The 112976-nt window shown below is 64.7% G+C and carries 103 protein-coding genes (1 of these 103 only partly in view); 58 read left to right on the top strand and 45 right to left on the bottom strand.

Features of this window, described 5'->3' with window-relative positions:
• Positions 1-20: 20 nt before the first annotated feature.
• From aguA to PST29_RS01575, 3 genes are all read right to left on the bottom strand, one after another.
• Positions 21-1127, bottom strand: coding sequence for an agmatine deiminase (aguA, locus tag PST29_RS01585; protein WP_060842193.1), 1107 nt, complete (start codon positions 1125-1127; stop codon positions 21-23).
• A gap of 5 nt (positions 1128-1132) precedes the next feature.
• Complete coding sequence (gene aguB, locus PST29_RS01580; protein WP_060842192.1) at positions 1133-2011, bottom strand: N-carbamoylputrescine amidase; 879 nt, start codon at positions 2009-2011, stop codon at positions 1133-1135.
• A 269-nt stretch (positions 2012-2280) separates the two neighbouring features.
• Complete coding sequence (locus PST29_RS01575) at positions 2281-5199, bottom strand: aminotransferase (RefSeq protein WP_060842191.1); 2919 nt, start codon at positions 5197-5199, stop codon at positions 2281-2283.
• Between the two features lie 219 nt (positions 5200-5418).
• On the opposite strand from PST29_RS01575, the gene rfbB reads away from it, so the two are divergent.
• The 7 genes from rfbB to PST29_RS01540 all read left to right on the top strand — a co-directional run bounded on the left by rfbB (position 5419) and on the right by PST29_RS01540 (position 12610).
• A complete protein-coding gene (gene rfbB / locus PST29_RS01570) occupies positions 5419-6501 on the top strand; it encodes a dTDP-glucose 4,6-dehydratase (RefSeq protein ID WP_060842190.1) in 1083 nt (360 codons plus the stop codon).
• On the top strand, positions 6498-7373 hold the full coding sequence (gene rfbA / locus PST29_RS01565) for a glucose-1-phosphate thymidylyltransferase RfbA (protein WP_060842189.1): 876 nt from the start codon (positions 6498-6500) through the stop codon (positions 7371-7373). Before rfbB ends, rfbA begins: the two co-directional genes overlap by 4 nt.
• A complete protein-coding gene (gene rfbC, locus PST29_RS01560; protein ID WP_060837061.1) occupies positions 7370-7915 on the top strand; it encodes a dTDP-4-dehydrorhamnose 3,5-epimerase in 546 nt (181 codons plus the stop codon). The genes rfbA and rfbC overlap by 4 nt, the downstream gene beginning before the upstream one ends.
• Positions 7912-8793, top strand: coding sequence for a dTDP-4-dehydrorhamnose reductase (gene rfbD / locus PST29_RS01555; protein ID WP_060842188.1), 882 nt, complete (start codon positions 7912-7914; stop codon positions 8791-8793). The genes rfbC and rfbD overlap by 4 nt, the downstream gene beginning before the upstream one ends.
• 34 nt (positions 8794-8827) lie before the next feature.
• Positions 8828-10636: a sensor histidine kinase gene (locus tag PST29_RS01550; protein ID WP_060837059.1), complete on the top strand. Its 1809-nt coding sequence runs from the start codon at positions 8828-8830 to the stop codon at positions 10634-10636.
• Between the two features lie 74 nt (positions 10637-10710).
• Positions 10711-12117, top strand: a complete 1407-nt coding sequence (locus PST29_RS01545; RefSeq protein ID WP_060837058.1) for a sigma-54-dependent transcriptional regulator — start codon at positions 10711-10713, stop codon at positions 12115-12117.
• A 37-nt stretch (positions 12118-12154) separates the two neighbouring features.
• On the top strand, positions 12155-12610 hold the full coding sequence (locus PST29_RS01540) for a YiiD C-terminal domain-containing protein (protein WP_060837057.1): 456 nt from the start codon (positions 12155-12157) through the stop codon (positions 12608-12610).
• Between the two features lie 142 nt (positions 12611-12752).
• On the opposite strand, the gene cysQ is transcribed toward PST29_RS01540, so the two are convergent.
• Positions 12753-13580 (bottom strand): 3'(2'),5'-bisphosphate nucleotidase CysQ, encoded by an 828-nt coding sequence (cysQ, locus tag PST29_RS01535; RefSeq protein ID WP_060842187.1) that lies wholly within the window; start codon positions 13578-13580, stop codon positions 12753-12755.
• An 11-nt stretch (positions 13581-13591) separates the two neighbouring features.
• The gene (nudE, locus tag PST29_RS01530; protein ID WP_060837055.1) at positions 13592-14158 is read right to left on the bottom strand and encodes an ADP compounds hydrolase NudE; all 567 of its coding nucleotides are present in this window, start codon (positions 14156-14158) and stop codon (positions 13592-13594) included.
• 65 nt (positions 14159-14223) lie between these two features.
• Here nudE and yrfG point away from each other — a divergent pair, with 65 nt between their 5' ends.
• Positions 14224-14886: a GMP/IMP nucleotidase gene (gene yrfG / locus PST29_RS01525; RefSeq protein ID WP_060837054.1), complete on the top strand. Its 663-nt coding sequence runs from the start codon at positions 14224-14226 to the stop codon at positions 14884-14886.
• 49 nt (positions 14887-14935) lie between these two features.
• Here the strand turns inward: yrfG and lysM are convergent, their stop codons facing one another.
• The gene (gene lysM / locus PST29_RS01520; RefSeq protein WP_060837053.1) at positions 14936-15376 is read right to left on the bottom strand and encodes a peptidoglycan-binding protein LysM; all 441 of its coding nucleotides are present in this window, start codon (positions 15374-15376) and stop codon (positions 14936-14938) included.
• A gap of 136 nt (positions 15377-15512) precedes the next feature.
• Here lysM and PST29_RS01515 point away from each other — a divergent pair, with 136 nt between their 5' ends.
• From PST29_RS01515 to PST29_RS01505, 3 genes are all read left to right on the top strand, one after another.
• Positions 15513-16400 carry a LysR family transcriptional regulator gene (locus tag PST29_RS01515; protein WP_060842186.1) on the top strand — a complete coding sequence of 296 codons (888 nt, stop codon included), beginning with the start codon at positions 15513-15515 and terminating at the stop codon, positions 16398-16400.
• A gap of 279 nt (positions 16401-16679) precedes the next feature.
• Entirely contained in the window at positions 16680-19028 is a 2349-nt protein-coding gene (locus tag PST29_RS01510; RefSeq protein WP_060842185.1) for an FdhF/YdeP family oxidoreductase, read from the top strand.
• 299 nt (positions 19029-19327) lie between these two features.
• Entirely contained in the window at positions 19328-19801 is a 474-nt protein-coding gene (locus PST29_RS01505) for a YMGG-like glycine zipper-containing protein (protein ID WP_060837050.1), read from the top strand.
• 160 nt (positions 19802-19961) lie between these two features.
• Here PST29_RS01505 and PST29_RS01500 read toward each other — a convergent pair whose 3' ends face one another.
• From PST29_RS01500 to PST29_RS01485, 4 genes are all read right to left on the bottom strand, one after another.
• A complete protein-coding gene (locus PST29_RS01500; protein ID WP_060842184.1) occupies positions 19962-20396 on the bottom strand; it encodes an acyl-CoA thioesterase in 435 nt (144 codons plus the stop codon).
• Positions 20397-20508: 112 nt separating this feature from the next.
• The gene (locus PST29_RS01495; RefSeq protein WP_060842183.1) at positions 20509-22443 is read right to left on the bottom strand and encodes a RecQ family ATP-dependent DNA helicase; all 1935 of its coding nucleotides are present in this window, start codon (positions 22441-22443) and stop codon (positions 20509-20511) included.
• A 175-nt stretch (positions 22444-22618) separates the two neighbouring features.
• Positions 22619-23749: a polysaccharide deacetylase family protein gene (locus PST29_RS01490; RefSeq protein ID WP_060837047.1), complete on the bottom strand. Its 1131-nt coding sequence runs from the start codon at positions 23747-23749 to the stop codon at positions 22619-22621.
• A gap of 67 nt (positions 23750-23816) precedes the next feature.
• Positions 23817-24989, bottom strand: coding sequence for a YfaP family protein (locus PST29_RS01485; RefSeq protein ID WP_060842182.1), 1173 nt, complete (start codon positions 24987-24989; stop codon positions 23817-23819).
• Positions 24990-25221: 232 nt separating this feature from the next.
• Between PST29_RS01485 and PST29_RS01480 the strand changes: the two genes are divergently transcribed.
• The 5 genes from PST29_RS01480 (at position 25222) to PST29_RS01460 (ending at position 28861) form a co-directional block, all read left to right on the top strand.
• On the top strand, positions 25222-25575 hold the full coding sequence (locus tag PST29_RS01480) for a DUF1493 family protein (protein WP_060837045.1): 354 nt from the start codon (positions 25222-25224) through the stop codon (positions 25573-25575).
• A 135-nt stretch (positions 25576-25710) separates the two neighbouring features.
• Entirely contained in the window at positions 25711-26205 is a 495-nt protein-coding gene (locus tag PST29_RS01475) for a helix-turn-helix domain-containing protein (RefSeq protein WP_060842181.1), read from the top strand.
• Complete coding sequence (locus tag PST29_RS01470; protein ID WP_060842180.1) at positions 26202-27473, top strand: type II toxin-antitoxin system HipA family toxin; 1272 nt, start codon at positions 26202-26204, stop codon at positions 27471-27473. The genes PST29_RS01475 and PST29_RS01470 overlap by 4 nt, the downstream gene beginning before the upstream one ends.
• Positions 27474-27530: 57 nt before the next feature.
• Positions 27531-28385: a DMT family transporter gene (locus PST29_RS01465; protein ID WP_173664425.1), complete on the top strand. Its 855-nt coding sequence runs from the start codon at positions 27531-27533 to the stop codon at positions 28383-28385.
• A gap of 197 nt (positions 28386-28582) precedes the next feature.
• Positions 28583-28861: a hypothetical protein gene (locus tag PST29_RS01460; RefSeq protein WP_060837042.1), complete on the top strand. Its 279-nt coding sequence runs from the start codon at positions 28583-28585 to the stop codon at positions 28859-28861.
• 72 nt (positions 28862-28933) lie between these two features.
• Here the strand turns inward: PST29_RS01460 and PST29_RS01455 are convergent, their stop codons facing one another.
• Together PST29_RS01455 and hslO are read right to left on the bottom strand one after the other, a co-directional pair.
• Positions 28934-30478: a phosphoenolpyruvate carboxykinase gene (locus PST29_RS01455; RefSeq protein WP_060837041.1), complete on the bottom strand. Its 1545-nt coding sequence runs from the start codon at positions 30476-30478 to the stop codon at positions 28934-28936.
• A gap of 179 nt (positions 30479-30657) precedes the next feature.
• A complete protein-coding gene (gene hslO / locus PST29_RS01450; protein ID WP_060837040.1) occupies positions 30658-31560 on the bottom strand; it encodes an Hsp33 family molecular chaperone HslO in 903 nt (300 codons plus the stop codon).
• 99 nt (positions 31561-31659) lie between these two features.
• Here hslO and PST29_RS01445 point away from each other — a divergent pair, with 99 nt between their 5' ends.
• Positions 31660-32472, top strand: a complete 813-nt coding sequence (locus tag PST29_RS01445; protein ID WP_060842178.1) for a phosphatase PAP2 family protein — start codon at positions 31660-31662, stop codon at positions 32470-32472.
• Positions 32473-32536: 64 nt separating this feature from the next.
• Here the strand turns inward: PST29_RS01445 and PST29_RS01440 are convergent, their stop codons facing one another.
• Positions 32537-32941: an RNA-binding S4 domain-containing protein gene (locus tag PST29_RS01440; RefSeq protein ID WP_016966989.1), complete on the bottom strand. Its 405-nt coding sequence runs from the start codon at positions 32939-32941 to the stop codon at positions 32537-32539.
• Positions 32942-33056: 115 nt separating this feature from the next.
• On the opposite strand from PST29_RS01440, the gene rimA reads away from it, so the two are divergent.
• Genes rimA through rimK form a run of 3 tightly spaced genes read left to right on the top strand, consistent with a single transcriptional unit; the run spans position 33057 to position 35238 of the window.
• Positions 33057-33836 carry a S6 modification regulatory phosphodiesterase RimA gene (gene rimA, locus PST29_RS01435; protein WP_060837038.1) on the top strand — a complete coding sequence of 260 codons (780 nt, stop codon included), beginning with the start codon at positions 33057-33059 and terminating at the stop codon, positions 33834-33836.
• A gap of 17 nt (positions 33837-33853) precedes the next feature.
• Positions 33854-34336, top strand: coding sequence for a retropepsin-like aspartic endopeptidase RimB (gene rimB, locus PST29_RS01430; RefSeq protein ID WP_060837037.1), 483 nt, complete (start codon positions 33854-33856; stop codon positions 34334-34336).
• Complete coding sequence (rimK, locus tag PST29_RS01425) at positions 34333-35238, top strand: 30S ribosomal protein S6--L-glutamate ligase (protein WP_007931744.1); 906 nt, start codon at positions 34333-34335, stop codon at positions 35236-35238. Before rimB ends, rimK begins: the two co-directional genes overlap by 4 nt.
• Positions 35239-35367: 129 nt before the next feature.
• Here the strand turns inward: rimK and PST29_RS01420 are convergent, their stop codons facing one another.
• Positions 35368-36681 carry an ATP-binding protein gene (locus PST29_RS01420; RefSeq protein WP_060837036.1) on the bottom strand — a complete coding sequence of 438 codons (1314 nt, stop codon included), beginning with the start codon at positions 36679-36681 and terminating at the stop codon, positions 35368-35370.
• Positions 36682-36786: 105 nt separating this feature from the next.
• Positions 36787-37527, bottom strand: a complete 741-nt coding sequence (gene ompR / locus PST29_RS01415) for an osmolarity response regulator transcription factor OmpR (protein WP_016966992.1) — start codon at positions 37525-37527, stop codon at positions 36787-36789.
• 362 nt (positions 37528-37889) lie between these two features.
• On the opposite strand from ompR, the gene PST29_RS01410 reads away from it, so the two are divergent.
• From PST29_RS01410 to tauD, 7 genes are all read left to right on the top strand, one after another.
• Complete coding sequence (locus tag PST29_RS01410) at positions 37890-40214, top strand: Tex family protein (protein ID WP_060837035.1); 2325 nt, start codon at positions 37890-37892, stop codon at positions 40212-40214.
• A complete protein-coding gene (locus PST29_RS01405; RefSeq protein WP_011058654.1) occupies positions 40214-40597 on the top strand; it encodes a PaaI family thioesterase in 384 nt (127 codons plus the stop codon). Before PST29_RS01410 ends, PST29_RS01405 begins: the two co-directional genes overlap by 1 nt.
• A gap of 215 nt (positions 40598-40812) precedes the next feature.
• Positions 40813-42396: a glutamate--cysteine ligase gene (gene gshA, locus PST29_RS01400; RefSeq protein ID WP_060842177.1), complete on the top strand. Its 1584-nt coding sequence runs from the start codon at positions 40813-40815 to the stop codon at positions 42394-42396.
• A gap of 175 nt (positions 42397-42571) precedes the next feature.
• Positions 42572-43549 (top strand): taurine ABC transporter substrate-binding protein, encoded by a 978-nt coding sequence (gene tauA / locus PST29_RS01395; protein ID WP_060842176.1) that lies wholly within the window; start codon positions 42572-42574, stop codon positions 43547-43549.
• 27 nt (positions 43550-43576) lie between these two features.
• Positions 43577-44371, top strand: a complete 795-nt coding sequence (gene tauB / locus PST29_RS01390; protein ID WP_060842175.1) for a taurine ABC transporter ATP-binding subunit — start codon at positions 43577-43579, stop codon at positions 44369-44371.
• Positions 44368-45207: a taurine ABC transporter permease TauC gene (gene tauC, locus PST29_RS01385; protein ID WP_060842174.1), complete on the top strand. Its 840-nt coding sequence runs from the start codon at positions 44368-44370 to the stop codon at positions 45205-45207. The genes tauB and tauC overlap by 4 nt, the downstream gene beginning before the upstream one ends.
• A gap of 262 nt (positions 45208-45469) precedes the next feature.
• Complete coding sequence (gene tauD / locus PST29_RS01380; protein WP_060842173.1) at positions 45470-46309, top strand: taurine dioxygenase; 840 nt, start codon at positions 45470-45472, stop codon at positions 46307-46309.
• Positions 46310-46369: 60 nt separating this feature from the next.
• Here the strand turns inward: tauD and lpdA are convergent, their stop codons facing one another.
• Positions 46370-47824: a dihydrolipoyl dehydrogenase gene (gene lpdA, locus PST29_RS01375; RefSeq protein ID WP_060842172.1), complete on the bottom strand. Its 1455-nt coding sequence runs from the start codon at positions 47822-47824 to the stop codon at positions 46370-46372.
• Between the two features lie 157 nt (positions 47825-47981).
• Positions 47982-49577: a DHA2 family efflux MFS transporter permease subunit gene (locus PST29_RS01370; RefSeq protein WP_060842171.1), complete on the bottom strand. Its 1596-nt coding sequence runs from the start codon at positions 49575-49577 to the stop codon at positions 47982-47984.
• A gap of 76 nt (positions 49578-49653) precedes the next feature.
• Between PST29_RS01370 and PST29_RS01365 the strand changes: the two genes are divergently transcribed.
• Complete coding sequence (locus PST29_RS01365; RefSeq protein WP_060842170.1) at positions 49654-50853, top strand: HlyD family secretion protein; 1200 nt, start codon at positions 49654-49656, stop codon at positions 50851-50853.
• A 90-nt stretch (positions 50854-50943) separates the two neighbouring features.
• Here the strand turns inward: PST29_RS01365 and mgrA are convergent, their stop codons facing one another.
• The 3 genes from mgrA to PST29_RS01350 all read right to left on the bottom strand — a co-directional run bounded on the left by mgrA (position 50944) and on the right by PST29_RS01350 (position 55773).
• Positions 50944-51981 carry an L-glyceraldehyde 3-phosphate reductase gene (mgrA, locus tag PST29_RS01360; protein ID WP_060842169.1) on the bottom strand — a complete coding sequence of 346 codons (1038 nt, stop codon included), beginning with the start codon at positions 51979-51981 and terminating at the stop codon, positions 50944-50946.
• Between the two features lie 102 nt (positions 51982-52083).
• On the bottom strand, positions 52084-53412 hold the full coding sequence (locus tag PST29_RS01355; protein ID WP_060842168.1) for an LLM class flavin-dependent oxidoreductase: 1329 nt from the start codon (positions 53410-53412) through the stop codon (positions 52084-52086).
• 102 nt (positions 53413-53514) lie between these two features.
• On the bottom strand, positions 53515-55773 hold the full coding sequence (locus PST29_RS01350; protein WP_060842167.1) for a TonB-dependent receptor: 2259 nt from the start codon (positions 55771-55773) through the stop codon (positions 53515-53517).
• Between the two features lie 203 nt (positions 55774-55976).
• On the opposite strand from PST29_RS01350, the gene PST29_RS01345 reads away from it, so the two are divergent.
• Entirely contained in the window at positions 55977-57023 is a 1047-nt protein-coding gene (locus PST29_RS01345; protein ID WP_060842166.1) for a LacI family DNA-binding transcriptional regulator, read from the top strand.
• Between the two features lie 2 nt (positions 57024-57025).
• Here the strand turns inward: PST29_RS01345 and PST29_RS01340 are convergent, their stop codons facing one another.
• Positions 57026-57427, bottom strand: coding sequence for a type II toxin-antitoxin system HicB family antitoxin (locus tag PST29_RS01340; protein WP_060845058.1), 402 nt, complete (start codon positions 57425-57427; stop codon positions 57026-57028).
• 29 nt (positions 57428-57456) lie between these two features.
• Positions 57457-57639: a type II toxin-antitoxin system HicA family toxin gene (locus tag PST29_RS01335; protein WP_060845057.1), complete on the bottom strand. Its 183-nt coding sequence runs from the start codon at positions 57637-57639 to the stop codon at positions 57457-57459.
• Positions 57640-57900: 261 nt separating this feature from the next.
• Here PST29_RS01335 and PST29_RS01330 point away from each other — a divergent pair, with 261 nt between their 5' ends.
• Positions 57901-58158 (top strand): hypothetical protein, encoded by a 258-nt coding sequence (locus tag PST29_RS01330; RefSeq protein WP_060837020.1) that lies wholly within the window; start codon positions 57901-57903, stop codon positions 58156-58158.
• A 9-nt stretch (positions 58159-58167) separates the two neighbouring features.
• On the opposite strand, the gene betT is transcribed toward PST29_RS01330, so the two are convergent.
• Positions 58168-60129 carry a choline transporter BetT gene (betT, locus tag PST29_RS01325; protein WP_162492852.1) on the bottom strand — a complete coding sequence of 654 codons (1962 nt, stop codon included), beginning with the start codon at positions 60127-60129 and terminating at the stop codon, positions 58168-58170.
• A gap of 498 nt (positions 60130-60627) precedes the next feature.
• Entirely contained in the window at positions 60628-61554 is a 927-nt protein-coding gene (gene epsC / locus PST29_RS01320; protein ID WP_041115170.1) for a serine O-acetyltransferase EpsC, read from the bottom strand.
• 189 nt (positions 61555-61743) lie between these two features.
• Between epsC and PST29_RS01315 the strand changes: the two genes are divergently transcribed.
• The 12 genes from PST29_RS01315 to PST29_RS01260 all read left to right on the top strand — a co-directional run bounded on the left by PST29_RS01315 (position 61744) and on the right by PST29_RS01260 (position 73931).
• Complete coding sequence (locus PST29_RS01315; protein ID WP_060837018.1) at positions 61744-62739, top strand: D-cysteine desulfhydrase; 996 nt, start codon at positions 61744-61746, stop codon at positions 62737-62739.
• 741 nt (positions 62740-63480) lie between these two features.
• Positions 63481-64278: a cystine ABC transporter substrate-binding protein gene (gene tcyJ / locus PST29_RS01310; RefSeq protein WP_060837017.1), complete on the top strand. Its 798-nt coding sequence runs from the start codon at positions 63481-63483 to the stop codon at positions 64276-64278.
• Positions 64278-64943, top strand: a complete 666-nt coding sequence (tcyL, locus tag PST29_RS01305; protein ID WP_060837016.1) for a cystine ABC transporter permease — start codon at positions 64278-64280, stop codon at positions 64941-64943. The genes tcyJ and tcyL overlap by 1 nt, the downstream gene beginning before the upstream one ends.
• A gap of 4 nt (positions 64944-64947) precedes the next feature.
• Positions 64948-65700 (top strand): L-cystine ABC transporter ATP-binding protein TcyN, encoded by a 753-nt coding sequence (tcyN, locus tag PST29_RS01300; protein WP_060837015.1) that lies wholly within the window; start codon positions 64948-64950, stop codon positions 65698-65700.
• A gap of 55 nt (positions 65701-65755) precedes the next feature.
• Positions 65756-66142, top strand: coding sequence for a DUF2750 domain-containing protein (locus tag PST29_RS01295; protein ID WP_060842165.1), 387 nt, complete (start codon positions 65756-65758; stop codon positions 66140-66142).
• Positions 66143-66515: 373 nt separating this feature from the next.
• Positions 66516-67757 carry an SfnB family sulfur acquisition oxidoreductase gene (locus PST29_RS01290; RefSeq protein WP_060837013.1) on the top strand — a complete coding sequence of 414 codons (1242 nt, stop codon included), beginning with the start codon at positions 66516-66518 and terminating at the stop codon, positions 67755-67757.
• A 39-nt stretch (positions 67758-67796) separates the two neighbouring features.
• Positions 67797-68996 carry an SfnB family sulfur acquisition oxidoreductase gene (locus PST29_RS01285; protein WP_060842164.1) on the top strand — a complete coding sequence of 400 codons (1200 nt, stop codon included), beginning with the start codon at positions 67797-67799 and terminating at the stop codon, positions 68994-68996.
• On the top strand, positions 68996-70363 hold the full coding sequence (locus PST29_RS01280) for an LLM class flavin-dependent oxidoreductase (RefSeq protein WP_060842163.1): 1368 nt from the start codon (positions 68996-68998) through the stop codon (positions 70361-70363). Before PST29_RS01285 ends, PST29_RS01280 begins: the two co-directional genes overlap by 1 nt.
• Positions 70364-70573: 210 nt before the next feature.
• Positions 70574-71383: a MetQ/NlpA family ABC transporter substrate-binding protein gene (locus PST29_RS01275; RefSeq protein WP_060842162.1), complete on the top strand. Its 810-nt coding sequence runs from the start codon at positions 70574-70576 to the stop codon at positions 71381-71383.
• Position 71384: 1 nt separating this feature from the next.
• Positions 71385-72509 (top strand): methionine ABC transporter ATP-binding protein, encoded by a 1125-nt coding sequence (locus PST29_RS01270; RefSeq protein WP_060842161.1) that lies wholly within the window; start codon positions 71385-71387, stop codon positions 72507-72509.
• Entirely contained in the window at positions 72499-73143 is a 645-nt protein-coding gene (locus PST29_RS01265; RefSeq protein WP_060842160.1) for a methionine ABC transporter permease, read from the top strand. Before PST29_RS01270 ends, PST29_RS01265 begins: the two co-directional genes overlap by 11 nt.
• Before the next feature lie 161 nt (positions 73144-73304).
• A complete protein-coding gene (locus PST29_RS01260; protein WP_060837007.1) occupies positions 73305-73931 on the top strand; it encodes a class I SAM-dependent methyltransferase in 627 nt (208 codons plus the stop codon).
• A 347-nt stretch (positions 73932-74278) separates the two neighbouring features.
• On the opposite strand, the gene PST29_RS01255 is transcribed toward PST29_RS01260, so the two are convergent.
• Genes PST29_RS01255 through PST29_RS01245 form a run of 3 tightly spaced genes read right to left on the bottom strand, consistent with a single transcriptional unit; the run spans position 74279 to position 79517 of the window.
• Positions 74279-77359: an efflux RND transporter permease subunit gene (locus tag PST29_RS01255; RefSeq protein ID WP_060842159.1), complete on the bottom strand. Its 3081-nt coding sequence runs from the start codon at positions 77357-77359 to the stop codon at positions 74279-74281.
• A complete protein-coding gene (locus PST29_RS01250) occupies positions 77356-78426 on the bottom strand; it encodes an efflux RND transporter periplasmic adaptor subunit (protein WP_060837005.1) in 1071 nt (356 codons plus the stop codon). Before PST29_RS01250 ends, PST29_RS01255 begins: the two co-directional genes overlap by 4 nt.
• On the bottom strand, positions 78423-79517 hold the full coding sequence (locus PST29_RS01245) for an efflux RND transporter periplasmic adaptor subunit (protein ID WP_060842158.1): 1095 nt from the start codon (positions 79515-79517) through the stop codon (positions 78423-78425). The genes PST29_RS01250 and PST29_RS01245 overlap by 4 nt, the downstream gene beginning before the upstream one ends.
• Before the next feature lie 179 nt (positions 79518-79696).
• Here PST29_RS01245 and PST29_RS01240 point away from each other — a divergent pair, with 179 nt between their 5' ends.
• Positions 79697-80893: an AAA family ATPase gene (locus tag PST29_RS01240; protein WP_060842157.1), complete on the top strand. Its 1197-nt coding sequence runs from the start codon at positions 79697-79699 to the stop codon at positions 80891-80893.
• 346 nt (positions 80894-81239) lie between these two features.
• On the opposite strand, the gene PST29_RS01235 is transcribed toward PST29_RS01240, so the two are convergent.
• From PST29_RS01235 to PST29_RS01185, 11 genes are all read right to left on the bottom strand, one after another.
• Entirely contained in the window at positions 81240-82124 is an 885-nt protein-coding gene (locus PST29_RS01235; protein ID WP_060837002.1) for a transporter substrate-binding domain-containing protein, read from the bottom strand.
• Complete coding sequence (locus tag PST29_RS01230; protein WP_060837001.1) at positions 82121-82903, bottom strand: amino acid ABC transporter ATP-binding protein; 783 nt, start codon at positions 82901-82903, stop codon at positions 82121-82123. The genes PST29_RS01235 and PST29_RS01230 overlap by 4 nt, the downstream gene beginning before the upstream one ends.
• Entirely contained in the window at positions 82900-83559 is a 660-nt protein-coding gene (locus tag PST29_RS01225) for an amino acid ABC transporter permease (RefSeq protein ID WP_011058612.1), read from the bottom strand. The genes PST29_RS01230 and PST29_RS01225 overlap by 4 nt, the downstream gene beginning before the upstream one ends.
• Complete coding sequence (locus tag PST29_RS01220) at positions 83540-84205, bottom strand: amino acid ABC transporter permease (protein ID WP_060842156.1); 666 nt, start codon at positions 84203-84205, stop codon at positions 83540-83542. Before PST29_RS01220 ends, PST29_RS01225 begins: the two co-directional genes overlap by 20 nt.
• Before the next feature lie 525 nt (positions 84206-84730).
• The gene (locus PST29_RS01215; protein ID WP_060836999.1) at positions 84731-85513 is read right to left on the bottom strand and encodes a MetQ/NlpA family ABC transporter substrate-binding protein; all 783 of its coding nucleotides are present in this window, start codon (positions 85511-85513) and stop codon (positions 84731-84733) included.
• 304 nt (positions 85514-85817) lie between these two features.
• Positions 85818-86738 carry a sigma 54-interacting transcriptional regulator gene (locus PST29_RS01210; RefSeq protein WP_060836998.1) on the bottom strand — a complete coding sequence of 307 codons (921 nt, stop codon included), beginning with the start codon at positions 86736-86738 and terminating at the stop codon, positions 85818-85820.
• Between the two features lie 58 nt (positions 86739-86796).
• Entirely contained in the window at positions 86797-87378 is a 582-nt protein-coding gene (locus PST29_RS01205) for an alpha/beta hydrolase (RefSeq protein ID WP_060842155.1), read from the bottom strand.
• 464 nt (positions 87379-87842) lie between these two features.
• On the bottom strand, positions 87843-88244 hold the full coding sequence (locus tag PST29_RS01200; protein WP_011058607.1) for an ExbD/TolR family protein: 402 nt from the start codon (positions 88242-88244) through the stop codon (positions 87843-87845).
• Between the two features lies 1 nt (position 88245).
• Positions 88246-88971 carry a MotA/TolQ/ExbB proton channel family protein gene (locus tag PST29_RS01195; RefSeq protein ID WP_060836996.1) on the bottom strand — a complete coding sequence of 242 codons (726 nt, stop codon included), beginning with the start codon at positions 88969-88971 and terminating at the stop codon, positions 88246-88248.
• Positions 88972-89026: 55 nt separating this feature from the next.
• Positions 89027-89842: an energy transducer TonB gene (locus tag PST29_RS01190; protein WP_060836995.1), complete on the bottom strand. Its 816-nt coding sequence runs from the start codon at positions 89840-89842 to the stop codon at positions 89027-89029.
• A 502-nt stretch (positions 89843-90344) separates the two neighbouring features.
• Positions 90345-91208, bottom strand: coding sequence for a LysR substrate-binding domain-containing protein (locus tag PST29_RS01185; RefSeq protein WP_060842154.1), 864 nt, complete (start codon positions 91206-91208; stop codon positions 90345-90347).
• Between the two features lie 108 nt (positions 91209-91316).
• Here PST29_RS01185 and PST29_RS01180 point away from each other — a divergent pair, with 108 nt between their 5' ends.
• The 3 genes from PST29_RS01180 to PST29_RS01170 are packed head-to-tail and all read left to right on the top strand — an operon-like array spanning position 91317 to position 93659.
• Positions 91317-91979 (top strand): ankyrin repeat domain-containing protein, encoded by a 663-nt coding sequence (locus tag PST29_RS01180; RefSeq protein ID WP_060842153.1) that lies wholly within the window; start codon positions 91317-91319, stop codon positions 91977-91979.
• A gap of 26 nt (positions 91980-92005) precedes the next feature.
• Entirely contained in the window at positions 92006-92467 is a 462-nt protein-coding gene (locus tag PST29_RS01175) for a nucleoside deaminase (protein WP_060842152.1), read from the top strand.
• On the top strand, positions 92454-93659 hold the full coding sequence (locus tag PST29_RS01170) for a CynX/NimT family MFS transporter (RefSeq protein WP_060842151.1): 1206 nt from the start codon (positions 92454-92456) through the stop codon (positions 93657-93659). Before PST29_RS01175 ends, PST29_RS01170 begins: the two co-directional genes overlap by 14 nt.
• Before the next feature lie 62 nt (positions 93660-93721).
• Here the strand turns inward: PST29_RS01170 and PST29_RS01165 are convergent, their stop codons facing one another.
• Complete coding sequence (locus PST29_RS01165; RefSeq protein ID WP_060842150.1) at positions 93722-93982, bottom strand: hypothetical protein; 261 nt, start codon at positions 93980-93982, stop codon at positions 93722-93724.
• 371 nt (positions 93983-94353) lie between these two features.
• Between PST29_RS01165 and PST29_RS01160 the strand changes: the two genes are divergently transcribed.
• Entirely contained in the window at positions 94354-94830 is a 477-nt protein-coding gene (locus PST29_RS01160) for a DUF6392 family protein (RefSeq protein ID WP_060842149.1), read from the top strand.
• Between the two features lie 179 nt (positions 94831-95009).
• Here the strand turns inward: PST29_RS01160 and PST29_RS01155 are convergent, their stop codons facing one another.
• Together PST29_RS01155 and PST29_RS01150 are read right to left on the bottom strand one after the other, a co-directional pair.
• The gene (locus tag PST29_RS01155) at positions 95010-96206 is read right to left on the bottom strand and encodes a type II toxin-antitoxin system HipA family toxin (protein WP_060842148.1); all 1197 of its coding nucleotides are present in this window, start codon (positions 96204-96206) and stop codon (positions 95010-95012) included.
• Positions 96206-96457: a helix-turn-helix transcriptional regulator gene (locus tag PST29_RS01150; RefSeq protein WP_016963101.1), complete on the bottom strand. Its 252-nt coding sequence runs from the start codon at positions 96455-96457 to the stop codon at positions 96206-96208. Before PST29_RS01150 ends, PST29_RS01155 begins: the two co-directional genes overlap by 1 nt.
• A 306-nt stretch (positions 96458-96763) precedes the next feature.
• Between PST29_RS01150 and PST29_RS01145 the strand changes: the two genes are divergently transcribed.
• From PST29_RS01145 to PST29_RS01125, 5 genes are all read left to right on the top strand, one after another.
• Complete coding sequence (locus PST29_RS01145) at positions 96764-97342, top strand: hypothetical protein (RefSeq protein ID WP_060842147.1); 579 nt, start codon at positions 96764-96766, stop codon at positions 97340-97342.
• A gap of 9 nt (positions 97343-97351) precedes the next feature.
• Complete coding sequence (locus PST29_RS01140; protein ID WP_016963103.1) at positions 97352-97567, top strand: helix-turn-helix domain-containing protein; 216 nt, start codon at positions 97352-97354, stop codon at positions 97565-97567.
• A 75-nt stretch (positions 97568-97642) separates the two neighbouring features.
• On the top strand, positions 97643-98308 hold the full coding sequence (locus PST29_RS01135) for a hypothetical protein (protein WP_060836986.1): 666 nt from the start codon (positions 97643-97645) through the stop codon (positions 98306-98308).
• Between the two features lie 105 nt (positions 98309-98413).
• Positions 98414-98842: an SMI1/KNR4 family protein gene (locus tag PST29_RS01130; protein ID WP_173664397.1), complete on the top strand. Its 429-nt coding sequence runs from the start codon at positions 98414-98416 to the stop codon at positions 98840-98842.
• Positions 98839-99180, top strand: coding sequence for a hypothetical protein (locus PST29_RS01125; protein ID WP_173664396.1), 342 nt, complete (start codon positions 98839-98841; stop codon positions 99178-99180). The genes PST29_RS01130 and PST29_RS01125 overlap by 4 nt, the downstream gene beginning before the upstream one ends.
• Positions 99181-99282: 102 nt before the next feature.
• Here PST29_RS01125 and PST29_RS01120 read toward each other — a convergent pair whose 3' ends face one another.
• Complete coding sequence (locus PST29_RS01120) at positions 99283-100632, bottom strand: aryl-sulfate sulfotransferase (RefSeq protein WP_060842146.1); 1350 nt, start codon at positions 100630-100632, stop codon at positions 99283-99285.
• A 66-nt stretch (positions 100633-100698) separates the two neighbouring features.
• Positions 100699-103071, bottom strand: coding sequence for a TonB-dependent receptor (locus PST29_RS01115; RefSeq protein WP_060842145.1), 2373 nt, complete (start codon positions 103069-103071; stop codon positions 100699-100701).
• 154 nt (positions 103072-103225) lie between these two features.
• Between PST29_RS01115 and PST29_RS01110 the strand changes: the two genes are divergently transcribed.
• Both PST29_RS01110 and PST29_RS01105 read left to right on the top strand, forming a co-directional pair.
• Positions 103226-104170: a LysR family transcriptional regulator gene (locus PST29_RS01110; RefSeq protein WP_060842144.1), complete on the top strand. Its 945-nt coding sequence runs from the start codon at positions 103226-103228 to the stop codon at positions 104168-104170.
• A gap of 266 nt (positions 104171-104436) precedes the next feature.
• Positions 104437-106053 carry an alkaline phosphatase family protein gene (locus tag PST29_RS01105; RefSeq protein WP_060842143.1) on the top strand — a complete coding sequence of 539 codons (1617 nt, stop codon included), beginning with the start codon at positions 104437-104439 and terminating at the stop codon, positions 106051-106053.
• Positions 106054-106645: 592 nt separating this feature from the next.
• Here the strand turns inward: PST29_RS01105 and PST29_RS01100 are convergent.
• The gene (locus tag PST29_RS01100; protein WP_060841860.1) at positions 106646-107551 is read right to left on the bottom strand and encodes a TauD/TfdA dioxygenase family protein; all 906 of its coding nucleotides are present in this window, start codon (positions 107549-107551) and stop codon (positions 106646-106648) included.
• A gap of 182 nt (positions 107552-107733) precedes the next feature.
• Between PST29_RS01100 and PST29_RS01095 the strand changes: the two genes are divergently transcribed.
• Entirely contained in the window at positions 107734-108654 is a 921-nt protein-coding gene (locus tag PST29_RS01095; protein ID WP_060842142.1) for a LysR family transcriptional regulator, read from the top strand.
• Between the two features lie 142 nt (positions 108655-108796).
• Here the strand turns inward: PST29_RS01095 and PST29_RS01090 are convergent, their stop codons facing one another.
• A complete protein-coding gene (locus PST29_RS01090) occupies positions 108797-109819 on the bottom strand; it encodes an ABC transporter substrate-binding protein (protein ID WP_060842141.1) in 1023 nt (340 codons plus the stop codon).
• A gap of 387 nt (positions 109820-110206) precedes the next feature.
• Here PST29_RS01090 and PST29_RS01085 point away from each other — a divergent pair, with 387 nt between their 5' ends.
• The 3 genes in view from PST29_RS01085 to PST29_RS01075 are tightly spaced (at most 14 nt apart) and all read left to right on the top strand, a layout consistent with a single transcriptional unit that may run on beyond the window.
• The gene (locus PST29_RS01085; protein ID WP_060836979.1) at positions 110207-111802 is read left to right on the top strand and encodes an ABC transporter permease; all 1596 of its coding nucleotides are present in this window, start codon (positions 110207-110209) and stop codon (positions 111800-111802) included.
• Complete coding sequence (locus PST29_RS01080) at positions 111799-112614, top strand: ABC transporter ATP-binding protein (RefSeq protein ID WP_060836978.1); 816 nt, start codon at positions 111799-111801, stop codon at positions 112612-112614. The genes PST29_RS01085 and PST29_RS01080 overlap by 4 nt, the downstream gene beginning before the upstream one ends.
• A 14-nt stretch (positions 112615-112628) precedes the next feature.
• Positions 112629-112976: the beginning of an arylsulfatase gene (locus PST29_RS01075; protein WP_060842140.1), read on the top strand. The gene runs 1263 nt beyond the window's last position; 348 of the gene's 1611 nt are visible here — the first part of the coding sequence; its start codon is at positions 112629-112631; its stop codon lies beyond the right edge, outside the window.

Raw genomic sequence — 112976 nt, 5'->3', positions numbered from 1 at the left:
AGTCACTGTTACAACGGCACTCAAATTCGCTGTGGCGCAGGCTGTTGTTGGGTAAGGCAATGGATATTGCCGCCCCCCAGTAACAGTTCGCGCCCCGGCACCATCACCACTTCATGCTCGGGGAACAGCACCTGGAGGATGGACTTGGCCTGAGCATCCATCGGGTCGTCAAAACTCGGCGCAATGATCCCGCCATTGACGATCAGGAAGTTCACATAGGAACCGGCCAGGCGCACGGAGGGATTGCGCTCCTGGCTACCTTGCACGGCATCGACACCGGCGCATTCCTCTTCGGTGGCATACAAGGGGCCGGGAATCGGCATCTTGTGCACCTTGAAGGTGCGGCCCTTGGCGTCGAGGGTGTTTTCCAGCACCTGCATGGCCGCCCGGCAACGTGGATAGTTGGGGTCCTGGGGGTCGTCGGTCCAGGCCAGCAACACTTCACCCGGACGCACGTAGCAGCAGAAGTTATCCACATGACCGTCGGTTTCGTCGTTGTACAGGCCGTCCGGCAGCCAGACGATGCGCTCCACTGACAGATGCTCGCGCAGCACCGCCTCGATCTGCTCGCGGGACAGGTGCGGGTTGCGGTTGTGGTTGAGCAGGCATTCCTCGGTGGTGATCAGGGTGCCTTCGCCGTCGACGTGAATCGAACCGCCCTCAAGCACGAAGCCCTCGGTGCGGTACTCCTGGCAACGCTCGATTTCCAGCACCTTGCTGGCCACCTGTTCGTCACGGTTCCAAGGCGAATACAAGCCGCCCTCGAAACCGCCCCAGGCATTGAAGCCCCAGTGCACACCGCGCACTTCGCCGCTGTGGTTGATGACGAAAGTCGGACCGGTGTCGCGGACCCAGGCATCGTCACTGGACATTTCCACGACGCGGATATTGGGCACGTCCAGGCGCGCCCGGGCGTTTTCATACTGGGCCGCGGACACCGCCACGGTCACCGGTTCAAAACGTGCAATGGCCTTGGCCACCGCGGCGTGGGCGGCCTGGGCCGGCTTGCCGCCCAGGCGCCAGTTGTCCGGACGCTCGGGCCAGATCATCCAGGTCTGGGTCTGGGTCGCCCATTCGGCCGGCATGTAGAAACCGTCGGCGCGCGGCGTGCTGTGCAAAGTGCTCATAGTGTTCAGGACTCCAGGGAACCGTCGAGGGTTTTCAGCGCGCCATAGAGGTTCGGACGACGGTCACGGAAACTGCCCCAGGCGCTGCGGATGTGTTCGAGCTCGTCGAGGTCGAAGCGGTGCACAAGGATACCTTCTTCAGTTTGGTTGAGCTCCTGAACCTTCTCGCCGAACTGATTGGCGATGAAGGACGAACCGTAGAAGGTGATGTCGTAGCCGTCCTGCTCTTCGTTGCCGATGCGGTTGCTGGCAATCAGCGGCATCAGGTTGGCCCCGGCATGGCCCTGCTGCACATGCTGCCAGTGATCGCGGGAGGAAATGCTGCTGTCGTGGGGCTCGCTGCCGATGGCGGTGGGATAGAACAGCAGCTCCGCGCCTTGCAGGGCCATGCTGCGGGCGCACTCGGGGAACCACTGGTCCCAGCAGATGCCCACGCCGATTTTCGCGTAGCGGGTGTTCCACACCTTGAAGCCGGTATCGCCCGGGTTGAAGTAGTACTTCTCGTGGTAGCCGGGGCCGTCCGGGATATGGCTTTTCCGATAAATCCCCAGGTTGCTGCCGTCGGCATCGATGATCGCGATGCTGTTGAAGCGCGCCCGCCCGGCCAGCTCGTAGAAGCTGATGGGCAGCACCACTTGCAGCTCCCGGGCGACCTTCTGGAAGTGCGCGATGGCGACGTTGCTGTCCACCGTGGTGGCCAGTTGCAGATAGTCCGGGTTGGGCTTCTGGCAGAAGTACGGGGCCTCGAACAGCTCCTGGATGAGGATGATCTGCGCGCCCTTGGCGGCGGCTTCGCGGACCAGTTTTTCGGCGGTTTCGAGGTTGGCCTCAAGGTCCCAGGAACAGGCCATCTGGGTAGCGGCGACGGTAACGATACGGCTCATGGAACAACTCCAGGGCAATGGACGCGGTCGATGACAACGGATAGGAAAAGGACGGGGCACGACAAGGTCGCGCCTGACGACGGTCACTTTATATCCGATAAATATCGACTTAAAAAGCCATATAAATCTTTAACGTGAAAAATATCCGACAAAATACCGATAACAATCGAGTAACCATAAACACATTCGCCGGCAAGCCGGCTCCTACTGAGGCGTGTAGGAGCCGGCTTGCCGGCGAATGGAGATCAACGCAAGCGAACGACGAGCCCCTACAGATCCTCGCCCAGCACCTTGTCCAGCATGTCGACGAAGAAATCCACGCTCTGGCGCGTGGTGACCATCGGCGGCTTGATCTTGAGGATGTTCAAGTGATCGCCGGTGGGTTGCATGAAGATCCCCAGTTCCCGCAGGCGATCGCACAGCAGGGTGGTTTCCTCGGTGGCCGGCTCCAGGGTCTGGTGATTGCGGATCAGCTCCAGCCCCAGGTAGAAACCGGAACCGTGCACCGCCCCCACCAGCGAATGCCGCTCCTTGAGTGCTTCCAGGCGTTGCTTGAAGTGTTCACCCACCATCCGGGCGTTCTCCCAGAGCCCCTCCTCCTGCATCACATCCAGCACCGCGAGGCCGATGCGGCAACTGACCGGGCTGCCGCCGGATGAGGAAAAGAAATAGCCTTCGGCCTCCAGCGCCTCGGCGATCTCGCGCCGGGTGATCACTGCGCCCAGAGGCTGGCCGTTGCCCATGCCCTTGGCCATGGTGATGATGTCCGGCACCACGCCCTGCTCTTCAAAGCCCCAGAAGAACTGGCCCATGCGCCCGTAACCCACCTGGACCTCATCGGCGATGCACACCCCGCCCCGGGCCCGGACCCGTTCGTAGACGGCCTGCAGATAGCCCGGCGGCAGGGAGATGCCCCCCGCGTTGCCATACACCGGTTCGCAGATGAAGCCAGCCAACTGACGGTTCTGCTGCTCCAGCTTGTGTAACTGCTGGTCGACGCTGCGCAGGTACTGCGGTGTGCTGTCCGCGCCGCGGAACTCGCCGCGATAGGTATTGGGCGCCGTCACCGGGTGCACCCAGTCCGGGCGACTGGTGAGGGCCTGGGGGTTGTCGGCGATGGAAGTGGACACCGCATCGGCCGCCACCGACCAGCCGTGATAGGCCTCCAGCACGCTGAGCATGTCGCGCCCGCCGCTGTAGGCCCAGGCCAGGCGGATCGCCAGGTCATTGGCCTCAGTGCCGCTGTTGACCAGGAACACCCGGTCCATGGAGTCCGGCGCTAGGGCCAGCAGGCGCTCAGAGAATTCGGCGATCGCCGCATAGTGAAATCGCGAGTTGGTATTGAGCAGCGACCATTGACGCGCCGCCACAGCCGCCATGCGTGGGTGGCCATGGCCGAGCACCGCGACGTTGTTGAGCATGTCCAGGTAGGAACGCCCCTGCATGTCGATCAGGTGATTGCGCCAGCCGCGTTCGATCCGCGGCGGGTCGACGTAGTAGTGCTTCTGCGAGCGCGCAAAGCTGGCATCGCGGCGTTCCAGCAGGGTCTGTGGATCCAGCTCCGGTTCGGCATCGCAGGCCAGCCCCAGCAGCGCCGCCGGCGAGGGGCACAGGGCTTGCCAGGCCGGGGCCCGGGACGGGCTGCAAAACAGTGGTGGGTCCAGTTCGGCCCCCCGGCACAGCTGGACCCTGAGCCGGCCATCGGCCGCCACTGCGCCCAGCACCTGGCCCTTGACCAGGGCCGCGCCCGGGTGCAGGGAGGGCTCGACACCCCACAGATGCACGCTCAGGGTCGGACCATCGAGGCGCAACAGGCCCTGCTCGCCACGGTGCAGGACCCCGGCGAACGGCGCTTCCACCGCGGTGCCCGCCGGTACTTGCAGTTGCACGTGCAGGGCGCAGGTGGAGGGCTCATCGGCACTGTCGGGACGGGTTTGCGACAGGCGGTACTGGCCGTAACGGCTGGCGGCCAGGCCGTGGGCGGCGCCGGCTTCGGCCAGCAGCCGATCATCGATCCCCGGCTGCTCCCAGTTGCCCGCTTCGAAGTGCGGGCTGAGCACGCCCAGGTCGATCAGGGCAAACTCGCGGCCCACCAGGCTCGGCAACAACGGGGCGAAACCCTCGCTACCGATCGCAGGCAACGACTGGCCGACGGCGCTGAGGATGGCCGCTTCCATGAACTCGAAAGACACGGAACTGGCCACCCGGAAAATTTCCCACTCATGGGCCAGGTTCGCGCGGGAATAGTCGTTGCCCGGATCGATGCTGACCTGCTGCTCGCCACTGAGCACCAGCACGGCGGCACGCGCCACGATCAAAGGCCAGAGCGCCAACAGCTCCGCCCGTTGCAAGGGATTGACCTGGTGATAGGCCTGGATCGCCGCAAGGATGCGCAGCGGATCGCCCTCGGCGTGATGCAGCAGTGCCGCGCAGGTCACCGACAGATCGGTGATGCGCCAGGTGCGGATCAGGTCGCCAAAATCGATCACCCCCTGCAACTGCCAGTGACGCAGGGCATCGCGCTGCCAGACCACGTTGTCATCGGTGATATCCATATGGATCGCCTGCACCGGCAACTGCGCCAGCAAAGGTTGCAGCCGTCGCTCGGCCCGCTGTGCGCTGTCGGCGATCAAGACCCGTTGCTGCGGGTCGCGGATCACCGGCAACAGATGCCCGATCAGCGCCTGGGCATGCCGCGCATCCCACTGCAGGGTGCGCTCCAGGCCCGGGTGCTGGAAGTCCGCCAGGGCCAGGTCCATCTGCCCGCAGAGCCGACCCAGGCCCGCCACCAGCTCCACGCTCAGGTGCGGCAGGTGGGTCAGGGAGCGCCCTTCTATATAGTCCAGCAGACGGACGTGCAGCGCTTGCCCGGCTATCTCCAGGGACAGCAGGTCCGCACCGTTCTTCGCCGGAATCACCCTCGGCACTCGCAGTTCGGGATGTTGCTGCAGATGCTTGAGAGCCGCGTGCTGCGCCTGCAACTCCAGGACCGAATAGTCGCCGCGACAGATCTTCAGGACAAAGCGCCCCTGGGGACAGTCGAGGCGATAGTTGAGGTCCTGCTGGCTGCCCAGGGACTGCAGGGTCCCCTGCAGGCCGTAATGGGTTTCCAGCAGGTCCAGCGCTTGCTGCGCGCTAACCTGGGGACTGGGCAGACTGGCACGGTGGATCAAGGTGGCGAGCAACATACAACGACCCCTGGAATTGTTATCGGCCGCTTATATCGCCATTGTGCAGGGCGATACGCAACCCCTCTGAGTAGTCGCAGAAGCACAAAACCGCACCTGAAAAAACTCAGCCACTGTCAATTCGTATGACGGAGTCTGTTGCACCTCAGGAGCTGTATCGACAAGCTATGCTGCACTTTTTGCGGTAAATGACCGTTTTTTGAAAACAGGCCACCCCTCATGCGCATTCTCGTCACTGGCGGAGCCGGTTTTATCGGCTCGGCTCTGATCCGCCATCTGATCCAGCACACGGAACACGAAGTGCTGAACCTGGACAAGCTGACCTACGCAGGCAACCTGGAATCGCTGCAGAGCATCGCCAGCAACAGCCGCTATGAGTTCGTCAAGGCGGACATCGTCGACCAGGCTACCGTCAGCGCCGTGCTGGCACGTTTCCAGCCCCAGGCGATCATGCACCTGGCAGCGGAGTCCCATGTCGACCGCTCCATCGACGGGCCATCGGACTTCATCCAGACCAATATCGTCGGCACCTACAGCCTGCTGGAAGCGACCCGCTTCTACTGGCAAGGCCTGCCCGAAGCGCAAAGGCAGGCCTTCCGCTTCCACCATATTTCCACCGACGAGGTCTACGGCGACCTGCATGGCGTCGATGACCTGTTCAGCGAAACCACGCCCTACGCCCCCAGCTCGCCCTACTCCGCCAGCAAGGCCGCGTCCGACCATCTGGTCCGCGCCTGGCAGCGCACCTATGGCCTGCCGGTGCTGATCACCAACTGCTCCAACAACTACGGCCCGTTCCACTTCCCCGAGAAGCTGATCCCGCTGGTGATCCTCAACGCCCTGGCCGGCAAGCCCCTGCCGGTGTATGGCAACGGCCTGCAGGTTCGCGACTGGCTGTACGTCGAGGATCACGCCCGGGCCCTGTTCAAGGTGGTGACCGAGGGTGTGGTCGGCGAGACCTACAACATCGGCGGCCATAACGAGCAGAAGAATATCGACGTGGTGCGCGGCATCTGCAGCCTGCTAGAAGAGCTGGCCCCGCAAAAACCCCAGGGCGTCGCGCACTACGCCGACCTGATCACCTTCGTCCAGGATCGTCCTGGCCACGACCTGCGTTACGCCATCGATGCCGGCAAGATCGAGCGGGACCTGGGCTGGGTACCGGAAGAAACCTTCACCAGCGGCCTGCGCAAGACCGTGCAGTGGTACCTGGACAACCTCGAGTGGTGCCGCCGGGTACAGGACGGCAGCTACCAGGGCGAACGCCTGGGTTCCACCGACATCAAGGATCTGATTGCATGATCAAAGGCATTGTTCTGGCGGGCGGCTCCGGCACCCGTCTGCACCCCATCACCCTCGGCGTTTCCAAGCAGCTGCTGCCGATCTACGACAAGCCGATGATCTACTACCCGATCTCGGTGCTGATGCTGGCCGGCATCCGGGACATCCTGATCATCTCCACCCCCCAGGACCTGCCGCAGTATCGCAACCTGCTGGGCGATGGCAGCCAGTTCGGGGTGCGCTTCAGCTACGCCGAGCAGCCTTCGCCGGATGGCCTGGCCCAGGCGTTCCTGATCGGCGAGGCGTTCATCGGCAATGACCCGGTGTGCCTGATCCTCGGTGACAACATTTTCCACGGCCAATACTTCGGCACTCAACTGCGCAATGCTGCCAAGCGCAGCTCCGGGGCCACGGTGTTCGGCTACTGGGTCAAGGACCCGGAGCGTTTCGGTGTCATCGATTTCGACAGCGAAGGCCGCGCCCTGTCCATCGAGGAGAAACCCAAGAAGCCAAAATCCAGCTACGCGGTCACCGGCCTGTATTTCTACGACAACGACGTGGTGCAGATCGCCAAAGAGGTCAAGCCTTCGCCCCGTGGCGAACTGGAGATCACCGACGTCAACAACGCCTACCTCAAGCGTGGCGACCTGCATGTGGAACGCTTCGGCCGGGGCTTCGCCTGGCTCGACACCGGCACCCACGACAGCTTGCTGGAAGCCTCGCAGTACGTGCAGACCATCGAGCACCGCCAGGGCCTGAAAGTCGCCTGCCTGGAAGAAATCGCCTACGACAATCGTTGGATCAGCCGCGAGCACCTGCTGGAGCGCGCCGCCTATTTCGGCAAGACCGGCTATGGCCAGTACCTGTTCACTCTGGCAGGGGAGTCGCAATGAAGGTAATCCCCACCGACCTGCCCGGCGTGCTGATCATCGAGCCCAAGGTCTTTGGCGACGAGCGCGGCTTTTTCTACGAGAGCTTCAATGCCAGAGCCTTTGAAGAGGCCACTGGGGTTCGCGTGCAATTCGTCCAGGACAATCACTCCCGCTCGCAAAAAGGCGTGCTGCGCGGCCTGCACTATCAGTTGCAGAACACCCAGGGAAAACTGGTGCGCGTGACCCAGGGCGAAGTGCTCGACGTCGCGGTCGACATCCGTCGCAGTTCCCCCCACTTCGGCCAATGGGTCGCGGTGCGGCTGTCGGCACAGAACCATCGCCAGCTCTGGGTGCCGGAAGGCTTTGCCCATGGTTTCGTGGTGCTCAGCGACTTCGCCGAGTTCCTCTACAAGACCACTGATTACTACACCCCGTCCGCCGAGCGCAGCATCCGCTGGGACGACCCGACGCTCGCCATCGACTGGCAGCTCACCGAGCCGCCGCAACTGTCCGCCAAGGATCAGGCAGGTACCTTGCTGGCAGAGGCTGAAGTCTTCCCATGACCACCCCCTTGAAAATCCTCATCAGCGGCCGGCACGGCCAGGTCTCCCGGGAGCTGCAGCAGCGACTCGGCGACCTGGGCGAGCTGGTGGTACTGGGCCGCGAGCAACTGGACCTGAGCCACCCGGAACAGATCCGCCAGCAAGTCCGAGCCGTGCGGCCGGACCTGATCATCAACGCGGCCGCCCACACCGCTGTCGATCAGGCCGAAAGCGAGCCGGAGCTGGCCTTTGCAATCAACGCCAGGGCCCCCGGGATCTTCGCCGAGGAGGCCAAGGCCCTGGGCGTGCCGCTGATCCACTACTCCACCGACTACGTGTTCGACGGGCGCAAGGACACGCCCTATGTGGAGGACGACGAGCCCAATCCACTGGGGGTCTACGGCCAGAGCAAACTGGCCGGCGAGCGGGCGATTCTTCAGGTTCAGGGGCAGCACCTGATCCTGCGCACCAGCTGGGTCTATGCCAGCCATGGCAAGAACTTCCTGCTGACCATGCAGCGCCTGTTGCAGGAGCGCCCCGAGCTGCGGGTGGTGGCCGACCAGATCGGCGCGCCGACCTGGGCCGGGAGCATCGCCAACAGCACTCGGGACCTGATCGAACGCTGGCTGGCCGGCAGGCCAGGCGCCTGGGGCACCTACCATCTGACTGCCCAGGGCGAGACTTCCTGGTTCGGTTTCGCCCAGGCCATCGGCGAGCAATTGCTGGCCAACGGCAAGCCCTGCGCCGTGCTGCAAGCCATCCCCGCCAGCGCCTACCCGACGCCGGCCCCGCGGCCGTCGAACTCGCGCCTGGACTGTAGCCGCCTGGCGCGGGAATGGGGCGTGACCCAGCCTGACTGGCACAGCGCACTGCGCGAGTGTCTTGCCGAGCAGGGCTAGGCATAATGCGCCTGTATCCACAGGCGCCATTTCCATGACCGCACCCCTTCCCCGTCGTCCCCGCTGGCGCAGCCTGGCCTTGCTGGCCCTGTGCCTGGCGCCGTTGCTGTGGCCGCTGGAGCACTTGGCCGAACGCTACTACCGCAACGAGCTGACCAGTCAGAATCGCCAGACCCTCGATCTGTACGTGGCCAACCTGCTGGGCACCCTGCACCGCTACGAAGTGCTGCCGCAGATTCTCGGCGACCTGCCGGCCCTGCGTGCCGTGCTGGGCGCGCCCGACGACGGCGTGACCCAGGGCAACGCCAACCGCCTGCTGAAAAACATCAGCGCCCAGACCGGGGCCGAAGTCATGTACCTGATGGACGCCAGCGGCAAGACCCTGGCGGCCTCCAACTGGGACAAGCGCGACAGCTTCGTCGGCCGCAATTTCGCCTTCCGCCCGTACTTCAGCGAAGCCATGGCCGGTCGCCTCGGACGCTTCTTCGGCCTGGGCACTACCTCGGCCAAACGCGGCTACTTTTTCGCCGCCGCGGTGCGCGATGGCGAGCGGATTCTCGGCGTGCTGGTGGTCAAGGTCGACCTGGACCACACCGAAAGCCTCTGGGGACGGACCCCGGAACAATTGCTGCTGACCGACCACAATGGCGTGGTGATCATCACTTCGCGCCCCGAATGGCGCTTTCGCGCGACCCGCCCTTTGAGCGACGAAGAACGCCAGGCGATCGTCGCCATCCAGCCCTACCCGACCCAGGATCCGCGCCCGCTGAACCTCAATCCCGATGCCTGGCTGACCCAGACCCAGCCGATCGAGGAAACCCATTGGAGTGTCAGCATCCTCGCTCCGCGTACCCTGATCGATCGCCCGGTGCGCACCGTGGTGGCGGTCGGCGCTGCGGCGCTGCTGGCGCTGATGCTGCTGCTGGGGCTGATGATGCAGCGCCGCCGCCATTATCTGGAACGGATCGCCTTCGAAGCCAAGGCCCGGCGTGAACTGGAAATGCGCGTGGCCGAACGTACCAGCGACCTGGAAAGCCTCAACCGGCGCCTGAAACAGGAAGTGCTGGAGCGTGAAACCGCCCAGCAGGAACTGGTGCGCGCCCAGGACGATCTGGTCCAGGCCGGCAAGCTCTCGGCCCTGGGCACCATGTCGGCGAGCATCAGCCACGAACTCAACCAGCCCCTGGCGGCGATCCGCAGCTACGCGGAAAACGCCGAGGTGCTGCTGGACCATCAGCGCACCGACGATGCCCGGGGCAATCTCAAGCTGATCAGCGAACTGACCGGGCGCATGGCCTCGATCATCGCCCACCTGCGGGCCTTCGCCCGACGCGATCATCACGCCCCGGAGAGCGTGGCCCTGCAGCCGGCGCTGGATGACGCCCTGGCCCTGCTGGCCAAGCGTCGCCGGGCCATGGAAGTGGAACTGATCCGCGACCTGCCGGCCGCCACCCTGTGGGTCGAGGCCGGGGAAACCCGCTTGCGCCAGGTGCTGGGCAACCTGCTGGCCAACGCTCTGGATGCCCTGACCGAAAAAGGCCCGCCACGTAAACTCTGGCTGAGTGCCGAATCCACCGCCACGGGCGTCAACCTGTACATCCGCGACAACGGTCCCGGTTTCTGTATGGAAGCCCTGGGACGCGCCGGGGAGCCGTTCTACACCACCAAGACACGGACCCAGGGCCTGGGCCTGGGGCTGGCGATCTGCGACACCCTGATGCGCGCCTTCGGCGGCGAGCTGTCGTTCGCCAATCACCGCGAAGGCGGCGCCCTGATCACCCTGCGCCTGCGCGCCGGCGCCCCCGGAGTCAGCCTGCAGCCCTCCGAGGACCGCGGGGTATGACGCGCAGCGGCAATCACCTGGCAACCACGCCCGGCCCGGCGTTGCCGGCCACGACACGACCTGGAAAGTGAGCGATGACCCGTCCCGACAGCCTCGACCCTCAGTTGCAAGTGGTGTTGATCGACGACGATCCGCACCTGCGCCAGGCCCTGAGCCAGACCCTGGACCTGGCCGGGCTCAAGGTGCTGTCCCTGGCCGAGGCCCAGGGCCTGGCGCCGCGCCTGGAGCGGGACTGGCCGGGGGTGGTGGTCAGCGACATCCGCATGCCCGGCATGGATGGACTGGAGCTGCTCAACCAGCTGCACGCCCAGGATCCGGAACTGCCGGTGCTGCTGATCACCGGACACGGAGATGTGCCCCTGGCGGTGCAGGCAATGCGCGCCGGCGCCTATGACTTTCTGGAAAAGCCCTTCGCCAGCGACGCCCTGCTGGACAGCGTGCGCCGCGCCCTGGACTGGCGGCGATTGGTTCTGGACAACCGCAGCCTGCGCCTGGCCCTCAGCGATCGCCAGGAGCTCAGTGCGCGGCTGGTGGGCCAGTCGGCGCCGATGCTGCGCCTGCGCCAGCAGATCGGCGCCCTGGCGGCGACCCGCGCCGATGTGCTGATCCTCGGCGAAACCGGCGCCGGCAAGGAAGTGGTGGCCCGCGCCCTGCACGACCTTTCCGGACGGCGCAACGGGCCGTTCGTGGCGATCAATGCCGGAGCCCTGGCCGAGTCGGTGGTGGAAAGCGAGCTGTTCGGCCATGAACCCGGGGCCTTTACCGGCGCGCAGAAGCGCCGCATCGGCAAGTTCGAATTCGCCAACGGCGGCACCCTGTTCCTCGATGAAATCGAAAGCATGAGCCTGGATGTCCAGGTCAAGCTGCTGCGCCTGCTCCAGGAGCGGGTGGTCGAGCGCCTGGGCGGCAACCAGCAGATTCCCCTGGATATCCGCATCATCGCCGCCACCAAGGAAGACCTGCGCCTGGCCGCGGACCAGGGACGCTTTCGCGCCGACCTCTACTACCGCCTGAACGTCGCCCCCTTGCGCATTCCGCCACTACGCGAACGCGGCGAGGACGTACTGATGCTGTTCCAGCATTTTGCCGACGAGGCCAGTACCCGCCACGGCCTGCCGCTCCAGGAGCTGCAGCCCGGGCATCGTGCCCTGCTGTTGCGACACCCTTGGCCGGGCAACGTGCGCGAGCTGCAAAACGCCGCCGAGCGCTTTGCCCTGGGCCTGGAACTGGCCCTGGACAACAACGAACCGGAACATGGCGCCGTCGCCGCCCCGCCCCTGATCAGTGGCGGCTTGAGCGAGCAGGTGGAACACTTCGAAAAGAGCCTGATCGCCGCCGAAATGGCCCAGCCCCACAGCTCCCTGCGCAGCCTTGCCGAAGCCCTGGGCATTCCGCGCAAGACCCTGCACGACAAGCTGCGCAAACACGGCCTGAGCTTCGCCGACAGCGGTGCCAGCCAGCCCGGCGATGAGTCCGAATGAACCGCACCATCCACCCTTCCACCCTTGAGGCCCGTGCATGAACCGCGACAGTCGATACCTGGAATCCATCCTCCACCACGACATTCCCCTGACCCGGGACATGGGCCTGAAGGTACTCGACTGGCAGGCGCAACAACTGCGCCTGCAACTGCCGCTGGAGGCCAACGTCAACCACAAGAGCACCATGTTCGGTGGCAGCCTGTATTGCGGCGCGGTACTGGCCGGTTGGGGCTGGCTGCATTTGCGGCTCAAGGAAGAAGGGATTGAGGACGGGCATATCGTCATCCAGGAAGGCCAGATCAGCTACCCGCTGCCGGTCACCGGCGATGCCGTGGCCATCTGCCCGGCACCGGAAGACAAGGTCTGGAAGAAATTCCTTGCGACGTACCAGCGTTACGGCCGCGCCCGCCTGACCTTGCACACCCGAGTGGTCAACGCCGGCAGCGAAGAAGACGCCGTGCGCTTTGCCGGGCAGTACGTCCTGCACCGCTGACCCGTTTCGGAACCAGCTCAACTCTGTAGGAGCTGGCTTGCCAGCGAAGAGGCCGGAAATTCTTGCACAGGGCTCAAGGGCCCCTTCGCCGGCAAGCCGGCTCCTACACAAAAGGTGGCAGAGGCAAGTCGCCGTGGGGCGATCAGGCGCGGGCCAGCTCCAGCAGTTTGCCGCGCCACGTCGCCTTGGCCGGTAGCGCCAGGAAGAAGCTGTTGAGCAACGACTCCCGGGGGGGATAGCAGAACGGCGCACCGGCAAGATCCAGCACTTCGCCACCCGCCCCTTCGAGCACGCCCTGGGCCGCCGCGGTGTCCCATTGGGAAGTGGGCGCCAGGCGCGGATAACAGTCGGCCGCGCCTTCGGCCAGCAGGCAGAATTTCAGCGAGCTGCCGATATTGGCCAATTGCAATTCACCCAGGGCCGCGCTCAAGCCACCCAGCAGACGCTCCTGCTCAGGACTCGAATGGCGCCGGCTGGCCACCACGGTAAAGGCCTCGCCAACACCTGGCTGCTCACGCACCCGGATCGCCTGCGGCGCCTGCCCCTGATCCACGCGCCAGGCGCCAAGGCCCGCGCCCCCCAGATAGCAACGGCCATTGGTGGGCATCGATACCACGCCAAACACCACCCGCCCCTGTTCGATCAGGGCGATGTTGACGGTGAACTCTTCACTGCCGGAGATGAACTCCTTGGTGCCGTCCAGCGGGTCCACCAGCCACCAGCGCTGCCAGCCAGCACGGATGTCCTGGGGGATGTCGGCATCCTCCTCGGAGAGCACCGGGATGCTGGGGTCCAGGGCCCTGAGGCCAGCGACGATCAAGTGATGGGCCGCAAGGTCCGCGGCGGTCACCGGCGACTCGTCCGCCTTGTGATTGACCGCCACCTCGGCGCGCCAGAACGGCAGGATCGCCTCGCCAGCGCGCAAGGCCAGCTCGGCCACCGGCGCCAATAAAGGATGGGGAAAATTCATCGAAGTCATGCTCATGCTGGAAAGGCTCCGCGCTGGCTCAGCAGGTCGCGGGTCAGGTACAGCGCGGCCAGGGCCCGGCCTTCGCTGAACTGAGGATTTTGCGCCAGGCTGGCCAGCTCGCGCAGGTTGATCTTGTCGACCCGCATCGGCTCCGGCTCATCGCCCTCCAGGCGCTCTTCATACAAGTCGGTGGCCAATACCACCTGGATCTTCTGGCTCATGTAGCCCGGGGACAACGACAGCTCGGTCAGATGCTCCAGTTGCCGCGCGCCAAACCCGGCTTCTTCCTTGAGTTCACGCTCGGCCGCTGCCAGCACATCTTCCCCCGGCTCGATCAGGCCCTTGGGCAGTGACAGCTCGTAGGCGTCGGTGCCGCCGCAATACTCCTCCACCAGCACCGCATGCTCGGCGTCGAGCATGGCCACGATCATCACCGCGCCATAACCCGCACCCTTGCCCACCAGGCGCTCATAAGTGCGCTCCACGCCATTGGAAAACCGCAACTGCACCTCTTCGACACAGAACAGACGACTGGTGGCGACGATCTCGCGGGCGAGTACAGTGGGTTTCTGGCGCATAGCGAGCTCCTTGGCGATAGCGGGTTACTATACAGGCTGTTTTCTTACCGCTGGAGAAGTGTTCAATGGCCCTGCTGCCCTGGTGCGATATCGATACCGTCCTGCTGGACATGGACGGCACCCTGCTGGATCTGCACTACGACAACCACTTCTGGATGGAACACTTGCCCCAGCGTTACGCCGAGTTGCATGGGGTCAGCCGGGCCATGGCCGAGCTTGAGCTGCAACCGCTGTTCGAACGCAATGCCGGTCAGTTGCAGTGGTATTGCCTGGACTTCTGGAGCGCCGAACTGAAACTCCCGGTACGCGAGCTGAAGCTGGAAACGGCCCACCTGATTGCCCTGCGTCCGGATGCCGACACCTTTCTCGCCGCCATCAAGAACGCCGGCAAGCGGGTGATCCTGATCACCAACGCCCATCGTGATTCCCTGTCCCTGAAGCTGGAACGGATCGAGCTCGCGCCTTACTTCGAGCGTCTGATCAGCTCCCACGACTACGGGTTCCCCAAGGAAAATCCACAGTTCTGGGATGCGCTGCGGGCCGACATCCAGTTCGATCCGGCCCGCAGCCTGTTCATCGACGACACCTTGCCCATCCTGCGCAGTGCGCGGGATTTCGGTGTGGCGCAGTTGCTGGCGGTCAGCCGGCCGGACAGTCGCAAAGGACCAAAGGACACCGCGGAGTTCGCGGCGCTGGAGGATTACCGGGCGTTGATCGAAGGGCTGTGAGGCCCTTCACGGGCAAGCCCGCTCCTGCGCCCGGCAACGGCTCGATGGGTTACTCGGGAATGCGCAGCACCTGGCCCGGATAGATCTTGTCCGGGTGGGACAGCAGCGGTTTGTTGGCCTCGAAAATCTTGTGGTACTGGTTGGCGTCGCCGTATTGCACCTTGGCAATGGCGCTCAGGGTATCGCCCTTCTTCACGGTGACGAACACGGCGGACACCAGCACCGGACCGGTCACGCTGATCTGGTCCTCGACACTGCCGACTCCGGCAATGTTGCCCAGGGCCAGGAGGATTTTTTCCTTTTCTTCCTGGCTCGCCACTTCACCGCTGACGATCACCTTGTCGCCTTCCACCGTGGCATGGACATTGGGATTGCCCAGGCCGACCTTTTCAATGTGCTCCTTGAGTTGCTCGCTTGCATTGGTGTTACCCGGGGTCAACAGGTCGATCAGTTTCTCGCCCGCTTCCTTCACAAAGCTGAAAATGCTCATGTCGCACACTCCTTGGTTGATAGATCCAGACGCGAAAGACTAGACCAGCCCCGGACCATGAGGTTCCCGGACGACGAGTGACCCAGGCCCGCGCCTACAGGGTAGAATCCCGGCCTTTTGCCGCGCCGGAGCGACGATGGACCTCAAGCAGCTGAAATTCCTCATCGCCCTCGACGAAACCCGCCACTTCGGCCAGGCCGCCGCGCGCTGCCACATCACCCAGCCGACCCTGTCGATGCGCCTGCGCAGCCTGGAGGAAGAACTCGATCTGCCCCTGGTCAACCGTGGCCAGCGCTTCGAAGGCTTCACCGCCCCCGGCGAGCGGGTCCTGGCCTGGGCCCGCAGCGTGATGACCGCCTATGACGGCCTGCTGGCCGAAGCCGCAGCCTGCCGCGGCAGTCTGGTGGGCACCCTGCGTCTGGGGGTGGTGCCGCTGTCGAGCTTCGATCCGCTGCCGCTGCTGCAGCACCTGCACGCCGAACACCCGAACCTGCGCTTTGAACTCTCGTCCCTGAGCTCGGAGCAGATCCTCGAACAGCTGGCGAGCAATCGCCTGGACCTCGGCGTGTCCTACCTGGAGCGCCTGGACAGCGAGCTCTTCGACTCCCTGCCCCTGGAACCCACCCACATGGGCCTGCTCTATGACCAGCGGCATTTCAGCTTCGGCGAACACCCCCTGAGCTGGGAGTCGCTGATCGAACTGCCCCTGGGCCTGCTCACCAGCGGCATGCACTTTCGCCAGTCCATCGACCATCACTTCCACATTCGCGGCCTGCAGCCACAGCCACTGCTGCAGACCGACGCGGTCCATCAGCTGCTGCGCCTGGTCCACGGCGGCCTGTGTTGCGCGGTGATGCCCCTGGACAGCGGTCTGGAGATCCTCACCGAGCACCTGCGGCTGCAGCCGATCGCCGACGCCCAGACCCTGGCCCGCCTGGGCCTGATCATGCGCCGCAGCGCGCCACGCTCGGCCCTGGCACAAGCCTGCTTCGATCTCTACCGACAATCCTTCCCCGCCCCTTGATCGACGCCATCTATCAATAGATCAGTACTAGCAATTAGACGCGACACAATGCCGCGCTTAGTCTTGGGACCCGATGGCCGCCGGCCCCTCACCCATGCCAGCCCCGGCAACTCCCGCACCCGCGCTCGACGCCAGCCAGACCCACTGCATCCTTGAGCGCCCGTTAGCGGATGACACCAGCCAGGCCGCGCAATGGCCGCGTCATCACTGCCTCAACCCTGCCCACCTGCCGCAGAACCGTGCGCCGCGGGTCCACAGCCCCGCGTTGGAGAATCCCCAGTGAGTACACACCACCAAGCCGATCAGCCCCCCGTAGCCCGCTACAAGCCCTACAAGGGCCCGGCCGGTGGCTGGGGCGCCCTGATCAGCGTGGCCCAGGCCTGGCTGACCAGCGACAACGCCCTGAAGAACATCCGCATGATGCTCAAGACCAACCAGAACGGCGGCTTCGACTGCCCGGGCTGCGCCTGGGGCGACTCGCCGGAAAGCGGCATGGTCAAGTTCTGCGAGAACGGCGCCAAGGCGGTGAACTGGGAAGCCACCAAGCGCCGGGTGGACGCGGCCTTCTTCGCCAAGCACAGCGTCACCTCCCTGCTGGAACAAAGCGACTACTGGCTGGAGTACCAGGGCCGGCTGACCGAGCCGATGCGCTACGACGCCGACACCGACCGCTACCGGCCCATCAGCTGGGAAAACGCCTTCAACCTGATCGCCCAGCACCTGCACAACCTGCCCAGCCCGAATATGGCCGAGTTCTATACCTCGGGCCGGGCCAGCAACGAGGCGGCGTACCTGTATCAGCTGTTCGTCCGCGCCTACGGCACCAACAACTTCCCCGACTGCTCGAACATGTGCCACGAAGCCAGCGGCGTGGCCCTGGCGCAAAGCGTCGGAGTCGGCAAGGGCACCGTGACCTTCGACGACTTCGAACACGCGGACGCGATCTTCGTCTGGGGCCAGAACCCCGGCACCAACCACCCGCGGATGCTCGAACCGCTGCGTGAAGCGGTGAAGCGCGGCGCCCAGGTGGTCTGCATCAACCCGTTGAAAGAGCGCGGCCTGGAACGTTTCCAGCACCCGCAGAACCCGCTCGAAATGCTCACCAACGGCAACCGCCCGACCAACACCGCCTACTTCCGCCCGGCCCTGGGCGGCGACATGGCGCTGCTGCGGGGCATGGCCAAGTTCCTCCTGCAGTGGGAACGCGATGCGCAGAAAGCCGGCGCAGAATCGGTGTTCGACCACGACTTCCTCAACGCCCACACCGCCCATGTGCTGGATTACCTGGGCACCCTCGACGACACCCCGTGGGAGCAGATTGTCGAGCAGTCCGGCCTGACCCTGGTGGAGATCGAGCAGGCGGCGCGCATGTACGCCAAGGGCAAGAACGTGATCATGTGCTGGGCCATGGGCATCACCCAGCACCGCCACTCGGTGCCGACCATCCAGGAAATCGCCAACCTGATGCTGCTGCGCGGCAACATCGGCAAGCCCGGTGCCGGCCTGTGCCCGGTGCGTGGCCACAGCAACGTGCAGGGCGACCGCACCATGGGCATCAACGAACGCCCGCCAGTGGCCTTCCTTGACGCCCTGGAGCGGCGCTTCCAGTTCAAGGTGCCGCGCGACAACGGCCACAACGTGGTCGAGGCGATCCACGCCATGCTCGAAGGCCGCTCCAGGGTGTTCATCGGCCTGGGCGGCAACTTCGCCCAAGCCACTCCGGACAGCCCGCGAACCTTCCAGGCCCTGAGCAACTGCGACCTCACCGTGCAGATCAGCACCAAGCTCAACCGCAGCCACCTGGCCCACGGCAAGGACGCGCTGATCCTGCCGTGCCTGGGCCGCACCGACATCGACCAGCAGGCCGGCGGCCCGCAAGCGGTGACCGTGGAAGACTCCTTCAGCATGGTTCACGCCTCCAATGGCCAGTTGCAGCCACTGTCATCGCAGATGCGCTCCGAGCCGTGGATCGTGGCGGGCATCGCTGCCGCGACCCTGGGCAGCCAGCCGGTGGACTGGAACTGGCTGGCGGCGGATTACGGGCGCATCCGCGACCTGATCGCCGACACCATTCCCGGCTTCAAGGACTTCAATGAACGGCTCAAGCATCCGGGCGGTTTCTACCTGGGCAACAGCGCCGGTTCGCGCCAGTGGAACACCCCTTCGGGTCGGGCCAACTTCCGCGCCAACCTGCTGCCCAAGGACCTGATCCACGAACGCACCCGGGCCACCGGTCAACTGCCGGACCTGATCCTGCAATCGATGCGCTCCCACGACCAGTACAACACCACCATCTACGGCCTCGATGACCGCTACCGCGGGGTCAAGGGCCAGCGCGACGTGCTGTTCGCCAATGAAGCGGACATCATCCGCCTGGGCTTCAAGCCGGGGCAGAAAGCCGACATCGTTTCCCTGTGGGATGACGGCCGCGAGCGTCGGGTCAAGGGCTTCACCCTGCTGGCCTTCGACATTCCAGCCGGCCAGGCCGCAGCCTACTACCCGGAAGTGAACCCACTGGTGCCCCTGGAAAGCACCGGCGACGGCAGCCATACACCGACCTCGAAGTTCATCGCCATCCGCCTGGAGGCGGCCAGCGACAATGGTCTGATCATGGCTCGCTCGGCCTGATTCCTGCCTTGAGGGCCTCTTCGCTGGCAAGCCAGCTCCTACGGTTAGCGCGTGAATCGCAGGAGGCGGCTTGCCGGCGACAGCCCCTCCCCGCGCCTGAACCGCAGGCACAAAAAAGGCCGCTTTGCTAACAAAGCGGCCATTCCGAAGTAGTTAAAGACCGGCGAAATTCACTTAAGTTCCGTAATAAAAACAGTAAGTTACGAGATTGTGTACAACTCGTGCTATTCGTCGGATTTCGTTTGTAAGCATCGCGGTACAGCCTCAGGATCGCGCCGTCATCCCTTTGAGGCTCCTGTATGAAGTTCTCCTCGATTCTCTTGTTGTCCCTTGGCCTGGTCAGCGGCGTCGCCTCTGCCGGTGGCACCGTTGAAGCCGGTGTGGGCGGCGCATTGGGCGGGGTTCTAGGCTCGGTGGTCGGTCAGCAGATCGGCGGCAACACCGGTTCGGCTATTGGTGCGGCCCTGGGCGGCGCCGGCGGCAGCGCAGTGGGTGCGGACAAACGCAGCCGTGGCCAGGCGGCCATTGGCGGCGCCCTGGGCGCAGCCGGCGGCAACGTGGTGGGCCGCAGCATGGGCGGCAACTCCGGCAGCCTGATCGGTGCCGCTGCAGGCGGTGGCGCCGGCGGTGCACTGGGCAACTACATGGGCAACGAAAGCGCCCGGGAAGATCGCGACTACCGTGGCCGCGACGACCGCCGCTACTACCGCGACGGCCACCGAGGCCGTGGCCACGCCTACGGGCATCGCAAACACCATCACTATCGCGACTGACCCAGCGCCCTGTAGCCGCTGCCGCAGGCGGCGCCAAGCCAGGCGCCGCGGTGGGTCAGTTGCCCCGTGGATTGAGGTTTGGCGTCTCCTGCGGAGCCGATCGCAGCCTTCGGCAGCGGCTACAAATGCCAGTGCCGGGATTGAGATCGAGTATCGAAGTTCACGCCAGCAGCAGACGCTCCAGAGCCGCTCGCAACGCGGGCGGAATCGGCACCGGCTGGTTTGACTCCCGGTCCACGAATACATGGACGAAACGCCCCGCCGCACAGGCATCCGCCTCTCCCGCCTTGAACACCGCCAGTTCGTACTGCACCGAACTGTTGCCCAGTTTGCCGACCTGCAGGCCGATCTCGATTCGCTCGGGGAAAGCGACGGACGCAAAGTAGTCGCAAGCCGAGCTGACCACGAATCCCACCACCTCGCCCCCATGAATATCCAGGCCGCCCTGTTCGATCAGGTAGGTATTCACCGCCGTGTCGAAGAAGCTGTAGTAGGTGACGTTGTTCACATGGCCGTAGACGTCGTTGTCGTGCCAGCGGGTGATGATTGGCTGGAAATGGCGATAGTCGCCGCGTTGCGGCATAGGCTCGGACATCGGGGCTCTCTCCCTTGGATTGCAGACCGGACGATCGGCTGATCGCCGGGCATTTCACCGCAGACGGCCAAGCCTGGGCAAACCCTTTTGCAGCGATCGCCCCGCCGGCCAGTCACGCCGCCAGATGAGCCTCGCACCACTCACGTACCGCGACGTAAGGGTAATCCTCCAATGCCGCGAAACCGGGAATGCTGCGGGCCTTGAGCTTGGTGAACAGCGGCACGCTGATGCCGCAGAGAAAGCGCGTCAGCCGCTCGGCTCCGGGTACATCGCCGGTGTGCTGCTGATGCCTGTGGATAAAATCGCCGCACAGCCCGTCGAAGTTTTTATCCACAAGCGCCGGCAGTGCGGGTGGCTCCGGCAGTCGTGCCACCTGGCCGTGACAGACCGAACAATGCCCACAACGCTGGGGCGCCTGATCGTCACCAAAATACTGCGCCAGGCGGTGCCCCAGGCACTGCTCGGTGGCGAACAGGTCGAGCATGGCGTGAATCCGCGCAATCTCGCCGCCCTCATGCCGGGTGAAATAAGCGTGCAAGTCCGTGCTCAAGGCCCCGGCGTCGAAGTCGGTTTGCAGCAGGCTGTAGACCTCGGTCATCTGCTTGCTTTCCAGCTCCACCCAACCCTTTTCCTGGAAGTAATCCAGGGCCTTGACCACCCGGGTGCGCGGTGCCTGGTACTGCTCGTAGAGCGCGTCGAAATTCACCGTGGCCCAAGTCCGGGCCCGGCTCGAGGTGTTGATGATGGCTTCGACAAAGTCCCGGCGCTCGCCTTCGAAACGCGCCAGCAGGGCCTGGGGCTCCTCAAGAAGCTTGAAACGGTATTCGGAGAAATAGGCGTAGCGCGGAGCGATCAGGCCGCGCAGTTCCAGTTGCACCAGCAGGGTCTTGAGCGGCAACTGGCGAATGTTGCTCTGATCCGCCAGGGGCCCGAGCAGGAACTCCCACTGACCTTCCGGCGCCGACGCCTGCAACTCATCCAGCACGCAGCGGATGCCGCTCAGTTCCGGGGTATCGCCGTAGACGAAATTCTCCAGCACGTTGAGGCTGTCGCGGTTGGCCAGCACCAGGCAGTCCGAAGGCTGGCCGTCGCGCCCGGCGCGGCCGATTTCCTGGCTGTAGTTTTCGATGGACTTGGGCAGGTCGAAGTGCACCACGTTACGGATGTCGCTCTTGTCGATGCCCATGCCGAAGGCGATGGTGGCAACGATGCAGTGGCTGCGCCCTTCCATGAACCGGCGCTGGATCAACTCGCGCTGCTCGTGGGGCAGACCGGCGTGGTAGGCCTCGGCGGCGATGCCCTGGCGGCTCAAGTGCTCGGCGATCTGCTCGGCGGTCTTTTGCAGGGTCACGTAGACAATGCTGGGCTGCCCGGCCCGCTCGCCCATCCACTGCACCAGGCGCCGGCGCTTGTCCGCACCGCGCACCGGCTCCACCAACAGGTTGAGATTGGGCCGGTAGAAGCCGGTGGTCACCACGTCAGCGGCATCAATGGCGAACTTGGCCTGCATGTCGGCGATCACCTTGGGCGTCGCGGTGGCCGTGAGCAACAGGGCCTGGGGAATCCTGAACTGGCGCTGGTAGTCCGGCAGCTTCAGGTAGTCGGGACGGAAGTTGTGGCCCCACTCGGAGATGCAGTGAGCCTCATCCACCACCAGCAGGGAGATGGGCACCTGCTGCAGAAAGTTGCGGAAACGCTCGTTCTTCAGGCGCTCCACCGAGATCATCAGGATCTTCAGCTCACCGGAGCGGGCCCGCGCCATGACGTCATTGGCTTCATCGCGGCCCTGGGCCGAGTCGATGCTGGCGGCGGCAATGCCGTGACGCTGGAGAAAGGCCAACTGGTCCTGCATCAGCGCCAGCAGCGGCGAGACCACCAGGGTCAGGTGCGGCAGCAGCAGGGCCGGCAATTGGTAGCACAGGGACTTGCCGGAGCCGGTGGGGAAGATCGCCGCCGCGGAGCGTCCGGCCAGTACCGCGCTGACCGCGGCCTCCTGGCCCGGACGAAACTGTGGATAACCGAAGACCTGTTCGAGGGTGCTGTGCATAAGGGTCACTCCTTTGACCGCTGACCTGTGTTGAAGACTAGCGGCACAGGTCGGCGGGTCGAGAAAAGGTCGCGCAAAAACGGATACCGGATGCTACCGGGCGATAGCGCTTTGCCTCACAGCCCCGCCCCTGCGCCGGCTGGCCGGCGCCCAGGGGCGAAGCAAGTGGCCAACCCTAACGCAGGTTCCGACAGTCCAGCCATTGCACGCCATTGTGCCGATTGGCCTCAAGCAGTGCCGGCACCGCCCGGGCGGCCTTGGCGTGGGTGTCATGAAACAGAATGATGCCGCGGCGCCAGAGCAGCATCAGGGTCTGCACCCGTTGGGCGGCAGCCGTGGCACTGACTTTCTTGCTCCAGTCCTGGGAGTCGATGTTCCACAGCATCAGCTGCAGCCCCTGAGCCTTGAAGAACCCGGCACTGTCGCTGCGACGCTGGCCGTAGGGCGGGCGAAACAAGGGCAGGTACTGGTCCGCCAGAGTGCGATTGGCCAGGTTGGCGCTGTGGATCACCGAGTTCTGCCACTCGCGCCATGAGGCGTGGGATTTGTGCTCCCAGCCATGTATGCCCACGCACTGGCCGTCATACAGCTCGCGCATCTGCAAGGCCGAGGACTGGCTCAGGCGTGCCTGGAACGAGTCCCCCAGCACAAAGAACAGGCTGTGCAGATCCTGGGCACGCAACACATCGATCAACGGGTCGGTACGTCCATCGCGCGCAGTCGGGCCGTCATCGAACGTCAGCAGGAACTGCCGGTCCGCCAGCTCGTCCCCCAGTTGCTCCGCCGGGTCCATCCGCCGGATTTCGCTGCTGACGGTGGGAAACAGCGCCGCCAGACGCAACTGCTCGTTCAGGTACTGCTGGTGAAACACTGCGCTGGCCTCGGCCCAGTGCTCATAGCTGGCCTTGCTGCCAGCGGTGAGGCTGGCCACCAACTGCCGCAGCTCCCCCAGGTTGCGCACCGGCAGGCAGAACGGCATGCCCTCGCAGTCCTGGCTGGCCAGGCGATAGTTGTTCAGCAACAGTTCCCAGAAGCGCTGGCGCACCTGATTCACCGACTTCAGGTCCAGTTGCCTGACGCCCAGGCGCTGCTTCAAGGCCGGCTCGTCCAAGGCTTCACTGTCCAGCAACGCCTTGCCGAACATCAGGATCTCGCCCCGTGAAGCGCTGTCAAAATCCTCTGGCCGGGTCAGGGAATTGGGCCAGCCACTGCGGTCGATGGTGGCGAACATCTGCGGCCCGGCCGCCTGTGCCACACCGCCGGACAGGCACAGCGCCAGCAACCAGGGGAAAACACGAAATCGCATATCAACCTCCATAAATGCACAACGCGCCACTGCCGGCGCGTTGTGGAGATAACTTCTGCCTGTGTGATCAGCGGTTTTGCAGCCGCTCTATGGCCTTGTCGTACACCGGGTTGGCCTTCTGCTCCCGGGCCTTTTGGTAGTGTTCAAGCGCCGTGTCCAACTGCCCGGCGTCCTCGTAGATGCGCGCCATGTCGTAGTAGGCACTGGCGCGAATGGTCGATGCGGCCGGACCACTGGCCAGGGCGATGGCCTTGCGGTCTGCGGCTATGGCCTCGTCGGGGCGGCTGTTCTTGCGATTGGCCAGGGCCAGGTTGCTGTAGGCCTGGGCAAAGCCCGGGTCGAGCTCGATGGCTTCGCTGTAGAAGATCCGCGCCCCGCCGAAATCGCCCTTGCGGTAGGACTCCTCGCCTTTGAGGTTGAGGCTCTTGGCATCCACCGGCCCGAAGTCCGCACCCACCACTTCATCGATGGACTTGGCATTTTCCAGCAGCGGGTCGAGCGCGCTCATGACCGATTCCGGCTCCTCGCTGCCTAGCATCAGCCGATCGATATCCTGCAGGCGGCCATCGGCGGTCAGGCGAAACACCACCCACAGATTGCCCTTGCGGTTCTGCGGCACGCGGTAGCTGCGGATCAGCGCAGCGCCTTTATAGACAAAGACCCGCGCCTGGCTGCGGCCCAGGCGCAACGCTTCGTAGGTGGTGCTGTTGGTGAAGTCGTGCACGGCAAAGACGTAGGCGTCGCCCGGCACACGCTGGTCGATGGTGATGGTCTCCGGCCGGCTGCTGTCGCTGCTGTCCGATTCCAGACGAGCTCCGGGTCCCTTGCCGGTGGCGAAGTACAACAGTTTGTGGGGATAACTCAGGTGGGCATCGAGGTCCTCCCCCGGCGCGCTCCAGCTCAGCACTATCCGCAGGCTTTCCGGGTTGTCCAGCACCGGGCTCAGGGCGTAGTTGAACCCCTGGCAAGGACACTTGACCCGCAGGTCGGCGTAACCGGCCTTACGGATCAGCAGCTCACTGGCCGGCGAATCGGCCACCTGGGCCGCCAGGGTGACCCAGCCCTGGGCATCGGTGCTACCTGCTACCTGAGTCGCGCCCTGTTGCAGCTGCACCTGGACATCGGCCAGTGGCGCGCCCTTGGCCACTGCGCCCAGCACCTGAATCGACAGGGCCTGAGCCTGTACCGAACCCGCCAGCATCCCTAGCCACAACAGCGCCGCGAGGCGAAAAAAAGCCATAACAAAATCCCTGTAGATAAGGATGACCGGGCCTCTATCCCGGCCCACCAGCCAGCGGCGAACCATACACAGTTTTGCCCGGCAATGCTCGGTCCCACCCGGGAAATCGCGGGTAAAAAGGCCCGCACGTCGTCTCGGGGCGAGCGGCTTGCACAGCCGCCCGCCGACTTGCAACGCTGCCGGAGAATCGCCGTACACTGCCCCTTCTCAAACACCGCAAGTGAACCCGATCATGCAACTGGCCCCCGGCTTTCCCGACGACCTCGCCATGCGCCAACTGCTGCAGCTGCTGCATGAGGAAATCGGCCTGCCCGAGCGCAAGACCCTGCGCCTGAGCACCGCCATCAACCTCGACCTGGGCTGCGACGGCGCCGATGCCCGGCATTTGCTGCTGGCCCTGGAAGAGCAGTTCGGCATCGATTTTGTCGACTTCGACAGCTACCGCTACTTCCAGCCCGAAGGCTTCGACCCGTTCCAGAAACGCCGGGCCAAGGGCCGGGGCGACAAGGTGCCGCTGACCATCGGCATGCTGTACCAGGCGATCAGGCAACAGCACTGGGACACCCAGGTGCTGGAAGCGCTCTAACCCCGGCAGGGGCAAATCGCCCCGCGAAGAACATCCCCGGCAGCGGCCTGCCCAGCTCTGGAGCGAACTGGCGCATATGCAATTAAGTGCTAATATTTTGGCAGTTTCAGTGAAAAAACCCAGGAATAATGGCACATGGCTAAGAAAACCGCCCCACTGCTGCCCGCCACAGGCAAGCTGCTCGATGCCTTTGGCGAACGCCTGAAACTGGCTCGCCTGCGGCGCAAGCTGACCGCCAAGCAAGTGGCCGAACGGGCAGGCATGTCACTGACCACCTTGCGCTCCCTGGAGTCTGGCGGGTCCGGCGTGACCATGGGTGCCTACCTGTCGGTGATGCAGGTGCTGGGGCTGGAAAGGGACCTGGAGCAACTGGCGGCCCGCGATGAGCTGGGCCGCCAGTTGCAAGATGCCCGGCTCTTGCCGGGAGACAGCAACGCGCCAGGCAAAGCGCGCCGGGCCCCCAGCCTGCGTTCGGCCAAGGCGCCTGCTGCCGGCCTGACGCTGCATGAAACCGCGGCCGAGCCGATCCCCTCCGCCCCGCCCACGGCTGACTTTCCGATCAATACCCAATCGCTGAGCAGCCTGCTGCAGCCCGCGAAAAAGCCCACGCCCAGGATCGATGAGCCATGACGCTGATCGCCGTCTACGCCGATTGGGAGTCCTTGGGCGGGCCAAGGCGCCTGGGCTGGCTGCATGTCGGGACCGTCCGCGCTGTCAGCGTCTTCGAGTTCGAATATGACCCCGCCGCGCTGCTCGATCCCGAGCTGACCAGCATTGCCCTGGACCCGCGCATCGGGCGATTCGCCGGCCGGCAGTTCAGCGGCCAGCAACAAAACCGCTTTGGCGTGTTTGCCGACTCCAGCCCCGATCGCTGGGGCCATCTGCTGATGCAACGCCGGCTGGAACGGGACATCCGCGACGGCCTGGCGCCCGCCGGCACCCGCCTGCAAGACGCCGACCTGCTGCTGGGGGTGCACGATCTGTATCGCGTCGGCGCCCTGCGCTATCGCCTCGATGACCAAGGCCCGTTCCTGGATGACCGCGACGGCCTCGCGGCGCCACCCTTCGTCGAGCTGCGGGCCCTGGAACAGGCCAGCCGCGCCCTGGAAAACGATCCGCACAACAGCGCCGCCGACGGCGGTCGATGGCTGCGCATGCTGATCGCCCCGGGGGGATCGCTGGGTGGCACCCGCCCCAAGGCCAGCGTCGCCGACCACAAGGGCCACCTGTGGATCGCCAAGTTTCCCAGCGTCCGCGACGAGCATGACGTCGGCGCCTGGGAGATGCTGGTCAACGCCCTGGCCAGCCATTGCGGCTTGCGGGTTCCCGAGGCCATGGCGCAACACTTCGCCAGCGACCAGCACTGTTTCATGATCAAGCGCTTCGACCGCACCGAAACGGGCGGCCGGCTGCACTTTGCCTCGGCCATGACCCTCACCGATCGCAGCGACGGCGACGACGCCTCCACCGGCGCCAGCTACCTGGAACTGGCCGAAGTGCTGATCGCCCACGGCGCGCAGCCCCGTGCCGACCTGCGTGAGCTGTGGTCGCGCATGGTCTTCAACCTGCTGGTGTCCAACAGCGACGACCACCTGCGCAACCATGGCTTCATGCTCGAACCCGGGCGCGGCTGGCGCCTGTCACCGGCCTACGACATGAACCCCTGTGCCCACGCCAGCGGGCTGAAACTCAACATCAGCGAAGCCGACAATGCGCTGGACCTTGAACTGGCACGGGAAGTAGCGGCATATTTCCGCCTCGGTCGTGCAGAGGCGGAAGGCATCATCGAACACTGCCAGAGCGTGGTTCGCCAATGGCCCACCCTGGCCCGGGCCCTGGGGCTGTCCCGGCGTGAACAAGAACGCATGGCGCCGGCGTTTCGACTCGCACAGCAGTAAACAGCACGGCCACTCCTCCAACCCGTCAATCGACAAGGACAGTCAGTGGACGTATTGATGGGCTTGCTCGCCGCCCTGCTCTGGGGCGGCACCGATTTTCTCGTGGGGCTCAACGTCCGCGCCGTGGGCGTGAAACGGGCAGTGTTCTTCAGCCAGAGCCTGGGGTTCACCCTGATGAGCCTGCTGCTGGTGATCTTTCCCGCCATCCTCTACAAGGCCCTGGCCGCGCCCGCGCAAGTCTGGCTGATGGGCGTGCTCGCCGCGGCCTTTACCGTCTCCGGCGCCCTGGCCCTGGGCAAGGCCTTCGCCCTGGGCAAAGCCTCCATCGTCGCCCCATTGGTGACCTCCTACGGCGTGGTCACCACCCTGCTGTCCTGGGCCAGCGGCGAACAGATCAGCCTGCTGCAACTGCTGTGCATCCTCGTGTGCGTGATCGGCGTCATCCTCTCCAGCCTGCACTCGGACAGTAAACTGCCCCACAGCACCGCCGCCGGCCGCTCGATCTTCTTCGCCCTGCTCTCGGCCGTTCTGTACGGCACCAGCTTCTGGCTGCAGGGCCGCTACACCCTGCCGCAACTGGGGCCGATCAGCATGCTCTGGCTGGGTTACGCGGTGGGCAGCGGCGTGATGCTGCTGATGGTGCTCAAAGTCGTGGACGGACTGAAGATCCCGCCGCTGAAAAACTGCGGCCTGCTGGCCTCCACCAGCCTGATGAACCTGGGCGCGTTCTTCGCCTTTTCCTGGGGCGCCATGAGCGGCTCGGTGTCGGTGGTGACGGTGATCAGTACGCTGTCCGGCGGCATTGCTGCGGTGCTGGGCTATGTGTTCTTCAAGGAGCGGCTGACGGCGGTACAGGTGACCGGCGTGGTGCTGGTGTTGCTCGGAGCGTTGGTGTTGCACCTGAAGACGTGAGCGAACGTCTATTCGCAGCCCATAAAAGACACGCCCTACAGAAAGCGTCGAATTCGGCTGATGGAGAGCACTGAGCGATCGAACCTATAGTTCGGACATCGCTGAAAGATACAGCGAGCGGGATTGGTCACCCGATAACAGCAAAACGCACCACACCTCGCGGGTGCATCTGTTTACGACCTGAAGTGACCCATCCCATGAACGCAATGAACCTTGATCGAACCCGCTATCAACCGCTCAAGAGCAACTTCACCGACACTCCGGCCCTGGTAATCGATACCCAGGCCGATGCCCTGGACCTGTATAGCTGCGCAAGACAACGCCTACGGGCGGCCTCCGACTTACTGGAAACCCTCACCTGCCTGAGCTTTGATCAAGCGGACAGCAAAGACACCACCCACGTCGTCAACGCGCTTTATCTGTTGGTGCAGGACGGCTGTGATCTGCTGGAGCACGCCCACCTGCGCATGCCCTGAGCCACTCCGATCTCAAATAGCAGGTACAAAAAAGCCGCCCCGAAGGGCGGCTTTTTCATGGCAGGTCGAAGCTTACAGCTTCGGACCTGCAGCCTTGATCGCGTCGCTCACGTCGAACTTCTTGAAGTTCTCGATGAACAGGCCGGCCAGGGCCTTGGCGGCTTCGTCGTAGGCGGCTTTGTCAGCCCAGGTGTTGCGTGGGTTGAGCAGGCCGGTTTCGACGCCCGGTACGGCTTTTGGCACGTCCAGGTTGACGATGTCCAGGTGCTCGGTCTCGGCACCGATCAGCGCGCCGCTCTGGATCGCTGCAATCACGCCACGGGTGGTGGGGATGTTGAAGCGTTTGCCCACGCCGTAGCCACCGCCGGTCCAGCCGGTGTTGACCAGGTAGACCTTGGAGCCGAAGCCGCGGATGCGCTTGATCAGCAGCTCGGCGTATTCGCCCGCTGGACGCGGGAAGAACGGGGCGCCGAAGCAGGTGGAGAAGGTCGACTTGATGCCCGAGCCCGAACCCATTTCAGTCGAGCCCACCAGCGCGGTGTAGCCGGACAGGAAGTGGTAGGCGGCTTGTTCTTCGCTGAGGATCGACACCGGTGGCAGTACGCCGGTCAGGTCGCAGGTCAGGAAGATCACGGCGTTAGGCTCGCCACCGAGGTTCTTCGGTGCGCGTTTTTCGATCAGCTCGCGCGGGTAGGCGGCGCGGCTGTTCTGGGTCAGGCTGTCGTCGGCGTAGTCGGCTTTCTTGGTGACCGGGTCGATCACCACGTTTTCCAGTACGGCGCCGTGCTGGATGGCTTTCCAGATCACCGGCTCGTTCTTTTCCGACAGGTCGATGCACTTGGCATAGCAACCGCCTTCGATGTTGAACACCACGCCCACGCCCCAGCCGTGTTCGTCGTCACCGATCAGGTAACGGCTTTCGTCGGCCGACAGGGTGGTCTTGCCGGTGCCCGACAGACCGAAGAACAGGGTCACGTCGCCGTCTTCGCCCATGTTGGCGGCGCAGTGCATTGGCAGCACGTCGGCAGCCGGCAGCAGGAAGTTCTGCACGGAGAACAGGGCTTTCTTCATCTCACCGGCGTAGCGCATGCCGGCGATCAGCACTTTCTTGGCCGCGAAGTTGAGGATCACGGTGCCGTCGGAGTTGGTGCCGTCGCGCTCAGGCTCGCAAACGAAGTTTGGCGCGTTGAGGATCTGCCACTCATCTTTGCCACCGGCGTTGTACTGCTCGGGGTTGATGAACAGGCAACGGCCGAACAGGTTGTGCCAGGCAGTCTCGGTGGTCATTTTCACTGGCAGGTAGTGCGCCGGATCGGAACCTACATGCACGTGGGAAACAAAACGCTCGCGCTCGCCCAGGTAGGCTTCGACGCGGTCCCACAGGGCGTCGAATTTGGCCGCCGGGAACTTGCGGTTGATCGGGCCCCAGGCGATAGCGTCCTGGGTGGTGGGCTCTTCAACGATGAAACGGTCCACTGGCGAACGGCCGGTACGATGACCGGTGCGAACCACCAGAGCGCCGGTATCGGCCAGTTCGCCCTCACCGCGGTTCAGGGCTTCTTTGACCAGATCATCCACACTCAGATCGGTGTACACGGCGTTATTGGCTTGCGTCATGAGGTTCCCCGTCGGCCATTGGCCGAGTGCTCCAAACGTTTTGTAGTAGAAACTCGCGCACTACTACCGCGAAAAAAGTGCGCCGGATTATGCCAGAAAAGCCCAAAAATAGTAGGGTCCTCCCGTCAGTACGGCGTAATTCCGGCGTTTGCCAGGTGATTTACCTGCGCTGAACCGTTTTAGTGACGAGTATCTGACGGCGTGTCGACGCCCGCACCGGCAAACAATTGCGTGATATCGGCGGCATCGAACAGGTAGCGTTCATTGCAGAACTGGCAATCGATCTCGATGCTGCCGCCGTGTTCCACCACCAGTTTCTGCGCATCTTCCAGCCCCAGGCTGACCAGCGCATTGCCCGAGCGCTCGCGGGAGCAGCTGCAGCGGAAGCGCAGCGGTTGCACGTCGAACAGGCGCACGGCCTCTTCGTGGTACAGGCGGTGAAGCACGGTTTCGTTGTCCAGGCTCAGCAGTTCATCGGCAGTCAGGGTGCTGGCCAGGGCGGTGAGGTGCTGCCAGTTGGCTTCGCGCTCTTCCGGATCGCGCAGGCGATCGGCAGGCAGTTGTTGCAGGAGCAGGCCGCGGGCATTGCGGCCGTCGGCGTAGAGCCAGAAACGGGTGCCGGTCTGCTGCGACATGACGAAGTAGTTGGTGAAGCATTCGGCCAGGGTGGCGCCGTCCAGGTCGACGATGCCCTGGTAACGCTGGCCCTGGGTCGGGTCCACGGTCAGGGCCAGGACGCCGTTGGGCATCATGTCGGCAAGGGTCGCGTCAGGGGCGATCTGCGACGCGTCGTAGCGGGCCAGGCCGCGGATCTCGCGGTTGCTGGAGCACTCGATCATCAGCAACGGCACCGGGCCTTCGGAGCGGGCCTGGAGAATCAGCAAGCCATCGAACTTCAAGGTGCCAACCAGCAACGACGCCGCCGCCATCAGCTCACCGAGCAGCTGTGCCACCGGCTCGGGATAGGCGTGTTTGGCGAGGACTTCAGCGTAACTGCGCTCCAGCGCCACCAGCTCGCCGCGGGCGTCGCTCTCATCAAAGATGAAGCGTTGAGTGAAGTCGGTATCCGGCAAATCAGTCATAGGTCTGGGTATCTGAATGATGACAAAAAGGTTACAAGCACCGAAAATTGCGGTTTTGCACCATAAGGGTGCAGTTTTTGCGGTGATTGGAGATATTTTATGAACAATCCGGGTTTGTTCCAAGCAAGGTGGAACCTCGGCAAGCTGGTTCTGTGCAATTTACTCCCTTTGGCCCTGCTGGGATTCTGGTTGTGGCCAACCGGGCAGATGTACTGCCTGATGTTCGACGAGTGGCTGTTCCGTCACCTCAACACCCCCCTGGCAACCAACCCCACCTGGCTGCATATCTGGGCGGTGGCCAGCCTGCGCCCCTTCGATATCGTGGTGGGGCTGATCATGCTCGGCCTGCTGATTCGCGGTGATTGGGTGTTCAAGGCGGTGGACGTGCGCCGGGCGTTTTTCGGCTTCCTGTCGATCCTGATTCTTATGGTGGTGATTCGCGCGCTGTTTTCCAAGTTGGTGGCGCTGATGAATTGGCAACACAACAGCCCGTCCATGGTGCTCGAAGGCGCCGTGCACATGAGCGACTACTTCCCCGGCTGGGAGAAGACCTGGGAACTCAAGGACCGCTCCAGCCAGAGCTTCCCCGGCGACCACGCTTCGGTGCTGCTGATCTGGGGGCTGTTCATGGGGATCTTCAGCCGCAGCGTCGGCCAGTTCCTGATCGTCTGGGGCCTGACCCTGCTGTTCATGATGCCGCGCCTGGTGGCCGGCGCGCATTGGGGCCAGGACGACTACATCGGCGGCGTGCTGCTGGCGCTGCTGGCCCTGGGCTGGGGTTACTACACGCCGTATGCGGCGCGGATGTCGAACTTCCTGCTGCGCCTGACGCACCCGCTGTTCAAGCTGATGAGCCGGATGCCGCTGCTCTCGCGCATGAACGTGGTCCGCGCCAGCAGCCTGCTGCGCTGATCAGACCTTGCCGGCGAATGGGCCCTTGAAGGACGCCTTCGCCGGCAAGCCGGCTCCTAGGCTTTCATTCGTGGCTGCTGCCGTGGAATTTGAATAGATCGCGGCGCTGTTTCTTGCTCGGTTTGCCATCGGTACTGACGCCCAGGGCGCCAGCCTTGCGCTGGGCCGCGGCGGTTTCGCGTTTGGCGATACTGGCTTCGGTTTCCGTGTAGAGCGTCTGCGCTTCGGGCGCCCCCCGGCGAACGATGGAAAGGGCCTGGACCACCACGGTGCGCTCGTCGAAGCCGGCGCGAATCTGGTATTCATCACCTACCCGCGGCTCCTTGCCCGGTTTGCAGCGCTCGCCACGGTGATGCACCTTGCCGCTTTCGATGGCCGCCTTGGCCAGGGCACGGGTCTTGTAGAAGCGCGCCGCCCACAGCCATTTATCCAGACGAACCTTGTCCTCTTCTTCCTGCTTGTGCGCCACTGGAATTCCTCTTGCTGAAAAATGTCGCAACGGTAGAGCCTGCAAACGGGCTCTCATATACCCTGCCGCTCACCTAAAATAACCCAGGTTGCGCCCTGATACGCGAGGAGTCACCGTGACTGATTTCCCCACATCCCTGACCTCGCCGGGCAACCGCTGCGAAGGCTGTCAGCAAAGCCAGCCGCTAGGCTTCGATTTTTCCTTCGCCTATCAACCCATAGTCGATCTGCGCGACCGCTCGATCTTTGCTCATGAGGCCCTGGTGCGCGGGGTCAATGGCGAAGGCGCCCACACCGTGCTGGAGCAGATCGACGACAGCAACCGCTATCGCTTCGACCAACGCTGCCGGACCCTGGCCATCACCACGGCCGCACAGCTGGGGATGCAAAGCCACCTGTCGATCAACTTCATGCCCAACGCCGTGTACCGCCCGGAACTGTGCATTCGCAGCACCCTGGAAGCCGCCCGCGCCCAGCACTTTCCCCTGGACCGGCTGATTTTCGAAACCCTGGAAAGCCAGCACGTAGATAACAGTCGCCATTTGACCCATATTCTGCGTGAATACCGCGAATTCGGCTTCAAGACCGCCATCGATGACTTCGGCGCGGGATACTCGGGGCTGAACTTGCTGGCGAATTTCCAACCCGACCTGATCAAGCTCGACATGGCGCTGATTCGCGATGTCGACCAGGATCGCGTACGCCAGGCGATCGTCCGCGGGATTGTCACAATCTGTGCGGAGTTGGGCGTTACAGTCATTGCCGAAGGCATTGAAAGCGCTGGTGAACGAGACTTTCTCAGCGACTGTGGAATTTACCTGATGCAGGGTTACTGGTTCGCCAAACCTGCATTCAAAGCCCTGGCCGAGGTTTCGGCCGCGGCCTGGAAAAGCTAATTGCGGATTTCCCCTATTTGAAGACTTTTGACCATTTGACCGTTGTCGGTCTGCGCGAGTGGGTGGCGCTTCCTGATCTGGGAGTGGCCGGCCTGCGCGCCAAGATCGACACCGGCGCCAGTACCTCCAGCCTGCATGCCACCGAGATCGAGCCCTTCGAGCGCGACGGTGAACAGTGGGTGCGTTTCAATGCCCATCTGGGCAGCGTGGTGCAATTGCGTCACCGACGGTGCGAAGCGCCACTGGTGGCGATGAAGACCATCAAGAGTTCCAACGGCCAGGCTCAGGTGCGCTATGTGATCAGCACCACCCTGGCCCTGGGCGATCGCGTGTGGCGGGTGGAATTCACCCTCGCCTGCCGCAAGGCCATGCGCTATCGCCTGCTGCTGGGCTCCAAGGCCCTGATCGACGGCCAACTGGTGGTCAATCCGGGCCTCAAATACGTACAAGACAAACCGGTGTTCCCGGTATCCACTACCTCTGCCACAGGTGTTGCATGAAGATCGCTGTGCTGTCGCGTAACCCGCGTCTGTATTCCACTCGTCGCCTGGTCGAGGCCGGCACCGAGCGTGGCCATGAAATGGTAGTGGTCGATACCCTGCGCGCCTACATGAACATCGCCAGTCACAAGCCGCAGATCCATTACCGCGGCAAGCCCCTGGAAGGCTTCGATGCGGTGATCCCGCGGATCGGTGCCTCGGTGACCTTCTATGGCTGCGCGGTGCTGCGCCAGTTCGAAATGATGGGAGTCTTCCCGCTCAACGAGTCGGTGGCCATCGCCCGCTCCCGGGACAAGTTGCGTTCGCTGCAACTGCTGTCGCGGCGTGGCATCGGCCTGCCAGTGACCGGTTTTGCCCATTCGCCGGACGACATTCCCGACCTGATCGAAATGGTCAACGGCGCGCCCCTGGTGATCAAGGTGCTGGAAGGCACCCAAGGCATCGGCGTAGTGCTGTGTGAAACCGCCACCGCGGCGGAGTCGGTGATCGAGGCCTTCATGGGCCTGAAGCAGAACATCATGGTCCAGGAATACATCAAGGAAGCCGGCGGCGCCGACATTCGCTGCTTCGTGGTGGGCGACAAGGTGATCGCGGCGATGAAGCGCCAGGCCAAGCCGGGTGAGTTCCGCTCCAACCTGCATCGCGGCGGCAGCGCCAGCCTGATCAAGATCACCCCGGAAGAACGCATGACCGCGCTACGGGCGGCCAAGGTCATGGGCCTGAGCGTGGCGGGGGTGGATATCCTGCGCTCCAATCACGGGCCGCTGGTGATGGAAGTCAATTCCTCGCCGGGCCTGGAAGGCATCGAGACCACCACCGGCAAGAACGTGGCGGGGATCATCATCGAGCACATCGAGAAAAATGGCGGGCCGAACATGACCCGGACCAAGGGTAAGGGCTAAGGGGTACGCTCGATCGGCGGCCCCTGTAGCCACTGCCGCAGGCTGTGACCGGCTGCGCAGCAGTCGCGCTTGTGGGCCGCGCAAGGGCCTTCGGCCCTTATCGCAGCCTGCGGCAGCGGCTACAGGTATTCAGTCTGCATCGCGTGGCAGCAACAAGCCCAACGGCAAGCGCACTCGCGCTTCAAGGCCGCCATCGGGGCGGTTGCGCAGTTCAACGTTGCCGCCATGCATGGCGGCAATCCGCTTGACGATGGCCAGGCCCAGGCCGGTGCCCTTGCCGCCCCGGGCACGATCGCCACGGGTGAAGGGGTTGAAGATCGCTTCCAGCTCCGAAGGGTCGATCCCTGCGCCACGGTCCATCACACTCAGCACCACATACGGTGCATTGATATCACCGGACACATAGGCCGCCACCTCGACATCGGTTCCCGCGTGATTCAAGGCGTTGCCAATCAGGTTGTTGAGCAGGCGCTTCATCGATACCCGGCGCAGCGGGAACGGCTGGATCGGCTCCAGGCGCAGGTGCACCCGTTCCTGGTTCTGGTTGTAGGGCGCGGCCACTTCACGCACCAGATCGCTCAAGTCCACCTCTTCCACCGACTCGTCGCGGCCGTCGCGGATGAAGGCCAGGAACTGATCGAGAATGGCGTCCATGTCCTCGATGTCCCGCACCATGTCGTCGGTCAGGTCGGTGTGCGCACCCATCAGCTCCAGCGACAGGCGCAAGCGGGTCAGCGGCGTGCGCAGGTCGTGGGACACACCCGCCAGCATCAGCTCCCGCTCACGCCCGGCCTGCTCCACATCCTCGGCCATCTGGTTGAAGGCGCGGTACACCTCGGTCATCTCGCTCGGCGTATCGCTGATCGGCAGGCGCACACTGCGTCCCTGGCCCAGTTGCCGGGCGGCGTAGACGAGGCGCTTGAGCGGTTGGTTGAGCTGGCTGACGAAGATCCACGCCGAGGCGGTGGACAGCAGGCCGATGGCCAGGAACCAGCCCAGCACGCTCCAGATCTTCTGCCCCCGCAGCGGATGCGGATACAGCGGCACCTTGAGCCAGCCATCCCCCAGGCTCGGCGCCCGCACCCAGAGCGCCGGCGGCGCATGCATGCGCAGGCGCACTTCGGTGTCGGCGCCCAGCTCGGCCTGCATCTGTCGCTGGTAGATCTCGCTGTAGGGCCAGTGCTGCTCGCCGGCCGGCACGCCGCTGCCCACCACCTTGATCAGCCCGGCGGCCTCGGCGATCTGGTCGCGGTTGGATTCGTCGGCGGCCCAGTAGGCGCGCAGGGTCAGGGCCACACCGTGGCTGTACTGCCGGTCCACCAGCACGTCCTCGTTCATCAACAGATAAACCAGGGTCAATGCCTTGGAAAACAGCACCACGATCAGCACCAGCCACAGGGTGCGGGAGAAGAAACTCTGGGGGAACCACAGCGGGGTTTTCATAACAGCCAATACACACTTTGCAGGAGCGGCTCGCGCTCGCGGAGTTGCGGAATGCGAACGCCCGGGTCGTTACCGGCCCGGGCGTTCGCTCCTACAAATCACCTATCACTTGGTCGCGGTGCCATCCGGCACGAAGACATAACCCACGCCCCAGACGGTCTGGATATAGCGCGGCTTGGAAGGGTCGGGCTCGATCATCCGCCGCAGGCGGGAGATCTGCACGTCGATGGAACGCTCCAGCGCATCCCACTCGCGGCCACGGGCCAGGTTCATCAGTTTGTCGCGGGTCAGCGGCTGGCGGGCATTCATCACCAGGGCCTTGAGTACCGCGAACTCACCGGTGGTGAGCATGTGCACTTCATCGCCACGCTTGAGCTCGCGGGTGGCCAGGGACAGTTCGTAGTCACCGAAGGTCACGCTTTCGTCTTCGCTGCCCGGCGCACCCGGCACCGGAGCCGACTGACGACGGAGCACGGCCTTGACCCGGGCCATCAGTTCGTCAGGGTTGAACGGCTTGGCCAGGTAATCGTCGGCGCCCAGCTCCAGGCCCTTGATGCGGCTCAGCTCATCGCCCTTGGCGGTGAGCATGATGATCGGAATCTGGTTGTTGGCACTGCGCAGGCGGCGGCAGGCGGTCAAGCCGTCTTCGCCGGGCAGCATCAGGTCGAGGACCACCAGGTTGAACACTTCGCGACCCAACAGACGGTCCATTTGCTCGGTGTTCGGTACCGCGCGGGCACGGTAGCCCTTGCTGACGAAAAAACGCTCCAGCAGGCTGCTCAGCCCCGGATCGTCGTCAACAATAAGAATTTTTTCGCCTTCAGCAGTTTGTGCAGTGCTGCTCATTGGATGCTCCTCTAATCTCGGTGCGCATTATGGCGTAGCTGCCGTTATACGCACCGTGTGCATTGTTAGCAGATTTTTCCTCTATCGCCAGCAAACCCGCTGTCGGCCTGAGGCCGGCGATCACCCCGAAGACCGTAACGCTGGGTATAATGCGCCGCCTTTTGTGTTGGGCAATATCTGATCAGTACGCCTGCGGCCGGTTTTTTTTATTTGCCTGGGCCGGCAGTATTTTTTCGATTTCACGGGTCAACAGCCAGCCTTTTGATCCAGGTGGCGGCGCGTGCCAGGCCGCTCAACCAGACCCGCCGGGCCTCAACTTCCGTGCCCGCGGGCCTGCTTTCACACATTTGTCAGGTGGTTTTATGGACAGCATCAACAGCCGCATTGCCGAGGAACTCGGCGTACGCCCACAACAGGTCGAAGCGGCCGTCGCTCTATTGGATGAAGGCTCCACCGTGCCCTTCATCGCCCGTTACCGGAAAGAGGTCACCGGCAGCCTCGATGACACCCAACTGCGTCATCTGGAAGAGCGCCTGCGCTACCTGCGAGAACTCGACGAACGGCGGATCAGCATCCTGGCCAGCATCGAAGAGCAGGGCAAGCTGACCCCGGAGCTGGCTCGCGACATCAAGCTGGCCGACACCAAGACCCGCCTCGAAGACCTGTACCTGCCTTATAAACAGAAGCGCCGCACCAAGGGCCAGATCGCCCTGGAAGCCGGCCTCGGCGAGCTGGCAGACGGCCTGTTCAACGACCCAAGCCTGACTCCGGAAGCCGAAGCCGCGCGCTTCGTCAACGCCGACAAGGGCGTGGCCGACGTCAAGGCGGCCCTGGAAGGCGCCAAGTACATCCTCATGGAGCGCTTCGCCGAAGACGCGGGTTTGCTGGACAAGCTGCGCAACTTCCTCAAGCAGGAAGCCACCCTCAGCGCCCGCGTGGTGGCTGGCAAGGAAGAGGAAGGCGCCAAGTTCCGCGACTACTTCGAACATGACGAACCGCTGAAAAGCATGCCGTCGCACCGCGCCCTGGCGATTTTCCGCGGCCGCAACGAAGGCATTCTCAGCTCCGCGCTGAAAGTCGGTGACGAGCTGCCGGGCACCATGCACCCCTGCGAAGGCATGATCGGCCAGCACGTGGGCATCCAGAACCAGAACCGTGCCGCCGACAAATGGCTGGGTGAAGTGGTGCGCTGGACCTGGAAGGTCAAGCTCTACACCCACCTGGAAACCGACCTGCTGGGCGAGTTGCGCGACAACGCGGAAACCGAGGCGATCAACGTCTTCGCCCACAACCTGCACGACCTGCTGCTGGCCGCTCCGGCCGGCCCGCGTGCCACCCTGGGCCTGGACCCGGGCCTGCGCACCGGCTGCAAGGTCGCGGTGGTGGATGCCACCGGCAAACTGCTGGACCACGCCACGGTCTACCCCCACGTACCGCACAACAAGTGGGACCAGACCCTGGGCATCCTGGCCGCGCTGTGCGCCAAGCACTCGGTGGACCTGATCGCCATCGGCAACGGCACCGCCAGCCGCGAGACCGACAAGCTGGCCGCCGAACTGATCAAAAAATACCCGGCCATGAAGATGACCAAGGTCATGGTGTCCGAAGCCGGTGCATCGGTGTACTCGGCCTCGGAGCTGGCGGCCAAGGAATTCCCGGACCTGGACGTGTCGATCCGTGGCGCCGTATCCATCGCCCGCCGCCTGCAGGACCCACTGGCAGAACTGGTGAAGATCGATCCGAAATCCATCGGCGTCGGCCAGTACCAGCACGACGTCTCGCAGCTGAAACTGGCCCGTGGCCTGGACGCGGTGGTCGAGGACTGCGTGAACGCCGTGGGCGTCGACGTCAACACCGCCTCCGTGGCCCTGCTGGCGCGGATCTCCGGCCTCAACGCGACCCTGGCGCAGAACATCGTCAGCCACCGCGACGAACACGGTGCCTTCAAGACCCGCGCCGCGCTGAAAAAGGTCGCGCGCCTGGGTGAAAAGACCTTCGAACAGGCCGCCGGCTTCCTGCGCGTGATGAACGGCGACAACCCGCTGGACGCCTCGGCGGTGCACCCGGAAGCCTACCCGCTGGTGCAGCGCATCGCCGCCGACACCGGCCGTGACATCCGCTCGCTGATCGGCGACAGCGGCTTCCTCAAGCGCCTGGACCCGAAGAAATTCACCGACGAAACCTTCGGCCTGCCCACCGTCACCGACATCCTTCAGGAACTGGACAAGCCCGGCCGCGACCCGCGTCCGGAGTTCAAGACCGCCGAGTTCCAGGACGGCGTCGAGGACCTCAAGGACCTGCAACTGGGGATGATCCTCGAAGGCGTGGTGACCAACGTCACCAACTTCGGGGCCTTCGTCGACATCGGCGTGCACCAGGACGGCCTGGTGCACATCTCGGCGCTGTCGGAGAAGTTCATCAAGGACCCGCGTGAAGCGGTGAAGGCCGGCGACGTGGTCAAGGTCAAGGTCATGGAAGTCGACATCCCGCGTAAACGCGTGGGCCTGTCGATGCGCATGAGCGACACCCCGGGCGAGAAGATCGACGGCGCTCGCGGCTCCCGTCCTGGCTCGGCGCCACGCTCGTCCCAGGGCAGCGCACCGCGCAAGGAAACCGCGACCGCAGCCCCGAGCAACAACGCCATGGCCTCGCTGTTCGCCAACGCCAAGCAGTTGAAGAAGCGCTGATGCAGATCCCTGCCGGCCTGACCGAAAGCGCCTTCAGCCAATTGCTCGGCTGCCGTCTGCAACGCCTGGAAACCGGCGAGGCGGACGTTGCCCTGGAGCTGACCCCGCAGTTGCGCAATCGCGGGCAAAAGCTCCATGGCGGGGCGATCTTCAGCCTGGTGGACATTGCCATGGGGCTGGCCTGTTCCAGCACCCACGGCTTTGACCAGCAGAGCGCCACCATCGAATGCAAGATCAACTACATCCGCGCCGTGGCCGAGGGTGAAGTGCTGTGCCGGGCCAAGGTGATCCACCCCGGCCGCCGCACCCTGGTGGTGGAAGCGGACGTGATCCAGGGCGACAAACTGGTCGCAAAAGCACAAGGCACCTTCGCGGTCCTATAGCTCCCCGTCATGAATTTGGGTTAATTTCGGCGCTGCGAAAGCGGCGTCGGAGTTTTCTGCCCGCGCTAAAGCCAGATTCAGGGATGAAGGATTGGCGTTTTCAAGCGAGTCGGCTTGACTCAAAAACCAGGCGAAAACGCCAGTTTTAACTTCACCCTTGTAGACCGTCCTGCCCACCCCCATATTGGGGCGACTGACGCGTGAAGGAATCCAACTTGAGCGAACTTCTCAACCGCCGCCTGGCTCTGCTCGGCGAGCGCGCTAACCTCTCCCTGCTCGAGCAGTGCCTGCACGGTATCGAACGTGAATGCCTGCGTGTCACCGGCGAAGGCCGCCTGGCACAGACCCCGCACCCGGAAGAACTGGGTTCCGCGCTGACCAACGAACAGATCACCACCGACTACTCCGAGTCGCTGCTGGAGTTCATCACCCCGGCCCTCGCGGACCCGGCGGATACCCTGGCCAGCCTCGACAAGATTCATCGCTTCGCCTACAGCAAGCTCGGCAACGAGTACCTGTGGAGTCCATCGATGCCGTGCCCGTTGCCGGCCGAGGAAGACATCCCGATCGCCTACTACGGCACCTCCAACATCGGTCAGCTCAAGTACGTGTACCGCAAGGGCCTGGCCCTGCGCTACGGCAAGACCATGCAGTGCATTGCCGGGATCCACTACAACTTTTCCCTGCCGGAACAGCTGTGGCCGCGGCTCAAGGAAGCCGAGGGCTTCGTCGGCAGCGACCGTGACTACCAGTCCTCGGCCTATATCGCGCTGATCCGCAATTTCCGCCGCTACAGCTGGCTGCTGATGTACCTGTTCGGTGCCTCGCCAGCCCTGGACGCAGGGTTCCTGCGCGGCCGCTCGCACCAGCTGGAACAGCTGGACGCCGACACCCTGTACCTGCCTTACGCCACCAGCCTGCGCATGAGCGACCTGGGCTACCAGAGCAAGGCCCAGGCCGGCCTGACCCCCTGCTACAACGATCTGAACAGCTACACCGACAGCCTGCGCAAGGCCGTGGCCACGCCCTACGCGCCTTACGTGGCCGTCGGCACCCACAAGGATGGCGAGTGGGTGCAACTGAACACCAACATCCTGCAGATCGAAAACGAGTACTACTCCAACATCCGCCCCAAACGCGTGACCTACACCGGCGAGCGACCGATCCAGGCGCTGATGGCCCGGGGCATCCAGTACGTCGAAGTGCGTTGCCTGGACATCAACCCCTTCCTGCCCCTGGGCATCGATCTGCAGGAAGCCCGCTTCCTCGACGCCTTCCTGCTGTATTGCGCGCTCAACGACAGCCCGCTGTTTGCGAACAACGAGTGCGGCAACGCCACCTCGAACTTCCTCGCCGTGGTCAAGGAAGGCCGGCGTCCGGGCCTGCAACTGCAACGCCAGGGCCAGCCGGTGGAGATGAAGGAATGGGCGGCCGAACTCCTGGAGCAGATCGCGCCACTGGCCGCCCTGCTCGACCAGAGCCACGGCAGCGACGTGCACAGCAAGGCGCTGGACGCCCAGCTGGCCAAGGTCAAGGACTCGTCCCTGACCCCATCGGCCCAGGTGCTGGCGGCCATGAGCGAGCACAAGGAGAGCTTCAGCCAGTTCTCCCTGCGCCAGAGCCAGGCGCATGCCGAGCACTTCCGCAGCCAGGCCCTGAGCAAGGAAGAGCAAGCCGCCTTCGAAGACGCGGCGCGCAAATCCCTGGAGCAGCAGACCGAGCTTGAGCAGAACGAAGTGGGTGAATTCGACGTGTTCGTCGGCGCCTACCAGGCCAGCATCCTGGCCATCAGCAACTGACGCTTCACCGCCAAGCCGGCTCCTGCACCCATACCGTAGGAGCCGGCTTGCCGGCGAACAGCACGCTGCCTATTCCCCTCATAAGCTAATGCAAATAAGTTATTTATTTCTGCATTCTTAGATCATTTAGTCTCCTCCCACGCCGATCACCGGCCGCCTATGAGGAGCCCCCCCCATGAAACTGCATTTCCCCCTTCGCCTCCTGGCGGCCGCGTCCCTGGCCGCTGCGAGTTTCTTTGCCCAGGCGGCCGACGTCACCGTCGCCTACCAGACCACCGTCGATCCGGCCAAGGTCGCCCAGGCCGACGGCAGCTATGAAAAAGCCACCCAGGCCAAGATCAACTGGCGCAAATTCGACAACGGTGCCGACGTCATCGCCGCCATCGCTTCCGGCGACGTGCAGATCGGCTACCTGGGCTCCAGCCCCCTGACCGCGGCCATCACCCGCAAGGTGCCGGTGCAGACCTTCCTGATCGCCACCCAGATCGGCGCCGCCGAAGCCCTGGTGGCCCGGGACGGTTCCGGGATTACCAACCCCCAGGACCTGATCGGTAAAAAAGTCGCCGTGCCCTTCGTTTCCACCGGCCACTACAGCCTGCTGGCAGCGCTGAAGCACTGGAACATCGATCCCTCGAAAGTGCAGATCCTCAACCTCGCGCCACCGGCGATCATCGCCGCCTGGAAGCGCGGCGATATAGACGCCACCTACGTCTGGGACCCGGCCCTGGGCGTGGCCAAGGAAAACGGCAAGGTGCTGATCACCTCCGGCGAGCTGGCCAAGTTCGGCGCGCCGACCTTCGACGCCTGGATCGTGCGCAAGGATTTCGCCGAGAAGCACCCGGAAATCGTCACGGCCTTTGCCAAGGTGACCCTGGATGCCTACGCCCAGTACCGCAAGGATCCGCAAGCCTGGCTGGCCAACCAGGGCAACGTCGACAAGCTGGTCAAGCTCTCCGGTGCCAAGGCCAGTGATATCCCGCTGCTGCTGCAAGGCAACGTCTACCCACTGGCCGCCGACCAGGTGGTCAGCCTCGGCGCCCCGACCACCAAGGCCATCACCGACACCGCGGTGTTCCTCAAGGAGCAAGGCAAGGTCGAAGCGGTGCTGCCGGACTACGCCCCCTACGTCAGTGCCAAGTTCATCCCTGAATAACCCGCGACCGGACAGGAGATAGCCGTCATGGCCTTGCTACAACTGGAGCGCATCAGCGCACAGTACCCCGGCGCCGCCGAACCGGTGCTGGCGGATATTTCCCTGACCCTGGGGCCACAGCAACTGCTGGTCGCCCTGGGTCCCTCCGGCAGCGGCAAGACCTCGCTGCTGAACCTGATTGCCGGCTTCGTCGCCCCCAGCGCCGGGCGCATCAGCCTCGACGGCGTGCCGGTCAAGGGCCCCAGCGCCGAACGTGGCGTGGTGTTCCAGGACGACGCCCTGCTGCCCTGGCAGGACGTGCTGGGCAACGTCGCCTTCGGCCTGGAACTGGCCGGCGTGGCCCGCGCCGCGCGTGAAGCCCGGGCTCGGGAGATGCTCGCCCTGGTGGACCTGGCCGGCTTCGACAAGCGCCGCATCTGGCAACTCTCCGGTGGACAGAAACAGCGCGTGGGCCTGGCCCGCGCCCTGGCCGCCGACCCGCGCGTGCTGCTGATGGATGAACCCTTCGGCGCCCTGGATGCCTTCACCCGCGAACAGATGCAGGAGCTGCTGCTGCAAGTCTGGCGGCGCACCGCCAAGCCGGTGTTCCTGATTACCCACGACATCGAGGAAGCGGTATTCCTCGCGACCGACCTGATCCTCCTGGCGCCCAACCCGGGACAGATCGTCGAGCGCCTGAACCTGGACTTCGGCCAGCGCTACGCCGCCGGCGAATCGGCCCGGGCGATCAAGTCCGACCCGTTGTTCATCGAAACCCGCGAACACGTGCTGGCCCGGGTGTTCTCCCAGCGCAGCGCCACCCAGCAGCAGGAGCGCCCATGAGCAGCTACGAGATTCCCGCCACCGCCACCCGCAATGCCAAGCCGAAAGCGCCACACACCGTGCGCCGCAGCCTGAGCACCCGCTGGATCAGCGTGCTGACCCTGATCACCCTGCTGGCCCTGTGGTGGGCGGTGACCGCCAGCGGCCTGATCGAACCGCTGTTCCTGCCACCGCCTGCCGCCGTGCTGCAAAAGGGCTGGTTGCTGGCCACCAGCGGCTACATGGATTCCACCCTCTGGCAGCACCTGGCGGCGAGCCTGGAGCGCATCGGCCTGGCCCTGGGCTGTGCCGTGCTGACGGCGATTCCGGTGGGCATCGCCATTGGCGCCAACCGCATCGCCCGCGGCGTGCTCGACCCGTTGATCGAGTTCTACCGGCCGATTCCGCCCCTGGCCTACCTGCCGCTGATCGTCATCTGGTGCGGCATTGGCGAGCTGTCCAAGGTGCTGCTGATTTACCTGGCGATCTTCGCCCCGATCGCCATTGCCACCGCCACCGGCGTGCGCACCGTCGACCCGGCCAAGCTGCGCGCCGCGCAGTCTTTGGGCGCCACCCGGGCCCAGCTGATTCGCCACGTGATTCTGCCCAGCGCCTTGCCGGACATCCTCACCGGCGTGCGCATCGGCCTGGGCGTGGGCTGGTCGACCCTGGTCGCCGCGGAGCTGATTGCCGCCACCAGCGGCCTGGGTTTCATGGTGCAGTCCGCCGCGCAGTTCCTGGTCACCGATGTGGTGGTGCTGGGGATACTGGTGATTGCCCTGATCGCCTTCACCATGGAGATGGGCCTGCGCGCCCTGCAACGCAAGCTGGTGCCCTGGCACGGCCAATCCCACTGACCTGCATGCCCCGCACGCGGTTCACCTGTAGCCGCTGCCGAGCCCTCGCGAGGCTGCGACCGAGCGCGTAGCGCTCGCAGCAATCGATGAGGAAGCCCTCGTTGCATGGGTTTGCATCTACTGCGCCGCCGTTCGCAGCCTCGCCAAGGCTCGACAGCGGCTACAGGGTCACAACACCGCCAGCGCACCCGTTTTTTTAGTTTGATGCCGATAAACCGAATCCGACCACGCCGAGCGTTCGGCGCCGTACAAGAGAACCACCATGAGCCTGACCATCACCCCTTTAAGCTCTGCCCTCGGCGCCCAGATCAGCGGCATCGACATCAGCCAGCCACTCAGCGTCGAACAGCGCGACGCCATCGAGCAGGCGCTGCTCAAGCATCAGGTACTGTTCTTCCGCGACCAGCCAATCACCCCACAGCAACAGGCGCGTTTCGCCGCCCGCTTCGGTGACCTGCACATCCACCCGATCTACCCCAATGTGCCGGAGCAGCCGGAAGTGCTGATTCTCGACACCGCCGAAACCGACGTGCGCGACAACGCCATCTGGCACACCGACGTGACCTTCCTGCCGACCCCGGCCCTGGGCGCGGTGCTCAGCGCCAAGCTGTTGCCGACGTTCGGCGGCGACACCCTGTGGGCCAGCGGCATCGCCGCCTACGAGGCGCTGTCCGAGCCCATGAAGAACCTGCTGCAGGGCCTGACCGCGACCCACGAATTCATCAAGTCCTTCCCCCTGGAGCGCTTCGGCAACACCCCCGAGGACCTGGCGCGCTGGGAGGAAACCCGACGCAAGAACCCGCCGCTGTCGCACCCGGTGATCCGCACCCACCCGGTGAGCGGGCGCCAGTCGCTGTTCGTCAACGACGGCTTCACCACCAAGATCAACGAACTGTCCGAGAGCGAAAGCGAGGCCATCCTCAAGCTGCTGTTCGCCCACGCCACCCGCCCGGAATTCACCATTCGCTGGCGCTGGCAGGAAAACGACGTGGCCTTCTGGGACAACCGCGTGACCCAGCACTACGCCGTGGACGACTACCGCCCACAGCGTCGAGTCATGCAGCGCGCGACCATTCTTGGGGATGTGCCGTTTTTTCGCTGAGACGCGGGGAGATGCAACAGGCCCCGGCCGCGCTGGATGAGCGAAGCCGGGCACAGCAGGCTATTTGACGCTGGCGGGAGCTTTCTTCTTGCGATTGCCGATGTGAATCGCCTGGCCATTCACCGCCAGCGCGGCTTCATGCAGGGCTTCGGACAGGGTCGGGTGGGAGAACACCATCATCCCCAGGTCTTCGGCGCTGGTGCCGAATTCCATGCCGATTGCGCCTTGCTGGACCAGTTCCGCAGCGCCCGGCCCTATCACATGCACCCCCAGCACCCGGTCGGTGGCGGCATCGGCAATCACCTTGACCAGCCCGGCGGTGTCGTTGGCCGCCATGGCCCGGCTGCTGGCGGAGAACGGGAAGGTGCCGATGTTCAGCTCGATGCCCCGGGCCTTGAGGGCCTGCTCGGTCTGGCCGACCCAGGCGATTTCCGGGTGGGTGTAGATCACTGAAGGGATCAGCTCGTAATTGAGCGGATGCCGATGCCCGGCGAGGCTCTCGGCCACCATCACGCCTTCTTCCGACGCCTTGTGCGCCAGCATCGGGCCGCGCACCACGTCGCCAATGGCGAACACCCCAGGCACGCTGGTCAGGCACTGGCCATCGACATGAATAAAGCCACGCTCGTCCAACTGCACCCCGCTGTCGGCGGCCAGCAGATCGGTGGTCAGGGGCCGACGCCCCACGGCGACGATCAGGCGATCGAAGGTCTGCTGCTTGTCCTCGCCGCCTTCGCTGAAACGGACCTTGACCCTTTCGCCCTGCACCTCGGAGGCCGTCACCCGGGCCCCCAGGCGGATATCCAGGCCTTGCTTGCCGAGGATCTTCTGCGCCTCCCTGGCGATCTGCACGTCCACTGCCGGCAGGAAGCTGTCGAGGGCTTCGAGCACCGTCACTTCAGCCCCCAGGCGAGCCCAGACCGAGCCCAGTTCCAAGCCGATGACGCCGGCGCCAATCACACCGAGGCGCTGGGGCACGCGGGTGAATTCCAGGGCTCCGGTGGAGTCGACGATCACCTGGTCGGTCAGCGGCGCTGCGGCAATATCGATGGGCCGGGAGCCGGGGGCGAGGATGATGCTGGTGGCGCTGATGCGCCGGGTGCTGCCATCGGCCGCGGTGACTTCCACTTGCTTGTTGGCCAGCAGCTTGCCGTGACCTTCCAGCAAGGCCACGCCATTGGCCTTGAACAGCGAGGCGATGCCACCGTTGAAATTGCGCACCACGCTGTCCTTGCGCGCCAGCATGGCCGGTACATCGATCTGCGGGTTGCTGATGCCGATGCCATGCACGGCAAAGCCGTTGCGCGCTTCGTCGTAGTGATGGGAGCTGTCCAGCAGTGCCTTGGAAGGAATGCAGCCCACATTGAGGCAGGTGCCCCCCAGGGCGGTCTTGCCGTCCTTGCCCTTGTAGCGCTCGATGCAAACCGTCTTCAGTCCCAACTGCGCCGCCCGGATCGCCGCGACATAGCCGCCGGGACCCGCGCCAATCACGATCACATCGTATTGCTCACTCATAGGTTGCCTTCCTTTGTAGAGACAACATCGACCACGGCTCCCATGGTCCCGTTGTCCTTGAGAATTTTCTGGTGGCCGTGCCCGGCCAACCTCCCGAAAGCCACCGGCGCAACGCCCAGTCCGGCGCCTGGACCCTGTAGGGGCCCGGCACGGGCAATCACTTTTCCTTCGCCACCGGCGAGGTCAGCGCCGGGGCCGCCTTGCACCACGGCACCAGCAGCAGCGCCACCACGAACAGCAGCGCCATCAGCCGGAACACATCACCAAACGCCAGGGTCAGGGCTTCACGTGCCACCAGCCGGCCAAGCATGCCCTGGGCCATCAGATAGGCATGGCCGGAATCCGGAGTCTCGGCGGCGATCTTCAAGGCCAGTTGCCCCATCAACTCCTGCGCAGCGACAGCCTTGGCGCCCAAGGATTCGGACAAGCGCAGCACCTGGGTGCGGGCATCGTCCTGCAGCCAGGTGTTGACCGTTGCAATGCCGATCGCGCCACCCAGGTTGCGCATCAGGTTGAACAACCCCGAGGCCTGGCGCAGCTCGACGCCCTGGAATGAACTCAAGGCCATGTTGACGCTGGGTACGATGCACAGCATCAGGAACAGGCCGCGGGCCACTTGGGGAACCAGCAGTTCGTCGAACCCCCAGTTGGCGGTGACCCGGGAGGTCAGCCACAGGCTCAGGGCCAGGCCCAGAAAGCCCACCGAGATGATCAAGCGCCGATCGACCCTCTCCGAAGCCCGAGCCGCGATGATCGTGCTCACCAGTTGCCCGATCCCCACCACAAACACTGTGGTGCCGATTTCCAGGCTGTCGAAACCGCGCACTCGCCCGAGAAACACCGGAACCAGATAAGTCGAGGAATACAGTCCGAAACCGATCACCAGGTTCAGCAGGCAGGCAATGGAAAAGGTCCGGTCGCGAAAGGGCCGTAGCGACACAATCGGGTTGTTCGAATACAGCGAGCGCTCGATGAACAGTCCAAAGGACACCAGGCAAACCCAGGCGGCGATGACAATCGCGCTATCACTGAACCAGTCCTTGCGCGGCCCCTCCTCCAGCACATACTCGAAACACCCCAGTGCCAGCGCCATGGCCGCAAAGTGCAGCCAGTCGATGCGCCGCAGCATGGACAGGTCGGGCCGATCCACATCGATCAGCAGCGCAGCACCCATGCACACCAACAGCCCCGGCAGCACGTTGATGAAGAAGATCCAGCGCCAGTCCAGGTAGAAGGTCACCAGGCCGCCCACCGTAGGACCCAGTGTCGGCGCCAGAACCGCGGTCATCCCGAGAATGGCCGGGACCATCGCCCGTTGCCTGCCTTCGAACAGCACAAAACCCACGGCAAACACCGTGGGCACCATGGCGCCTCCGGCGAAGCCTTGCAGCGCTCGCAGCACGATCATCGACTCGATGTTCCAGGCCATCCCGCAGCCGACGCTGAACAGGGTAAAAAATGCCGCACCGGCAGCGAACAGCCAGCGGGTGGAGATCGCCTGGGCGAGGAAGGCCGAGAAAGGAATCATGATCAGTTCGGCGATCAGATAGGCGGTCTGCACCCAACTGACCTCATCGGGACCGGCACTGAGGCCGGCCTGCACATCATTGAGGGAAGCCGCCACGATCTGGATATCGATCAGCGCCATGAACATGCCAAAGGCCATGATGGTGAACACCAGAAGCTTGCGGCGGGCGGACTGTTGACCAGGCTGGGCGCCCACATCAGGGAACTCGGATGCGCTTGTCGTCACGTTCGGTGCTCCCTGTAGTATTGCGACCATCATGTGAATATTATGATCGTAATTCAAAACAGCGTGGAGCTTCAACATGGAGCAGAGCAACCAGACTCAGAACGCCATCCTGCAAGCCGCACACGAGATGGAAAAGCCGCGCAAGCGCTCCAAGCGCCCCGTGATCGCTGGCGCTATCGCCCTGACACTGGTGGCGGTCGGGGTGGCCTGGGTACTGATGGCGCCTTCGACCGAAACCACCGACGACGCCTACATTGCCGCCGATGCAACCTCCGTCGCGCCGCGAGTCCATGGCCTGGTCACCGAGGTGCTGGTCAAGGACCACCAAAACGTCACCGCCGGACAGCCCCTGGTACGCATCAACAGCGAGGAATTCGACAGCCGGGTGACCCTGGCCGCCGGCGACCTGGCCGACAATCAGGCCCAGGTGGCCCTGGCCGAGGCGGCGCTGAAGATTCAACAAGCCGAACAGCGCCTGGCCGACACCCGCGTCCTCGCAGCCCGCACGTCGATCCGCACCACCCAGGCCGAGTCCAAACGCGCCGACGCCGAGCGCAACCGTTTCGACACCCTGGTCACCACCGGAGCCGTGGCGCGCAACGAAGTGGAGAAATACAGCACCCAGGCCATCTCCGCCGAACAAGGCCACGCCTACGCCCAGGCCATGCTGCAAGTGGCGGAAAACGACCTGGCGGTGACCACAGCCCAACGCGAACGCCTGCAAGCACAGCTGCAGATGGCCAAGGCCAGGGTGGTGAGCGCCCAGGCCCGACTCGAACTGGCGCAACAGGACCTGCGCCACACCACCGTCCATGCACCGATGGACGGCACCGTCGGCAATCGGCAGGTCCAGGTGGGTGATTACGTGCAACCCGGCTCGCGCCTGCTGACCCTGGTGCCGCTGCACGACCTCTATGTACTGGCCAATTTCAAGGAAACCCAGACCCAGCACATGTCCCCCGGCCAGTCGACCCGGATCAAGATCGATGCCCTGCCGGGGGTGAGCCTCGTCGGCACCGTGGAAAGCCTGGCACCGGGTTCGGGGTCGACCTTCGCCCTGCTGCCCTTCGAGCCGGGCACCGGCAACTTCACCAAGATCGTGCAGCGGGTTCCGGTACGCATCCGCTTCAATGCCGATCAATCCGGCCTCGAACGCCTGCGGCCGGGTCTGTCGGTGACGGCAAAAGTCGATCTGGACAACCCGGGGGAAGGCGCCGTAGCCAGCGCCCGGACCACGCTCAAGGTGAGCAGCAACGCGTCCGCAACGGTGCAATGAGCGCCCGCCAAAAAACTCGCCGCTCCTGCCCTGCCCGGTAAAAAAAGCCCCCGGCAAATCACTCTGCCGGGGGCGCGGGACTTGGCGACGTTACTCCGCCAGCGACGGTTTTTCCCACAGGTTGATCCGCCCCTCCTTGGCGAAATGATCGATTTGCGCCAGCTCCTCCACACTGAAACTCAGGTTCTGCAAGGCCCCGACGTTCTCGACGATCTGCTCGGGACGGCTGGCGCCGATCAAGGCCGAAGTCACCCGCGGATCGCGCAAGGTCCAGGCCAGGGCAAGTTGCGCCAGGCTCTGGCCACGGTTCCTGGCGATCTCGTTGAGGGCCCGCACATGGGCCAGATTGGCCTCGGACAGGTGCGAAGCCTGCAGCGAGCCTCCACCCGGACGATTGACCCGTGCATCCTCGGGAATGCCATTGAGGTATTTATCGGTGAGCAGCCCCTGGGCCAGGGGAGTAAAGGCGATCACCCCCACGCCCAGCTCATCGGTGGTCTCCAGCAGGTCCTTCTCCACCCAACGATTGAGCATGTTGTAAGCCGGCTGATGGATCAGCAGCGGCACTTTCCACTCCTTGAGCAACGCGGCGATTTCCCGGGTCTTGGCCCCGGAATAGGAGGAAATGCCGATGTACAAGGCCTTGCCCTGCTGCACCGCGCTGGCCAGGGCGCTGGCGGTTTCCTCCAGCGGCGTATCCGGATCGAATCGGTGGGAATAAAAGATATCCACATAGTCCAGGCCCAGGCGCTGCAGGCTCTGGTCGAGGCTGGCCAGCACATATTTGCGCGAACCGCCGCCCTGGCCGTAAGGCCCGGGCCACATGTCCCAGCCGGCCTTGCTGGAGATGATCAGCTCATCGCGATAGGCCTTGAAGTCCTCCCGCAACAGACGACCGAAATTGATCTCGGCGCTGCCATAGGGCGGGCCATAGTTGTTGGCCAGGTCGAAGTGATTGATCCCCAGGTCGAAGGCCGTGCGCAACAGGACACGCTGGGTGTCGATCGGCGTGCTGTCACCGAAGTTGTGCCAAAGCCCCAGGGACAGCGCCGGCAGCACCAGGCCACTGCGGCCCACACGGCGATAAGGGATGGAGTCGTAGCGATTTTCGGCAGCGATATAAGTCATCGAATCCTCTCTGGGTCAGGTCTTTGCAAAACAACTAACGTCGATCATTGCGCCCCGTAGGCGCTAGCTTGCGGGCGAGCCAGCGCCTGCAGCAGGCGGTGGTTACACAAACTGATTCTGCGGCCGCTCCAGCCCCAGGTTCTCGCGCAGCGTGCGGCCCTCGTATTCTGTTCTGAACAGCCCGCGCCGCTGCAGTTCCGGAATCACCCCCGCCGCAAAATCCCGCAGGCCGCCCGGCAGATGGGGCACCAGCACATTGAAGCCATCGGCCGCGCCCTCCTCGAACCAGGCCTGCAGTTCGTCGGCAATCTGCGCGGGCGTACCGATCAGGCTGTAGTGCCCACGCCCGCCGGCAATCTTGCGCCCCAGCTGAGCCAGGGTCAGGTTGTCCTTGCCGGCCAGTTCGGTGAGCAACTGCTGGCGGCTTTGCTGACCGCTCTCGGTCAGGGGCAACTGCGGCAAAGGTCCATCCAGCGGATAACCGGACAAATCGAAATTGCCCAGCATCCGTCCGAGCAGGGCCACCCCCACTTCGGGCTCCACCAGTGCCTGGAACGATTCGAACTTCTCCCGGGCCTGGCTTTCGCTGTCGCCCACCACCACGAACACCCCGGGCATGATTTTCAGCGATTCCGTACTACGATCGTACTGCTTGAGACGCCCTTTCAGGTCCGCATAAAAGGCTTGTGCGGCGGCCCGGGACGGTTGCGCGGTGAACACCACCTCGGCCGTCTGCGCCGCCAGGTCGCGGCCACTTTCCGAGGAGCCGGCCTGCACGATCACCGGGTAACCCTGGGGTGGGCGCGGCACATTCAAGGGCCCTTTGACCTGGAAGAATTCGCCGCGATGATCCAGTAAATGCTGCTTTTTCGGGTCGAAATACTCGCCACTGGCCTTGTTCCGGACAAAGGCGTCGTCCTCCCAGCTGTCCCACAACCCGGTCACCACCTGATGGAATTCCCGGGCCCTGCGATACCGTTCGGCATGCCCGAAATGTTCATCCCGCCCGAAATTCTGCGCTTCGGCGGCATTGTCCGACGTCACCAGGTTCCACCCCGCCCGACCCCCTGAAAGATGGTCCAGCGAAGCGAATTTACGTGCTACGTGGTACGGTACGTTATAGCTCGTAGTGGTAGTGGCAATAAGCCCTATCCGCTCGGTCACGGCCGCCAGGGCAGACAGCAAGGTCAAGGGTTCGAAGTAATCGGAACGGGCCATGCGGCTGGCGATGGTGCCGGTCGGCGCTGCCAGGCTGTCGGCGACGAACAGCGCGTCGAAGCGCGCGGCCTCGGCGATCTGCGCCAGTTCTTTATAGACCGCAAAGTCCAGTCCTGCCTGGGCCGGGACCTGCGGATGACGCCAGGCGGCAACGTGGTGACCGGTGGCCATGAGAAAGGCGCCGAGCTTGAGCTGGCGAGTGGAACGAGACATGGGCAACTCCTGTTTCACACTGCAAAAAAACACCCTCCGCAGCAGCTGGCTTGCCAGCGCAAGCGCCCGCAAGGCCTGGGCCAAGCCGGCGCCTGCAAAGGGTCAGAAGTCCTTGCGTAACTGCACACCGAAATAACGTTCGTCGTCCCGGGGCACCGCGCGGTAGATGTAGTTGCCGCCACTGGCCAGCAACGGCGAATAGGACTTGTCGGCCAGGTTCTTGCCGAGCAATGCCACGCGCCAGCCGTCGTTGTAATCGGCCAGGGCGATGCTGGCGTTCCAGATGCCGTAGGCGCCCTGCCGGGTGTCGGGGTTTTGGCTGATGTCGTACTGCACTTGGCTTTGCCAGCTGTAGTCGGTGCCCAATTCGAGATCCAGGCCGTTATCCAGGGGAATGCTGTAGTCGGCCCGCACGTAGCTTTTCCAATCCGGGCTGAAGGGCAATGGCTTGCCGTTGACGTTGCAGGAAGCGGCGGCGCCCGCCGGGCAGGCGAACGCATCGATGCGCGCCCGGGTGTAGGCCAGGGCCCCGGAGAACTTCAATTGCTGGGTGGCCTGCAGGGCGTAGTCCAGCTCGACGCCTTCACTGCTGACGCGGCCGGCGTTGATCAGGCGGGTCACCACCTGCCCGGCCACGGTGTCGAAGAAGTTGGCCTGGTAGTTGTCGTACTCGCTGTGGAACACCGCCAGGTTGGTGGTCAGGCGGTTGTTCCAGCCGCTGGCCTTGATCCCCGCCTCCCAAGTGTTGGACGTCTCGGGCTTGAGCGCATTGGTGTCCCGCGGCTGCATGTTGAAGAACACGTTGTAGGCCGGGCCCTTGTAGCCGCGGGAATAGGTCAGGTAGCTGGTGACGCTGTCGCTGAGGTCGTATTGCAGGCCTAGGCGACCGGACCAGCCGTCCTCGTCCACCGAACCCGAGCTGCGGGTGCCCGGCTGGATCCCGCTGACCGTGGTGGCCGAGGTCGACACCCGACGGTGGTCGTATTTCAGGTCGTCATGGGTCCAGCGCAAACCGGCGATAGCGCGAAAGTCCTCGGTGAAATTCAAGGTGCTTTCGCCGAAGACCGCGTAGCTGTCGTTGGTGGTGCTGTAGTCGGCAATCCCGCGATTGACGCCGGTGGTGGTGGTCAGGGTGCGCTGGTAGGTTTCCTCGTCCTTGCCATGCAGGTAGAACAGGCCGCCGACGTACTCCAGGAACTGCCCCTTGGGCGAGGCCAGGCGCAGCTCCTGCGAATACTGGTTGTAGTCCAGGTCGCCCTTGTCGGCGGTCCCGGGAAACGCCGCGCTGACCGCGCCAAGACGGTCGCCATCCTGGTACTGGGTGTTGTTCCAGCCGCGCCAGGCGGTGATCGAGGTCAGGGTGTAGTCGCCGAGGTTCCAGTCCAACTGGCCGGACAGGCCCTTGTTGATGTCCTCCACATGGGTGCGGGTATCGGTGTTGATATCGCGGTTGTCGCTGCTGGCCCGGACCGGGCCCAGGGCATTGGCGAAGGCCGGGGTCAGGGCCTTGCTGACCACGCCATTGGGCGCGTCGTCATGGGACTGCATGTAGTCCGCCGCCAGGGTGAACTTGAGGTCGGCGCTGGGGGTGAATTCCAGCTTGCCGCGCACGCCCTTGCGGTTGTAGCCGTTGACCTCCTGGCCGTTGTGGCGGTTGTCCACATTGCCGTCGTAACTGCCGAACAAGGTGGTGACAGACCCCTTGAGGACATCGGGAACCAGGCTGCCGCCAATGCCGAAGCGGGTACGACTTTCATTGCCGCTGTAATAGGACTGGTCGATGTAGCCGTGGGTCTCGGCGGAAGGCGCCTTGGTCACGATATTGAGCACCCCGGCCGAAGCGTTCTTGCCGAACAGCGTGCCCTGGGGCCCGCGCAGCACCTCGATGCGCTCCAGGTCCAGCAGGTCCAGGGTGGCCTGGCCGGGTCGCCCGTAGACCACACCGTCGATTACCGTCGCAACCGTCGGCTCCACCCCCGGCGAAGTGGAAATGGTGCCCACGCCGCGGATGAACAGTGAGGTGTCCTTGTTCGAGGCCCCGGTGCGGAAGTTCAGCGACGGCACCTGCTGCACGATGCTCGCCACGCCGTTGCGGTTGTCGCGCTCCAACTGCTCGCCATCCACCACCGACACCGCCACCGGGACCTTCTGCAGCGACTCTTCGCGGCGCGTGGCGGTGACCGTTACCGACTTCAGGGTCGGCTCCTGATCCTGCGCCGTGGCCGCGCTTTCACTGGCCAGGGCCGCTGGCAACGGCAATGCCGCCAGGCCCGCCAACAGCCAGCCCAGATGCGGGCGCGAGGCCGTGGTGCCACGGATCGAATGCGCGAGTCGGTGTTGCTCCCCATGAAATATCTGCATGCTGCACCTGCTGAAAAATGCCCCGATCCGCTGCCGATCTGCGCCGGCAGCGCCTGAAATCTGTCTTGGGCATTCGCTCGAGCGAGTAGCAGACATGACGCTTTGTTAGCGCTAACATCGCCAGTATCGACGCGCTCTGCATAGAGCGTCCAATACTGAAAAATTACTCTTATATGCCTTTTGGTTAAGTCCAAGGAGCGCTCATGACCACTGACCCAGCACCTGGCCGCAAGCGCCGCGGCGCCGGCCGCGTGACCCTGAACACCGTGGCGCGCCAGGCCGGGGTCTCGGCGATCACCGTGTCGCGCTACTTCAACCAGCCCGAGAGCGTCTCCGCCGAACGTCGGGAACGCATCGCCGCCGTGGTGGCCGAACTCGGCTACGTGCCCAATCTGGTGGCCGGCGGCTTGGCCTCGGCCCGGGGCAGAATCGTCGCCATGGTCATCCCGAACATTTCCGGACAGATCTTCGCCCAGACCATCCAGGGCTTCAGCGACACCCTCAGCCGCCACGGCTATCAGCTGCTGCTGGCCTCCAGCTACTTCGACGAGAAACAGGAAGAGAGCGCGGTACGGGCCTTTCTCGGCTGGTCGCCGGCAGCCCTGGTGCTGACCAGCCACTTCCACAGCCCGGGCACGGAAAAGATGCTCGCCGAAGCCGAGATCCCGCTGATCGAAACCTGGGATTACCAGCCCCAGCGCCAGCCCATGCAGATCGGCTTCAGCCACTTTCAAGTGGGGGTCAGCGCGGTTCGCCACCTGCACGCCAAGGGCTACCGGCGCATCGCCTTCGTGCAGAACAGCGCCCCCGGCGACTACAGCGCGCTGGAGCGCCGCGACGGCTATCTCGCCACCCTGAAAGAGCTGGAGTTGCCACCCCGGGTGTTTGCCCCGGATCCCGACCGTCCTCCCTTCGAAGCGGGCAAGCAGGCCATGGAGGCCCTGATGAGCGCCTCGCCACGCCCCGACGCCATCATCTTCGCCAACGACAACCTGGCCGCCGGCGGCCTGCTGGCGGGGCAACGCGCCGGGCTGAAGATTCCAGAGGACTGCGCAGTGCTGGGCTTTGGCGACTACCCCTTTGCCCAGATGCTGCTGCCGAGCCTGAGTACCATCCAGCCACCGGCGCTGGAGATCGGCGTACTGGCCGCGACCCGGGTCCTGGAAAGCCTTGGGGTGCTGCCGACCCGCACGCCGGTGCAGCGCCTGAACCTGCTGCAATGCCGAGTGATCGAGCGCGAAAGCACCTAGCCTCAGGCCGACAGTTCGCGCAGCGCCGCGGCGGCCAGGAACCCGGAACGCGAGTTGTAGCGCTGGTCACGCTTGACCGTCTGATCGATGCGCTCCAGCAGGTGTTCCGGCAGGGTGGCATTGAAGCGCACCGACTTGCCGAAATACGGCGTCACGTCAAACTCCACCACGCCCCATACACCCCCGGCGTAGTCGGGGTTGTCCAGGTGCTCATCGATCTCGTGCACCTGCGGCAGAGGCTCGCCATCGGCCACCAGCCCTGCGTAATGCAGGGACAACGCCTCCTTCACGTTCTCGAACGCCTGGGACACCGTGTGACCAGCGGAGTAACAGCCCGGCACATCCGGAACGATCACCCCGTATTCAGAGTCGGCATCCTTGTGCAGAACCACCGGGAATTTCATGTCGTTGGACTCCTCATGCAGTAACGGGCTCATTTCAAGCCCGCCTGTTTCAAGATGCTGTTGAGCGTGCCCCTGGGCAGATCCGCATCCGGATGCTTGATAGTGACGCGCCCTGGTTTCCAGGGATGCTTGTACTGATGGTGACTGCCCTTCACGGCAATCAGGTACCAACCATCCGCCTCAATCTTGCCGATCATCTCCCGACTGCGCATAACCCTGCCCTGTGGATACCGAACCATCAGGCACCTTATCCAATCCAGCACGCAGTGATACACACTATACACACTTGGTTAATCAATACGCTGATAGCGCAATGCCTGCTCATGAGCACGGGAGACGGCTGGCCGACCAAGAACCCCGTCTCCTTGCATCAGATGGTCTGGTTTGCCGCCTATGCTCCATGGACAGGTCGACAAACACCCCGTGCCGGCCAGCGCGACATCGTCCGACCGCTCCTGCAGGAGACGCTTTCCATGCACACCACCATCATCATCACCTTCGGCCTGATTCTGCTGGCGCTGCTGCTGTTCATCGGCGAGCGGCTGGGCTTTTCCCGATCGATATTGGGCTTTGGATTTACCGGGTTGTGGCTGGCGTTGACGGTGATCAACGGCGCGGTGGGGATGGTTACCGCCCATCAGCCCCTGAGATCGGAACTGATGGTCGGCAGCCTGGTGTTTGCCGTGCCGGTGCTGGCCCTGGTGCTCTACCTGCTGTTCACCAGGGCCTGAGCGCCTGGCTCAGCGCACCAGATGCAGGAACTGCATGTGGCGTTCGTACTGGTCGAGGATGTCGTTGATGATCTGCTCCTTGCTGTAGCCCATCAGATCGTAATCCTGACTGCCCTCGGCCAGGTGCACCTCGGCCCGGTAGTAACGGCGATTGCGCAGCTCTTTGGGCCCCATGCCGCCACGGGCGAAGGACGGGGTGAAGTAGCCGCGCATCTGCACCTGGTAGATGAACGGGTGCTGGTCGCCATGACCGATTTCCAGGCTCACGCTGTCGTTGGCCGGGTCGGGCTGGGTCACCACGTTCAGGCCCTTCTCGGCGAACACCGCGGTCACCTCTTCGATGGCCGGGCGCACCGTCTGGTCGAGGAAGCGATACACCTCATCCCGGGACGGGAAGTGCACCGCCTGGCTCAGGCGCTGGCGCCAGCCACCCTTGCCGCGCCGCGAAGGCGCCACCGGGGCCAGGGAGTGCAGTTGGGCAATGCGCCGCTGCGACTCCAGGTAGAACGCCTTGTGCAGCCCCCACATCATCAGCAGCAGGATCAGCGAGAACGGCAGCGAGGTCAGCACCACCGCCGACTTCAGCGAGTCGATGCTGCCAGCGAACAGCAACGCACTGGTGACCAGCGCGGTCATCGCGCCCCAGAACACCCGCAGCCATTTCGGTCCGTCCTCGTCGGCGTTGCCGCCCTTGGCCGACAGGGTCGAGAGCACCACGGTGCCGGAGTCCGCCGAGGTGACGAAGAACACGAAGCTGATGAACACCGTGACCGCGATCACGGTCTTGCTCCAGGGGTAGGTTTCCAGCAGCAGGTAGAGGGTCATCGACGGGTTGTCGATGGCCGACAGGCCCAGGGCGCTCATGCCGTGGTTGAGCACCTGGTCGATGGCGCTGTTACCGAAGATCGACATCCACGCCAGGGTGAAGCCCAGGGGAATCAGCAGCACGCCGAAGACGAATTCGCGAATGGTCCGGCCGCGGGAGATCCGCGCGATGAACAGCCCCACGAACGGCGACCAGGCAATCCACCAGGCCCAGTAGAACACCGTCCAGCCGCCCAGCCAGTCGCTGGGCTTGTTGTAGGCGTAGACGTCGAAACTCTTGGTCGGCAACGCGCCCAAATAGTCCCCGAGGTTCTGGATCAGGGTGTTGAGCAGGTGCTGGGTCGGACCGGCGAACAGCACGAACAACAGCAGCGCCACCGCCAGCAGCATGTTGATGTCGGACATCACCCGCACGCCCTTGTCGACTCCGGACACCGCGACAATGATCGCCGCGCCCATCATCAGGGTGATCAGGCCAACCTGAATCCACTGGGTGTGAGCGATGCCGAACAGGTAGTCGAGGCCGGAGTTCAGGTGCAGCACGCCAAAGCCCATGTCGGCGCCCAGGCCGAACACCGTGGCGATGATGCCGAAGCCGTCCACCGCATAGCCGATGGGGCCGTTGATGCGCTTGCCGATCAGCGGGTACAGCGCCGAACGCAGGGCCAGCGGCAGGTTATGCCGGTAGGCGAAGTAGGCCAGGGCCATGCCGACGAAGGCGAACACCCCCCAGCCGTGCAGGCCCCAGTGCAGGAACAGCAACTGCATGCCCTGGCGCGCCGCCTCGGCGGTGCCGGCCTCGCCCTGGGGCGGTTGCAGCATGTGGGTCAGGGGTTCGGAAACGCAGAAGAAGAACAGGGTGATGCTGATCCCGGCGGCGAACAGCATGCCGGCCCAGGACAGGTAACTGAACTCGGGTTCGTCGTGGTCGGCACCGAGCTTGATCTTGCCGTAGCCGGACAAGGCGGTGACCACCACGAAGACCAGGTACAGGGTCATCGCCAGCATGTAGTACCAGCCGACCGTATTGGCCGCCCAGTTTTGCGCCGCCAGGAGCCAGGCGCCGGCCTGTTCCGGCATGGAAATCACCACCACGCCGAAGATCAGGATAAAGCTCGCGGCGAAGTAGAACACCGGAGGGTTCATGCGAATCAGAGTATTCGCGGAGCTGGATGGCGCACTCATGAACGGTGCACCTCGAAGGGATGAAACACGGCTGAAATGTACGGACTCAGCAAAGGCAAGCCTCCTGTTGTGAGCGGGCAGCGAACCACCGGTTTAACTTGAACGAGCGTTCAAGTTAAACATGGATAGGCGCTCGAGGACTAATCGCAGGGCTCAGCGGTACTGTTCAGTACGCTAGCTCAGGGAAGGGTATGACGGATGGCGAACGGAATCGTTCAGCAGAAAAAACGCTGCCAGCTGTGTGTGGCGGTTGATCGTCAAGCAAGGTCCTGCGGACCTTTTCCCAGCCTCGCAGGCTCGGCAGCGGCTACAAGAAGCCGGTGCGGCGGGAGGCATGGACGCCTCTGTAGCCGCTGCCGCAGGCTGCGAACGAGCCGCAGGCTCGCCGGCGATCGCACCACCGCCGAGGCCCCTGCGGTGCCTAGCGCAGCCTGCGGCAGCGGCTACAGAAGGCCAGTCCTACTTTTGCGAGCCGTCGTCGTGCTGCAGGTTGGCCTGGGTCAGGTTGCAACCGGCCGGCACGCTGCGGGTCAGCCAGACGTTGCCGCCAATGGTCGAACCCTTGCCGATGGTGATGCGCCCGAGAATGGTCGCGCCGGCGTAGATCACCACGTCGTCCTCGACGATCGGGTGGCGCGGGTGGCCCTTCTGCAACTGGCCGTCTTCGTCCGCCGGGAAGCGCTTGGCCCCCAGGGTCACCGCCTGGTAGATGCGCACCCGCTCACCGATGATCGCGGTCTCGCCGATCACCACGCCCGTGCCGTGGTCGATGAAGAAGCTGCGGCCGATCTGCGCCCCGGGGTGAATGTCGATGCCGGTGGCCGAGTGGGCGATTTCCGAGCTGATCCGCGCCAGCAACGGCAGGCCGGCACGGTACAGATGGTGCGCCAGGCGGTGGTGAATCACCGCCAGGATGCCCGGGTAGCACAGCAGCACTTCATCGACGCTGCGGGCCGCCGGGTCACCGTGGTAGGCGGCCAGCACGTCGGTGTCCAGCAACACCCGCAGGCCCGGCAGGGCCAGGGCGAAATCCTGGATCAGGCGAATCGCCCGGGCGTTGACTTCGGCATCCGCCTCGCCGTTCTGCCGGGCCACGTAACGCAGCTCCAGGCGCGCCTGGGCCAGCAACGCATTGAGCGCCGCGTCCAGGGTGTGGCCGACGTAAAAGTCCTCACTCTCTTCGCGCAGGTCCACCGGCCCCAGTCGCATGGGGAACAGGGCGCCGCACAGGGCCTCGAGGATCTCCGCCATGGCCGCTCGCGACGGCAGCTCACGCCCGCCCTGCTCGCCGCTGACCCGACCGTTGCGGGTACGCCACTGATCACGGGCATCGCGCAGTTGGCCAACGATGGTCTGCAATTGCCAATGGCTGGAACGCTCGCTCACGATAAGACTCCTTACTCGGGCGGCCGGACAATCGGGCCGCGCAAACGGCGATCACTTTACGCCCCGCCAGGGCGAGGTTTAAGAACTAATTGTTCGGTTTACAGCACTTTTTCGCATAAGCGATTGGCGGTTGCCCGGGCAAATAACGCTGCCTATAGTCCTTGCACCTTCCCTGTTCCGTGCGGCCTCATGATCAAACAACAGCTTGCCCGCTTTCCCCGTCTCGACCTGCTCGGGCACACCACCGCCCTGGAAAAACTCGAACGCCTGTCGGCCTGGATCGGGCGCGATATCTACGTCAAGCGCGACGACACCACGCCCCTGGCCATGGGCGGCAACAAGCTGCGCAAGCTCGAATACCTGGCCGCCGATGCCCTGGCCCAGGGCGCCGATACCCTGATCACCGCCGGGGCCATCCAGTCCAACCACGTGCGCCAGACCGCGGCCCTGGCCGCCAAGCTGGGGCTGGGTTGCGTGGCCCTGCTGGAAAACCCCATCGGCACCGAAGACCCCAACTACCTGGGCAACGGCAACCGCCTGCTGCTGGAGCTGTTCGACGCCAAGGTCGAGTTGGTGGAAAACCTCGACCAGGCCGACGAACAATTGCAGGCCCTGGCCGCGCGCCTGCGCAGCAACGGCAAGAAACCCTACCTGGTGCCCATTGGCGGTTCCAACGCCCTGGGCGCCCTGGGTTATGTGCGCGCCGGCCTGGAGCTGGCGCAGCAGATCGAAGACAGCGGCCTGGACTTCGCCGCGGTGGTCCTGGCCTCCGGCAGCGCCGGCACCCACAGCGGCCTGGCCCTAGCCTTGAGCGAAGTGCTGCCACAGTTGCCGGTGATCGGCGTGACCGTCTCGCGCAGCGACGAGGATCAGCGGCCCAAGGTCCAGGGCCTGGCCGAACGCACCGCCGAGCTGCTGGGAGTGAACCTGCCGGCGGCGTTCAACGTGCAACTGTGGGACGAATACTTCGCCCCCCGTTACGGCGAACCCAATGCCGGCACCCTGGCCGCGGTCAAGTTGCTGGCCAGCCAGGAAGGCCTGTTACTCGACCCGGTGTACACCGGTAAAGCCATGGCCGGCCTGCTGGATGGCGTCGGTCGCCAGCGTTTCAACGATGGCCCGATCATCTTCCTGCACACCGGTGGCGCCCCGGCGCTGTTCGCCTACCCCGGCGCCTTCGCGTAGAAGGTGAAATTTTGCGTAGGAGCCGGCTTGCCGGCGAAGAGGCCCGTAAGCCTTGCACCGCCCTTGACGGCGCCTTCGCTGGCAAGCCAGCACCTGCGGGGTGAATGCCGTGAAGTTTTGCGTAGGAGCCGGCTTGCCGGCGAAGAGGCCCGCAAGCCTTGCGCCGCCCTCGACGGCGCCTTCCCTGGCAAGCCAGCACCTGCTGGATGAATGCCGTGAAGTTGTGCGTAGGAGCCGGCTTGCCGGCGAAGAGGCCCGCAAGCCTTGCGCCGCCCTCGACGGCGCCTTCCCTGGCAAGCCAGCACCTGCTGGATGAATGCCGTGAAGTTGTGCGTAGGAGCCGGCTTGCCGGCGAAGAGGTCCGCAAGCCTTGCGCCGCCCTCGACGGCGCCTTCGCTGGCAAGCCAGCACCTGCGGGGTGAATGCCGTGAAGTTGTGCGTAGGAGCCGGCTTGCCGGCGAAGAGGCCCGTAAGCCTTGCGCCGCCCTCGACGGCGCCTTCGCTGGCAAGCCAGCTCCTACGAGGAAGGAGACTGCTCGCGGACAACCAAACCAAAAAGAATAACAAGATGAATTTATATTATTTTTAAACCTATAAAAGTCACCTTATAGTCGCGCCGCAGGCCGATTTGCCAAAAGACGCATACGCTGCATTAAGGCAGGATAAGGCGTCACTCTCGGCTCACCGATTGGCCTGCATCTCCCACCCGCATCGTGCATAAGAAAATCACAGGGGCTTGTCATGAATCTTTCCGTACTGCGTCGCAATCTGCTGATTGGCACACTGGGCCTGGCCCTCGGTGCCGGACTGATGGGGCAAGCGGTTGCCGGCGAGCAACTGCAGAAGATCAAGGATGCAGGCGTGATCAACGTCGGCCTGGAAGGCACCTACCCACCGTTCAGCTTCGTCGATGAAAACGGCAAGCTGGCCGGCTTCGAAGTGGAATTCTCCGAAGCCCTGGCGAACAAGCTCGGGGTCAAGGTCAAGCTGCAGCCGACCAAGTGGGACGGCATTCTCGCGGCCCTGGAATCCAAGCGCCTGGACGCGGTGATCAACCAGGTGACCATCTCCGAGGAGCGCAAGAAAAAGTACGACTTCTCCACCCCCTACACCGTCTCCGGGATCCAGGCCCTGACCCAGAAAAAGGATGAAGGCAAGTTCAAGACGGCCGCCGACCTGGGTGGCCACAAGGTCGGCGTGGGCCTGGGCACCAACTACGAGCAATGGCTCAAGGACAACGTCCCCAACGCCATCATCAAGACCTACGACGATGATCCGACCAAGTACCAGGACCTGCGCGTAGGCCGCATCGACGCCATTCTGGTGGACCGCCTGGCGGCCTTCGAGCTGATCAAGAAAACCAAGGACACCCTGGTGGTTTCCGGCGAACCCTTCTCCCGCCAGGAAGCCGGTGTGGCCCTGCGCAAGGGCGAACCCGAACTGCTGGCCGCGGTGAACAAGGCGATCGAGGAACTGCGGGCCGACGGCACGCTGAAAAAGCTCTCGGAAAAATACTTCAACGCTGACGTCACCCAATAATGGAAGCAGGCCTGCAACTGGCGCTGGATTCAGCGCCATTTCTCCTCAAGGGCGCGTATTACACGGTCATCCTCAGCCTCGGCGGCATGTTCTTCGGGCTGCTGCTGGGCTTTGGCCTGGCCTTGATGCGCCTGTCGCGCCTGACCCTGGTGAGCTGGATTGCCCGGGTCTACGTGTCGTTCTTTCGCGGCACGCCGCTGCTGGTGCAGCTGTTCGTGATCTATTACGGCCTGCCGCAACTGGGGCTGGAACTGGACCCGTTGCCCGCCGCGCTGATCGGCTTCTCCCTGAACATGGCGGCCTACGCCTGTGAAATCCTCCGGGCCGCCATCGGTTCCATCGAGCGCGGTCAATGGGAAGCCGCCGCCAGCATCGGCATGACCCGGGCCCAGACCCTGCGCCGGGCGATCCTGCCGCAAGCCATGCGCACGGCCCTGCCGCCGCTAGGCAACAGCTTCATTTCCCTGGTCAAGGACACCGCCCTGGCTGCCACCATCCAGGTGCCGGAACTGTTCCGCCAGGCGCAGCTGATCACCGCCCGTACCTTCGAAATCTTCACCATGTATCTTGCCGCCGCGCTGATCTACTGGGTTCTGGCCAGCGTGCTCGCGCACCTGCAGAACCGCCTGGAGCAGCGGGTCAATCGGCACGACCAGGAGTCCTGAAGCCATGATCGTGGTGGAAAAACTGACCAAGCAGTTCAAGGGCCAGACGGTGCTCGATGGCATCGACCTGCAGGTCAAGGAAGGCGAAGTGATTGCCATCATCGGCCCCAGTGGCTCGGGCAAGACCACCTTCCTGCGCTGCCTGAACTTTCTTGAAGAACCGACCAGCGGACGCATCCGCATCGGCGACATCGCCATCGACAGCAACATCCCCCTGAACCAGCAACAAAGCCGGATCCGCCAGTTGCGCCAGCAAGTGGGTTTCGTGTTCCAGAACTTCAACCTGTTCCCCCACCGCACCGCCCTGGAGAACGTCATCGAAGGCCCGCTGGTGGTGAAGAAGACCCCACGGGAACAGGCCGTTGCCCTGGGTCGTGCGCTGCTGGCCAAGGTCGGCCTGGCGGGCAAGGAAGACAGCTACCCGAGGCGCCTGTCCGGTGGCCAGCAGCAACGGGTGGCGATCGCCCGGGCCCTGGCCATGGAACCGCGAGTGATCCTGTTCGACGAGCCGACTTCGGCCCTGGACCCGGAACTGGTGGGCGAAGTCCTGGCCACCATCCGCAGCCTGGCCGAAGAGAAACGCACCATGATCATCGTCACCCACGAAATGGGCTTCGCCCGGGACGTGGCCAATCGGGTGATCTTCTTCGACAAGGGGGTGATCGTCGAACAGGGCGAAGCCAAGGCGCTGTTCGCCAACCCCCAGCACGAGCGCACCCGCCAGTTCCTCAGCAAGTTTCTCCACCCCGGCACATGAAGCTTGAAACTCCCCTAGCCGGCTGCCCGCTCCCCTTCCAGGCCATGGAGGCCTGATGCTGGCGCCGCAGAAAATCCATAACCTGCTCCGGCTCTCGCCCCAGGCGCGGTGTGACTACTTGATTCGCAAGGTGGCGGATTTCCAGGTCATCTGGGGGCTGTTCGCTGACGGCTGGGCCACCGCCGGCTCCGCCCAGGCCAGCGCCATCGCCATCGCCTTCTGGCCAGAGGCGGAGTTCGCCGCCTGGTGCGCCCACGGCCCATGGCACGGCTTTGAACCCAAGCCCATTGAGCTGGGCCATTTCCTCTCCCACTGGCTGCCTGGCATGCAGCGCGACGCCAGGCTCTGCCTGGTGTTTGCGGATGCGGACGGACAAGGCCTGTTGCTGCCCCCCGAGTCACTGCTGCAATCGCTCACCCACGAGCTGGATCAGTACCAGTAACGCCTGCGGCGGCGCCTGAACGCTCAGCGCCGATCGCCTCACTTCGCGTGCTTGCATCCCCCTGCCCGTGTTCTTTTGCACCGACGAAAAATGCTCGCCGGCGTCTGCCGCACACCGCGCCAGCCCGCAGCCACTGGGCCGCAACCGGCCATCCTGCCGTATACGTAAAGCCCTTCTATTCATATTCCTAAAAGTTAGTTTATTTAATTTTTATACGCGCTTAGGGTATATGCACCGGACCACCGGACATTCTTGATTCTGATTTCGCCGCATGACGCGGCCTATCCAAAAGATGTGAGGTAGGTATGGTCCGGAACACAATCACCCCAGTGCAGATCGCCAGGGCATTGCGTGCAGCCAAGGAGTGGCGCTGATGTCCAGTCTGATCGAAGCCCAGGTCCAGAGTGACCTGGATATTGCTCCCCTTTTGCTGCCCGCTCGGGTACTGCGCAACGACGCCGAAGCCCTGCAAGCCGCCCATGAACTGGCCGACGCGGCCCGCCAGCAGGCAGCCCAACGCGACCGCCAGCGCAAGCTGCCCTGGGCGCAGATCGAACAATTCACCCGCAGCGGCCTGGGCAGCATTGCCGTGCCCCGCGCCTACGGCGGGCCACAGGTGTCGTTCGTCACCCTGGCCGAGGTCTTCGCGATCATTTCCGCGGCCGACCCGGCCCTGGGGCAGATCCCGCAGAACCAGTTCGGCCTCCTCGGCCTGATCCTCGGCTGCGGCAGCGAGCGGCAGAAGAAACAGCTGCTGCAAAGCGTCCTGGAAGGCTGGCGCATCGGCAATGCCGGCCCGGAACGCGGCACCAAGAACACCCTGGAACTCAAGGCGCGGATCACCAGGGATGGCGACGGCCATGTGATCAACGGCCAGAAGTTCTACTCCACCGGCGCCCTGTTCGCCCACTGGGTGGCGGTCAAGGCGCTGAACGAGGAAGGTCGCCAGGTGCTGGCCTTCGTCCGCCGTGGCACCCCAGGCTTGCGCATCGTCGACGACTGGTCGGGCTTCGGCCAGCGCACCACCGCCAGCGGCACCATCCTGCTCAACGATGTGCGGGTCGAGTCCGAGCTGGTGCTGGACAACTGGCGGATCAACGAGTCGCCGAATATCCAGGGCGCGGTGTCGCAACTGATCCAGGCCGCCATCGATGCCGGCATCGCCCGGGAAGCCGTGGCCGACGCTATCCGCTTCGTGCGTGAACGGGCCCGCCCGTGGATCGACGCCAACGTCGAGCGCGCCAGCGACGACCTGTATGTGATCGCCGACATCGGCAAGCTGCAGATCGAACTGCACGCCGCCGAGGCCCTGCTGCGCAAGGCCGGGCAAGTGCTGGACCAGGTCAGCGCGGCGCCGATCACCGCCGAGTCCGCCGCCCGCGCCTCCATCGCCGTGGCCGAAGCCAAGGTACTGACCACCGAGATCTCGCTGCTGGCCAGCGAAAAGCTTTTCGAGCTGGCCGGCAGCCGCGCCACCCTCGCCGAATTCAACCTCGACCGCCACTGGCGCAATGCCCGGGTGCACACCCTGCACGACCCGGTGCGCTGGAAGTACCACGCCGTCGGCGCCTACCACCTGAACGGCACGCTGCCGGCCCGGCATTCCTGGATTTAACCGCCCAGAACGCTTTTGACCAGATCTCTGGAGAAACACATGTCTCTTGCTCAACACGTCGCGGTCATCACCAGCGACGAACAAGCCCTGATTGTCGCCAGCGACCTGGCGGAAGACTTCAAGCGCGACAGTGCCCTGCGCGACCGTGAACGGCGCCTGCCCCATCCCGAGCTGGAAGCCTTCAGCCGCTCCGGCCTGTGGGGCATCAGCGTGCCCAAGGAATACGGCGGCGCCGGGGTGTCCAACGTCACCCTGGCCAAGGTCATCGCCCTGATCGCCGAGGCCGACGCCTCCCTGGGGCAGATCCCGCAGAACCATTTCTACGCCCTGGAAGTGCTGCGGGTGAACGGCAGCGAGCCGCAGAAGCAGCGGTTGTACGCCGAAGTCCTGGCCGGCCGCCGCTTCGGCAATGCCCTGGCTGAGCTGGGCACCAAGACCGCCCACGACCGCACCACCCGCCTGAGCCGCGACAGCAGCGGCCAGGGCTACCGCATCGACGGGCGCAAGTTCTACGCCACCGGCGCCATCTACGCCCAGCGCATTCCCACCTCGGTGGTGGATGAGCACGGCGTGCAGCAACTGGCCTTCGTCCCCGCCGACGCCCAGGGCCTGAGCGTGATCGACGACTGGAGCGGCTTCGGCCAGCGCACCACCGGCAGCGGCTCGGTGCTGTTTGAAAACGTCGCGGTGGACGAGGCCGACGTGGTGCCGTTCCAGAGCGCCTTCGAACGCCCGACCCCGGTCGGTCCCCTGGCGCAGATCCTCCACGCCGCCATCGACACCGGCATCGCCCGCGCCGCCTACGAAGACGCCCTGCGCTTCGTGCGCACCAAGACCCGGCCATGGATCGACTCCGGCACCGACAAGGCCACCGACGACCCGCTGACCCTCAAGAGCTTCGGCCAGCTGAGCATCCGCCTGCACGCCACCGAAGCCCTGCTGGAGCGCGCCGGGGAATTCCTCGACCGGGCCCAGGCCGAGACCAACGCCGACACCGTGGCCGCCGCCTCCATCGCCGTGGCCGAGGTCCGCGCCCTGAGCACGGAAATCTCCCTGGCCGCCGGCAGCACCCTGTTCGAACTGGCGGGCAGCCAGGCGACCCTGGCCGAGCACGGCCTGGACCGCCACTGGCGCAACGCCCGGGTGCACACCCTGCACGACCCGGTGCGCTGGAAGTACCACGCGGTGGGCAACTACTACCTCAACCAGCAGAACCCGCCACTGCGGGGGACCATCTGATGGCCGCGCCTGAAACCGCCAAGAAGAAGATCCTGCTCAACGCCTTCAACATGAACTGCGTCGGGCACATCAACCACGGCCTGTGGACCCACCCGCGGGACAACTCGACCCAGTACAAGACCCTCGAGTACTGGACCGAACTGGCCCAGCTGCTGGAGCGCGGGCTGTTCGACGGGCTGTTCATCGCCGACATCGTCGGGGTCTACGACGTCTACCAGAACTCGGTGGACGTGACCCTCAAGGAGTCGATCCAGCTGCCGGTCAACGACCCACTGCTGCTGGTTTCAGCCATGGCGGCAGTGACCAAGAACCTGGGCTTCGGCCTCACCGCCAACCTCACCTACGAGGCGCCCTACCTGTTCGCCCGGCGCCTTTCCACCCTCGACCACCTGAGCCGTGGCCGGGTCGGCTGGAACATCGTCACCGGCTACCTGGACAGCGCCGCCCAGGCCATGGGCCTGAAGCAGCAGATCGAGCACGACCGTCGCTACGACCAGGCCGATGAGTACCTGGAGGTGCTGTACAAGCTCTGGGAAGGCAGCTGGGAAGACGACGCGGTGCTTGATGACCGCGAGCAGCGCGTCTATGCCCAGCCGGACAAAGTGCACAAGGTCGAGCACCAGGGCGAGTTCTATCAGGTCAGCGGTTATCACCTGTGCGAGCCGTCACCGCAGCGCACCCCGGTGCTGTTCCAGGCCGGCAGCTCGGATCGCGGCCTGCTGTTCGCCGGGCGCCACGCCGAGTGCGTGTTCATCAGTGGGCAGAACAAGGCGGCGACCAGGGCCCAGGTGGACAAGGTCCGCGCCAGCGCCGTGGCCGCCGGGCGCAATCCCGAGGACATCAAGGTGTTCATGGGCCTCAACGTGATCGTTGGCCAGACCGAGGAACTGGCCTGGCAGAAGCACGCCGAGTACCGCCGCTACGCCAGCGCCGAGGCCGGGGTGGCGCATTTTTCCGCGTCCACCGCGATCGACTTTTCCCAATACGAGATCGACGAACCTATCCAGTACGTGAAGAGCAACGCCATCCAGTCGGCCACCAAGCACCTGCAGAACAACGACTGGACCCGGCGCAAGCTGCTGGAGCAGCACGCCCTGGGCGGCCGCTACTTCACCGTGGTCGGCTCGCCGCAGCAGGTGGCCGACGAGCTGGAATCCTGGATCGCCGAAACCGGCCTGGACGGCTTCAACCTGACCCGCATCGTCACCCCGGAAAGCTACGTCGACTTCATCGACCTGGTGATCCCCGAACTGCAACGACGCGGCTCCTACAAGACCGCCTACGACGAGGGCACCCTGCGGGAAAAACTGTTTCACGAAGGCCGCAAACTACCCGAACGACACACCGGCGCGGCCTACCGCCGCTGACCACCCTGTGGCGAGGGAGCTTGCTCCCGCTGGCTTGCGCAGCAAGCCCAAACCCGGACGGCGCGGTATGCCTGCAACACCGTGGCGCCTGGGTCCAGGGCCGCGATGCGGCCCAGCGGGAGCAAGCGCCCTCGCCACAGACAGCGGTCTTCGCCACACCCAAACGCAATTGTTCAACCTCCTCATTCGGATTGACTGGAAGTAACCACCATGAAAACCACGCTCCTGCGCCACCCGGTCAAAGCCCTGGCCCTCGCCCTCGGCCTGTTCAGCAGCGCCGTGTTCGCCGCCGACGCACCGCTCAAGGTCGGCACCACCGCCGCCTTCGCCATCCCCCTGGAGGCCGCCGTGGAAGAGGCCGGCAAGCAGGGCCTGAAGGTGCAGCTGGTGGAGTTCACCGACTGGATCGCGCCCAACGTCAGCCTGGCCGCCGGCGACATCGACGTGAACTACTTCCAGCACATCCCCTTCCTGGAAAACGCCAAGGCCGCCGCCGGTTTCGATCTGGTGCCCTTCGCCCCGGGCATCATCAACAACGTCGGCCTGTACTCGAAGAAATACACAAGCTTCGCCGAGCTGCCCGAAGGCGCCAGCGTGGCCATCGCCAACGACCCGATCAACAGCGGACGCGGCCTGCAACTGCTGGCCAAGGCCGGGCTGATCACCCTCAAGCCGGGCGTGGGCTACAAGGCCACCGAAGACGACATCGTCAGCAACCCGAAGAAGATCAAGATCCTCCAGGTCGAAGCCGTGCAACTGGTGCGCGCCTATGACGACGCCGACCTGGTCCAGGGCTACCCGGCCTACATCCGTCTGGCCAAGACCTTCGACGCCGGCTCGGCGCTGCTGTTCGACGGCCTGGACCACAAGGAATACGTGATCCAGTTCGTGATCCAGCCCAAGAGCAAGAACGACCCGCGGCTGATCAAGTTCGTCGATATCTACCAGCACTCGCCTGCCGTTCGCGCCGCCCTGGATAAAGCCCACGGCAAGCTCTACCAAGCCGGCTGGGAAGGTTGAGATGAGTGCCGCGACGCTGCAGCGCAAGCTGCCGGAACCTGCGCCAAAGAGCGCCGAGCAGACCGAGCTGCACCCCGAGCTGAACCGCGCCCAGGTGCGCTTCATCGGCCTGGGCAAGACCTACCAGGGCCAGCAGGGTCCGGTGCAGGCCCTGCACGGCATCGACCTTTCGATCCAGCGCGGCGAAGTGTTCGGCATCATCGGCCGCAGCGGCGCCGGCAAATCGTCGCTGATCCGCACCATCAACCGCCTGGAGCAACCCAGCAGCGGCCGGGTGCTGATCGACCAGGTGGACATCGGCGACTTCGACGAAGACCGGCTGGTGGCCCTGCGCCGACGCATCGGCATGATCTTCCAGCACTTCAACCTGATGTCGGCCAAGACCGTGTGGCACAACGTCGAGCTGCCGCTGAAGGTGGCCGGGGTGCCCAAGGCCGAGCGCCAGCGCAAGGTCCGCGAACTGCTGGAACTGGTGGGCCTCAAGGACAAGCACCAGGCCTACCCGGCGCAACTGTCCGGCGGCCAGAAGCAGCGGGTGGGCATCGCCCGGGCCCTGGTCCACGATCCCGAGATCCTGCTGTGCGACGAAGCCACCTCGGCCCTGGACCCGGAAACCACCCAGTCGATCCTCGCCCTGCTCAAAGAGATCAACCAGCGCCTGGGCCTGACCATCATCCTCATCACCCACGAGATGGCGGTGATCCGCGAGATCTGCGACCGGGTGGTGGTGCTGGAGCACGGGCGCATCGTCGAACAGGGGCCGGTCTGGGAAGTCTTCGGCCACCCGCAACACGAGGTCAGCAAGACCCTGCTGGCGCCCCTGCAGCACGGCCTGCCGCCTGAGCTGCAAAGCCGTTTGCGCAGTCATGCGCAATCGTCCGAGGCCGCCGTGGTGCTGAGCCTGCGCTTTACCGGCAGCCAGACAGAAGAGCCGGACCTGGCGGCGCTGTTCGGCGCCCTGGGCGGCCGCGTGCGCCTGCTGCAAGGTGGCGTCGAACGCATTCAGGGCCACGCCCTGGGGCAGCTGCTGCTGGCCGTCCAGGGCTCGTCCCTGGGGGCGGCGGAACTGCGTCAACGTGCCGGGCAATGGGCACAGCAAGTGGAGGTACTGGGCTATGTGGTTTGATCGCTTGTTGCAGGGCGTCCTCGACACCCTGCTGATGGTCGGCGTGTCCTCGCTGATCGCCCTGCTGGCGGGGATTCCCCTGGCGGTGATCCTGGTCACCAGCGGCAAGGGCGGGATCTACGAGGCGCCGCACCTGAACCGGGCCCTCGGGGCTTTCGTGAACCTGTTCCGCTCGATCCCGTTCCTGATCCTGATGGTGGCGCTGATCCCCTTTACCCGGCTGATCGTCGGCACCACCTACGGCGTGTGGGCGGCGGTGGTGCCGCTGACCATCGCCGCCACACCGTTCTTTGCGCGCATCGCCGAAGTGAGCCTGCGGGAAGTCGATCACGGCCTGATCGAAGCGGCCCAGGCCATGGGCTGCCGACGCTGGCACATCGTCTGGCACGTGCTGCTGCCGGAAGCGCTGCCGGGCATCGTCGGCGGCTTCACCATCACCCTGGTGACCATGATCAACTCCTCGGCCATGGCCGGGGCGATTGGCGCGGGCGGGCTGGGGGACATTGCCTACCGCTACGGTTACCAGCGTTTCGACAGCCAGATCATGCTCACGGTGATCGTGCTGCTGGTGATCCTGGTGGCGGCGATCCAACTGGGCGGCGACCGACTGGCGCGGGTGCTGAACAAGCGCTAGTGGCACCCCGTGTAGCCGCCGCAGGCTGCGACAAGGTCCGCAGGACCTTGCGAGGCCCTCAAGAGCGGCGTCTCCTGCGGAGCCGTTCGCAGCCTGCGGCAGCGGCTACAGGGTGCATGGGGTATATTCGGGCCATTCCTCTTCACGCCATGCAGCCCGCCATGAAACTTGCTCCAGACGACCTAGACACCATCACCGCCACCACCCTCGGCCACTACCAGCAGGTGGCCGAAGACTTTCGTGAAGGCACCCGCGACCACGACGTCAGCCAGAACATCGACGCGCTGCTGCGGCATATCCAGGGCCCGGCGCCCTTCACCGTGCTGGATTTTGGCTGCGGTCCGGGGCGCGATCTGCAGACCTTCACTCGCCTGGGCCATGTCGCCATCGGCCTCGACGGTTGCGAGCGTTTCGCCCAGATGGCCCGGGACGACAGCGGCTGCGAGGTCTGGCAGCAGGACTTTCTCAAGCTTGACCTGCCCGCGGAGCACTTCGACGGCATCTTCGCCAACGCGGTGCTGTTTCACATTCCCCGCCAGGAACTGCCGCGGGTGCTCAAGCAACTGCATGCCAGCCTCAAGGACGGTGGCGTGCTGTTCAGCTCCAACCCGCGCGGCGACAACCAGGAAGGCTGGAACGGCCCGCGCTATGGCGCCTACCACGACCTCGCGGCCTGGCAGGCGCTGCTGACCGAGGCAGGCTTTGTCGAGCTGGAGCATTACTACCGCCCCGCCGGCCTGCCCCGGGAACAGCAACCCTGGCTGGCCAGCGTCTGGCGCAAGGCCTGAGCCCTCCCGCCCCACTCCCCCGTAGGCGCCGACTTGCCGGCGAAAGCGCTTGCGGATCAAGCGCCCGCCTCCCGGGCCTTCGCTGGCAAGCCAGCTCCTACATGGCCGTGGGCTGCCGACGTCATTCACACTACCGCCAACCTCGTAGGAGCCGGCTTGCCGGCGAAGGCGGTTCCAGATCAGCCGCCCGCCTCCCGGGCCCCTTCGCTGGCAAGCCAGCTCCTACATGGCCGTGGGCTGCCGACGCCATTCGCACTACCGCCAACCTCGTAGGAGCCGGCTTGCCGGCGAAGGCGGTTCCGGATCAGCCGCCCGCCTCCCGGGCCTCTTCGCTGGCAAGCCAGCGCCTACATGGCTGTGGGGCGGGGGGTGTCTTGGCTCGGTTCCTTGATCTTGTACCAGGCCACGTACAGCGCCGGGAGGAACAGCAGGGTCAGCAAGGTGGCGACGATGATGCCGCCGATCATGGCGTAGGCCATCGGCCCCCAGAACACTTCCCGGGCAATCGGGATCATCCCCAGGCTGGCCGCCGCCGCGGTCAGCAGGATCGGTCGGCGCCGGTGGTGGGTGGCTTCCAGCACCGCGTCCCAGGGGTGATAGCCCTCGCGCTCGTAATCATCGATCTGGGTCACCAGGATCACCGAGTTGCGGATGATGATGCCGATCAGCGCGAGAATCCCGAGGATCGCCACAAAGCCCATGGGCGTGCCGGTGGGCACCAGGGCCAGGACCACGCCGATCAGTCCCAGGGGCGCCACGCTGGCCACCAGGAACAGCTTCTGCACGCTGTGCAGCTGGATCATCAGGAAGGTCGCCATGAGGAACAGCATCAGCGGCACCACCTTGGCGATCGGGCCCTGGGCCTTGCCGCTTTCCTCCACGGTGCCGCCGGTGGCCACCGAGTAGCCCGCCGGCAGGCTGGCGGCGAAGCGGTCGATCGTCGGTTTCAGCTGCTTGACCAGGTCGGTGGGCTGGATCGCGTCGCGCACCGCGGCCTTGATGGTGATGGTCGGCTTGCGGTCGCGACGCCATACCAGCGGCTGCTCCAGCTCGTAGCCCACGGTGGCGAAGGCCAGCAACGGAATCGACGTGCCGCTGGGGGTGACGATCTGCAGGTTCTGTAGGGTTTCCGGGGAGCCGCGTTCATTGTCGTCGGCGCGGCCGACCACGTTGATCAGGTAGATGTCGTCATGCACCTGGGTCACGGTGGAGCCGCTGACGATGCTGTTCATCAGCCGCGCCACATCCTCCGAGGACAGCCCGAGCTGGCGCGCCTTGTCCTGGGCGATGTCGATGCGCAGCACTTTGCCGGGCTCGTTCCAGTCGTAGATGATCTCGCCGATGTGCGGGTTCTGGTCCAGTTCGGTGGCCAGGTCGATGGCGTGCTTGCGCACCTGATCGATGTCCTTGCCGCTGACCCGGTACTGGATCGGCCGCCCCACCGGCGGGCCCATTTCCAGGGCCTGTACGTAACTGCCGATGCCGACGAAGTCTTCGCGCAGGCGCTTGCGCAAACGCTCGGTCAGGGCCGTGCGCTGCTCCAGGCCCTTGCTGACGATCACCAGCTGGGCGTAGTAGGGGTTCTGCAGTTGCTGGTCCAGGGGCAGGTAGAAACGGATCGCGCCTTCACCGATGTAGGTGCTCCAGCGCTCGATGTCCGGGTCGTCCTTGAGGGTCGCTTCCAGGCGGTCCACGGCCAGGCGGGTCTCGTTGATCGAGGCGTTCTGCGGCAGGTTGAGGTCCACCAGGATTTCCGGCCGGTCGGAAGACGGGAAAAACTGGTTCTGCACGAAGCGCATGCCGAACACCGAGGCGGCGAACAACAGCACGGTGATGCCGATCGCCCACCAGCGGTTGCGCATGGCCCACAGCAGGCCGCCATTGAAGGCCCGACCGATGCGCCCCGGCTCCTCGGAGTGGGGTTTGACGTTGGTGCTGAGAATGTGGATGCCGATCACCGGGGCGAACAGCACCGCGACGATCCACGACACCAGCATGGCCACGGCGATCACCGCGAACAGGGTGAAGGTGTACTCACCAGCGGAGCTGGCGTTGAGGCCGATGGGCACGAAGCCGGCCACGGTGACCAGGGTCCCGGTGAGCATCGGGAAGGCGGTGGAGGTGTAGGCGAAGGTCGCCGCCTGCTCCTTGCTCTCGCCCTTTTCCAGGCGCGTGACCATCATTTCCACGGTGATCATGGCGTCGTCCACCAACAGCCCCAGGGCGATGATCAAGGCCCCCAGGGAGATCCGCTGCATGGTGATGCCGCTGTACTCCATGAACACGAAGACCATGGCCAGCACCAGCGGGATCGAGCAGGCCACCACCAGCCCGGCGCGCACCCCGAGGCTGATGAAGCTCACCACCAGGACGATGATCACCGCCTCGAACAGGGCACTGGTGAAGCCGCCCACCGCCTCCTGCACCACCTCGGCCTGGTCGGACACCTTGTGCACGCCGATGCCGATCGGCAGGTCGGCGGTCAGCTCATCCATGCGCGCATGCAGGGCCTTGCCGAAGTCCTGGATGTTGCCGCCCTTCTTCATGGCAATCGCCAGGCCGATGGCCGGCTGGCCGTTGAAGCGGAACAGCGGCGTGGAAGGGTCGACGTAGCCGCGGCTGATGTCGGCGATGTCGGCCAGGCGATAGAAGCGGTCATTGAGCCGCAGGTTGACCGTGGCCAGGTCCTTCTCCGAGGCGAACTGCCCGGAAGTGCGCACCGAGATCCGCTCCGGCCCGGCCTCGATCACCCCGGCCGGGGTCACCGCGTTCTGCGCTTGCAGGCTTTGCAGGACCTGGCGCTGGTCGATGCCCAGGGCCGCCAGCTTGCGCGTGGAAAAGTTCAGGTAGATGACTTCGTCCTGCTCGCCGACCATCTCCACCTTGCCCAGGTTCGGCACTTCGCGGATCTCGGCGCGTACCTGCTCCACGTAGTCACGCAGCTGGCGCATGCTCAGGCCGTCGGCGGTAAAGGCATAGATCGAGCCGAACACATCGCCGAATTCATCGTTGAAGCCCGGGCCCTGCAATCCCTGGGGAAAGTCGCCGCGGATGTCGTTGATCTTCTTGCGCACCTGGTACCAGATCTCGGGAATGTCCTTGGCACTGGTGGTGTCGCGCAGGTAGACGAACACCGTCGACTCGCCGGGGCGGGTATAGCTTTTCACATAGTCCAGCGAATCCAGTTCTTCGAGTTTTTTCTCGATGCGGTCGGTGACCTGCTTCAGGGTTTCTTCCTGGGTCGCGCCGGGCCAGCGGGTCTGGATGACCATGGTCTTGATGGTGAAGGACGGGTCTTCCTCGCGCCCCAGGTTCAGGTAGGAAAACACCCCCATCAGCAACGCGACGAACATCAGGTACCAGACGAAGGACTGATGCCTGATCGCCCATTCGGAGAGGTTGAAGCTTCCTTTGCTGGCAGGGGTCATTGCGCGCGATCCTCGTCGATTTTGACTTTCTGCCCCGGCTTGAGGCTGTTGACCCCGGCACTGACCACCCGCTCGCCGGGCTTGACGCCCTGGCCGATCAGCGCCGAATCGCTGTCGCGGCTGAGCACCCTGACCTCACGCGGGGCGACGGTCTGGCTTTGCGGATCGATGACCCAGATCCGGGTCTGGCCCGCCACCTCTTGCAGGGCGCTCAGGGGCAGCTCGGTACGCGGTTCGATGGCCGAGCTCAGGGTCACGCTGATGGCGGTGCCCAGGCGGAAGGCCTCGGGGGTGTCCTTGAGGGTCAGGCGTGCGCGACGGGTGCGGGTCGCGCTCTGGGCCTGGGGCTCGATCTCGCGCACCGTGGCGGTGGTGCTGAGGCTCGGATCCAGTTGCGCCGCGACCTTGAATTCCACATCCGCCGGCAGCTGGTCCACCAGGGTCGCCGGCAGGTCGATCACCGCTTCCTTGATCTCCGGCCGGGCCAGGGTCACCACCTGCTGGCCGGCCGTCACCACCTGCCCGGCCTCGGCGTTCCAGGCCGTGACCACGCCGCCGTGATCGCTGCGCAGCTGGCTGTAGTTGAGCTGATCCTGGGCCTGGCGCAGCGCGGCCTTGGCCTGATCCAGGGCGGCGCCGGTGGTCTTCAGGTCGGTCTGGGCGATATCCAGTTGCGCCTGGGCGCCGACGCCACGGTCGAACAGCTCCTGCTGGCGTCGGGCATTGGCCTGGGCGTTGATCCACTGCGCCTCGACCTTGGCCAGGTCGCCCTGGGCGGCCCGCAGCTGGTTCTGCTGATCGGTGGGATCGAGGGTCGCCAGCAGGTCACCGGGGCCGACTTCGGCGCCGACATCGACAGCACGGTTGGCGATGCGCCCCGGCACCCGGAAGCCCAGGTTGGTTTCATAACGGGCCTGGATGTTGCCGGCAAAGCGCCCCAGGCTTTCCTCGGACTGCGACACCACCCGGATCGACAGCACCGGACGCACCGGCTCCGGTGCCGGTTCTTCCCTGGAGCAGCCCGGCAGCAGGGCGGCGGCGCACAACAGTGGCAGCAGGCGCTTCATGGCTGCGCTCCCTGATCGTTGTGGCTGGCGGCAATCTCCACCTTCATCCCCGGATGCAACAACTGCCCGCCCGCCACCACCACTTTTTCGCCGCCCTTGAGGCCATCACTGATGATCACCTTGCCGGTCAGGTAACGCCCGACCTTGACGCTGTGCAGCGAGGTCTTGCCGTCTTCGCCCACCAGCCACACCGCCGGTTCGCTGAGGTTCTTGGTCAACGCCGACCAGGGCAGCACCACGCTGGCCTTGCCGTTGGCCCGGGCCGTGGCACTGACCACCGACCCCAGGTCCATGCCCGCCGGCAATGCGTCGAGCACCACCTTGACCTGCACCGTGCCGCTCTGGGCCGAAACCACCGGGGTCACTTCGCGGACCTTGCCGGTGGTGGTGACCTTGGGGTTGTCCAGCAGGCTGATGTGGATGGTTTCCTGGCCCGGCGGCTCCATCAACAGCGACTCGTAGACGTTGAACACCGCGTCGCGCTCGCCGTCCCGGGCCAGGCTGAAGATCGGCATGGTGGCCTGCACCACCTGGCCGACCTCGGCCTGGCGCGCGGTGATCACCCCCTGGGCCTCGGCCACCAGCTCGGTGTAGCCCAACTGTTCGCGGGCATTGGCCAGTTGCGCCTGGGCCGCGCTCAAGGCGCTCTGGCTGCTGCGCAGGGCGGCCTGGGCCGAGTCGTATTCACTCTGGCTGGTGTAGCCCTTGGGCAAGAGTTTCTGCTGGCGGACAAAGGCCGCACCGGCCTGCTTGACCCGGGCCTGCTCGGCGAACACCGAGGCGGCGGCGGAGTCGACCTGGGTCTGCAGGTCCTTGGGGTCGAGCCGGGCCAGCACCTGCCGGGCAGACACCCGGTCGCCGACATCCACCAGGCGCTGGATGATCTTGCCGCCCACACGGAACGACAACTCGGTCTGCACCCGGGCCTGAATGTCGCCGGTGAGGGTCACCGAAGGCGCAAAATCGCTGCTCTGCACCGACTGGATCCGCACCCGCGGGTGCTCCTTCTCGGTCGGTTTTTCCGCCCCGCAGCCACCGAGCAGAGCCAGCAGCCCCAGCCCCACCATCCACTTCGAATTGAGACCGGTCATGCAGACTCCTTGTGCGTGTTCGTAGCGCCCGTGACGTTACGACTGTGAGCTTAGAACAGGGTTCAACCCTTGCACGGGGCTCCTGAAACACAGGGTCCTGGTGGCCGCAGAGGCGGCGGCGAACCAGCCGCCCTTCGACAAATGAGGCACACTGCGCGCCACGCAACAGGAGACTCGACATGCTCAAGACCCTGGCGGTGGCCAATTACCGCTCCATCAACAAACTGGTGATGCCCTTGGGGAGGCTGAACCTGATCACCGGCGCCAACGGCAGCGGCAAGTCCAACCTGTATCGCGCCCTGCGCCTGCTGGCGGAGACGGCCCAGGGCGGGGTGGTCAACGCCCTGGCCAAGGAAGGCGGATTGGACTCGACCTTCTGGGCCGGGCCGGAACAGATCAGCCGGCGCATGAGCCAGGGCGAGGTCGCGATCCAGGGTGGACCGCGCAAGGCCGCCAGACGCCTGCAACTGGGCTTTGCCGGTGAAGACTTCGGTTACGCGATCAGCCTGGGGTTACCGGACTCCAGCGGTCATTTCATGTTGCCCGGGCACAGCTCGCCGATTGCCTCGCGCTTCACTCTCGACCCGTGGATCAAGCGCGAGAGCATCTGGGGCGGGCCCCTGTATCGCCCGGCAAGCACGCTGGTGGACCGCCAGGGACCGATGGTACGAGCCCGCGCGGGGCGTCAATGGGAGGTGCTGGCGCAGCATACGAGCAGCGGCGACAGCCTGTTCGACCGGGTGGGCAACCTGAGCTCATCGCCCGAGGTCCTGCATCTGCGCGAGCAGATTCGTGGCTGGCGTTTTTATGACCACTTGCGTACCGACAGCCAGGCACCCGCACGCCGACCCCAGCTGGGCACCCGCACCCCGGTACTGCATCACGATGGCAGAGACCTGGCCGCGGCGTTGCAGACCATTATCGAGGTGGGCGATCAGCAGGCGTTGCACGAGAGCATCGCCGATGCCTTCCCGGATTCGCGGCTGCAGATCGATGCCGTTCCCGGAGGGTTGTTCGGGGTGCAGCTCCACCAGGAAGGCCTGTTGCGGCCGCTGTCGGCCGCGGAACTGTCGGACGGCACCCTGCGCTACCTGCTGCTGGTCGCCGCCCTGCTGACCCCGCGCCCGCCGAGCCTGATGGTGCTCAACGAACCGGAAACCAGCCTGCACCCGGACCTGCTACCGGCGTTGGCGCGCTTGATCATTCGCGCCTCGCAGCAGTGCCAGGTGTGGGTGGTGTCCCACGCCCGGCGCCTGATCGCGGCCCTGCAGGAAGACCCCGAGTGCAACTGCATCGTGCTGGAAAAAGAGCTGGGCCAGACCGGCATCGTCGGCCAGCGCATGCTCGACGAACCGGCCTGGTACTGGCCCGACTGAACCCTCCCCGCCGGCCCCGATTGCCATGCCCCCCGTAGAAGCCAGCTTGCTGGCGAAGAGGCCCACAAGCCCTGCATCGCCCTCACGGACGCCTTCGCTGGCAAGCCAGCTCCTACAAGGCTCAAACGCAATACGCCCCCCGTAGGAGCCAGCTTGCTGGCGAAGAGGCCCTCAAGCCCCGCACCGCCCTCACGGACGTCTTCGCTGGCAAGCCAGCTCCTACAAGGCTCATGCGCAATACACCCTCTGTAGGAGCCAGCTTGCTGGCGAAGAGGCCCTCAAGCCCTGCATCGCCCTCAAGGACGCCTTCGCTGGCAAGCCAGCTCCTACACGGAGGAAGGAGGGGTCAACCCTGCCATTTGCCGCCTTCGACGATCACGCTCTCAGGCGGGGTGTCGTCGCTCAGCTCCTTGCGCACGTACTGGTCATACAGCTTGAGCAGGTACTTCTCTTCGCCCAGCTTGGCCAGTTCGGCATTTACCCAGTCCCGCAGTTCGAGGTTGCCCTTCTTCACCGCCGGGGCAATCGGCGCCTGCTCGCCCAGGGTCTGGGGCAATACGCGGTAGCCCGGGTTCTGCTTGGACCAGCTGAACAGAATCAGGTTGTCCTGGGCATAGGCGTCGCCACGGCCATTGGCCAGGGCTTGCAGGGACTCGGTGTTCTTCTCGAACTTGAGCAGTTTCCAGTCCGGGTGGTTCTGGGTCAGCCAGATGTCTGCGGTGGTGCCGGTGGTGACGATGGTGGTGCGGCTTGCCAGGTCATCCAGGCTCTTCACCGGGCTACCCTCGGGCACCAGGGCCTGCACCGCCACCTTGAGGTTGGGGTTGGTGAATTCCACCGCTTGCTTGCGCTCCGGGGTCACGGTCATGTTGGCCAGGATCAGGTCGACCTTGTCGCTCTGCAGGAAGGGAATGCGGCTGGCCGGTTCCACGGCGACGAACTCCACCTTGTTCTCGTCCCCCAACAGGTCCTTGGCGAACTGGCGGCCGATGTCGGTATCGAAGCCCACATAACGCCCGGTTTCATCGACGAAACCGAACGGCGGCTTGTCGGTGAACACGCCGACGATCAGCTTGTCCCGAGCCTTGATCTTGTCCAGGTAACCGGCCGCCGGCGCGGCGCTGGCGGCAGTGGCCGCCGGCTTGGGCGCATCATTGGATTTATCGCAGCCGGCCAGCAGGGCCAGACCGAACAGCGGCAGTAACAACAGCGAAGACTTGGCAGTTTTCATAAGAGCTCCAGTTCCTTTTTGGGGGCTTTCTTGGGCAGTGCTTCAACGAAGGAGAACTTCTCCAGGAACTGCTGCGCGCGTGCGCTCTGCGGGTTCGTGAAGAAAGCCTCGGGGGTGTTCTGTTCCACGATGCGCCCGCCGTCCATGAACACGATGCGGTCGGCCACGGCCCGGGCGAAGGCCATTTCATGGGTGACGATCAACAGGGTCATGCCGTCCCGGGCCAGGCCCTGGATCACCTGCAGCACTTCCTTGACCATCTCCGGGTCCAGCGCCGCGGTGACCTCGTCGAACAGCATCACCTGGGGGTTCATGCACAACGAGCGGACGATGGCGATGCGTTGCTGCTGGCCGCCGGACAGCTGCCGGGGAAAGGCCTCGCGCTTGTCCAGCAGGCCCACCCGCTCCAGCAACGCTTCGGCCTGGGCCCGGGCCTCCCGGGGCTCGCGCTTTTGCACCTTGAGCGGCCCCAGGAGGATGTTGTCCAGCACGTTCATGTGGGGGAACAAGTGATAGCTCTGGAACACCATGCCGATCTCCTGGCGCACCTGGCGCCAGTCGGTAGCGGGGCTCAGCAGCTCGCGCCCGGCAAAGCGCAGGTGCCCGCTGTGGGCCGTTTCCAGGCCGTTGAGGCAGCGCAGCAGGGTGCTCTTGCCGCAGCCGCTGGGGCCGAGGATGACGATCACCTCCCCCGCCGCCACGCGCAGGTCGACCTCCTTGAGCACCTGTTGCGGGCCGAAGAACTTGTTGAAACCCTGGAACTCGATCAATGCGCTCATGCTTGCGTCCAGCGCCGCTCCAGCACGCGGGAGGCGGCCGACAGCGGGTAGCAGATAAAGAAGAAAAACAGGAACAGGACGCCGTAGATCAGCACCGACTCGTAGGTGCGCTCGATGATCTGCTGGCCGACCTTGATCACGTCCACCACGCCGATCAGCACCGCCAGGGAGCTGGTCTTGATGATCCGCGTGTAGACGTTGATGGTTGGCGGCGTCATGCGCTTCAGCGCCTGGGGCAGCAAGACGTAGCCGTATAGCTGGGCACCGGAGAGGCCGATGGACAGGCCCGCTTCACGCTGGCCCCGGGGCAGGGATTGCAGGGCGCCGCGCACCACCTCGCCAACCTCGCTAGCGCCCCACAGCGACAGCACCAGCACCGCACAGGTGAAGCTGGGAATGCTGAGGCCGAAGAAGATCGGAAAGCCGAAGAACAGCAGGTACAGCCAGACCAGCACCGGAATCGCCCGGAACAGCTCCAGGTAGATCCGCAGCGGCACGTCCAGCACCTTGCGCTGCAGGCTGCGCAGCACGCCGTAGAGCACCCCGCCCAGGGTGCTGAAGGCAATGCTCAACAGCGAAATCGACAAAGTCTGTGCAGCGCCCCGGGCCAATTGCGGCAGGGACACCAGCAACAGCTCAAGACCCGAACTGGCCATGTTGCAACCTCCTTTCCAGACGGCTGAGCAACAGCGACAGCGGCAGAAACAGCAGCACGCAGATCAGGGTCAGCACCGCGAGCATTTCGTAGGTCTTGTAGTACAGGGCGATGTAGCTCTTGGTGGTGTAGAGAATCTCCGGCACCGCCACCGCCGAGACCACGGTGGTTTCCTTGAGCAGGAAAATGAAATTGGCGAACAGCGACGGCAGGCTGAGGATCCCGGCCTGGGGCAGGATCACGTAGCGCAGCAGTTGCCATTGCGACAGGCCGATGCTGCTCCCCGATTCCAGCTGCGCCTGGGGCACGGCTTCGACCCCGGCGCGCAGCACTTCGGTGAGGTAGGCGCCGCCAAGGAAGGTCATGGTGATGATCGCCGCGGTGAAGCCGGAGACCTTGATCCCCAGGGCCGGCAAGGCGAAGTAGACGAAGAACAGCTGGATCAGCAGCGGTGTGTTGCGCGCCAGTTCCACGTACAGGCCGATCAGCCGGTGCAGGTAAGGGGTGCGAAACACCAGGACAGTGGCGTTGATCAGGGCCACCAGCAAGGACGTGCCGATGGCGATCAGGCCGACCTGCAAGGTCACCCCCACGGCTTTGAGAAAGGCCGGCAGGGTGCTGAGGATAAACGCGTAATCGAGGGTCATGAATCATCCTGGACGCCGCTGGGGTACAGCGGCGGTGGTGCAGTCCGTGGGGCAGTGGGTAACCGCCCCGGCTGCCGCGACTTTATAGCTATAAAAAGCAGAATTTAAATACCGTTACAGCATATTGATATCACCCAAAAACCTAACCCGCGGATTTGCCGGGCTGGCGCCGAGCTACTACCTTTTCTGCCCTTGAGCCTGACCAGGACAATCACCATGGCCAACGCGAAGACGCCGCAACCGCTGGATCCCCATGAGCTGGTGAAATGGCTGACGGCCTTGCGCCGAGCCCTCCAAGCCACTGGCAATAGCGCTCCACTGCAGGAGCCGGCGGGTGCAGGCCTCGGCTTGCCAGCGAAGGCGTCCATCAGCTTTGCACCCGGCCTGAGGGCCTCCTCGCCGGCAAGCACAACGCCGCCCGGCCGGCGCCTGCGGCTTTTGCCGGCGCAATAAAAAACGCCGACGCTGTGCCAGCCGTCGGCGTTCAAACCTTGAAGGGGTTTATCGCATCAGTAGCCTAGTTCATCAGAACGCCGGCAATACCGCGCCGTTGTACTTCTTCTCGATGAAGGCTTTCACCTCGGGGCTGGTCAGGGCCTTGGCCAGCTTCTGGATCGCCGCACTGTCCTTGTTGTCCGGACGCGCCACCAGGTAGTTCACGTAGGGCGAATCGGCGCCTTCGATCACCAGCGCATCCTTGGCCGGGTTCAGGCCGGCTTCCAGGGCGTAGTTGGTGTTGATCATGTCCAGGTCAACCTGATCCAGGACCCGCGGCAGCATGGCCGACTCCAGTTCCTTGAACTTGAAGTTGTGCGGGTTCTTGGCGATGTCCTTGGGCGTGGACACGGCGTTCTTCGGATCCTTGAGCTCGATCAGCCCGGCCTTCTGCAGCAGGATCAGGGCCCGGCCACTGTTGCTGCCTTCGTTGGGGATGGCGATGGTGGCGCCGTCTTTCAGCTCGGCCAGGGACTTGACCTTCTTCGAGTAGCCGCCGAAGGGTTCGACGTGCACACCAATCACGGTTTCCAGGTGCGTGCCCTTGCCTTCGTTGAAGTTCTTCAGGTACGGCAGGGTCTGGAAGTAGTTGGCGTCCAGGCGCTTCTGATCGACCTGCACGTTGGGTTGCACGTAGTCGGTGAAGACCTTGATTTCCAGGTCCACGCCTTCCTTGGCCAGGGTCGGCTTGATCAGCTCGAGAATCTCGGCGTGGGGCACCGGAGTCGCGGCGACCACCAGCTTCTCGGCGGCCTGGGCAATACCGGCGCTCAGGGCTGCCGCCAGTGCGGTGAACAACAGAACTTTTTTCATGCGATGTCCTTAGGTGTCGGGATCGACGACGGCGTCAAATGAGGTACGTATCAGGGTGCCAGTGATGTGCCACTGCTGGCGTGAAGCGGACAATACCGAGATTTTTTATTCCCGAACAATATCTTTTATTCACGTTCATATTCCATTTTGTTCATACATCCCGCCCCACCACCGCGCCCTGTAGCCGCTGCCGAAGGCTGCGAACGACGACGCAGTCGGCGCCAGGGGCATCGGGGCACTCCAGCAGGATCCTGGTGAACGGTTTTGCGTCTGCTGCGCAGCCGGTCGCAGCCTGCGGCAGCGGCTACACCGCCAGCAGGCGCTTGAGGGCCTGGCGGTCCGCGTCTGAACCGCTCTCGGCGATCTGCCGCAGCAGCTGCTCGATCTGCTCCAGCGGCGAGGGCGTCGGCGGCAGGTTGAGGTGCTCGGGAAGAATTTCCTCGCCGCTGCTGACCAGCAGCGCAAAGTGAATGACGTTCTCCAGCTCCCGGGTATTGCCCGGCCAGCTGTGGCGCTCCAGGGCCTGCTGCGCAGCTTCGCTGATCAGCGGCACCGGCAGGTCCAGGCGCTGGCTGTAAATGCCCAGGAAGTACTCGGCCAGGGACTCGATGTCCCCCACCCGCTCGCGCAGCGCCGGCAGTTCCAACTGGCCCTCGCTGAGGTAGCGATACAGGCGCTCATGGAATTTGCCCGCCGCCACCGCCTGGGCCAGGTCGATGCTGGTGGCCGCCACCAGGCGCACGTCCACCGGGCTCGGCTGTTGGGCACCGACCCGGGTCACTTCGTGGTTTTCCAGGGCCGCCAGCAACTTGGTCTGGATCGGCAGCGGCAGGTCGCCGATCTCGTCCAGGTACAGGGTTCCGCCATTGGCCGAGCCAAACCAGCCGGCGCGGCTGCTGGCCGAGCCGCTGAAACTGCCGGCGGCATAGCCGAACAGTTCGGCGTCGGCGTAGGTCGGGCTGATGGCGCCGCAGTTGACTGAGACGAACAGGCCGCTGCGGTCGCTGGCGCGGTGGATGTGCCGGGCCAGCAGTTCCTTGCCGGTGCCGGTTTCCCCGCGGATCAGCACCGACACCGCACGCGGCGCCAGTTGCTCCAGCTCTTCACGCAGTTGCCGCGAACGCGGGTCGACGAACACCAGCGCCTTGGCGCGGATGCTCAGGGGGCTTTTTTCCGCATCGGGAAAGGTCAGCAACGGCTGGCCGAAAGGGGTGTGAGAACTCATGGCAGACTCCCGCCCCAGGCCGCCTGGGGACGGGGGCGCTTAAACAGGAAAAGGACGATCAGGCACGACGCAGCGCGTGCTGCTCCATGCGGTTCTGCAGGCGGTAGAGATAGGCAAAGCCCTGCTCCCAGCGCTGGTGGCCGGACTTGACGTTGATATGCCCGGCGCCGGCCAGGATCCCGGCTTCGGCGCCCCAGTCACGGGCCAGTTCCAGGGCCCGCGGGGCACTCACAGCGCTGTCGTTGTCCGAACTGACCACCTGGCTGGGGAACGGCAGCAGGTCCCGGGGAATCGGCGCGAAATTGCGCAGCGCCGGGGCGCAGGCCGGACGCTCGACGTCCGCCGGCGCCACCAGCAGCGCGCCGCGCACCTGGCGCAGGGCCGCCAAGGGCGCGCGAGCGGCCCAGTGGGCCACGGTGATGCAGCCCAGGCTGTGGGCAATCAGGATCACCGGGGTGTCGTCGGCGGCGATGGCTTCGGCCAGGGCCGCCACCCAGTCTTCGCGACGCGGCGTCAGCCAATCGGCCTGCTCCACCCGCGCACTGTTGGGCAGGCTGTTCTGCCAATGGGTTTGCCAATGATCTTCTGGCGATCCTTGCCAGCCCGGCACAATCAAGTAGCGAGTGGATTCGTTGCGCATGGGGAACTCTCCTGCTGCGTGTCTGTTCCCGAACGAGTATAGGGAGGGGATTTATATTCGTTAAGGAATAAGAAGCTATTTATTAATACCTTAAATGAATATCAAACATCCCCGCTCTCCGTAGGAGCCGGCTTGCCGGCGAAAGGGCCATCAGCTCTTGCGCAACCTTGAGGACGCCTTCGCTGGCAAGCCAGCTCCTACAGTTGGCGCAATTGCGGAGGTGTTCTTGTAGGAGCCGGCTTGCCGGCGAAAGGGCCTGCGGGCCTTGTGTCGCTCTGGCGGGCGCCTTCGCTGGCAAGCCAGCTCCTACAGTTGGCACGATTGCGCGGGTGTTCTTGCCGGCGAAGGGGGTAACGGGAGGGCGATTTCGGTGGAGGGCTTTGCGGGGGCATTTTCGCCAGGCAAAAAAAGGCCGCACCCTGCCAAGGAGACGGCCTGAAAAGTCGTGGCTTTGTTGCTCGGTGTCAGCGCGCGGTAATCACTGAAAGCTTGGTGATGCCCGCCCGCTCGATGGAGGCCATGGCCCGGGCCACTTCTCCGTAATTGACGCCATCGTCGGCCTGCAGCTGCACCCGCACTTGCGGGTCCTTGGCCTTGGCCGCCTGCAAGTTGGTTTCCAGCAGGTCGGGCTGGATCTCGTCCTTGTTGATAAAGAGTTTGCCGGCGCCGTCGATGCTCACCACCAGCGGGTCCTTCTGCTCCACCGGGGCCACGGCCTCGGTCTTGGGCAGGTTGATCGGGATGGCGTTGGTCAGCAGCGGCGCGGTGACGATGAACACCACCAGCAGCACCAGCATCACGTCCACCAGCGGGGTGACGTTGATCTCGCTCAGCACCTCATCGCTGTCTTGAGTGGAGAAGGCCATGTCAGGACGCCTCCTTGACTTTCTGCTGGCTGCCCTGGGCCGCAGCCTTGTGCACGCTCGGGTGGATCAGCACACGGAACGAGTTCTTCTGCGCCAGGCTGTAGAAGTCGTGGGCAAAGTCGTCCAGGTCCGCAGCCGTGAGCTTCAGGCGCCGCAGGAAGTAGTTGTAGACCAGCACCGCGGGCACCGCGACGGCGATCCCCACACCGGTGGCCACCAGCGCCGCGCCGATCGGCCCGGCCACGGTTTCCAGGCTGGCAGAGCCCGCCGCGCTGATGCCTTTCAGGGCTTCCATGATCCCCCACACGGTGCCGAACAGACCGATAAAGGGCGAGGTGCTGCCGATACTGGCGACCACCGCCAGGCCGGTTTCCAGGGAGCGGCGCTCACGCACGATCTGCTGGCGCAGGGCGCGTTCGAGACGGTCCTGGTGGTTGATCGCCTGGCTCAGGTCCGCCGCATGGGGCGCGTCACCGACCTGGATCGCCGCATAGCCGGCCTGGGCCACCCGGGCCGCCGCGCCGGGCTGGGTTTCACTCAGGGGAGCGGCGGAATCGAGGCTGGAGGCGGCCCAGAACTGATTGTGAAACTTGCGATCCTGGGACTTGAGGCGGGCGAACTGCACGCCCTTGACCAGGGCCAGGCCCCAGGTGGCGACGGAGAAGACCACCAACAGCCAGATCACCGCGCTTTCGATGGATTCCAGTGGAGATGCCAGTAACGTCATGATGTGTTCCCTCTGTGTAAGCGTTTAGCGCGCGTTATTTGATCGGCCTTGCGGCTCAATGAATCTTGAAGTCGATGGGTACGCTGACCCAGCCGTCCTGGGCGACGTCGCCCTGCTTGGCCGGAACGAAACTCCAGCGCTTGACCGCAGCCAGGGCCGCATCGTCGAGCTGCTGGCGACCGCTGCTCTTCTGGATCTGGATCTCTCCGGGCTTGCCGCTGGCCAATACATGCACCCGCAGCAGCACCGTGCCTTCCCAACCCCGGCGCTGGGCCAGGGACGGGTATTCCGGCGCCGGGTTCTTCAGGTACGCGGCGCTGGCCGAAGCCGGGGTCACGGGGGCCGGGGCCGGTGGCGCGGGCGCTGCCGGGGCGGCTACCGGCGCCGCAGGTTGCGGCGGCGCCGGGGTCTGCTGCACCGGCTTGGGCGCGGGTTTCGGCTCGGGCTTGGGCACTGGCTTGGGCTTGGGTTTGGGCACCGGCTTGGGCGGTGGCGGCTTGACCGCCAGCTCGTCCTCCACCGGAGGCGGCGGCTCCACCACCGGCTGTACCGGCACAGGCGGAGGCGGCTCGACCACGGGCGGCGCCGGGTGCGAGAACTCGATGGTCATGGGCGGGATTTCCGGCGGCACGATGGGCAGCACCGGGGTCGGTTTCTGGCTCAGCCAGTAGATCACTGCACCGTGCAATACCAGAGCCGCGACGCCCAGGAGAATCGCCTCACGACGGCGCAATACCCCCTTGGGCGTGCGTTGCAGACGCAATTGGCCCAGCGGCGAGCGGTGAGGCCGGCCGAGGTCGACCAACTCGCCGCTCGGTGCCTGGCGCCACAGCACCTCGTGTGCACTGGCGGCGGTCTGGACATTGCCCATGGATTCACTCCCTACGATCTTTTGAATAACCCGGCAGCGGCGTTTGAACACCCCCCACGCAACGCTGCCGGGACTCAATGATCAGTGCCCCATGCTTATCTCTTAAAGTAATCTTTCAAGTTATACATAGACCGAAATCGAATATCTGATTTCACAGGAACGCCCCAGGCCCCGTGATTCAAGGGCTGCAGCCAAGAGGGACAAACAGCATGCCTTGCGGGCATTGAAAATATTCCCGCAGAGCATCGAAACCAGACGCCTGGCGAGGGAAGGAGCCCACTCGCCGGGCGGCAGCGACCACGCAGATCAGCCCTTGCGCCACCTGATAAACCGGCGGCACAAGGCCGCTGGATCACTGCGCCACCGGCATCAGGCGACGAGCGTCCAGCGACTGCCCGTTATCCAACCCGGGGCGGCTCGCCCAACGCGCTCTGCCCCTCAGCTCCCGGATGATCGCCATGGGCCGCCCTGTGCATAACGAACCTGGGCAAGCGACAGACAGTCATGGCCTGGCCACTGGCGGCTTGACGCTGGCCACGGCCCTCAACTGCTCTTGCAACGCCTTGCCGGCCCGACTCAAGCCATTGCCGGCATACAGCGCCAGGCGCACGCCCTGGATATCCGGCAGGCCGCTGGCGGCGTCGAGTATCCGGTGGCCCTTGCCCAGCACCCGCACCGGCAACAGGCTGATGCCCAGCCCCGCCGCCACCGCCGAGCAGACACTGGCCAGGCTGGCGCTGGAGTAGGCAATGCGCCACGGCCAGCCGCCGACCTCCAGGTGGTGAAGCATTTCCTGGCGATACAACCCGCCCACCGGAAACGCCACCAGCGGCAGCGGATCGCGGCCCAAGGCTGGCTGGCGCAGGCTATCGACCCAGCACAAAGGCTCGGGCCAGGACTCCAGGCAGTCGTCGCTGTGGCCCATCTGCTTGACCAGCAACAGATCGAACTCGCCACGGCGGAACTGGCGCAGCAACTCAGGTCCCAGACCGCTGGTGACCTCCAGGCGCACCGCCGGATAGTCCAGGCCAAAGCGCGAGAGCAAGGGCATCAGGCGCTCGGCGGCAAAGTCTTCCGGCACGCCCAGGCGCAGCACCTCTTCGCCGCGCTGGTTGACCAGCACATCACAGGCCTCTTCATGCAGCGCCAGGATGCGCCGGGCATAAGCCAGCAGGCGCTCGCCCTCCACCGTGGCCACCACCCGGCGCTGGTCGCGGTCGAGCAACTGGCAGCCCAGGCTCTCTTCCAGGCGCCGCACCTGCTGGCTCACCGTGGACTGGGTCAGGTGCAGGCGCTCGGCGGCGCGGGTGAAGTTCTGGCTGTCGGCCACCGCGACAAAACTGCGAAGCAACACGGGATCCAGCATCGCGATCTACCATCCTCAATGCCACTGATTGGCATGGTTATATTTAATTTCAGAATACCCAGGGCCATCACCATACTCGCCTTTCATTGGCAGGAACGGGAGGTTCTGATGCAACTCAAGCGCTTTCTGAAATGCGGCCTGATCGCCACCGGTCTGCTCACGGCGGGGCTGGTCATGGCCAGCGATGGCTCGTTGCTGGAGGCGGTGCGCCAGGGTCAGCTGCAACAGGTGCAACGGTTGCTTGAACAGGGCGCGGCACCTGACGCCCGGGGCCTGGACGGCAGCAGTCCGCTGCTGCTGGCGACCCGCGACAACCGCATCGACATCGCCCGGGCGCTGATCGAAGCCGGGGCCGACGTCAACCGCAAGAACCTGATCCAGGACAGCCCCTACCTGCTGGCCGGCGCCAGCGGCCACAACGAAATCCTCAAGCTGACCCTGGCCCACGGCGCCGACCTCAAGAGCACCAACCGCTACGGCGGCACCGCGCTGATCCCGGCCTGCGAACGCGGGCATGTGGAAACCGTGCGCCTGCTGATCGCAGCCGGCGTCGACCTGAACCACGTCAACCACCTGGGCTGGACCTGCCTGATGGAAGCCATAGTGCTGTCGGACGGCGGCCCGCCACACCAGCAGATCGTCGCCCAACTGATTGCCGCCGGCGCCGACCTGAACCTGCCGGACCGCGCCGGACTCAGCCCTTTGCAACAGGCCGAACGCCGTGGCCAGCGGGCCATCGCCAAGCTGCTGCGCGAGGCCGGCGCCACCTGAAGCCCCCCCCTTTTTAGGAACCTTGCATGCACGACGATCAACACTACCTGCAACGGGCCGTTGAACTGGCCCGGCACAATGTCCAGCAGGGCGGCCGCCCATTCGGCGCACTGCTGGTGCGCAACGGCCGGGTGCTGGCCGAGGCGGTGAATGAAATCCACCTCAGCCAGGACCCCACCGCCCACGCCGAAATGCTCGCCATCCGCGCCGCCAGCCGGCAACTGGGCCCGCGCCTGGACGACTGCGTGATCTACGCCAGCGGCCAGCCCTGCCCCATGTGCCTGGCCGCCATGTACCTGTGCGGCGTTTCCCGCGCGGTGTTCGCCGCCAGCAATGAACAGGCGCAGCCGTTCGGCCTGTCCACCGCGGCCATCTACCAAGAGCTGAGCCGGCCCCTGGAAGTACAGCGCCTGCCGCTGCTGCACCTGCCCCAGGCGGCCATGACCGCCCTCTACCAGGACTGGCAGGCGCGCCATGCAGCGAACTGAATCGGCCTTCAAGACCTTCGCCGGCTGGGCGCTGCTGGTGTGCCTGGGCCTGAACTTGCGACCGATCCTCAGCTCGGTCAGCCCGTTGCTCAACGAGATTCGCGGCGCCACCGGCATGAGCTTCCAGAGCAGCGCCTGGCTCACCAGCCTGCCGGTGATCTGCATGGGCCTGGTGGCCTTGCTCGGGGTACGCATCGAAGCCCGACTCGGCGAACGCCGCGGTGTGTCCCTGGGTTTGCTGCTGGTGTTGCTGGCCTGCCTGGTGCGGCTGTTCTTCGGCCAGGCCGCGGCCTTGCTCGCCACCGCCCTGCTCGGCGGCGCCGGCGTGGCCTTGATCCAGGCCCTGGTGCCGGCGCTGATCAAGCGCCAGTTTCAACAGCGGGTGGCGCTGGCCATGGGCGTCTACTCGGCCTCACTGATGGGCGGTGGCGGCATCGCCGCCCTGCTCAGCCCGCAGGTGGCCAGCCACTTCGCCAATTGGCAGGTGGGGCTTGGCGTCTGGGTGCTGCCGGCCATGGCCGCCCTGCTGCTGTGGCTGTGCCTGCCCTTGGGCGCCGACCGCCGCAACGGCGCCCAGCCCTCCGGGGCCGGGCTCTGGAACAACCGCCGCGCCTGGTTGCTGGCGTTGTATTTCGGCTTGGTGAACTGCGGCTACATGAGCATGGTGGCCTGGCTGCCGGCCTACTACCTGCAGCTGGGTTGGAGTGCTACCCAGAGCGGCTCGCTGCTGGCCTTCATGACGATTTTCCAAGTCACCGCCGCCCTGCTGATGCCGGCCCTGGCCCAGCGCAGCAGCGACCGCCGCCCACTGCTGGGCATCAGCCTCGCGGCCCAGGCCGTGGGGTTTCTCGGGCTGGTGCTGTGGCCCTTGCAGAGCCCGCACCTGTGGGTGGCGCTGATCGGCTTCGGCCTGGGAGCCTGCTTTGCCCTGAGCCTGATCCTGACCCTGGATCACCGCCGTGATCCCCGGGAAGCCGGGCAACTGGCGGCCTTTGTCCAGGGCGTGGGTTTTCTGCTCAACGCCGTCTCGCCGTGGCTGAGCGGCTGGCTGCGGCAAGTCACCGGTAGCTTTGCCAGCGCCTGGTGGGTGCTGATCATCGGCGTGCTGGCGATGCTGCTGTTGACGCGAATTTTCAGCCCAGCCAGTTATCAGGCCAGGGTCACTATCGGCACTGTCGCGCCAGCGACCTGAGCGCGACCGTCAATCGATACCGCCTGCGAGGGCTCGCAGGCGGACAAGCGTCAAGGTACGGATCAGACCTCGATCCGCCACTGCAATGCATCCAGCACATCGCAGCCGTCCTGCAGCAGCAGATGGGCGGCATTGGCCACATGGCTCAGGTCTTGATCGGCAACACCCTTGATGCTCAGGCAGTTGAGACTGTGCATCAGATCGCGAGTGGCCTTGATCCGCTGCACAGCGCAGCCATAGAGATCGGCCGGAGAGGCGGCAGGGTTGAGGTAGAGCACCGGGGTGGGGGTGAGATTGCTTTGTAGCGGGGTGAACTCGGACATGGGTACATCTCCATCGGTTTATGGAGCTGTCACCCGTTGCGGCTAAACAAGAGGGGTGGCAGCTGTACGCGGGTTAGCCGACCGAGTAAACCAATGGAAACCCGGCACACCCGAAGGTGTCCCGCGCACAGCCGCCATAACAAACGCCAAGCGATAAGCGCTGGGCATTATAGAGGCAGAAATGCGTCCATTCGTTTGTTTTCGACCGGCTAAGATCGGTCACCGATGCATCGGTGACAGGCCGGACTATAGGCAGGAGGTCCTGGCGGAACAATCGCCGAAGTATTGCCATTCCCTTCCATCGGCCCCGGCGCCACGTAGAATCCCTTCGCGACAATCAGCACGCACTCAATCAAGGACACGAAGCCCCCATGGACGCCGCAACGATCAGCCGCCTGGTACAGGGCATGGGCCTCACCTACGAAGAGCTGGTCGCCCAAGGCGAAAGCATCGAGCGCCCGACGGGCAAGCTCTACGACGAATTCGAATGGCTGACCGTGATCGTCGAACCCGGCCTGATGCTGGATTTCCGGGAAGACAGTCTGGCCCTGGAAAAGGTCCTGATCGAACTCATGCCCCTTGAACAGGGGCGCTCGTTCTACAGCGGCGAACTGCCCGCCCCGTTCTCACGCAGCATGACCCGCACCGACATTCGCGAACTGCTGGGCACACCCCTGCGCTCGGGGGAACGCAAGCCATCAGCCGATGGGCAACGCACGCTCAACGCCTGGGAGAGCTACCGCCTGGCGGAGCACCTGCATCCCGGTGCGCGGGTTGGATTCGTCTATAGCGTCGATGGGCGAATCAAGGTCCTGTCGTTCGACTTGCTGGAGCCAAAGCGCGACTGATTCGACCGCACCACGTAGCTCTTTAGGATTCGCGGCGATCCGCCAGGCGTCAGAGGACCGGCGCGAGATCGCCAAGCAAGGCCCTGCGGTCCTTTTCGCAGCCTCGCAGGCTCGGCAGCGGCTACAGGGTACGTTGCGGCCGGTAGGCCGCCGCAACGCACGGCCCGACAACACAGGCACTAGCCAAAGGTTTTCATAAACGGCTCGGCACAGTGCCGGATCGCCGCGACGACATGCGGTGCCCGTTCGCCCCATTCGGCCGATCGGCTCAACACCCGCTCCAGTGCGTCCAACTGCCCGCGAATGACCTCTTGCGGACGAGCCACATCACAGACCTTGGCGAACTCCAGCAACCCCTGCCGCGAAGCAAACAGGGACTTGTTGCCCAGCAGATCCAGGGCCAGCACGTCCTGCGGGATGTAGGCCGTGGTGTTGACGATGTCGTAGGCCGGCGCTAGCCGTGCATCGCGCTGGCCAGGATCGGAATACAACAACCCGAAGTTCTTCAGGTGGGCATCGCCATTCCCCACCATGCAGCTCAGGCTGACCATGGCAAACAACTGCGCCAGTGAACCCGGCACCTGCTCAGGCGGGCAGAACAGGCGAACGGCCTTGGCAATGGCCGAATAGCTCTTGCTGTATTTCTGCTCCGCACCCAGCCCCATCAACGCCGCCATGTCTTCAAACCCCAGGCAACCGAGTTGCTCGTCCCGGTCGAAGCGGCGCATGACAAACAGTTTGGCGTTATCGGAGAGGTAGAACTCGGGCACCGCCATCCCCGCCTCCCTGGCCACCGACATGCACAGGAACTCGTTGATCGCCAATCCCGGAAACTCGTCCCGGCCGCTCTTGATGATCAACTCTGAGGTGTTCGAGGTAAAACGCTGCGACGCGGCGTCATGCCGCTCCGGCACCATGACCTTGGGCTGCACGCCGGATATCCCGGCACGCAGGATGTAGCGGTCCACCAGGTCGGCAAAGATGTCCTCGGCGCCATCCCACGCGAGGATTTCCTGCAGTTTTTCCCCGGGAAACTGCTGTCGCTGCAACAGCCCATCGACTTCGGGCGAGCTCACCGCGACCCGCCCGATCGGCGCGCTGCTGCCGGACAGCGCCAGCAGCAACATCGGGTCGACCTTCACCACCTTGGCCAGGCGGTTGCGCAGTTGCTCCAGCACATAGCCTTCGGGCAGGTTCATCTGGAAGATCGGGTGCAACTCCCGATAACGGTATTCATCCAGCCGCACGGGCATCAGCAGACTGATTGCCGCCTGTGCCCGGGCATCATCGTGATAGCGAAACAGATAATCGCCAGCGCCACGGTGGATTTTCCCGCTGTCACCGGCCGGGGTGGCTACCTGCAGCACCGTGGCCATCAGTCGAACACTCCCTGGATCTCGTCCAATGTGGGCATCGCGGCAGGCACCAGGGTGAATTCACAGTCCAGGGCTCCCAGCACCCGCGCATAGGCCGCCATGCCCACCGACAAGTCGCCCCGCTCGATGGCGATGACCTTCTGCCGGGTCACGCCGGCCAAGGCGGCCAGGCTGGCTTGGGTCAGGCCACGATGCAGGCGGCGCTGGCGAACCTGCTCGCCAAGGCGCGCGGTGATAAGAAGGTAGTCCATGTTCTTTATACGCAACAAAATTGATTGAATGTAACGTATACCTAACATGGTGAAAAATCAAAGGGACGCGGTTGGGGGCTCACACTCCGTGGCGGCGGATGAAAGGCTTCGATAGTGGATATGTACTCCCTGACTGTCGCAAGCACAGGTTTTACGGCCGCTGCGCGCCCGAGCGGGAGCAAGCTCCCTCGCCACAACATCATTCCAGGCGGCTAGACGAGAACAATCCTAGAGAAATAAATTATTGTAATTCGATAATTTTTTATCAATAATTCGCCACCCCCCAAGTTTTGCAAGGAATGACGCATGAACCCCCAAATGAATGGCTCAGCCCAATACCGCTTGCGACGGGTCGGCCTGCTGGCCGCGATCCTGGCCTGGGTCATGGGTGTCGTCGAGGTCGGTGGCAATGCCGGAATGTGGATCTACAACAAGGACCAGGTCCTGGGCGCCCTGCTCAGCGTCTTCGCCGACCACTCGCCCCGCCTGCTGGAAGCCGACTTCAAGCTGTCGTCGGCAAGCTTCACCCTGCTGGTGATTCTCGACTTCCTGCCCCTGCTGCTGTCGAGCTTCGCCCTGTACCTGACCGGGGTGTTCTTCCTGCGCCTGTCGCGCGGCGAAACCTGGAGCGATCGCAACATCCGCATCCTCTGGCGCGTGGGCATGTTGTGGATCGTCGCCCCGGCCACGTTCCCGATGATGGAAACCCTGCAAGGCCTGGCCCTGTCCCTCGACCTGCCGCCCGGCCAGCGCATCCTGCAGATCTCCGCGGGCTTCTCGTCCTACGCCGCTTACGAGGTGGTCAAAGGAATCTTGCTCTGCTCGTTTTCCATTATCATGCGCGACGCCAAAGTCCTCAGTGATGAGCACAGTCACTACATATAGAACAATGAGATGACCATTATCGTTCGGCTTGACGTTGTCATGGCTAAAAACAAGATTCGCTCCAAAGAGTTGGCCGCCATCCTGGGCATTACCGAGGCGAATCTGTCGTTGCTGAAAAATGGCAAGGTCAAGGGGATGAAAATCGAGACCCTGGACAAACTCTGCGCTGCACTCGACTGCCAACCCGGCGACCTGCTGGAGTATCAGGCCAGCGAGCCTGCGTAACCCCCCGCGTTTGTTCGAACCGAGTCTCGATCGTTAAAGCCTTATCCATTCCTCACGTTGCACATTGGCTTATTCATGACTCGCTACCTGCTCTGCCCGCTGTTTCTGTTCGTCCTGCTTTTGACCGGCTGCGCCAACAAACTCGAAGTGGCCATCGACGCCACCCCGGCCCAAGACTATTACTTCGACCCCAAGGCTCCAGTGCTGGTGACCGTCAACAGCGCCAAGGACGCCCAGGGCCTCAAGGCCAGTTACTACCTGCGCGACATGGTCGCCGCCCTGCACGGCATGGGTTTCACCCAGGTCTACACCGAGTCGTCGTTGCCGAAAAACCACCCGCCGTTTCGCATGAACATTGCCCTGGACGTGGGCAGTAAAAAGACCAGCTACCGCTACACCGCCACCGACTACGGCCAGGTGCCCAGCAGCACTAAAACCACGTGCATGCCCGGCAAGAACCAACAGACCGTGTGCACCAGCACCCCAACGATGTCCTACCGTGCCATCGGCTCCTCGGAGCGCACCGGCTACACCACCCTGTCGACCTTCAATATCAAGGCCAAGGACGAGCAGAGCCGGCGCACGGTGTTCCTGCTGCGGGCCTCGTCCTATAACGAGGACTGCCAGGACGCCAAGGTCGAGGATTTCCTGGTGCAGGAAAGCCTGGACAACCTGGACTTCCGTAACCGCGTGCAGCGCAAATACACGGTCACCCTGCCCGAAGGCCACAGCTGCAACTAAGCGCCTACCGCGCACCAAGCGACACGCTTACAATCGCCCCTCGCCGCCCGCCCGATCCCCCCTCGCGCGGGCGCAACCCCCTCAACGACAAGGCGCAGATCGAACATGCCCCTGGACTGGACTGCCTGGGAAATCGAACCCGGATCGGCGGTGAACGAACAGCTGATCGCCCAGGTGCAGCAACGCCTCGGCCTTGAGTTTCCGTCGCTGTACCTGGAGCTGGTGCAATACGCCGCGGCCGCCACCCCGGGGATCGGCACCTTCCCCTATGGCAACGACTACACCTGCATCAGCGAGTTCTTCGAGTTCGGCCTGAGCAACCAACCCTGGAGCCTGCTCTGGTATGCCAGTCCGGGCCGCGTGCCGGGGCTCGCCGCAGGCTGCCTGCCGATTGCCCGGGATGCCGGTGGCCTGCTGATCTGCCTGGACTTCAACAGCCCGGGCGTGGCGGTGGAAATCTTCGATCCCGACAGTGCCAGCCGCTACCCGGTGGCCGCCGACTTCAAGGCCTTTGTCGAACTGTGGCAGCCATGAGCGCACCGCAAAAATGGATAGTGGTGCCCACCAGCAAGGCCGCCATGCAGCGCCTGGATCTGGACCAGTGCCTGCCGGGCGACCTGGAGGAACTGGCGCTGTCCTCGGAACAGTGGGCGCTGCTGTCCCGCAGCGACCTGCTACCGAGCCTGAACCGCGCCCTGGGCACCCTGATCGACGACTACGAAGACGCCTCGATCCAGGGCCAGGCCGCCCTGGCCACGGCGCTGTCGATCCTCACCCGGACCGCGACGGCGGAGGATGAACTTATCCACAGGCTCATCGCCCTGAATCGCCTGGCCCTGGAACGGAACACCGGCCTGTTCTTCTACTTCTGAGGCCCAGCCCAGAGCGGCTCCCGCGCCTCATTGGTGGCGAGGGAGCTTGCTCCCGCTAGGGCGCCAGCCCGACCCAAGCCGGGCCACGGCACGGCCTCCAGCTCAGATCCCCGAGCCGGCACTGGCCTGCTTCAGCCCCGACTCCGGCACGCTCACCGCGGTTTCCGAACGCGGTGTGCCCTGGGGCACCCAGTCGTAGCTCACCGGCAAGGCGCGGTACACCCAGTTGCTGACGGCCTCGCTGCCCGGGGCCTTGCCCAGGTAGGGGCTGACGTATTCCCAGACGATCTCGCCGCCAGCCGTGACCTGGAAGAAGCGTCCGTTCATGCCCTCGTCGATCAGCGTGTTGCCGTTGGGCAAACGTCGCGCGCTGCTGATGAACGAGCTGTAGAAGGCCCAGCCCGGCTGCCGGGAACTGGCGGCGCTGTACTGCCAGACGATCTCGTTCCTGATTGGGTCGATCTCCAGCACCCGGGAACCGGCGATCAGCCCCAAAGGCACCGAGGGGTAGCCGGCCGTGCCCTGGTTGTCGAACACCAGCAGGTGCCCGGCGCCCGGTAAACCAGCGGGAATGATGTGGGCGTCATGCTGGCCGACGAACTGGTCCACCGGGCGCGGCACCTTGGCCGCGGTCTTGGGGTTGATCGGCGCCAGGTTCGGCCCCAGGCGCCAGACCACCTTGCCGCTGTGCTTGTCGAGGATGGCGATGAAGTTGGCGTTGCGTGAATCGATCAACAGGTTGTCCGGGGCGAAGCGTTTATCGCCGCCGTCGAACCACTGGTTGGGGCCGACCACGCTGAGGTTGTTGATGTGCAGGTAGTCCGGGTTGTCGCTGCCGTACACCAGCTTCAACTGCGCCGGGGTAAAGCCGAATTCCCTGAGGTGCTCGGAGGCCAGCCACTGCCATTTGACCTGGCCGTCGGGGCTGACCTCATAGATCGCATCGTCGATCACCTGGGGCACCTTGAACCCCGCCACCTTGTGCACCTTGTTGGCCAGCACCAGGGTGTTGCCGTTGCCCAGGCGGCGCTGGTCGTGGTGCTGCTGGGCGGCGCCGCCCGGGGCCTGGTCGCCCCATTGCCAGAGCACCTTGCCGTTCCAGTCCAGCTCGCCGACGCTCTGGTTGCCCAGGCCGTTGCCCGCCGAACCCAGGGGGCCGGGCTCCTTGTCCTTGAGCTGCAACAGCACCCGGCCGCGCTCGCCGTTCACCAGCTGCGGGTCGATGATCGCCGAGGGGAAACCGGCTTGCGGCCAGTGCTTCACCTCGTTGCCGTTCATGTCGATCAGGTGCGTCTGTTTGTCGGCGCCGCTGAAGATCACGTACTGGTTATAGGCCCTGGCCGGATCGTAGCGGGTCACTCCGGTGGGGTAGACGCTGGGGGCGGCCTGCACCGCCGAAGCCAGCAGGTTGGCGGCAATCAGCCAGGGCAAAACGCTTTTGACACGCAGCATGACGAGCACTCCTGTTCAGGTCGAAGGGCGCCGGCAGACCCGGCGCGAGATACGTGAAGCCGGGTTTCAGAAGTCGTAGCGTCCTGTCACGCCCAGGGTTCGCGGGGTGCCCAGCAGGCCTTCGTAACCGCCGTTGCCGGCAGTCCAGAGGGTGGTGTAGTAGGTCTTGTCGAAGGCGTTCTTCAGCCACAGCGAGACGTCCCACTGGCCCTGTTCGTAGTTGCCGCGCAGGCCGGTGGAGAGGTTGACCACGGCGTAGCTGGGGATCTGCCCGTATTCGGAATCTTCCACGGTGCCCACGGCCTTGGAGCGGAAGGCGTAGCTGGCGGTGACGTACTCTTCCAGGCCGTTGTCCAGGTTCCACTTGTATTCGCCGTTGGCGTTGCCGATCCATTTCGAGGCGCCCACCACCTGGTGGCCGCTGAGGTCGCAGGAGGCCGGTGCTCCCGGGCGCAGGCTGACTTCCGGCGGGCACGGCGCATCCTTGTAGGACAAGTAGCGCACGTCGTTGTAGGAACCGTTGAGGTTCAGGGTCAGGCCGCGGATCGGCACCAGGGTGCTTTCCACTTCCACCCCGCGCGAGCGCACCGACCCGGCGTTGGTCAGGTACTGCACGCGGTTGGCATTGTCGTAGGCGTTGGTCTGGTAGCCGTTGACCTGGGTCCAGAACAGGTTGGCGTTGAGTTGCAGGCGGCGGTCCCACAGGGTGCTCTTGAACCCCAGCTCGGCGTTGTTGGCGCGCTCGGTGCCGATCAGCAGCGAGTCGGCCCCGGCGGTCGGCGCCGAGCCCACCGCCAGGTTGACCCCGCCGGACTTCTCGCCGTGGGACAGGGTGGCGTAGCCCAGCAGGTCATCGGTGAAGCGGTAGCTGAGGTTGAGCAGGCCCGAAGGGCTGGTGCTGTACTGGTTGAGGTCGCCCGAATCATAGGCTCCGGCGCGACCGCGACGGGCGTTGGCGGCGGCACCGGCCACCGCGGCGCCACCCAGCGGCGCGTTGCGGCTGACCCAGGCGCTTTTTTCCTCGTAGGTGCCGCGCAGCCCGGCGGTGAAATCCAGGCGCTCGGTCAGGTGCCAGGTGCCCTGGGCGAACAGGGCGAAACTGTTGGTCTGGATATGCCCGTTGCCGATGCTGGTGACGTTGCTCAGGGCCCCGGCCGGCGTGCCGTTCCAGATGTCCGCCTTGGGCCCGTAATAGGCGAAGGATTTGTTGTCCAGGTCGGAGCCGAAGTAGTAGGCGCCCAGCACGTAGTCGAAGAAGCCGCCAGTGGGCGAGGCCAGGCGGAATTCCTGCGACCACTGTTTGTCTTCCACCGACACCCCGGCGTTGTAGCTGGCCGGCACGTTGAGGCCGTCGTCGTTGCGCGGGGTGAAGTTCCACCAGCGGTAGGAACTGACCGAGGTCAGGGTGAAATCGCTGGGCAGGGTCCAGTTGGCCTCAAGCGAAGTGCCGCCCTGGAACACCGTGACATGCTGGTCGTTGTCCAGGTTGACCTTGCGGTGCGAACCGTTGACCAGGGTCGCCCCGGCCGCCGCCGCGCGGGACTCGTAGACGTTGGTGCCGTTGATGGTCGGCCCGGTGCTGTACAGCACCCGGGTGCCGGCGCTGGAATCCTCTTCGTTGTAGTCGCCGATCCAGCGCAGGTTGAAGCTGTCGTTGGGCTTGTACAGCAGTTGCCCGCGAAAGCCCTGGCGCGATCCGCCATTGAGGTCATGGCCGTCGAATTCGTTCTTGATGTCGCCGTCGCTGCGGGTGCGGTAGGCGGAAAAACGCCCGGCCAGCTCATCGGTCAGCGGCCCGGAAATGGTGCCCTTGGTCTGGAAGTAGCCGTCCTCGCCGAGGGAGGTTTCGATGCTGCGTTCCGGGGTGAAGCTCGGCGCCCGGGTGCTGATGTTGATCACCCCGGCGGTGGTGTTCTTGCCGAACAGGGTGCCCTGAGGACCGCGCAGCACTTCCAGCTGCTCGATGTCCATCAGGTCGAACACCGCCATCCCCGGCCTTCCCAGGTAGACGTTGTCGATGTACAGCCCGACGCTGCCTTCCAGGCCATCGCTGGCCGGGTTGTTGCCCAGGCCGCGGATCGACACGCTGGACTGGCGCGCATGCATGTAGGCGACGTTGACGCTGGGCACCAGCTGCTGCAGATCCTGAATGCGGTACACCCGCTGGCTCTCCAGGGCCTGGCCGCCCACCACGCTCATGGGCGTGGGCACGTTCTGCGAGCTTTCCTCGCGGCGCCGGGCGGTCACGGTCACCGTCTGCAACTGGCCGTCATCGGCCTTGGCCTTGCTGGCGCTGCTCTTGGCCGGCGCGGCATCCGGCGCCGGGGCGTCTTCGGCCCAGGTCGGCGTCCAGCTCGCGCTGCCGGCCAGCAACAGCGCCAGGGGCAGGCGCTTGAGCCGCCGGGGCGAGAGGGGTGAAGCGAGGGACAACGGGCTCATGGGCGGCTCCTGGTCAGAAAATATACAGCCTCGTATATTCCTTAAAGTTATTTATTTATATTTTTACAAAGATTTACTGCATAAGAGATTGCCTTTATAAGGAGTCGACCTAATGCATAGCCAATGCATTTCCCCGATATTTTTTATGTGAAAAATGCATATCGACCTGCGCCAGCTCCGTCACTTCATCGCCCTCGCCGAACAGCGCAGCTTTGTCGCGGCCGCGGCGGCGGTGAACCTTTCGCAATCGGCCTTCAGCCGCAGCATCCAGGCCCTGGAACACAGCGTCGGCTGCCAGTTGGTGGATCGCGGGCGCAAGGACCTGGCCCCGACCAAGCAGGGCCAGTTGCTGCTGGAACATGCGCGCCGGCTGGTCAGCGGGGCCCAGCAGATGGCCAACGAGATCAGCCAGTTCAATGGCCTGGAGGCGGGAGAGTTGCGTTTCGGCTGCGGCCCGGCGCCGGCCTCGGGCTTGATCCCCCGGGCCATCGGCAGCTTTATCGGGCGCTACCCCAAGGCCCGGGTGCAGTTCCAGGTGGATGACTGGCAAAGCCTGAGCAAGCGCCTGCTCAGCGAAGAGTTCGAATTCTTCGTGGCCGACACCCGCCACTTCGAGGCCGACCCGGATTACCTGACCCAGCGCCTGCGCCCGCGCAAATGGCATTTCTGCTGCCGCGCCGGGCATCCGTTGGCTCAGCGCGACAGCGTCAGCGCCAGCGAACTGATGAGCTACCCGCTGGCGGTGACCATCCGCCCGCCGAACCTGCGCAAGGTGATAGTCGACCTCTGCGGCAAGCCCGACTTCACGCCCAATGTGGAATGCGAAAACAGCTACAGCCTGCTGGGGGTGGTCATGCGCTCGGACGCCATCGGCATCGTCGGCTCCTACAGCGACGCGTTGCACAACGCCAAGGGCGAACTGGTGTGCCTGAAGATCGACGGCCTGGCCGACGACCTGGAAGAGCTCTACACCCGCTACGGCATCGTCAGCCGCGCCGGCTACCGCCTCTCGCCCCTGGCGGCGGCGATGATCGAAGAGATCAAGGCCATCGACGAACAGGACGAAGCGCTGCCGTCCCTCGACAACCTCGCCGTCTGAGCCCCTGACTGGCGTCCTGCCCCGACACTCGCCCCCTGCACTTGCACCCGTAGCCGCTGCCGAGGCTGCGAACGAGGACGCAGTCCTCGCCCCGGCCATCCACGGCAAATCCCCGGCGGCCGCTGCGCGGCCGATCGCAGCCTGCGGCAGCGGCTACAAGGACCTGAGCGATGCACGCCCTGCATCGAAACTATTCGGCAAATGCGCTTGCCGGGAGGCCCCGCCGGAGGCGAAAAAACGCGCCTGTCTTCCCCTCGGTGAACCCCATGTCCAATACCCCTTCCCCCGTGCGCAACGTGCTCTACATCATGTGCGACCAGCTGCGCCGGGATTACCTCTCGTGCTACGGCCACCCGCACCTGCACACCCCGAACATCGATCGCCTGGCCGCTGCCGGGGTGCGCTTCAGCCGCGCCTACACCCAGGGCACCATCTGCGGCCCGTCGCGCATGTCGGCCTACACCGGGCGCTATGTCAGCAGCCATCAGGTGGCCTGGAACGCCGTGCCCCTGCCCCTGGAAGAGTTGACCCTGGGCGACTACCTGCGGCCCCACGGCATCCGCACCGCGCTGGTGGGCAAGACCCACGCCACGCCCAACCTCGACGCCTTGCAGCGCCTGGCCATCGACCCCGACAGCCCCCAGGCCGAGGCGCTCAACGAGGTCGGCTTCGAGCCCTACTTGCGCCACGACGGCATCTACCCCGACGACCCGATCTTCGACGACAAGCGCGATACCGCGCCCTACACCCATTACCTGCGCAACCTCGGCTACGACGGGCTCAACCCCTGGCACGACTGGGCCAACGCCGGGGCCGGCGAACAGGGGCAGATCCTCAGCGGCTGGAAAATGCGCAACGCGCACCTGCCGGCCCGGGTCGCCGAGGAACATTCGGAAACCGTCTACACCACCGACCGCGCCATCGACTTCATCAGCGAACAGGGCGAGCAACCCTGGTGCCTGCACCTGTCCTACATCAAGCCGCACTGGCCCTACATCGCGCCCGCGCCCTACCACGCCCTGTATGGCCCCGAGCAGGTCATCCCGGCGGTGCGCGCCGCGCCCGGGCAGCTCAGCGATCACCCGGTCTACGCTGCCTTCCGCCAGCATGAAGAGAGCCTGAATTTTTCCCGGGATGAAGTGCGCCTGAACGTGGTGCCCACTTACATGGGCCTGATCAAGCAGGTGGACGACCAGTTGGGCCGGCTGTTGGATGTCCTGCAGAGCAATGGCCGCTGGGACGACACCCTGATCGTCTTCACCAGCGACCACGGCGACTTCCTCGGCGACCACTACCTGGGGGAAAAGGAGTTCCTGCTGGAACCAGCGGTGGGCGTGCCACTGATCGTCCGTGACCCGCGGGCAGCGGCGGATATCACCCGTGGCACGGTGGATGAGCGCCTGGTGGAAACCATCGACGCCCTGCCAACCTTCCTCGACGCCCTGGGCCTGCCGGGGGCCGAACACCGCCTGGAAGGCCGCTCGCTGATCCCGCTGCTGCACGGCGCGACACCGGACTGGCGCCGCTACGCCATCAGCGAATACGACTACGCCTTCCAGGCCCCGGCCCGGGAGCGCCTGGGCCAGCCCATCGACCGTTGCCGCATGACCATGGTGCGCAGCGAACGCTGGAAGTACCTGGCCTATGACGGCTTCCGCCCGCAGCTGTTCGACCTGCACAACGATCCCCAGGAACTGCATGACCTGGGGGCCGACCCGGCCTACGCCGCGGTGCGTGAAGAACACCTGGGGTACTTGCTGGAATGGCTGCGCGGCCTGAAACGCCGCACCACCATCAGCCATGAAGAGATTGATCTGCGTGGCCAGCGTTTTCGCTACGGCGAACCGGAAAGCGAAAAGCTGGTGCAGATCGGCGTGTGGTAACCCCCGACAACCTTCCATCCCGTAGGAGCCGGCTTGCCGGCGAAGAGGCCCTTGAGCCTTGCAGCGCCCTCAGGGGCGCTTTCGCTGGCAAGCCAGCTCCTACAGTGGGCAGGTCCATCGCGTGAATTCTCGTAGGAGCCGGCTTGCCGGCGAAGAGGCCCTCAAGTATTGCAGCGCTCTCAGGGGACGCCTTCGCTGGCAAGCCAGCTCCTACAGTGGGCAGGTCCATCGCGTGAATTCTCGTAGGAGCCGGCTTGCCGGCGAAGAGGCCCTCAAGTATTGCAGCGCTCTCTGGGGCGCCTTCGCTGGCAAGCCAGCTCCTACAGTGGGCAGGTTCATCGCGTGAATTCTCGTAGGAGCCGGCTTGCCGGCGAAGAGGCCCTCAAGTATTGCAGCGCCCTCAGGGGCGCTTTCGCTGGCAAGCCAGCTCCTACAGCGGGCAGGTCCATCGCGTGAATTCTCGTAGGAGCCGGCTTGCCGGCGAAGAGGCCCTTGAGCCTTGCAGCGCTCTCTGGGGCGCCTTCGCTGGCAAGCCAGCTCCTACAGTGGGCAGGTGCATCGGGTAAATGCCCGTAGTGGCTTGAGGGGTGGGTCAGAGGCCTTTGATGGTCTGGCTGCGCTGGCCGTGGACGCCCACCGGGACGTCGCCCTTGAGGGTCACGCGGCGCACGATGCGGTCCTGGGTGCCGTAGTCGTCCACGGCGTAATGCTGGGTCGAGCGGTTGTCCCAGATCGCCACGTCACCGGCGCTCCAGCGCCAGCGCACGGTGTTTTCCAGGCGGGTCACGTGGCTTTGCAGCAGGTTGAACAAGTGCGCCGAATCGGCTTGGGAATAGCCCTTGATGCGCTTGACGAAGTGCCCCAGCACCAGGCTCTTTTCGCCGCTCTCGGGGTGCACGCGGACGATCGGGTGTTCCGTCTCGAATACGGTGGAGGTGAACACTTTACGGTAGCGCTCCAGCTTCTCCGCCGAGACGTCGGGCTTGGCCCCGGCGTAGTCGTATTCGTTGCTGTGCACCGCCCAGAGTTTGTCCGCCAGCTCTCGCAGTTCCGCCGGGAGTTCGTTGTAGGCGGTGGCGGTGTTGGCCCACACCGTGTCGCCGCCTGCGGCCGGGGCCACCACCGAGCGCAGGATCGAGGCTTTCGGGTAGGCGTCGACGAAGGTCACGTCGGTGTGCCAGGAGTTGGCCCGCTGGCCCTCGGCGCCGTCCAGCTCCAGCAGGTAACGGGTGCCGTCGCGCACCGGCACGGTGGGGTGGGCCACCGGCTCGCCCAACAGGTGGGAGAAGGCTTCCTGGCTCTGGTCGTCGAGGTGGGTCTGGCCACGGAAGAAGATCACCTTGTACTGCACCAGCGCCTGCTGGATGGCGTCCACGGTGGCGGCATCAAGGTCGCCGGACAGTTGCACGCCACGGATCTCGGCGCCGATGCGACCGGCCACCGGGTGGATCTCAAGGGCATCAACAGCGGGTTTAACGGCTAAGGCGGCATTGCTCATCAGGTACACCCTCATCGACTGCTTACGGTTGGAACCGCCGCGAAACAACGCTCTATCTATATTCAATTTAGATCTAATAGATAACTACATGCTTCGTTGACGGAATAAGAGCTTGCATTTAAAACCTCAGCCTCACTCGTCGCAAATGCCTTCGAGCTATTTTTCGGATGCCGGGAAAGCATATGGATCTTCGCCAATTGCGTTACTTCATCGCCCTCAATGAACACCGCAGTTTTGTCCGCGCCGCCGACGCCATGGGCATCACCCAGCCGGCTTTCAGCCGCAGTATCCAGGGCTTGGAACAGGAGTTCGGCTGCGTGCTGGTGGACCGAGGCAACAAGGACCTGCGCCCCACCCCGGAAGGCCAGGTGGTGCTGCAGCACGCCTTGAGCCTGGTGCAGGGCGCGGCCTTGCTCAGCAGCGAAGTGACCCAGATGACCAAACTCGACGCCGGTGAGGTGCGCTTCGGCTGCGGCCCGGCGCCGGCGGTGAAGCTGGTGCCCGACGCGGTGGCGCAGTTCAGCAGCGCCCACCCCAAGGTGCGCACCTGCTTTGCCGTGGATAACTGGGAGAAACTCAGCCGCAGCCTGAACCGCGAAGAGATCGAGTTCTTCATCGCCGACATCCGCCATTTCGAAGCCGATCCGAACTACCAGACCCAGGCGCTGACGCCCAAGCGCGGGGTGTTCTTCTGCCGCCCCGGGCACCCGCTGTTGGCCAAGGAAAGCCTGTCCACCAACGACATGTTCGACTACCCCCTGGCCACCACCCTGATTCCCCCGGGGATCCGCAAGCTTTTGGCCAACCTCAGCGGACGCATCGACTTTTCACCGACCATCGAGACTGAACACTTTCCAGCGCTGGTGAAGATCGTCCGCCAGTCCAATGCCATTGGCGTGGGCACCGCCGAGGCCTTCGCCGAAGACATCGAGCAGGGGTCACTGGTGCTGCTGCACTGGCGCAACCTGCCGCAGAACATCGACAGCCTGAATGCCCGCTGCGGCATCGTCAGCCGCAGCGGTTTTCGCCTGTCGCCAGCGGCGCGCAAGTTGATCGAAGTGCTGGTGGCGGTCGACCAGCAAAGCCACGGCATCGCCGTCTAACCCTGTAGCCGCTGCCGCAGGCTGCGAACGACGACGCAGTCGGCGCAAGAAGCACCCGGCTCCTCCAGATAAACCGCGTTGCCGGCCCCAGCGGCCCCTACGGTGCCGGGCGCAGCCTGCGGCAGCGGCTACAGGGAGGAGGTTACAGGCCGGCGGCGGCGAGTTGCGGGGCGACCCAAGCGTCCACCTTGAACGGCTTGCGGATCAAGCGTTCCTTGGCCGCCAGGTCCACCGAGTCCTGCAGTTTGCCGAGGAACACCGGGTCCAGGGTCGAGGGGAAGATTTCACTCAGGCGCTGGTCCTTGAGGTCTTCCTGCAAGATCACCGGCGGGTAGCTGGCCAGGCCCGACACCAGTTGGATGTAGGCGTCCTTGTTGCTGTCCTGGGTCAGCCACTCTACGGCCTGCTGCTGGGCCTTGAGCAGTTTTTCCACGGCCTCGGGGTGCTCGTCGACAAACTTGCCGGCGCCCACCAGCACGCTCTGCACGCTGCCGGCGCCGCCCAGGTCCTTGGTGCTCAGGGGCAGTTCGGCCAACCCCTTGCTGCGCAGGGCCGAGAGCCCGGTGCTGCCCCAGGAGGCGTCGATCTGCTTGGCCGCCAGGGCCGCCACCGCCGCGTTGAAGTCGAGGTTGACCACTTTCAGGTCCTTCTCGCTCAGGCCCCGGCTGGCCAGGGCCGCGTCGAACGACAGCTGGGTGGCGGTGCCCCGGAACACCGCCACGCGCTTGCCCTTGAGGTCTTCCAGGGTCTTGATCCCCGAGCCCGGCACCACCCCCAGGTAATGCTTGACCCCACGGGCCGAGGCGCTGAGCAAACGCGTATCCAGGCCGTTGGACTTGCCGATGATGGCCGCCAGGTCGCCGAGATAGGCCAGGTCCACCTGGCCGTTGGCGAAGGCTTCGTTGATCACCGGCCCGGCGCCCTTGAAGAAATTCCACTGGATCTGGATGCCCTGGTCGGCAAAGGCCTTTTCGAAGATCTGTTGCTGACGCAGCACGTCCACCACCCCGCCGCCACTGTGCTGGGTGCCGGCGCTGAGGTCGGGCACGGCGATGCGGATTTCCTTGAGTTCGGCGGCCTGGGCCAGCAGCGGCAGGCAACCCAGGAGCCCCGCCAGGGCCGGCGCGGCGAACAGGCTGATGACGCGTTTGAAGGGAAGGTTCATGGGTGCGGCTCCTGATGGCAAAGGCTGTGAGGAGCAGAAGGTAGGCACGGAATCGATCAACCTTTAAATACTATAAATTCACATTTTAATAACCATATTGAATAACCCAGCAGCCACGGGCGCCTCCGGGGACATGCATGAAATGCATGAAAAATATTCTTCAAATGCATTGGATGCGTGTCGGCCAACCAGCCTTAAATGGCTTCTCTTATCTCTTAATAGAATCGATAAGAATTTTAATAGACCACAAACGCATATCACGTAGGCGCCGGCTTGCCGGCGAACAGGCCCGCCAGCCCCGCATCGCCGGCAAGCGCCGATGCGCTGGCAAGCCTGCTCCTACAGCGTCGACCCATGCCATGCAGAACCCGACGACGGAGGTCATCCATGGCCCGTGTTTCCCTGCTCAGCCTGCCCCTGGCGGCACCGTCCACCGGACGCCCGGGCTGGCCCGCAATCCATCAGCGCCTGCTGCCCTGGCTGCTGCCCCTGAGCCTGTTCGTCCTGTGGTGGCTGGCCAGCCGCAACCTGTGGATGAGCGAACAGATCCTGCCGGCCCCGGCGCTGGTCTGGAGCAGCGCCCTGGAGCTGGGCCGCGGCGAGCTGTGGAGCCATCTGGCGATCAGCCTGCAACGGCTGTTCTGGGGCTTGCTGGCGGGCATCGCCGCCGGCGCCCTGCTGGGGGGCGCCCTGGGTTTCAGTCGGCGCCTGGAGCGTCTGGTGTACCCCTCCTTCGGCGCCCTGGCGCAAATTCCGACCCTGGCCTGGATTCCCTTGTTCATGGTGTTTTTCGGCATCGGCGAAGTGCTCAAGCTGGTGGTGCTGGTCAAGGCCGTGGTGGTACCGGTGACCCTGCACACCCTGGTGGGCGTGCGCGACGCCCAGCCCCGGCTACGGGAAGCCGCCGCGGTGCTGCGCCTGCCTCCGGCCCTGTTGGTGCGCCGCCTGGTGCTGCCCGCCGCGCTGCCGGCCTTCATGGCCGGGGTGCGCCTGGCCCTGGCCACCGGCTGGACCTCGCTGCTGGCGGTGGAACTGCTGGCCTCCAGCGAAGGCATCGGCTACCTGATGGTCTGGGCGCGCCAGCTGTTCATGCTGGACATCGTCTTCGTCTGCATCCTGGTGATCGGCGTGCTGGGGGTGTGCATGGACCGCGGCATCGGCTGGCTGGATCGCACCCTGGTGCACTGGCCGCACCCGGCCACCGCCGCCCTGCGCCGCGGTCCGCGCTATCAGGGCTGGCAGCGCCTGCAACCCTGGCTGCTGCCCCTGGCCTTGCTGGGCCTGTGGCAGTTGGCGAGCGCAAGGCAATGGGTGGACGCCAATATTCTGGTGAGCCCGCTGGTGGTGCTGGGCACCACCGTCGACGGCCTGCGGGACGGCAGCTTGCTCGGGGGCATGGGGCTGAGCCTGGGGCGCGCCCTGGGCGGCCTGGCCCTGGGCGGCGGGCTGGGCCTGGTCCTGGGCTTGCTTCTGGGGCTGTCGCGCCTCGCTGAACGGCTGCTGGGACCGACCCTGGCCGCCATCCGCCAGATCGCCATTTTCGCCTGGGTGCCGCTGCTCACCGCCTGGTTCGGCCTGGGGGAACTGGCCAAATGGGTGTTCGTCGCCCTGGCCGCGTTCTTCCCGTTGTTCATCGCCACCCAGCGCAGCGTCGCCCAGCTCTCGCCGCAACTGGCGGAAGCCGCCCAGGTGCTGCGCCTGAACCTCTGGCAACGGCTGCGCCGACTGGTGCTGCCCGGGGCGGCGCCGGGCATCTTCGCCGGCCTGCGCATCAGCCTGATCTACGCCTGGATGGGCACCATCGGCGCGGAATACTTCATGCCGTCCAACGGCGGCATCGGCAGTCAGATGATCAGCGCCCAGCAGCTGCTGCGCATGGACCTGATCATGGCCGGCATGCTCCTGGTGGGCCTGACCGGGGCCCTGCTCAATCGCCTGGGCCAACAACTCGAAACCCGCGCCACCCGCTGGAGACACGCATGAACGCACCCCTGGTCAGTTTCAATCACGTGGGCAAGACCTTCGCCGTCGCCGGTGGCGAGGTGGAGGCGATCCGCGAATTCAACCTGGACATCGCCGAGGGCGAGTTCGTCGCCATCGTCGGTTCCAGCGGCTGCGGCAAGTCCACCCTGCTGCGCTTGCTGATCGGCCTGGACACCGAGTTTCGCGGCGAGATCCGGGTCGACGGCCAGCGGGTCAGCGGCATCGGCAGCGAACGCGGCATCGTGTTTCAGGAGCACCGCCTGTTTCCCTGGCTGACGGTGGCCGAGAACATCGGCCTGGGCCTGGTCAACGAACCCTTGAGCGCCGCCGAGCGCCAGCGGCGGATCGACGACTTCATCGAGCTGGTGGGGCTCAAGGACTTTACCCGGGCCTATCCCCACCAACTGTCCGGCGGCATGGCGCAGCGGGTGGCCATCGCTCGCGGGCTGGTGGCCAGCCCGCGCATCCTGCTGCTGGACGAGCCCTTCGGCGCCCTCGACGCCCTGACCCGCCAGCAGATGCAGGACGAGCTGCTGGCGATCCGCGAGCGGGCAAAAATCACCACGGTACTGGTGACCCACGATGTCGAGGAAGCGATCTTCCTCGCCGACCGGGTGGTGGTGATGGAGCCGCGTCCGGGCCGCATCAAGCGCGTGGTCGAGGTGGCCCTGCCACACCCGCGCCAGCGCAGCGCTTTCGACTTCCACCAACTGCGCGAAGAACTGCTCCACGAACTGACCAGCGATGATCACTACCAGGCGCCGCAGCCGGTGCAGATCCGCGACCTGCCCTTGACCTTCATTGCTTGCTGAACAGGAGTGCCGCGATGCCGCAACGCCCCAACTTTCTGGTGATCCTGGCCGACGACCTGGGCTTCTCCGACCTCGGCGCCTTCGGTGGCGAGATCGCCACGCCGAACCTCGACGCCCTGGCCTTCAACGGCCTGCGCCTGACCGATTTCCACACCGCGCCGACCTGCTCGCCGACCCGCTCCATGCTGCTCACCGGCACCGACCACCACATTGCCGGGATCGGCACCATGGCCGAGGCCCTGACCCCCGATCTGATCGGCAAGCCGGGCTACGAGGGTTACCTCAACGACCGCGTGGTGGCCCTGCCGGAGCTGCTGCGCGAAGCCGGCTACCAGACCCTGATGAGCGGCAAGTGGCACCTG

It is taken from the genome of Pseudomonas sp. St29 (assembly GCF_001547915.1).
Classification (GTDB): Bacteria; Pseudomonadota; Gammaproteobacteria; order Pseudomonadales; family Pseudomonadaceae; genus Aquipseudomonas.
This window is presented reverse-complemented; position numbering and strand designations above follow the sequence as displayed.

Bases quoted from the DNA above. Each gene is read 5' to 3' on its own strand.
- aguA (WP_060842193.1), bottom strand. From the start codon at position 1,127: ATGAGCACTTTGCACAGCACGCCGCGCGCCGACGGTTTCTACATGCCG.
- aguB (WP_060842192.1), bottom strand. From the start codon at position 2,011: ATGAGCCGTATCGTTACCGTCGCCGCTACCCAGATGGCCTGTTCCTGG.
- PST29_RS01575 (WP_060842191.1), bottom strand. From the start codon at position 5,199: ATGTTGCTCGCCACCTTGATCCACCGTGCCAGTCTGCCCAGTCCCCAG.
- rfbB (WP_060842190.1), top strand. From the start codon at position 5,419: ATGCGCATTCTCGTCACTGGCGGAGCCGGTTTTATCGGCTCGGCTCTG.
- rfbA (WP_060842189.1), top strand. From the start codon at position 6,498: ATGATCAAAGGCATTGTTCTGGCGGGCGGCTCCGGCACCCGTCTGCAC.
- rfbC (WP_060837061.1), top strand. From the start codon at position 7,370: ATGAAGGTAATCCCCACCGACCTGCCCGGCGTGCTGATCATCGAGCCC.
- rfbD (WP_060842188.1), top strand. From the start codon at position 7,912: ATGACCACCCCCTTGAAAATCCTCATCAGCGGCCGGCACGGCCAGGTC.
- PST29_RS01550 (WP_060837059.1), top strand. From the start codon at position 8,828: ATGACCGCACCCCTTCCCCGTCGTCCCCGCTGGCGCAGCCTGGCCTTG.
- PST29_RS01545 (WP_060837058.1), top strand. From the start codon at position 10,711: ATGACCCGTCCCGACAGCCTCGACCCTCAGTTGCAAGTGGTGTTGATC.
- PST29_RS01540 (WP_060837057.1), top strand. From the start codon at position 12,155: ATGAACCGCGACAGTCGATACCTGGAATCCATCCTCCACCACGACATT.
- cysQ (WP_060842187.1), bottom strand. From the start codon at position 13,580: ATGAATTTTCCCCATCCTTTATTGGCGCCGGTGGCCGAGCTGGCCTTG.
- nudE (WP_060837055.1), bottom strand. From the start codon at position 14,158: ATGCGCCAGAAACCCACTGTACTCGCCCGCGAGATCGTCGCCACCAGT.
- yrfG (WP_060837054.1), top strand. From the start codon at position 14,224: ATGGCCCTGCTGCCCTGGTGCGATATCGATACCGTCCTGCTGGACATG.
- lysM (WP_060837053.1), bottom strand. From the start codon at position 15,376: ATGAGCATTTTCAGCTTTGTGAAGGAAGCGGGCGAGAAACTGATCGAC.
- PST29_RS01515 (WP_060842186.1), top strand. From the start codon at position 15,513: ATGGACCTCAAGCAGCTGAAATTCCTCATCGCCCTCGACGAAACCCGC.
- PST29_RS01505 (WP_060837050.1), top strand. From the start codon at position 19,328: ATGAAGTTCTCCTCGATTCTCTTGTTGTCCCTTGGCCTGGTCAGCGGC.
- PST29_RS01500 (WP_060842184.1), bottom strand. From the start codon at position 20,396: ATGTCCGAGCCTATGCCGCAACGCGGCGACTATCGCCATTTCCAGCCA.
- PST29_RS01495 (WP_060842183.1), bottom strand. From the start codon at position 22,443: ATGCACAGCACCCTCGAACAGGTCTTCGGTTATCCACAGTTTCGTCCG.
- PST29_RS01490 (WP_060837047.1), bottom strand. From the start codon at position 23,749: ATGCGATTTCGTGTTTTCCCCTGGTTGCTGGCGCTGTGCCTGTCCGGC.
- PST29_RS01485 (WP_060842182.1), bottom strand. From the start codon at position 24,989: ATGGCTTTTTTTCGCCTCGCGGCGCTGTTGTGGCTAGGGATGCTGGCG.
- PST29_RS01480 (WP_060837045.1), top strand. From the start codon at position 25,222: ATGCAACTGGCCCCCGGCTTTCCCGACGACCTCGCCATGCGCCAACTG.
- PST29_RS01475 (WP_060842181.1), top strand. From the start codon at position 25,711: ATGGCTAAGAAAACCGCCCCACTGCTGCCCGCCACAGGCAAGCTGCTC.
- PST29_RS01470 (WP_060842180.1), top strand. From the start codon at position 26,202: ATGACGCTGATCGCCGTCTACGCCGATTGGGAGTCCTTGGGCGGGCCA.
- PST29_RS01465 (WP_173664425.1), top strand. From the start codon at position 27,531: ATGGGCTTGCTCGCCGCCCTGCTCTGGGGCGGCACCGATTTTCTCGTG.
- PST29_RS01460 (WP_060837042.1), top strand. From the start codon at position 28,583: ATGAACGCAATGAACCTTGATCGAACCCGCTATCAACCGCTCAAGAGC.
- PST29_RS01455 (WP_060837041.1), bottom strand. From the start codon at position 30,478: ATGACGCAAGCCAATAACGCCGTGTACACCGATCTGAGTGTGGATGAT.
- hslO (WP_060837040.1), bottom strand. From the start codon at position 31,560: ATGACTGATTTGCCGGATACCGACTTCACTCAACGCTTCATCTTTGAT.
- PST29_RS01445 (WP_060842178.1), top strand. From the start codon at position 31,660: ATGAACAATCCGGGTTTGTTCCAAGCAAGGTGGAACCTCGGCAAGCTG.
- rimK (WP_007931744.1), top strand. From the start codon at position 34,333: ATGAAGATCGCTGTGCTGTCGCGTAACCCGCGTCTGTATTCCACTCGT.
- PST29_RS01420 (WP_060837036.1), bottom strand. From the start codon at position 36,681: ATGAAAACCCCGCTGTGGTTCCCCCAGAGTTTCTTCTCCCGCACCCTG.
- ompR (WP_016966992.1), bottom strand. From the start codon at position 37,527: ATGAGCAGCACTGCACAAACTGCTGAAGGCGAAAAAATTCTTATTGTT.
- PST29_RS01410 (WP_060837035.1), top strand. From the start codon at position 37,890: ATGGACAGCATCAACAGCCGCATTGCCGAGGAACTCGGCGTACGCCCA.
- PST29_RS01405 (WP_011058654.1), top strand. From the start codon at position 40,214: ATGCAGATCCCTGCCGGCCTGACCGAAAGCGCCTTCAGCCAATTGCTC.
- tauA (WP_060842176.1), top strand. From the start codon at position 42,572: ATGAAACTGCATTTCCCCCTTCGCCTCCTGGCGGCCGCGTCCCTGGCC.
- tauB (WP_060842175.1), top strand. From the start codon at position 43,577: ATGGCCTTGCTACAACTGGAGCGCATCAGCGCACAGTACCCCGGCGCC.
- tauC (WP_060842174.1), top strand. From the start codon at position 44,368: ATGAGCAGCTACGAGATTCCCGCCACCGCCACCCGCAATGCCAAGCCG.
- tauD (WP_060842173.1), top strand. From the start codon at position 45,470: ATGAGCCTGACCATCACCCCTTTAAGCTCTGCCCTCGGCGCCCAGATC.
- lpdA (WP_060842172.1), bottom strand. From the start codon at position 47,824: ATGAGTGAGCAATACGATGTGATCGTGATTGGCGCGGGTCCCGGCGGC.
- PST29_RS01365 (WP_060842170.1), top strand. From the start codon at position 49,654: ATGGAGCAGAGCAACCAGACTCAGAACGCCATCCTGCAAGCCGCACAC.
- mgrA (WP_060842169.1), bottom strand. From the start codon at position 51,981: ATGACTTATATCGCTGCCGAAAATCGCTACGACTCCATCCCTTATCGC.
- PST29_RS01355 (WP_060842168.1), bottom strand. From the start codon at position 53,412: ATGTCTCGTTCCACTCGCCAGCTCAAGCTCGGCGCCTTTCTCATGGCC.
- PST29_RS01350 (WP_060842167.1), bottom strand. From the start codon at position 55,773: ATGCAGATATTTCATGGGGAGCAACACCGACTCGCGCATTCGATCCGT.
- PST29_RS01345 (WP_060842166.1), top strand. From the start codon at position 55,977: ATGACCACTGACCCAGCACCTGGCCGCAAGCGCCGCGGCGCCGGCCGC.
- PST29_RS01340 (WP_060845058.1), bottom strand. From the start codon at position 57,427: ATGAAATTCCCGGTGGTTCTGCACAAGGATGCCGACTCTGAATACGGG.
- PST29_RS01335 (WP_060845057.1), bottom strand. From the start codon at position 57,639: ATGCGCAGTCGGGAGATGATCGGCAAGATTGAGGCGGATGGTTGGTAC.
- PST29_RS01330 (WP_060837020.1), top strand. From the start codon at position 57,901: ATGCACACCACCATCATCATCACCTTCGGCCTGATTCTGCTGGCGCTG.
- betT (WP_162492852.1), bottom strand. From the start codon at position 60,129: ATGAACCCTCCGGTGTTCTACTTCGCCGCGAGCTTTATCCTGATCTTC.
- PST29_RS01315 (WP_060837018.1), top strand. From the start codon at position 61,744: ATGATCAAACAACAGCTTGCCCGCTTTCCCCGTCTCGACCTGCTCGGG.
- tcyJ (WP_060837017.1), top strand. From the start codon at position 63,481: ATGAATCTTTCCGTACTGCGTCGCAATCTGCTGATTGGCACACTGGGC.
- tcyL (WP_060837016.1), top strand. From the start codon at position 64,278: ATGGAAGCAGGCCTGCAACTGGCGCTGGATTCAGCGCCATTTCTCCTC.
- tcyN (WP_060837015.1), top strand. From the start codon at position 64,948: ATGATCGTGGTGGAAAAACTGACCAAGCAGTTCAAGGGCCAGACGGTG.
- PST29_RS01295 (WP_060842165.1), top strand. From the start codon at position 65,756: ATGCTGGCGCCGCAGAAAATCCATAACCTGCTCCGGCTCTCGCCCCAG.
- PST29_RS01290 (WP_060837013.1), top strand. From the start codon at position 66,516: ATGTCCAGTCTGATCGAAGCCCAGGTCCAGAGTGACCTGGATATTGCT.
- PST29_RS01285 (WP_060842164.1), top strand. From the start codon at position 67,797: ATGTCTCTTGCTCAACACGTCGCGGTCATCACCAGCGACGAACAAGCC.
- PST29_RS01280 (WP_060842163.1), top strand. From the start codon at position 68,996: ATGGCCGCGCCTGAAACCGCCAAGAAGAAGATCCTGCTCAACGCCTTC.
- PST29_RS01275 (WP_060842162.1), top strand. From the start codon at position 70,574: ATGAAAACCACGCTCCTGCGCCACCCGGTCAAAGCCCTGGCCCTCGCC.
- PST29_RS01270 (WP_060842161.1), top strand. From the start codon at position 71,385: ATGAGTGCCGCGACGCTGCAGCGCAAGCTGCCGGAACCTGCGCCAAAG.
- PST29_RS01265 (WP_060842160.1), top strand. From the start codon at position 72,499: ATGTGGTTTGATCGCTTGTTGCAGGGCGTCCTCGACACCCTGCTGATG.
- PST29_RS01260 (WP_060837007.1), top strand. From the start codon at position 73,305: ATGAAACTTGCTCCAGACGACCTAGACACCATCACCGCCACCACCCTC.
- PST29_RS01255 (WP_060842159.1), bottom strand. From the start codon at position 77,359: ATGACCCCTGCCAGCAAAGGAAGCTTCAACCTCTCCGAATGGGCGATC.
- PST29_RS01250 (WP_060837005.1), bottom strand. From the start codon at position 78,426: ATGAAGCGCCTGCTGCCACTGTTGTGCGCCGCCGCCCTGCTGCCGGGC.
- PST29_RS01245 (WP_060842158.1), bottom strand. From the start codon at position 79,517: ATGACCGGTCTCAATTCGAAGTGGATGGTGGGGCTGGGGCTGCTGGCT.
- PST29_RS01240 (WP_060842157.1), top strand. From the start codon at position 79,697: ATGCTCAAGACCCTGGCGGTGGCCAATTACCGCTCCATCAACAAACTG.
- PST29_RS01235 (WP_060837002.1), bottom strand. From the start codon at position 82,124: ATGAAAACTGCCAAGTCTTCGCTGTTGTTACTGCCGCTGTTCGGTCTG.
- PST29_RS01230 (WP_060837001.1), bottom strand. From the start codon at position 82,903: ATGAGCGCATTGATCGAGTTCCAGGGTTTCAACAAGTTCTTCGGCCCG.
- PST29_RS01225 (WP_011058612.1), bottom strand. From the start codon at position 83,559: ATGGCCAGTTCGGGTCTTGAGCTGTTGCTGGTGTCCCTGCCGCAATTG.
- PST29_RS01220 (WP_060842156.1), bottom strand. From the start codon at position 84,205: ATGACCCTCGATTACGCGTTTATCCTCAGCACCCTGCCGGCCTTTCTC.
- PST29_RS01215 (WP_060836999.1), bottom strand. From the start codon at position 85,513: ATGAAAAAAGTTCTGTTGTTCACCGCACTGGCGGCAGCCCTGAGCGCC.
- PST29_RS01210 (WP_060836998.1), bottom strand. From the start codon at position 86,738: ATGAGTTCTCACACCCCTTTCGGCCAGCCGTTGCTGACCTTTCCCGAT.
- PST29_RS01205 (WP_060842155.1), bottom strand. From the start codon at position 87,378: ATGCGCAACGAATCCACTCGCTACTTGATTGTGCCGGGCTGGCAAGGA.
- PST29_RS01200 (WP_011058607.1), bottom strand. From the start codon at position 88,244: ATGGCCTTCTCCACTCAAGACAGCGATGAGGTGCTGAGCGAGATCAAC.
- PST29_RS01195 (WP_060836996.1), bottom strand. From the start codon at position 88,971: ATGACGTTACTGGCATCTCCACTGGAATCCATCGAAAGCGCGGTGATC.
- PST29_RS01190 (WP_060836995.1), bottom strand. From the start codon at position 89,842: ATGGGCAATGTCCAGACCGCCGCCAGTGCACACGAGGTGCTGTGGCGC.
- PST29_RS01185 (WP_060842154.1), bottom strand. From the start codon at position 91,208: ATGCTGGATCCCGTGTTGCTTCGCAGTTTTGTCGCGGTGGCCGACAGC.
- PST29_RS01180 (WP_060842153.1), top strand. From the start codon at position 91,317: ATGCAACTCAAGCGCTTTCTGAAATGCGGCCTGATCGCCACCGGTCTG.
- PST29_RS01175 (WP_060842152.1), top strand. From the start codon at position 92,006: ATGCACGACGATCAACACTACCTGCAACGGGCCGTTGAACTGGCCCGG.
- PST29_RS01170 (WP_060842151.1), top strand. From the start codon at position 92,454: ATGCAGCGAACTGAATCGGCCTTCAAGACCTTCGCCGGCTGGGCGCTG.
- PST29_RS01165 (WP_060842150.1), bottom strand. From the start codon at position 93,982: ATGTCCGAGTTCACCCCGCTACAAAGCAATCTCACCCCCACCCCGGTG.
- PST29_RS01160 (WP_060842149.1), top strand. From the start codon at position 94,354: ATGGACGCCGCAACGATCAGCCGCCTGGTACAGGGCATGGGCCTCACC.
- PST29_RS01155 (WP_060842148.1), bottom strand. From the start codon at position 96,206: ATGGCCACGGTGCTGCAGGTAGCCACCCCGGCCGGTGACAGCGGGAAA.
- PST29_RS01150 (WP_016963101.1), bottom strand. From the start codon at position 96,457: ATGGACTACCTTCTTATCACCGCGCGCCTTGGCGAGCAGGTTCGCCAG.
- PST29_RS01145 (WP_060842147.1), top strand. From the start codon at position 96,764: ATGAACCCCCAAATGAATGGCTCAGCCCAATACCGCTTGCGACGGGTC.
- PST29_RS01140 (WP_016963103.1), top strand. From the start codon at position 97,352: ATGACCATTATCGTTCGGCTTGACGTTGTCATGGCTAAAAACAAGATT.
- PST29_RS01135 (WP_060836986.1), top strand. From the start codon at position 97,643: ATGACTCGCTACCTGCTCTGCCCGCTGTTTCTGTTCGTCCTGCTTTTG.
- PST29_RS01130 (WP_173664397.1), top strand. From the start codon at position 98,414: ATGCCCCTGGACTGGACTGCCTGGGAAATCGAACCCGGATCGGCGGTG.
- PST29_RS01125 (WP_173664396.1), top strand. From the start codon at position 98,839: ATGAGCGCACCGCAAAAATGGATAGTGGTGCCCACCAGCAAGGCCGCC.
- PST29_RS01120 (WP_060842146.1), bottom strand. From the start codon at position 100,632: ATGCTGCGTGTCAAAAGCGTTTTGCCCTGGCTGATTGCCGCCAACCTG.
- PST29_RS01115 (WP_060842145.1), bottom strand. From the start codon at position 103,071: ATGAGCCCGTTGTCCCTCGCTTCACCCCTCTCGCCCCGGCGGCTCAAG.
- PST29_RS01110 (WP_060842144.1), top strand. From the start codon at position 103,226: ATGCATATCGACCTGCGCCAGCTCCGTCACTTCATCGCCCTCGCCGAA.
- PST29_RS01105 (WP_060842143.1), top strand. From the start codon at position 104,437: ATGTCCAATACCCCTTCCCCCGTGCGCAACGTGCTCTACATCATGTGC.
- PST29_RS01100 (WP_060841860.1), bottom strand. From the start codon at position 107,551: ATGAGCAATGCCGCCTTAGCCGTTAAACCCGCTGTTGATGCCCTTGAG.
- PST29_RS01095 (WP_060842142.1), top strand. From the start codon at position 107,734: ATGGATCTTCGCCAATTGCGTTACTTCATCGCCCTCAATGAACACCGC.
- PST29_RS01090 (WP_060842141.1), bottom strand. From the start codon at position 109,819: ATGAACCTTCCCTTCAAACGCGTCATCAGCCTGTTCGCCGCGCCGGCC.
- PST29_RS01085 (WP_060836979.1), top strand. From the start codon at position 110,207: ATGGCCCGTGTTTCCCTGCTCAGCCTGCCCCTGGCGGCACCGTCCACC.
- PST29_RS01080 (WP_060836978.1), top strand. From the start codon at position 111,799: ATGAACGCACCCCTGGTCAGTTTCAATCACGTGGGCAAGACCTTCGCC.